The following is a 112,807-nucleotide window of genomic DNA, read 5'->3' as shown; positions in this document are numbered from 1 at the left end:
GTTATTCCCAGTTGCCCAGGTCGGCGCTGTAACCTTCGCCGCCCGGCTGGCCGTCCTGACCATAGAAAATCAAATCAAAGGTGCCGTGCTGGCCGGGGAAGCGATAACCGAAGGCGTGACCAAACGGGTCTTTCAGGTCCGACGGCTTGGCGTACGGGCCAGCCCAGCCAGCGGCATTGCCGGATTTCTCCACCAGTTGTTGCAGGCTTTTCGGTGGCGATCCGACGTCCAGGCCGTAGCTTTCGATTTTCATGCCCAGGCTGGCCAATTGCGCCTTGCCTGCGCCGTATTTGCCCTTGTCGACGTTACCGCCCACCTGACGCACGACAATCGTGGCCACAATGCCCAGCAGGACAATGACCGCGAGCATTTCCAGCAGGGTGAAACCGCCTTGTTTGCGGCCGGATGCAGCGTTGAATCGGGTACGGCTCATTGCGTTGAATCCTCAAGTTTTCACATTCAGATATTGCTGGTCAGGCTCATCAGCGGCAGCATGATGGCGAGCATGATCACCGCCACCATGGCGGCCATGACCACGGTCAGGGTCGGCACCAGTGCCGCGAGCATGCGGTCGATGCCGCGCTTGGCCTCGACGTCGAACACATCGGCAACCTTGAGCAGCATGCTGTCCAGCTCACCGGCCTGTTCGCCGACTTCAATCATTTGCAGGGCCAGGTCCGGCAGCAGCGGTTGCGCACCGAAGGCGCTGGCCAGGGTGCCGCCGCCTTTGACCGACTCCGCGGCCTGCGCCACTTGCGCCTGCAACGCACGGTTAGTACAGACCTGTCTGGCGATCACCAGCGCTTGCAACAGCGCCACGCCGTTATGCAGCAGCGTGCCGAGGGTTCGCGCCAGACGCGCCGCTTCAATGCGCTGCAACAGCGGACCGATGATGCGGATGCCCAGCAAACGCCGGTCGTTGCGCTCGCGGCGTTGCGGGTCGCGCATGCGGATTCGCAACGCCCAGATCGAGCCAATCAGGCCGACCAGCACCGCCAGACCATACGCACTGAGGAACTGGCCGAGGGCCAGGATCACTTCGGTGATCATCGGGATCGGTACGCCCAGATCCTTGAAGATCGGCACAAACTGCGGCACGACATAGGCCAGCAGCAACGCCAGCGAACCCAGCACGCCGACCACCAGAAACGCCGGATAGATCAGCGCATTGATCACTTCGCCGCGCAGCAACTGGCTACGTTCCAGGTAATCGCTGAGCTGGCGCAGGGTACTTTCCAGCGCGCCGCCCGCTTCACCGGCGCGGACCATGCTGATGTACAAGGCGGAGAACTGGCTGCCCTCCTCTTCCAGCGCCACCGATAACGGCTTGCCGGCTTTGACTTGTTCGCGAATACGTTCGATCAGGGCACGGGTTTGCGGCTGGCCGGGTTGCTTGAGCAGAATGCCCAGGGAGCGCTCCAGCGGTTGACCGGCACCGAGCAAGGTCGCCAGTTGCTGGGTGAAACTGACCAGCGCCGCGCCATTCAACAGCCCGCCGCCAAAGGCGTTGCGCAAACCGCCGATGCCCGCTGCTTCTATATGCAGGACCATCAGGCCGCGTTTTTGCAGCGCCGCTACCGCTGCTGCCTGATCCTTGGCATCGAGGTTGCCGTTCTGTGCAGCGCCCTGGCTGTCGAGGGCGCGGTATTTGAACAGGCTCAATTGCCTTCACCCCGCGTCACGCGCAGCACTTCTTCAAGGGACGTCACGCCGGCAACCGCCTGGCGCAAGCCTTCTTCGTGCAGGGTGCGCAAGCCGCCGCGTCGCGCGGCCTGTTCCAGGGTTGCCGCGTCGGCATGGCGCATCAACAGGCTGCGCAGTTCTTCATTCATGACCAGCAATTCGGTGATCGCGCTGCGGCCGTGATAACCGCCGCCCGGCGCATCGACGCGCGGCCGGTACAGCAGAATCGGGCGCTCGTCGGTAAAACGATCAAGCCCGTGTTCTTCAATCAATTCCGGCGGCGCTTCGAAAGATTCGCGCGTGGTTGGATCAAGGCGGCGCACCAGACGCTGGGCGAGAATGCCATTCACGGTCGAGGCAATCAGATAGCTTTCGACGCCCATGTCCAGCAAGCGGGTGATACTCGCCGCCGCGCTGTTGGTGTGCAGGGTCGACAGCACCAGGTGACCGGTCAGCGACGATTGAACAGCGATGCGGCAGGTTTCCAGGTCGCGCATCTCGCCGATCATGATCACGTCCGGGTCCTGACGCACGATGGAGCGCAGCGCGCCAGCGAAGTCCAGGCCGATGGCCGGTTTGACCTGAATCTGGTTGATGCCTTCGAGCTGGTATTCCACTGGATCTTCAACGGTGATGATCTTGCGCTCGGCGGTGTTGAGCCGCGACAGCGCCGTATAAAGGGTGGTGGTTTTGCCGGAACCGGTCGGGCCGGTGACCAACAGAATGCCGTGGGGACGTTCCAGCACTTCGAGAAATTCATCGAGACGCTCGCCATCGAAACCCAGGCTCGGGAAGTCAAAATTGATGGTTTGCCGATCCAGCAGCCGCATCACTACTGATTCGCCGAAGCTGGTGGGCACCGTGGACACCCGCAAATCCAGCTCTTTGCCCTGGATGCGCAGCATGATCCGGCCATCCTGGGGCAAACGGCGTTCGGCAATGTCCAGCCGCGCCATGATCTTCACCCGGGAAATCACCGCTGCCGAGGAACTCGACGGCGGCGCTTCGGCTTCGTGCAGCACGCCGTCGATGCGATAGCGCACCTTGAGCTGGCTTTCGAAGGGTTCGATGTGAATGTCCGAAGCGCGGTTTTCCACTGCGCGCTGCATAATCAGATTGACCAGGCGGATCACCGGCGCTTCGGACGCCATGTCTTTAAGGTGCTCGATATCCTCAAGAGCACCGCCCTCTTCGTCGAGGTTCTCGATCAAGGTGCCCATCGCCGAACGACCCTGGCCGTAGTAGCGCTCGATCAGGGTTTCCACTTCATTGCGCGGCCCGATGGACAGCCACACCGGCACGCCACAGGCGTAAGCGATGGCCTGAAACGGATATAAAACGCTGGGATTGGCCGCCAATACGCGCAACCCGCCCTGACTCCAGCCCACCGGCACCAATTGGTACTGGCGCATGAAGCGTTCGGTCAGGGTTGGCAGCGGATCCAGCAAGGGTGGTGCGGAATCGGCGAGCAGCAGCGGCGCATCCAGCAGCGCCGACCAGGCTCGAGCCAATTCGAATTCGGAAACCAGCCCCAGGCGCGTCAACAGCCCGAGCAGTTCGGTGCCATCGGATTCCTGGGCCAGACGGCGGGCACGTTCCAGATCCACGGTTTTCAGACCGGCGTTTTCCATCAGCCAGGCGCAGACCTGCTCGGCATCGGGAATCAGCAATCGGGAAGCGTCGACGGGGACTAACGGCATGGGCACGGACATCTGTGTAAATCGAAGGAGCAGTGTTCGCAGCGCGCCCTTGAATCAATGAAACCTGAATCAAGGGAGCCTGCGAGCAGGAATCTCAAAGCGTTATCAGTTCGGCGCTTTTTGAGTCGTGGTGGTCTTGGTGGTGCTGCTGGTTGGGCGACCGCCTTTGGTGGTTTCGGTCTTCTGCTTCTTCACCGCTTTGGCGTCGTGAGTCTGGGTCAGCACGGTGGAGTCGGTAGCACCGGACTTTGCATCGGCGTCGGTTGCATCAGCGGCCATGGCAGCACCACAAAGCGCAAAACCCAAAACAACACCTGCACCGATCAAGGGCAACTTCATAAACAATCTCCACACACAAATATAATCAATAGACATAAAAACAGCCTGAGCAATTCAGGACATTTCCATGCAACTTAAGAGAACTCCGGCAAAAGGCCATCAAGCTGATAGGCCTGCACTGAAAATTCTTAAACCAATCGACCAGTAGGTTTAGCGAGAGTTCAAAATTGTAAGCAAAAAAGTCGAAAAACCACTCAAAAGCGAACTGAATGAGCTTTTGTTTGACTTCTTATGACAAGAATTGTCTTAATTACGCCGCTTGCGACCTGCCAAACCCATTTTTATGATGGCACCTTGATAGCTCGCAAGAAGTGCAACTTAGACAATTCTTATAATATTAAATCGTCGAAATTAACCAATTATTGCAATGAGCCATCACGCTCAAAGTTGCGATATTGGCCAACTATTGCCTGAAGAAACGTAACACACTTTGCCGGGATACATACTTCCCGGCGATGAATTTGAATGAGCAGTTGTCGGAGATACACATGAACAAACGGAAAATGATTGGCGCCCAGTCGGCTTTGGCGCTGCTGGCATTGGCGGTGTCGCAGGTACATGCGGCGACCAGCCCTGCGCTGAACGAAGGCATGGTCACGCGAGCGGAAAAAGCCGCCGACAAGACCCTGGCCAAAATGACCATGGAAGAAAAACTGGCCTATATCGGCGGCACCGGCGGCTGGGACGTCAAGCCACTGACCCAGTACGGCGTTCCGCAGATTCACGGTGCCGACGGCGGCGTCGGTGTGCGTTACACCAGCGAAGGCAATGATCAGGGCGTGGTTTACCCGTCCGGCCCGAACCTGGCCGCGACCTGGAACCCGCGTCGTGCCATCGACCTGGGCCGCGCCCTGGGTTATGACACGGCTTCCGGTGGTTACCAGTTCATTACCGGCCCCGGCGTCAACCTGTACCGCATGCCGTACAGCGGTCGCGCCTTCGAATACCTCTCCGGTGAAGATCCGTTCCTCGGCGCCAGCCTGGGCCCTGCGGTCATCAACGGCATCCAGTCCCGTGGTGTCTGGGCCAACGCCAAGCACTACGCGGCCAATGACCAGGAAAGCAATCGCTTCCACCTGGACGAAATCATCAGCGAGCGCGTGCTGCGCGAGATGACCCTGCCGTCCTTCGAGTCCGTGTCGAAGAACAGCAAAGTGGCGATGATGATGTGTTCGTTTCAGAAAGTGAACGGCGAATACGCCTGCGAAAACCAGCACCTGATGCGCCAGATCCTCAAGACCGAATGGGGCTATCCAGGCTTCGTCCAGAGCGATTACAACGCTGTGGTCAACGGCTTGAACGCTGCCCAGGCCGGTACTGACCTGGACATGATGGGCTACCAGATGAATAGCACCATTCTCAAGCCATTCCTGGACAGCGGCGAGCTGAGCAGCGCGACCATCGATGACAAGGTCCGTCGCATTCTCAAGCAGATCTACCTGTACAAGTTCGACAGCAAAGCGCCGTTGACCACCCACAACATGAACAGCGCCACCAGCAACCGTGTTGCGTTGAACGCTGCCCGTGAAGGCATCGTGCTGCTGAAAAACCAGGACAGCCTGCTGCCGCTGGACGCCAGGAAAGTCAAAACCATCGCGGTGGTCGGCAGCCTGGCCAAATATGCGCCGCCAACCGGTTTTGGTAGCGCCAACGTCATGGCCGCCAACTACATCAGCGAGCTGAGCGGCCTGCAACAGATCGCCAAAGGCGCCAAAGTCGAGTTCATCGACGGCCTGTCCCTGGACCCGACCACGACGAACTGGACCAGCACCGACACCAATGGCAAGAGCGTAAAAGGTCTGAAAGCCGAGTTCTTCAGCAACGCCAACTGGTCCGGTGACCCATCGGTTACCCGCACCGACACCCGCGTCAATCTCGACTGGTCCGACGGCAAGCTGCCGAGCGCCGATGACGCGTACAGCACCGGCAATACCTCCACCGATTACAACGGTCAGACCAGCGGCAATATCACTGGCGATGATTCCAATACCTCGATCCGTTACAGCGGCCAGTTCACTCCGGCCGTCAGCGGCGACCAGGTGTTCAAGGTGCGTGCCGACGGCGCCATTCGCCTGTGGGTCAATGGCAAGCAGATCATCAACAATGGTGATGGCAAGCCGCTGATCAACAACAGCATCCCGCCGACCATTCCGCAGTTCGCCAAGGTCAATCTGGAAGCGGGCAAGGCCTACGACATCAAGCTGGAATACTCCCGTCGTCCGGGCTACCTCTCGACAATGGGCGGCATGGTAGGCGTGCAGATGAGCTGGGCATCCCTGGCTGCGCCGCAGGATCTGTCCAAGTACGACGCGGTCCTGGTCGCAGTGGGCAACAACAACGAATATGAAGGTGAAGGTTTCGACCACAGCTTCGATCTGCCAGAGTTCCAGGGTGAGCTGATCCAGAGCATCGCCAAGGTCAACCCCAATACCGTGGTGACCCTGCATGGCGGTACCGGCCTGAAGATGAGCGACTGGATCGATCAGGTTCCGGCTGCGCTGCATGCGTTCTATCCAGGTCAGAACGGTGGTCAGGCCCTGGCCGAGATTCTGTTCGGCAAGGTCAACCCGTCGGGCAAGCTGCCGATCAGTATCGAACGCAACATCGAAGACAACCCGATCTATGCGACCTTCCCGAAATTCGACAATGCGGAAACCCTCGCCGAGATGAGCTACAAGGACGACTTGTTCCTGGGCTATCGCGGTTACGAGAAGAACGGCACCAAGCCGCTCTACCCGTTTGGTTACGGCCTGTCGTACACCACGTTCGGCTACAGCAACATCAGCGTCACCCCAGGTGTCGCCGTGGGCAACACGCCGATCAAGGTGTCGTTCGATCTGACCAACACCGGCAAGGTGGGTGGTTCGGAAGTGGCCGAGCTGTATGTCGGTCAGCAGAATCCGAAAGTCGAGCGCGCGCTCAAGGAACTCAAGGGCTACAAGAAAGTGTTCCTGAATCCGGGCGAGAGCAAGCACGTCACCATCGAGCTCAACGACCGTTCGTTGGCCTACTACGATGTGACCAGCAAGCAATGGGTCGTGGACGCAGACAGCTTCAATCTGTCGGTGGGCGCGTCGTCGCAGGATATTCGCCTGAACGCCAGGCTGGTCAACCCGTTCCGTCAGGAACTGTCGACCACCACCAGCAACCCGCTGCCACGTTCGGCGTTGAACTCGACGCTGCGTGAACTGCCGACGGTCAAGACCGGTGGCGTTCTGAACCAGAACACCGACGATGAGATGGACACGACCGAAGACAATTGATCGGTTGATTCAGGGATAGATCAAGGCTCAGGGACGAGCTCTTATCGCTGTGTCGACCCGCGCGATATAGCTGTCGAATCGCTCCACCAGATCAAGCTGATCGGGAAACCGCAGCCACTGGATCTGCAAACCGTCCATCATCGCCAGAATCTCCTGGATCAAGCCCGCAAGATCCACATCCCCGCGTACTTCCCCCATTTCCACCAGATCGGCGAACTGGCTATATAGACGCCCGTAAATCCCCTGATAACGCTCCTGAAACCACTGCCAGGCTGGCTGATTCTCCACCAGGCTTTCTGCATTGAGGATGGTGAACGCGCGCACCACACCGGGCGCCGTCGCATTGGAACGGTTGATTGCCCGCAGGCTACCCAACAGACCCGACAAGGTTTTTTCCGCCCGGACTTCATCGGCGATGCGTTGATTGACCTCATCACGGCGCTGCAAAACGCCCATCAGCAGGGAAATCTTGCTCGGGAAGTGGTGCAGCAATCCGGCCACGGAAATTCCCACGATGCCGGCGACCTGGGCCATGGACGCGCCGCTGTAGCCTTCCAGGGAAAACACCTGCAATGCAGCATCGAGCAATTCTTCGCGACGCTTTTCGCCCTTGGGCGCACGCCGATGTTTCGGGGTGACTGGCAGATCCGCTGCGACTCCAGGCGGGATTGACTGAGTCATTTCAAGCTCCTTCTTGGGCAGCCGCGTACCCTACCCACAAAGACAAATTGTCGCAATCAATGCCGCCCGCGAGATCGGATGGCCATCAGACTGCACATTGGCACGCTATTTTCAGGGGATTCACTGTTCTGGAGTGTCGAGCCAGCAAATCCGCTGCTGACACGGATGTAGCACGCACTAATGACAGCCACTTGACCCCGTGCCGTCCATTAATAGTGCACAGAGACGATCAACGGCTTGCATGCCTTGCCATCGAAAAGGAGCTTCTGCTTATGTTCACTCTATCGCAGCTCAAGGAATCCTGGTTTCCACGCCGCGAGGCGAGCCCGGAACAAACCGGACTCGACACCGAGGTTACCGGCCACGAACCCGCAGATCCGCTGATGAACATTGCCATGGCCGACGCCAGCAGCGCGCATCTGGACGATTTTGTCGATGGCGTCGAATGGGACTTGCTGCTGGTAGACCTGGCCTGCTTCACGGAAATGTCGGAATACGCCGGCCATTCCAGGCTCTGATTGCCAGGTTGAGCTACCAGCTTTCCCCCAGCCCCAGCAGGCCGAGAATCTGTTTGCGCAGATCGACCAGATAAGGGTCATCCCGATGGCGTGGATACGGGCGCTCGATGGTCAGTTGCGCCTTGATACTGGCCGGGCGGTCGCTGAACACGATGACCCGGTTGGCCAACAGCAACGCCTCTTCCACGTCATGGGTGACCAGCAACGCCGTGTAGCCCTGACGTTGCCACAGATCGATCAGCTCTTTCTGCATGGTGATGCGGGTCAGAGAATCCAGCTTGCCCAACGGCTCGTCGAGAATCAGCAGGCGTGGTTCGTTGACCAGCGCCCGCGCCAATGCCACCCGCTGTGCCATGCCGCCGGACAATTGCCGGGGATAAGCGCGGCCGAACTCACTCAAACCGACTTTGGCCAGCGCGGCATCGACTTTGGCCCGATGCGTCTTGAGCAACCCCTGAGCCTGCAAGCCCAGCGCGACGTTGTCCCAGACCCGCCGCCACGGGTACAGCGTCGGGTCCTGAAACACCACGACCCGACTCGGATCAGGCCCGGTGATTGGCTCGCCGTCGGCCAGCAGCGCGCCGGAATCAGCAGGCTCCAGCCCGGCGACCAGGCGCAGCAAGGTCGACTTGCCGCAGCCGGATGGTCCCAGCAAGGCGACGAATTCACCAGGGGCAACATCGATGGAGACTTTTTCCAGTACGGGCAGACGTTGGCCGTCCAGGGCGAAACCGTGGCTGAGGTGTTCAATGCGCAGGGCCAATCCGGCCGTTTGTGTAGCCGTTGTATCGAAAGCTGCCGCTACCATTTCATGGCTCCTTGCTGCCAGGCCAACAGGCGATCACGAATCAGGAACAGACCGGAAATCAGCCCCGAACAGGCCAGCGCCATGATCAGCAGCGCGGCATACATGTTGGCGTAAGCCGCCCAGCCTTGCGCCCATTGCAGATACCAGCCGATGCCGGATTTGACGCCCATCATTTCCGCCACCACCAGCGTCGAAAACGATGCGCCCAGACCCATGAACAGGCCGACGAACACGTGGGGCAGCGCTGCGGGAATCGCCACGTTGAAAATCAGGAAACCCGGCTTGGCGCCCAAAGTCCGCGCTACGTCGTAGTAAGCCTTGTCGACACTGGCGACGCCGGACCAGGTCAGCACCGTGACCGGAAACCAGGTGGCCAGTGCAATCAGAAACACGCTTGCGCTCCAACTGGTCGGGAACAGGAAGAAACACAGCGGCAGCAACGCCGTGGACGGCACCGGGCCGAGAATCCGCAGCACCGGATGCAACCAGTAGCCAATGCTGGTGGACCAACCGATGGCCACGCCAGCGACAAAGCCGGTCGCCGCACCGAGGGCAACGCCAGTGCCGAGCAACACCGCCGAATGCAGCAGGCTGTCGCCCAGCCGTGACCAATCCTCGACATACACATCAAGCAGCGCTTGCGGCGGCGCGAAAAAAGGCACCGGCAACACGCCCAGCTTGGCGGTGAGCAATTCCCAGATACCCAGCAGAATTGGCAAAGCAATCAGCCAGGCCCCGGCAGGTTTGACCCGGCGCGAAACGGCCGGCAACCAGCGTCCGACAATCCCCGCCAGCCCGATCAGCGCGGCGACCACCAGACACAGATTGGCCAGGCCTTGAGTCATCGGCCAGTTGCGCGTGGCATTGGGCATGTAGACGATCAGTGCAGCGACCGCGATCCAGGCCGCGACGGCCACTGCGCCTTGCACCCAGATACGTGCCGGAGCACGCACTGGCGAATCGACCCGGGAAATTGCTTCAGCTGAAGACATCGGCGGTGATCTCCTTGGCAAACGCCTTGGCATCGGTGCTTTGGCGAATGACCTCAACGGTCTGCAAATCCGTCACGTAGGTGACGATCTCCTGAGTCAAGGTCGCGCCAACCGCGTGGTGGCCGTGGGTGTGGTCGTGCAGGATCGCTTCGACTTCCTCGGTAGACGTGTTCAGCGCATAGGCCTGGAAGCCTTTGGCGACCACTGCGGGATTTTTCACTGAATAGTCATGGGCTTCGAGAATCGCCTGGGTCAGCGCCGCAGCCACGCGCTTGTCTTCACGCACCAGCCTGCCGGTCACGCCGACCACGCAGCAACTGAGATTGGCGTATTCCTCAACCAGGTTGGTCGACAGCTCCCGCGCCTGGCCGGACTTGATCAAGCGATACATGAACGGGTCACTGCCGCTCACGGCCTGCACTTCGCCACGCTCCAGCGCGCTGCCGAGCAGATCCGCCGGATACAGCCGCCACTCGACGTCACGTACCGGATCGACACCGTGCTTTTTCAGCAGGATGGAGAAGAAATTGCGATCCGGGCTGGCCATGTCGGTCACACCGATGGCCTTGCCCTTGAGGTCTTCGAGCTTGTTGACGGTGCCGTTAGCGGCACTGAGCAAACGCAGGCAGCCGCCATGGGTACCGGCCGTGAGCTTGACATCGAAGCCCTGCTCCAGCGCCTTGAGCCAGCGCAACGCCATGCCAATCCCGGCATCGGCCTTGCCGGTGGCGATGGCTTCGAGCAGCACTTCGGTGGAGTTGCCGAAATTGACCAGCTCTACATCGAGATTGTGCTTCTTGAAGAAACCCTGACCGTGAGCAATCACTACCGGCGCCAGACACACCGCATTGAGGTTGATTGCCAGCTTGAGGGCGCGCGGTTCGGCAAGCTTGATGAACTCGCCGGTTCCGGCAGGCTCGGCACCGATGTCAGCCTGATGCCCGGCATGCTCGTCCACGGCCCAGGCGGAACGCGGCAGGGAAGCCAGCAACGGGCTGGCCAGTGCGACACTGGCCAGGCCCAGCAGACGACGACGGGTCAAATGATCAAATGCTGTCATGCGGTGTTTCCTTGAGAAGTGATGAGGTCAGGCCGTCATCTGAAAATCCTTTTAATAACTTTTCTCAAGGTTCCAGTGACTGGTTAAAACCATATCACCGGTAAAAACATTCCGAAAATGCATTTAACTTCTAAACTAATATGCAAACAGTCTATTGATCGTCGGGCACGCCGAGCGAGCCGTCGCCCAGGGCCCGCTGCATGAGGACAGTGTCGACCCAGCGCCCGTGCTTGAAACCCACCGCTTCGAATACACCGACCCGCCGAAAACCCATCCGTTCGTGCAAGCGAATCGACGCGATGTTCTCGCTATTGCCAATCACCGCGATCATTTGCCGCCAGCCGCCGCGCACACAATGTTCGATAACTTCGGCCAGCAACGCCTGACCAATGCCCTGCCCGCCCATGCCATCTTTGATGTAAACCGAGTCCTCGGCGGTAAAACGGTAGGCCGGTCGCGGTCGGTATAAAGTGGCATAGCCATAACCGACGACTTCGCCGTCCAGCTCTGCAATCAGATAGGGCAACCGCCGAGACAGGATTTCCGCGCGGCGGCGCAGCATTTCTTCCAGACTGGGCGCCTCCAGTTCGAAGCTGGCGAGGCCGGTCAGCACGTGTTGCGCATAAATAGCCTGTACGGCAGGCATGTCATCCTCACGCGCGTCGCGCAAGGTCAGGGCTGGGTTCATGGTCAGGTCTCACAAGGGAAAGGTCGCTCCAACAACGAATCGAATTCTATCTGTAGGAGGCAACTTGTAGGCGAAGTAATGTCTCCGTCTCTTTATTCTGGCGCCGCGCTTCGAATCGAGTGGCACCAACAGCATTCGCGGTGCGGCTTATCCAGGTTCCGTCCTGACGGCCGGGTCCATTTTGTTACGGCAAAATAGACGAAAACCATGTGCGCTGACGTCCGGCCCGACTTCGTCGGGTTTGGCGGTGTCGGCAAGATAGCGGCACGGAAAACAAAAAACAAAGCACAGGGCAAGGGCTGAACGCCGATTCCGTTGGAGCGAGGCTTGCCCGCGAATCAGCCGGAGGATCGACCGTAGGAGCGACCGTAGGAGCGACTTCAGTCGCGAGCCGCTCAACTGCCTCCCGGCTAAAGCCGGTCCTACAACGATTCGCGGGCAAGCCTCCAACACGGAGCAGAGCATCTTCACCGTTGACTCGATTGCCGAGCCAGCCGCCTGGAAGTAATCTGCTTCCCTGATCCCCGTAGGACAAACACCATGCAGTTCCTGCCGTTACTGGAAGCGTCTCCATCCATCAAGGCCCAGGTGCGCAACCTGCGCAACCAGCTCGCGGTGCGCAGTTTCATGTACAGCGATCATGAAATCAGCGAATCGGAGCACGCTACGTGGCTGCAATCGCTTGAAGGCAATCCACGCCAGTCGGTATTTGTGCTGCTGATCGATGGTCTTGCCTGCGGGGTCGTGGCGTTGAATGCCATCAACACCACACACCGCAGCGCCGACTGGGCTTTTTATCTGGACAGCACGCTGCAAGGCAAAGGCGTTGGTAGCCGGGTCGAGTTCTGGCTGCTGGATCACGCCTTTAATACGGCAGGCCTGGAGAAGCTCAATTGCGAGGTGCTGGCGACCAATCAGGCGGTGATCCGCCTGCACCAGAAGTTCGGTTTCAGTATCGAAGGCGTGCGTCGTCAGAACGTCATCAAGAACGACGAACGTATTGATGTGGTATTGCTGGGCATCACCCGCGACGAATGGACTGCGCAGCGCCCAAAAATGCTCGATGTGATGCAAAGGTTGATGCGCTAAGGTTTACCTTGGCCTCGCGAACACTGCGGGCTGTACAGACTGTGTAGGAGCCAACTTGTTGGCGAGGCATTGGCTGGCTTCATCCGCATCGCCGGTTGCGAACTCCGGCTGCTAGTTGTACGATGACTGTCAACTTTTTCGCTTCATCTACCGTGCTGGCAGCCTGTTTATCCGGCGCAGTGCGGTCGGCAGATGTCTAAAACAGGCAACACGCCCGATCAAACCCGCAAATATTTTTGCCAAACAACTCTTTACCTATAACAACAGGAGACACAGATGCCTAATGTTCTCGGCCACAACTTCATCGCAGGTGCCCGCAGCGCCCTTGGCGAGCCGCAACACAAAAGTCTCGACGCCACCACTGGCGAAGCGCTGCCATTCAGTTTTTATCAAGCCACCGACGCGGAAATCGATGCGGCAGCCCTGGCTGCGCAAGCTGCGTTTCCTGAATACCGTCAGCTGAGCCCGGCCCGTCGTGCAGAATTTCTTGAAGCCATCGCTGATGAGCTGGATGCGCTCGGCGATGATTTCGTTGCTATCGTTTGCCAGGAAACCGCACTGCCAGCAGGGCGTATCCAGGGCGAGCGCGGTCGCACCAGCGGCCAGATGCGTCTGTTCGCCAAAGTCCTGCGTCGCGGTGACTACCTCGGTGCGCGCATCGACCTGGCCCTGCCGGATCGCAAGCCGTTGCCGCGTACCGATCTGCGTCAGTACCGCATTGGCGTAGGCCCGGTTGCCGTGTTCGGCGCCAGCAACTTCCCGTTGGCCTTCTCCACCGCTGGCGGCGACACCGCGTCGGCGCTGGCCGCCGGTTGCCCGGTCGTGTTCAAGGCGCACAGCGGCCACATGGCGACTGCTGATCTGGTGGGCTGCGCAATCATCCGCGCTGCCGAAAAAACCAACATGCCTAAAGGCGTGTTCAACATGATTTTCGGCAACGGCGTCGGCGAAGGTCTGGTCAAGCATCCGGCCATTCAGGCGGTGGGCTTCACCGGCTCCCTGGGCGGCGGCAATGCGCTGTGCAAAATGGCTGCGGAACGTCCGCAACCGATTCCAGTGTTCGCGGAAATGTCCAGCATCAACCCGGTGGTTCTGCTGCCGCAAGCTCTGTCCGCTCGCGGCGAAACCGTGGCCAAGGAACTTGCCGCTTCGGTGGTCATGGGCGCAGGTCAGTTCTGCACCAACCCGGGCGTCGTGATCGGCGTCAGCTCGCCTGCCTTCACCGCGTTCCTTGAGCAGCTCAAGGAACAAATGGGCGGCCAGCCAGCACAAACCATGCTCAATGCTGGCGGTCTGCGCAGCTACAGCAAAGGCGTCGAGCATCTGTTGTCGCACCCTGGCATTACTCACCTGGCCGGCAAGCCGCAGGAAGGTAAACAGGCTCAGGCGCAACTGTTCAAGGCTGATATCAGCTTGCTGCTCAATGGCGACGAACTGTTGCAGGAAGAAGTTTTCGGCCCAACCACGCTGGTGATTGAAGCGGCTGACGACGCCCAGCTGAAAAGCGCGCTGCAAGCGTTGCGCGGCCAGCTCACCGCCACCCTGATCGGCGAACCGGCTGATCTTGAGCAGTACCAATGGCTGGTGCCGGTGCTGGAAGAGAAAGTTGGCCGTATCCTGGTCAACGGCTACCCGACGGGCGTTGAAGTCTGTGAGGCCATGGTCCATGGCGGTCCATACCCGGCGACTTCCGATTCGCGCGGCACTTCGGTCGGCACCCTGGCGATCGATCGCTTCCTGCGTCCGGTCTGCTACCAGAACTACCCGGATGCCCTGCTTCCGGCAGCGTTGCAAAACGCTAACCCACTGGGCCTCAAGCGTCTGGTGAACAGCGAGTGGAGCGATCAGCCCATCGCTTAAGCACTGACTTCGGTCAGATAAAACGGCGCGGCCCTCAAGCCGCGCCGTTTTTTTATGCCCCACGCAAACCCATCAGAACGGGCTTGCGGTAGGCCGCACGATAATTTCGCTGACGTCCACATCTGCCGGTTGTTCGATTGCGTAAGCGATGACGCCCGCACCGCGGACTTGGTTGCGCAGTACACCGCTGCCGTGGGCGATATCGCGTAGGCACCAATCGACGCGATGTTGATGAACTGACCCGAACGTTGCTGCTGCATGATCGGCAAAGCAGCCGCGATGCCATGCAGCACGCCACGAATGTTGACGTCGATCATCTGGTTCCACTCCTGAACCTTGAGTGCTTCCAGTTTTGAAAGGGGCTGACGCCGGTCCCACAAAAAATGAACTCACGCTGCTGCCCCTCCTCGAACCTGAGAGACAGGCATTCGCCCTTCCCTCCTCAAGAGGTAGCGTCATGGACATGAAAAAACTTGCCACACACGTCAAAGCCGGCGAAATCCACGAGATTCAGCTGGTGACCATGGAAGGCGGTTCGTATGTGATTCACGCGGTGATGCAGGGCTCTTCGCATCCGGTGCAGGACGGCCACGGCGACACCTTTCACGTCGCCTCGGTAGACGAGGCGCGTAAATATCTGGCGGCGGTACCGGAAGTGCCGCTGTATCTGGTGCATCCGACCGTTTATGACGAGATGGTGGGCCAGGCCGACAGCGATGCCGTGCCCACCCGCGAGCCGATTCCGTTTCGCTCAAGCCTGTGACGGCTGACCCAGCACGGAGCTCATGCGGACACTGGTGAGCTCGTCGCGTAACTCTTCGATAAGCGTCAGTACGACGTCATGGCTCTTGAGCTGGTCGACGGCGATACCCGTCACGACCAGATCGACCCGGCCGCTGTCGCGATCATAAATACGCACCATCAGTGAGCCATCCGGGCTGACAGTGCTGTCGCACGCCATAGGCTCGAAACTGTGTTCGATGAGTTGGCGCACCTGGGCCAGGTACGTCACGAACGGCGGCCTGCGTTGATCATGTATCTGAGCATTTGCAAGTTTTCCCCTGCGGCGGTTCGAAAAAGGACCGTCAGGTTATAAACAATGCAATGAATTAAACAGACTAATTTGCACCTGTCGCGTTAGTACATTCGCACCAACACGTCAGAACTACTTACGTTTATCAGAGGAAAACAGCGCCCGTTTACGCGCCCAGATAATCGCCTCCGAACGACTGTGCAGGCCCAGCTTCGAGTACATGGTGGCCACGTGATTTCGCACGGTATTGGGTGCCAGCTTGAGTCGCAAGGCGATTTCCTTATCGGCCAAGCCTTCGCAGATCAAGCCCAGCACATCCTTTTCCCTAGCCGTCAGGTCAACCAGTGACGTGCCCGGCAGCTCGGGCCGTTTGACGCTTTTGGCGCTGGCCAGCTTGTCGATCAGCGTGCGGGTAAACCACGACGCATCCTGCATGACCTCTTCAATCGCGCTGACCAATTCGGTTTCCGAGCGCTTGCGTTCGGTAATGTCCATCAGCACCAGCAGGTAGCAAGTGGCGTCCTGAATACTGACCGTGTCCGCCGAAGCGACGCAGTCGATAATTTCCCCGTCTTTCCTGCGCACTTTCAGATCCATGCCCTCAATGCGCCCGGACTTTTCCAGAGCCTGCAACAGCTGGGCGCAAGTGGCCTTGCCGGCCAGGAAGTCGATTTCCGTGAGCGACCGTCCGGTGACTTCCTCGCCATTGAAGCCGGTGGTTTTCAGGAAGGCATCGTTGACTTCCAGCACCTGCTGAAGGTCCGCGCTGCACACCAGAGTCGGCACCGGGCTCAGGCGAAACGCCTTGGCAAAGCGTTCTTCGCTCTGGCGCAAGGCGATTTCGATCTTGCGCCGTGGCTCCAGATCCATGAACGAGAACAGCATGCAGTCCTCTTCGTTGATATCCAGCGGCTGGCCGGCGACGATAACCAGCTTGTTGCCGCCGTCAGGCAATTTCAAATCGGCCTGCATTTGCGGGATGGTGAGGCCGTCGTTGAGGCGCTGGATCGCCAGATCCTTGCGCTCGGCGTTTTCCAGCACGTCCACTTCATAGACTGAACGGCCGATCACTTGCTCACGGCTGTAACCGGTCATTTCCAGAAAGCCCTGGTTGACCTTGATATAGCGCAGGTCACTGAGGCGACAGATGACCGCAGGCGCCGGATTGGCATTGAACGTCCTCTCGAAGCGCTGCTCTGCGCTGGCCCATTCCGTGGCATCGGTCATGATCAGCGCCAGCAGTTCCGGCTTGCCGTTGCCGCCGTTGAGAATCATGCTGCGCACCCGGTGCACCCAGTATTTCTCTTCGTCGTCCCTGGCTCGTACTTCCACCACCATGTCACTGAACGTCTCGCCGGCTGCGACCCGGTTGATGGGATAGTGCTTTTGAGCCAGCGTCTTGCTGTCGCGATAGCGCAGGGAAAAACGCGACGCGTAATCGCTGGCGTCAGTACCCAACTGTCCGACCTTGGCCACGCCGTGCATTGCCAAGGCTGCTTGATTGGCCCAGACGATGGTCTTGTCCAACTCGATCAACAGCACGCCATCGGACAGACCGGAGATGATCTCCTGCAACTGTCGACGATTGGTTTCGCTCTCCAGAACGGCCTGACTCATTGCGTCTCCTTGAATAGTCATCTTTCGTGGCTGGCAGCCAGCCTCTGCCACGGTTGGACCTGCGTGCCCCATCACGAATTCCACGAGACTGGTAACCCGATGCAAAAAACCTGTAAGCGCGGTGGACACTTGGAAACCGGCGCGGTCAAACCCTGGATTCACCCGTCAGGCACAGCGACAAGGCTGTGGAAGCCGCACTGCCGAGCACCTGAAATCGCTTGTCTCGCCGCTGCCATCCCCTTCACACCTGAGTAGATTCAATGCCTGCATTCGACCCGTCAACGGCCATCTGGATGGTGGTCGCCCTGGCCACCTGTGGCGTCATTCTGCGTCCGTGGCGCGTGCCGGAATTTGTCTGGGCCATGGGCGGAGCCATTCTGCTGACGGTATCAGGACTGATCCCGGCCCACGCCGCGCTGCACGCCGTCGGCGAAGGTCTGGATGTTTATCTGTTCCTGATCGGCATGATGGTACTGGCCGAACTGGCCCGCCAACAGGGGCTTTTCGACTGGCTCGCGATGTACGCGGCGCAACATGCTCGCGGTTCGGGGCAGCGCTTGTTCGACCTGGTGTTTCTGGTCGGCACGCTGGTGACGGTATTTCTCTCCAACGACGCAACGGCGGTGGTCTTGACGCCTGCGGTGTACGCGGCGGCGCGGGCAGCCAAAGCCGAACCGCTGCCGTATCTATTCGTCTGCGCGTTTATCGCCAACGCAGCGAGCTTCGTCCTGCCGATTTCCAATCCGGCCAATCTGGTGATCTTCGGCAGCCACATGCCGCCGTTGCTGACCTGGCTCTGGCATTTCACCTTGCCGTCGATTGCCGCCATCGGCCTGACGTATCTGGTGCTGCGTTTCACCCAACGCGCCCATTTGCGCCAGCCGCTGGAAACCACCATCACCCTGCAACCGCTGTCCAGCGGCGCGCGCCTGACTGCGTTTGGCATCGTGTTGACCGGGATTGTGCTGCTCAGCGCCTCGGCGCTGGGCGTTCAGCTTGGATTGCCGACGTTTTGCGCCGGTATCGCCACAGCAGGCTTGATTCACATACGCCAGCGACTGAGCCCGTTACCGGTGCTCAAAGGTGTGTCGTGGGGCGTACTGCCCTTGGTGGCCGGGCTGTTTGTGCTGGTGGAAGCACTTGCGCAGACCGGGCTGATCGATCATCTGGCCCATGCGCTGCAAACCCTGGCGGAACGCTCCAGCGTTCAGGCCATCTGGGGCGCCGGGGTGCTGGTGGCGATTGCCAGCAACCTGATCAACAACCTGCCCGCCGGATTGATCGCCGGGTCGATGGGCAACATCGCGCAGCTGCCCACGGAAGTCACCAGCGCGTTGCTGATCGGCGTGGATCTGGGCCCCAATCTGTCGATCACCGGTTCGCTGGCGACCTTGCTCTGGCTGGTCGCGGTGCGCCGTGAGGGCGAGAACGTCAGCGCCTTCACTTTTCTGCGGCTGGGCATTCTGGTGATGCCGCCCGCCTTGATTGGCGCGCTGGCGGCGTTGTCGATCACGACGGGCTGACCGTCCAGACTCCGCGTTGTCGCGCAGCAAACACCTTCACCCGTTGGGGCGAGGCTTGCCCGCGAAGAACGATGACGCGGTAGCGCTGGGTCACCGAGGCGTTTGATTCGCGGGCAAGCCTCGCTCCAACAAGTATTCCAATTCAAGACGGATCGAGCGACTCCACGCCCATTTCGTCCCAGACTTCTTCGGCCAGATGAAACGTGGCATTGGCCGCTGGAATGCCGCAGTAGATCGCGCTTTGCATCAGCACTTCCTTGATCTCGTCGCGGGTCACGCCGTTGTTTTTCGCCGCCTTGAGGTGCAGGCGCAGTTCACCCTCGCGGTTCATGCCGATCAACATGGCGATGGTCACCAGGCTTCGGGTGTGAAGTGGCAAACCCGGCCGGGTCCAGATGTCACCCCAGGCATGGCGGGTGATCATTTCCTGAAATTCTTCATTGAATGGCGTGAGTTTCTTCAGGCTGTTGTCGACGTGGGTATCGCCCAACACCGCGCGACGCACTTGCATGCCCGCTTCGTAACGTTGTTTCTCGTCCATTCTGTCCTCCGGTTTCAAGCTGTTAGAAAGGCCAGCACACGCTCACTGAACGCGGCGGAGGCTTCGACACTGGAAAGGTGTGCCGCATTTAACTCGACGTATTGCGCATCGGTAATCTGCTCGACCAGATAGCGCCCGTCGGCAGGCGTGGTGACTGGATCATGAGCGCCACTGACCACCAGCACCGGCTGCGCGATCGCGCCCAGCTGCGGGCGGAAATCCGCGTCACGCACTGCCGCGCAATTGGCCGCGTAACCCTGGGGCGACGTCTGCGCAAGCATGTTCACCAAGGTCTCGACCTGTTGGGGCTGCGCCGCAACAAATTCGGGGGTGAACCAGCGTGCGATGGTCGCTTCGCGCAGCGCCTGCATCCCCGCAACACCGTCACGCAATACGCCTTCAATGCGCGGATTCCAGATCTCCGGGCTGCCGATTTTCGCCGCGGTGTTGCACAGCACAACATGCTTGAATCGTTCAGCTGCGTTGATGGCCAGCCATTGGCCAATCAACCCGCCCATGGACAAGCCGCAGAACGAGACCTGCTCCAGTTGCAGTGCATCCAGCAGCGCCAACACGTCGCGGCCATTCTGCTCGATACTGTATGGACCTTCGCTCACCAGCGATTGGCCATGCCCGCGCGTGTCGTAACGCAAGACCTGGAAATGCTCGATGAACGCCGGAATCTGCGCGTCCCACATGTGCAGATCGGTGCCCAGCGAATTGCAAAGCAGCAGTACCGGCGCGCCTTGTGGACCGTCGAGCTGGTAATGCAGATCGCCGTCGGTGAGGTGAATGAAAGGCATTGGAGGCTCCTTCAGGTTTCGAATGGAATAAAGGTGCTGTAGGAGCCAACTTGTTGGCGAGCCTTGGATTGCCTCGCCAACAAGTTGGCTCCTACAGAGGTTTCAGTGCTTCATGCTCCGCCACCGCCCGTTCAACCCAACGTCCGGCCTGACCCAGATAATTGGCGGGGTCGAGCAGATGATCCAGTTCAGTGCTGGACAGCTCGGCGCTGACTTGCGGATGTTGCCCCAGCACCTGACGCAGATGCGTGCCCTGTTCCACCGCGCTGCGACAGCATTGTTCGATCAGGTGATGGGCGGCATCGCGACCCAGACGCTTGGCCAGCGCGATGCTCACCGCCTCGGCCAGCACCAGGCCTTTGGTCGAATCGAGGTTTTCCAGCATCCGCGCTGCGTCAACGTCCAGTTCCGGAATGACTTGCAAGGCGTGCTGCAACGAGCCGGAAACCAGACAGCACAGTTCCGGCAGGGTTTCCCATTCGGCATGCCACAGGCCCAGACTGCGCTCGTGCTCCTGGGCCATGGCGGCAAGCATCGTGGCGACCAGTCCCGGCGCGCGCACCGAGGCACCGATCATCACTGCCGCGCCAACCGGATTGCGCTTGTGCGGCATGGTCGAGGAACCGCCCTTGCCCGCCGCTGCCGGTTCGAACAGCTCGCCGACTTCGGTTTGCATCAACAGGCTGATATCCCGACCGATCTTGCCCAGGCTGCCAGCGATCATGCCCAGCAGGCTGGCGAACTCCACCAGACGGTCGCGATGGGTGTGCCAGGGTTGCTCGGGCAGCGTCAATTGCAGCTCCCGCGCCAAGGCCTCGGCCACGGCAAAACCCTGCTCGCCCAGCGCCGCAAGCGTGCCGGATGCGCCGCCAAATTGCAGGCTCAGCAGGCGCGGCTTGATTTCCATCAGGCGCTGGCGATGCCGCGTCACGGCGCCCAGCCAACCGGCGATCTTCATGCCCAGTGTCACCGGCGTCGCCTGCTGCAACCAGGTGCGCCCGGCCAGCGGCGTTAGCGCATAGCGTCGTGCCTGTTGCGCCAGAGCGTCCGCCAATTTGCCCAGATCGATTTCCAGCAGTTGCAGCGCTTGACGCAGCTGCAGGATCAGGCCGCTGTCCATGGAGTCCTGACTGGTGGCGCCCATGTGCACGTAACGCTCGGCGACGGGATTGCGCGCGGCGATCTTCTTGCCCAGCGCCTTGACCAACGGGATTGCCGAGTTGCCGGCATTGCCCACGGCAATCGCCAGTTCATTGAAGTCGAACAGCTCGGCGCGGCAGGCGGCTTCGATGTCCGCGACCACTTCAGCCGGGATCAACCCGATACTGGCCTGGGCCCGAGCCAGTGCCGCTTCGAAATCGAGCATGCCCTGCAGCCGCCCCTGATCAGTGAAAACTTTGCCCATGGCCGGCTGGGTGAAGTACGCGTCGAAAAGCTGATTCACTTATGTGTTCCTTCTATCAGGTGGCGTCCGAGTGGCTGACCCAGCCTTTGATCAATACGGCAATCGCCGCCAGCGCCGCAGGCACCACCAACGCCGTCAGCACTTGTTCGAAATTCCAGCCCAGGCCCAGCAAGGTAGCGCCGGCCCATGCGCCGAGAATCGCGCCGAAACGGCCAATCCCCAGCATCCAGGAAACGCCCGTCGCGCGGCCTTGTGTGGGATAGAAACGCGCCGCCAGTGACGGCATGGCCGATTGCGCGCCGTTGATACACATCCCGGCCAGCAGCACCAAGGTTGCCAATACCGCGACATTACCCAGGCTTTGACCCACCAGCCAGGCGAAGATCCCGGCCAGAAAATAAGCGACGCCAATCACTTTGTGCGGGTTGAATTTGTCCATGGCCCAGCCCACGCCGACTGCGCTCAACACTCCGCCGAACTGAAACAGCGCGCCGATGAACGCCGATTGTTCCATGCTCGCGCCGCTGTCGCGCATCAGGGTCGGCAGCCAGCTGGTCAGCAGGTAGACGATCACCAGACCCATGAAATAGGTCAGCCACAGCAGCAAAGTGCCCGCGCTGTAAGTACCGGAGAACACCACTTTGAGGACATTGCGGCTGCGCACGGTTTTCTGTTCGGGCACGCTGAAGTCCCTGGCGTTGGCCACTTCCAGCGGCGAGATCGGCGCCAGCACCTTGCGAATACGCTCCACGCCGCGATTGCGTACCACCAGGAACCGCGCCGATTCCGGCAGCCAGAACAACAGCACCACGGTCAGCAACAGCGGCAGGATTCCGCCGAGCATCAGCAGGCTATGCCAGCCCAGCGCCGGGATCAGTTTGGCGGAGATAAATCCACCGCAGGCCATGCCCAGATTGAAGCCGCAGAACATGCTGGTCACCAGCAGCGACTTGAGTCGTTCCGGGGTGTACTCCGAAAGCAGCGTCGTCGCATTGGGCATGGCCGCGCCCAGGCCGACGCCGGTCAGCAGACGCAGGATCAGCAATTGGTCGATGTTGCTGCTATAGGCCGACAACAGGCTGAAGACGCCGAACACAAACACCGCCACAACCAGCACGACCTTGCGGCCGAAGCGGTCGGCCAATGGCCCCGAACCCAATGCGCCAAAGACCATGCCGATCAGCGCAGCGCTCATCACCGGGCCCAGGCTCGCGCGGTTGATGCCCCAGTCCACGCTCAATGCGGGCGCGATAAAACCCATGGCCGCAGTATCCAGGCCATCGAGGAACACAATCAGAAAACACAACGCGACCACTCGCCATTGGTAGCGGGACAGGGGTTGGGCATTGATGAACGCCTGCACGTCGAGCGTGCCGGCCTCCGGGAAGCGAGCCGAAAGTGTCATGGTTTTTCCTTTTATTATTATTGGGGTCGACCGCTGCAGCGGGCGCCCTATGCACGCGTTTCCTACATAACTGGAGCCGGATCAGAAATCGAAGAACACCGTTTCGTCCTCGCCCTGCACCCGAATATCAAACTGATAAGCCAACTTGCCGTCGATGCTGCACCGCTTGGCGATCAGGGTTTCCCGGCGCGCCGGTTGCTCGATCAGGTTCAGTACCGGATCAATCGCGTTGGCCTGGGCTTCATCGTCGAAGTACAGCCGGGTTTGCAAATGGATGTTGATGCCTCGGGCAAACAGCGACACGTTGATGTGCGCCGCCATGGGCGTACCGGCGGCATTGAGCACGATGCCCGGCTTGATGGTGTTCAGCAGCCACTGACCATCCTCGCCGGTGGCAGTACGACCAAAACAGTTGAAGGCTTTATGCGGATCATAAATCGGGTCGTAGATGCCTTGGTGATCGGCCTGCCAGAACTCCAGAAAGGCATCGCGAATCAAGTGGCCGTTGCCATCGTAGACGTTGCCCACCAGCACGATATGTTCCCCAGGCGCGTCGGCCGTGGCCATTTCATGGGCGATTTCCAGATCCCGGGGCGGGTTGCCGGCGGCTTCCAGCGCCAGGCCGATATGCACGTAAGGGCCGGCGGTTTGCGAAGGGGTTTCAGGCAAAAGTTGAACGGGCATGCTCGTGCCTCCTCAGCGGTTTTCGAAGTGCGTGCTGCGCTGGCCGCGCAGGACGATGTCAAAGCGATAAGCCAGGCAATCCATGGGATTGGCCATGCCCATGTCGAGCCGGGCGATCAGGCTTTGCACAGCTTCCGGGTTGGCGATGGACTTGACGATCGGGCACAGCGGGATCAGCGGATCGCCTTCGAAATACAGCTGGGTAATCAATCGCGTGGCAATCGACGGGCCGCTGACCGATACGTGGATATGCGCCGGCCGCCAGTCATTGGGGCCGTTGCGCCACGGATAAGGGCCAGGCTTCACGGTGCGAAAACTGTAGTTGCCGTCACGATCGGTCAGGGCGCGACCGACGCCGCCAAAGTTAGGATCAATGGGCGCCAGATAAGCATCGCGCTTGTGACGATAACGCCCGCCCGCGTTGGCCTGCCAGATCTCCACCAGGGTGTGTGGCACGGGTTTGCCGTATTGATCGCAGACCCGACCGGCAAGGATGATGCGCTCGCCAATCGGCAAGCCGCCACGGTTGAAGTTCAGCAGCAGATCGTTGTCATGCACGCCAAAGTTCAGGTGGGAAAAATCGGGGCCGGTGGCTTCGGAAACGGACTGCGGAATGCTCACCAGCGCTTGTTTTGGCGAGCGCAGGATCGAGGTCTTGTAATCGGGGGTCAAGGCTTTGGGGTGCCAGTTTCGGTCACGTATGACAAAACGGCTGCTGTCTGCTTCAGACATCGGGTTCTCCCTGGTTTTTATGAGGAGTTTTAAGTGGCGACATGACCGCTGAGGACGATGCACCGGGCTGTAGCGCAGTGTCCCTTGCCCTGAACGAAACCGAAATTGAATAAAATGACGCGATCCATATCCAGATGGTTATGGATGCGCGTCTTTGCCGTAGTCGTCACCCACTTCCCGCAACACATCCACGCACCACTGCGCCGCCCGGGAAAGGGGCAGCGCCGGATTGCTGCAAATGCCCACCGAGCCGCCGGGTTCACGGATGCCCAGTTCCAGCTCGCTCAGCTCGCCGCTGTTCAGGTCTTGTTGTACGGCATCGAATGGCGCGATCCAGATCGCATCGCTGCACTGCACGTAGCGGCGGCTCAAGGTCAGCGACAAGGTTTCCAGACGCTGGCGCGGCGGGCTGATGCCGTATTGCACGAACAGGCTGTCGGCGAATTTGCGAATGGTGGTCCCGGCCAATGGCAGGACCATGGGGAAGTTTTCCAGGCTTTCGCGCTTGACCACGCCGTGCAGCAACGGATGGTCGCGGCGCACCACCAGGGTCATGGACTCGCTGTACAAGTGCTCAAAGGTCAGGCCCTGAATCAACGGGCTGTCGGTCATGCGTCCGACCACCAGATCCAGCTCGCCAACCCGCAACTGCGACAGCAGATAGGCGCTCGGCCCGGTCATCACGCTGACGATCAGCGCCGGATGCCGGGCGTGCAGACGACACACCACTTCCGGCACCAGCTGGCTTTCGACGGTCGACAGCACACCCAGGCGCGCGGTCACCGGCTCATGTTCGCCGGAACGCAGGCTGTTCACCCCTTCCCGCAAGGACTGCACGCTCGGTCCGGCGAAGCGCAAAAAGGCCACCCCCGCCTCGGTCAACGCCGCACCGCTTTTACTGCGCAGGAACAACTGCGTCGCCAGCAGGGTTTCCAGCTCCTTGAGGGTCTTGGACAGCGCTGGCTGACTGATCGCCAGTTGGTCTGAAGCCCGGGCCAGACTGCCTTGGCGGGCAACTTCAAGAAAACACACCAGATGGCGAAACTTGATTCGGGTATCGATATTCAACGCAGTATTCGCCTTCGAGAGAAAGCATCCGCTCAACGCTGGATGCGAAAGTGCTTGGGTGACTGACCGGTGCAACGCTTGAAAAACCGCGAAAAATAAGCCGGTTCGGAAAACCCCAGACGGTCGGATACCTGATTGATGGTCAACGTGGTGTAGACCAGGTCGCGCTTGGCTTCCAGCAGCAAGCGTTGATTGATGATCTGCAAAGCCGATTGTTCGGTCAGTCGCCGACACAAGGCATTCAGATACGCGGCGCTGATGCCCAGTTGCTCGGCGTAACGCTCGATAGGCCAATGTTCGCGAAAGTGCACCCCGACGGTGCGAGTGAAGGCCTGCAAATGCTCTCGCCCGCGCTCCCGGGATCGCAGGTCCAGCGGCGCATGCTCAAGACTGCGCCGACCCAGCCAGATGGACAGCATGGTGATCAGGGATTGCAGCATCGAATCGCGTCCGGGCTTGTGCTGTGAATATTCATCGATAATCGCGGCAAACAGCGTATCCAGCTGTTGCCGTTGTTCGCTCTGCACGGCATGGCAGGCAGCGACGGCCAGTACCGGAGCATCCAGCGCTGCATTCAGCTGGTCAGCCAAGGGTTGCGCCAGGCTGAGAATATAGCCCTGGATGTCTGCGGAAAAACTGAAGCGATGCACGCTCAACGCCGGGATGACTTGCAGCGCAGCCGACTCCACGTGGCCAACGACATCTTCCACATACAACGTCGCCGCCCCGGATTGCACATAAAGCAGCTGCACCAGATCGCTGTGGGCATGAGAGCGAATTTCCCAGTCATGCAGCTTGCTGCGCTCCGGAATCGACTCGCAATGAATCAGGTCCGGCGTGGGCCAGGCGCTGGTTTCGCCGTAAAGCTTGAAGACCGGTACAGCCGCTGCGGACGGTTTGCTCATGCCGCCTCCGTTGACAAGCGCTATGAAAAATCCATGAAAAGCAGCGAATAATGTCTTCAATCCCCACGTTTTGCCACCAAAAATACAGGACACAAAAATAACAGCGTCTCGCAAGGACCAACCCAATGAAAACTCAAGTCGCCATTATTGGCGGCGGGCCGTCCGGCCTGCTGCTCGGACAACTGCTGCAACGTGCCGGCATCGACAACGTCATCGTCGAGCGCAAGAACCCCGATTACATCCTGTCCCGAATTCGCGCCGGGGTGCTGGAACAAGGCATGGTCGACCTGCTGCGCGAAGCTGGCGTCGCTGAACGCATGGATCAGCACGGCATGGTTCACGAAGGTTTCCAGATAGCGTTTGCTGATCGCTGCGAACGCATCGACCTCAAACACCTGACGGGCGGCAAAACCGTCATGGTCTATGGCCAGACCGAAGTGACCCGCGACCTGATGGACGCCCGCGCCGAATCCGGGGCCGTCACGTTCTACAACGCAGAAAACGTCCAGCCCCACGGCATGCAGACCGATGCACCGTTCCTGACCTTCGAGCATGACGGCCAAAGCCTGCGCCTGGACTGCGATTACATTGCCGGTTGCGACGGTTTCCATGGGGTTTCCCGGCAGTCGATTCCTGCCGAGAGCCTGGAGGTCTTCGAGCGGGTCTATCCCTTCGGCTGGCTCGGCGTACTCGCCGACACCCCGCCAGTCGATCACGAATTGATTTACGCGCGCCACGCACGCGGCTTCGCCTTGTGCAGCATGCGCTCAGCCACCCGCACTCGTTACTACGTGCAGGTGGATGCCGGGGAAAAAGTCGAAGACTGGTCCGACGAGCGCTTTTGGCAAGAGCTCAAGAGCCGCCTGCCAACGCCCGTTGCCGAACGCCTGATCACCGGGCCGTCGATTGAAAAAAGCATCGCACCGCTGCGCAGTTTTGTCGTCGAACCCATGCAATACGGGCGCCTGTTTCTGCTCGGCGACGCGGCGCATATCGTGCCGCCCACCGGCGCCAAAGGTCTGAACCTGGCGGCCAGCGACGTCAGTACGCTGTACCGCATCCTGCTCAAGGTCTACCGGGAAAACCGCACCGACTTGCTGGAACGCTACTCGCAGATCTGTTTGCGGCGCATCTGGAAAGCCGAGCGTTTTTCCTGGTGGATGACTTCAATGCTGCACAGTTTCCCCGACCACGACACCTTCAGTCAGCGCATTGCGCAAACCGAACTGGATTACTTCGTGGGCTCGGAAGCCGGGCGCAGGACGATTGCGGAAAATTATGTCGGCCTGCCCTACGAAGAGATCGACTGAAGCGGCTGCTACAGAACGGCATTGAAAATCAAGCAAAAATCTCGAAATTTGTGGCTGCTCATTTCCTGACCATCGCCCGAAACGCCCGGCCCGCTGGGCTTTCACATTCTTATCCACAGACATACCCCCACTTTCCGTGGACAACTTTATTCACACGTTCAACAAAAGATTTGCGGGCCCTGTCAAGGGTATTGCTGCAAAAGAGTGCGACCGACCCCGTTTCGAGTTCAATAGTTAACCAGGATCATTTCACTGCCAAATCATTCCGGCCGACTGTACCGCAACCAGACGCCACCGCCACTTTGTACCTCCGCCGAAACCAGCTTGAGGTAGGTCGGCTGGGTCCATGCTTCAGTACTCACTTCGAAAGATGCCGGATGCTCGCCGCGACCGTCGATCAACGGCAGGATCAGCACGCTGACCTCATCCACCAGTCCCGAATTGACGAACGCACCGCTGACATGCGGACCGCCTTCGACAACCAGGCGTTTGCTGCCCAGTTCCCGGGAAAGCGTTTCGACGACGTAGGCCAGATCGATGTCGATCTTGCCGCCAAACATGTAGGACACCTGAATGCTTTGCAGGTATGCCAGGTAATCGTCGGCCACGGTTTCGGCAACCACTTCGACCACATGGGAACCCAGCGCCTGATTGGTTTTCCAGGCGACTTTGCCATGGGGATCAATGGACACGGCGTAGCTGGAAGCATTGCGATCAGCGAAATAGTCCGTGCGCGGAATTGGCGACAGGTTCAAGCCACGCGGGTAATCATCGCCATGGGCGATTTCCTGCATGGTCACGCGACCGCAGATCCAGGTATCAAAGTTGAAGGTTTTCGCCAACGCCTCATAAAGGTCGCCAGCGGCTTTCTTGAACGGGCGTTCCCAGCCGTCGGTCAGGGCGTGACCGTCGATGGACGACATCATGTGGCAGATAACATAGGGCTTCATGGTTCAGGCTCCGGGCATTATTCAGTGATTCGCCAAACGGCGACGCTGTAATACCGACCCGACCTCGCAACCGATAGTTCGCAGCTTCAAGGCTGAGTGCTGCTCCCCGGTGGCCCGCCCGCCAGCCGACGCAGGAGATGCTGCGCGTCTGGCTGATTTCAACATATTGCGCTTATTTGCAGGGAATTCGAGCCCGCTTTGGTTAGGCCGATGCCAGTACATTAACGTTGCAGGGTGCCGCAGAGCGACCTGAGAACAAGCAAAAAATCGCCTCCAACACCTGCCAACCACTGGGAGTCCTTCATGACAACATTCGGTATCCGAGCATTCAAACTTGCCAGTCTGGCGATTTTGACCAGCAGCGCCAGCCTGGCATTCGCAGAAGACATCACCTTCGTTTCCCAAGGCGGGGCTTATCAGGAGGCGCAGAGCAAGGCGATCCTGGAACCGGCAGCGAAAAAGCTTGGCCTGACCTTGAAACAGGACAGCTCACCCAAGGCCTACCCGATCATCAAGACCCAGGTGGAAAGCGGCAAAGTCACCTGGGATGTCGTCGACCTGCCCACCGGCGACTGCATTCGCGGCGAGCAGGAAGGCCTGTTCGAAAAGCTCGACCTGGCGTTGATCCCCAATGCCGCGCAATTGCCGGCGGAAGTCAAAGACGACTACAGCGTCGGCTACATCAGTTACTCCACGGTGCTGGCGTATCGCACCGACGCCTTCAAGGGTAAAGCGGCACCCAAAACCTGGGCGGATTTCTGGGACACCAAGAAATTCCCCGGCCAGCGCTCACTGCGCAACCTGCCGCGCCCTACTCTGGAAATCGCCTTGATGGCCGATGGCGTTGCCCCGGACAAACTGTATCCGCTGGACGTTGAGCGCGCGTTCAAGAAGCTGGAAGAAATCAAACCGCACATCGCCACCTGGTGGACTTCCGGCGGTCAGTCGGCGCAGCTGATCAGCGACGGCGAAGTGGACATGATTCAGGCGTGGAACGGGCGCATCACTGCGGTACAGGCTGATGGCGCACCGGTTGCCTTCGATTACAACCAGGGCGTACTGGAAACCAACTCGCTGTGCGTGCTCAAGGGCTCGCCACACAAGACCGCTGCCATGAAGTTCGTCAACGAAGCCATTGATGCGAAGTTGCAGGCCGCGTTGCCGATGATCATCGATTACGGCCCGCTCAACCCGGAAGCGTTCAAGACCGGCACCATCCCCGCCGAGCGCGCCGCAAAACTGCCGTCGGCCCCGGAAAACATGTCTCGCCAGGCTCTGCTCTCGGCCAAATGGTGGGCATCCCAGGATGGCGTGAAAGCCGAAGAACGCTGGTTGGCGTTTGTGCAGAAGAAGTAAACCACGGCGCACCCGCTCACGATTGAACTGTAGGACCGGCTTTAGCCGGGAGGGCGACGGTCCTGACGACGGACCTGCCTCGAATGGATTGACCTCCTCCCGGCTAAAGCCGGTCCTACAAAATGCATTCCAATCCGATTCCAGCCGCAAGCCCCGGTGTAGACGGCCCAACGCAGGACATGCCGTCAGCCGACCCGATTACGCAATAAAGCGCTTCGCCACCGGGGATTTGTAGCCGCTTCATCCGCCGTCATCTCGGTACATTACAGGCTGCATGGTCCCGCAGAGCGACCGAGAATCACATGCACGCTTTCAGAACCTGCCCCTTCTTCGGGAGTCCTCCACATGACAACACCCAAGCACTGCGCACTTCAGGACGGAGGCCGATATGTCCAATGCCTATCTCGCTAAAACCCTGCCTGGCTCCGATGATCAGCCGCAGCCGCCCATGACCACCACTCAGGCGCTGGCCCGGGAAGAACGCAAAGAAAACACCTCGATGCTGCTTCTGCTTGCACCCGCGCTGTTCATGGTCGTGGTGCTGCTGATCCTGCCGATGTGCTGGCTGGCATTCCAGTCCGTGCAGACTGAGGAAGGTTTCTCGCTGGCCAACTACGTGCGGATCTTTGAGGAGCGCATTTACTGGGACACCTTCGCCCTGACGTTCAAGATCAGCTTTATGGTGACCATCCTTTCGATCGTGCTGGGTTTCCCCATCGCCTACGCCGCTTCCCGGCTGCACGGTTTCTGGGCCAATCTGATTCTGGTCTGCGTGATCATCCCGTTCTGGACCAGCGTGCTGGTGCGGTCCTATGCCTGGCTGGTGCTGCTGCAACGACGCGGCCTGGTCAATCAGACTCTGATGGACCTGGGCATCATCGATCAGCCGCTGAACCTGATGCATAACACCACAGGCACGGTGATCGGCACGCTGCACGTCATGCTGCCGTTCATGGTCCTGCCGCTGTATTCGGTAATGAAAAAGATCCCGCAAGACTTGCTGCAAGCCTCGGAAAGTCTCGGCGCCAAGCCGTTCTACACCTTCCGCCGGGTATTCCTGCCCATGGCCGCGCCGGGGATCATGGCCGGTTCGATTCTGGTGTTCGTGATCTGCCTGGGCTTCTTCATCACGCCGGAATTGCTTGGCGGCGGTCGCACGATTCTGGTGTCGATGCTGGTGCAGCGCAACGTCGAGCTGTATCACGCCTGGGGCGCCGCCAGCGCGGTCGGTCTGGTGCTGCTGTTTGTGGTGTTCCTGATTTTCTGGGGCATCAATCGCTTCATTCCTATCGAACGCATTCTGGGAGCGCGCTAAATGAAACTCCTTGCCAACCTGCGCCATGTGAAGCTTTCCCAGGTGCTGTTCACGCTGCTGGTCGCCGCGATCCTGCTGTACCTGATCATCCCGGTATTGATCGTGGTGCCGATGTCGTTTTCCGAAGCGCGCTTTCTGCAATTCCCGCCCAAGCAGTGGTCGTTTCGCTGGTATGAAGCGTTCTTTAACAGCGCCGAATGGATGTCCGCCGCCAAGGTCAGCCTGATCACCGCGACGGCGACCATGGTCGTCAGCCTGCCGGTGGGCATGGCTGCCGCCTACGCCATCAACAGTTCGAGCCTGCGGGTGATTCGCACCCTGCAGATCATTCTGCTGTTGCCGATGATGGTGCCGATCATCCTGATCGCTGCCGGGGTGTTCTTTGTGTATGCGCGGGTCGGGCTGATCAGCACGCTGACCGGGCTGGTGCTGGCGCACATCATGCTCGCCCTGCCCTACGTGATCATCGCCTTGCTGGCCGGGCTGCGAAACTTTGACATGTCCCAGGAAATGGTCGCCCGCAGCCTGGGCATGAATCGCTTTCGCGCGTTCATGGCCGTGACCTTGCCGCAGATCAAACCGAGCCTGGTGTCGGCCACGCTGTTCGCGTTCATCACCTCGCTGGATGAAACCGTGGTGGCGCTGTTCATTTCCGGTGGCGACAACCAGACCCTGACCAAGCGCATGTTCACCGCCCTGCGCGATGAAATCGACCCGACGATTGCGGCGATCAGTTCGCTGCTGATTCTGGCGTCGCTGCTGCTGGTGGTGATTGCCGGGCGCAACAAGTCATAGAACGGGCCCGGCCAATTGTGCCGCCAACGCAACGAATTCGGCATTTGCACTTCATTCCAGCGCCTATCTCGGCATCGGGCGCTGGCTGGACATTTTTACAATGAGTCCATCGTCCGGACCTTCAAGGCATTCTGATCATGTTGAAAAGCACACTGCGTGACCCTTCCCTGCTCGTCGAGCGCGCCTATGTCAACGGCACCTGGATCGAGGCCGACGATGGCGCCACCATCGCCGTGACCAATCCCGCCGATGGCAGCGTCATTGCCCACGTCCCGGCCTTGCAGGCCGCCGAAACCCGCCGTGCCATCGAAGCTGCCGAGAGTCGCTTCGTCACCTGGCGAGAAGTACCGGCCGCCGAGCGTGCGCGGTATCTGGAAGCCTGGTATGCGCTGATCCTGGAAAACCAGGAAGACCTGGCCCTGATCATGACCGCCGAACAGGGCAAGCCGTTGAGCGAGTCCCGTGGCGAAATCGGCTACGGCGCCAGCTTCGTCAAATGGTTCGCCGAAGAAGCCCGGCGCATCTACGGTGACACCATTCCGGCGCCCACTGTTGATCGCCGGATCGTGGTGCTCAAACAACCGATTGGCGTGGTCGCGGCGATCACGCCGTGGAACTTCCCCAATGCCATGATCACCCGCAAATGCGCCCCGGCGTTGGCTGCGGGCTGCACTGTATTGGTCAAACCTTCGGAAATGACCCCATTGTCAGCCCTTGCCTTGGCGGTATTGGCTGAACGCGCTGGCATTCCCGCCGGTGTGTTCAGCGTGCTGACCGGCATGCCGGCGGGTGTCGGTGGCGAGATGACCAGCAATCCGGCGGTGCGCAAACTGTCGTTCACCGGTTCGACCAAGATCGGCAAGCTGCTCATGAGCCAGTGCGCCAGCACCATGAAGCGCCTGAGCCTGGAACTGGGCGGCAACGCGCCGTTTATCGTGTTCGACGACGCTGACCTGGATCTGGCGATTGCCGGCGTCATGGTCAGCAAGTTCCGCAACGCCGGGCAAACCTGCGTCTGTGCCAACCGCATTCTGGTGCAGGACGGTATTTACGACCGGTTCGCCGAGCGCCTGAGTCAGGCCGTCGCGCAACTGAAAGTCGGCGATGGTCTGGCCGAAGGCGTGACCATTGGCCCGCTGATCAATGCCGCTGCGGTAGACAAGGTCGGTCATCACATCGGCGACGCCCTGGAAAAAGGTGCAAGCGTCGCCATCGGCGGCATGCCGCAAGGCAACGGTTTGTACGTGCAGCCAACGGTATTGATCGACGCCACAGCGGACATGTTGCTGGCCAGCGAAGAAACCTTCGGCCCGGTCGCCCCGCTGTTCCGCTTCAAAGACGAAGCCGAAGCGCTGGCCATGGCCAACGCCACGCCTTATGGGCTCGGCGCGTATTACTTCACCCAGGACATCCGCCGCGCCTTTCGTGTTGGCGAGCGCCTGGAGTTCGGCATGGTCGGGCTCAATACTGGCGTCATCTCCATGGAAGTCGCGCCCTTCGGCGGCATGAAGCAATCCGGCACCGGCCGTGAAGGCTCCAAGTACGGGCTGGACGAGTTCCTTGAGATCAAGGCCTGGCACATTGGCGGCCTGGGCTGAGAACGGTTTGAAAGCTTGCACGCCTTACGACTGTGCCCACATCGCAAGCAGAAGCGCCGACCGTTTCGGCGCCCTGCACAGGAGAATGCTTCATGAATTTCACTGAAGGTTTTGAATCGGTCAGCGTCAATCAGGTCTGCAAGGACTACGGCAGCCTCAAGGCCTTGAACAATGTCAGTCTCAAGGTCGAGGCTGGCGAGTTCATGTCGCTGCTCGGCCCGTCGGGCTCGGGCAAGACCACCTTGCTGAGCATTCTTGGCGGCTTCATTCGGGTCAGTTCCGGAAGTATTTATTTCGGTGAGCGCGACGTTACGCTGATGCCGCCGCACAAACGCGAAATCGGCGTGGTATTCCAGAACTACGCGCTGTTCCCGCACATGACCGTTGGCGAAAACGTCGCCTTCCCATTGCGCGCCCGGGGCGAAAGCGCCAGCAAAAGCCGCGACCGGGTCAAACAGGCATTGGCGACGGTAGAACTGTCGGGCTATGAAGAGCGCTCGATTGCCGCGCTGTCGGGTGGCCAGCGTCAGCGCGTGGCCCTGGCGCGGGCGATTGTCTTCGAACCCAAGCTGATCCTCATGGATGAGCCGCTTTCGGCGCTGGACAAACAGCTGCGTGAAACCATGCAGATCGAACTGCGCGCCCTGCACAAACGCCTGGGCGCGACCATGATCTACGTGACCCACGATCAGCGCGAAGCCCTGACCATGAGTGACCGCATCGCGATCATGCGCGGCGGCCAGCTGGTGCAGGTCGATACCCCGCGCCGCCTGCACGATCATCCCAGCGATGATTTCGTCGCCAGCTTCATTGGCGAAAGCACCCTCGTGCCGCTGCAACGCAGCGCCGGCAACGGCCTGACGCTGGGCAGCACAGCCCTGCGCACCACGCGTCCAGTCCCGGCATCGGGCGACCTGTTTCTGGCGTTGCAATCGGAGAAACTCATGCTCGACAGCGACGCTGCCGGACCGGAGTGGAATCGCCTGCGCGGACGGATTTCCGACATCGTGTTCCAGGGCGAAAGCCTCAAGGTGTTCGTCGATCTGGAAGGCGGCCCGACCGTCAGCCTGCGCCAGCCCAGCCACCACGAAGGCAACCTCAGCCTGCCGCCGATTGGTGCGCTGATGTCCATGCGTCTGCACCCGGAAGACACCATCGTGGTGCCGAGGGCGGTGGTTTAGAGACGCAATTTCCAAGCCGTAGGACCGGCTTTAGCCGGGAGGATGTTCTCGCGGCTAAAGCCGCTCCTACGGTTCGCATTTGCCCTACCCAATTACCAACAGCGAAATATTTCGTAACCCCCCTGCAAAACAGTCGATCACAGCACTGCCTGCGCCAAGTTCAGCGCTTGTCACCCGCGACCAATCCTTATCCTGAGCACATCACTTGCCGAGCCCGGCGCACACGGAGATCGAGATGAATTCTGCACTGACTGAAAACCAACGCCTGCTGGCCCTGCGCGAACAGCACATTCCACGCGGCATCGTCACCGCCCATCCGGTGGTCGCCGCGCGCGCCCAGGGTGCGGAACTGTGGGATGTGGACGGCAAGCGTTACCTGGATTTCGTCGGCGGCATCGGCGTGCTCAACGTCGGTCATAGCCATCCGCTCGTAGTAGAAGCAGTGCGCAGCCAGGTCGGGGATATCTCCCACGCCAGCTTCCAGGTGGTCGCCTACGAAACCTATATCGAAGTGGCCGCGCGCCTCAACGCCATGATCGGCGGCGACGAGCACTACAAAAGCGTGCTGTTCACCTCTGGCGCAGAGGCGGTCGAGAATGCGATCAAGATCGCCCGTGGCTACACCAATCGCACCGGGGTGATTTCCTTTCGCGGCGGCTTCCACGGCCGCACTTTGCTCGGCGTCACGCTGACCGGCATGAGCCAGCCGTACAAACAGAATTTCGGGCCCTTCCCCGCCGAGATCTATCACGCCACCTACCCCAACGCTTATCGCGGCATCAGCAGCGACGATGCCCTGGCGGAACTCGATGAACTGTTCGCCACCGACGTTGCGCCAGACCGCGTGGCAGCGATCCTCATCGAACCGGTGCAAGGCGACGGCGGCTTCCTTGCCGCGCCCAAGGAATTCCTCCAGGCCCTGCGCGAGCGCTGCACCCGACACGGCATCGTGTTGATCCTCGACGAAATCCAGACCGGTTTCGGTCGTACCGGCACCATGTTTGGCTTCCAGCATGCGGACATCAAACCCGACCTGGTGACGGTCGCGAAAAGCCTGGCTGGCGGCATGCCGTTGTCCGGCGTGGTCGGGCGTGCAGAAATGATGGACGCGCCCACTCCGGGCGGCCTGGGCGGTACCTATGGCGGTAACGCCGTGGCCTGCGCGGCGGCACTGGCAGTCATGAAGATTTTTGAAGAAGAAGACTTGCTGGCCAAAGGCGAAGCCCTCGGCGCGCAGCTGCACGAAGGCTTGCTGGCCTTGCAGCAACGCTATCCACGAATCGGCAACGTGCGCGGTCTGGGTTTCATGCAGGCTATCGAAATGGTCGCCGACGACGCCCGGCAAAGCCCGGACGCAGCGTTGGCGCAAACCGTCATCGACCATGCACGCGATGCCGGCCTGCTGGTGATCAAGTGCGGCGTGCATCGCAACGTGGTGCGCTTCCTCGCACCACTGGTGACCACTCCCGCGCAATTGGCAGAAGCCTTGCAGATGCTCGATAACGCACTGGCGGCCGCCGGGGCCTGACCGCCGTTCGCCCGACCTGAACGTCGGGCGTTTTGCACGTGAAGGACCGCCACGAATCACTCAGGAGCGAACCATGAAAGTCACCCAATATCAGGCGCTGGGGTTTTCCTTCGGCACCCTGGTTGATCGGGAACGGGGCATCCTCGAAGGCCTGCGACCCTTGGCAGTGCAAAGCCTGACGACCACCAGCGACGATCAGTTGCTGATGGCTTATCGACACATGGCTGACGAACTGGCGGCCGCTGGTTCGGACATCAGCCCCAGCGCTTTTCAGGGGCAACTCTATCAACGTCTGGCGCATCAATTGCATGTCACTCCCGGCTGGGACGAGAGTGTTGCGTTTAGTAGCTCCTCTTCCCAATGGCCGATTTTTGAAGACGCGCCGGGAGCCTTGCAGTACCTGAGCAAGTTCTACCGGTTGATACTCATCGCCCCACCCCATGGCATTGATGTGGGCTCGCTGCTGCGCCGTTTGCCGGTGGATTTCGATGCGATCATCGAGCCACAGAGCGATGACTGGCACGCCAGCCTGGACACCGCGCTGCAAGGGTTGGGACTGGAGCGCAAACAGATGTTACCGGTGCGCAGTACCGAAACAGATGATCCGTGGAATGAACGTGTGGATTTTCCGGTGTGCACCTTGCGTCGGGATCATGGCCAGCCCTGGAACAACTCACCTCAGGCGCTGGACGGCAAGCGCTGTGAATACGCCAGCCTCGCCGACCTGATCCACGCGCATCAGAAGGCCTTGCACGCCTGAGGCCACGACCCAGATTCAAAATTGCGAGGACTGAACTATGGACGCTGCAACCAAGCTTGATCGTATCGACATCAACATCCTGGTCCAATTGCAGAAAGACGGGCGCATGACCAATGTCAGCCTCGCCGAAGCCGTGGGCCTGTCCCCCAGTCCTTGCCTGCAACGCGTCAAACGTCTTGAGTCGGCCGGTTACATCAGCGGCTACGAAGCCCACGTCAACCTGGCCAAATTCGCCAACTCGGTGACCGTGTTCACCGAAGTCACCCTCTGCGATCACAAGCGCTCCGACTTCGTGAAATTCGAGTCGAGCATCCGCAACATCGACGAAGTGCTGGAATGCCACTTGATCAGCGGCGGCTACGATTATCTGGTGCGTTTCCTGTGCAGCAGCATTCAGCATTATCAGGAATTGATGGAGTCGATCCTCGACAAGAACATCGGCATCGAAAAGTACTTCAGCTACATCGTGATCAAGTCGCCGGTGATCAAAAGCACCGTGCCGTTGCGCAGTCTGGTCAGGGCGGTTTAACAAGCGGACGACCGTAGGACCGGCTTTAGCCGGGAGGGCGTTCTCCCGGCTGAAGCCGGTCCTACGGTCGTTCGTACAAATAGCGAATCGCGCTTCAACCCAGAATGCAATACACCTTGCGCACGGTCTCTTCGCTGCTCCAGGCGTTGGTCGCCCCCGCTGGCACCACGACGACTTCCCCCGCTTTCACCCGATTGGCATGCCCGCGCTCCGACGTCAGGGTGACGCTGCCTTCCAGGATATACATCAATTCGCTGTAACCCGGCTCGACCTGTTTACGGGCATACGGTTCGCACTGCCAAAGGCCGATGCGCAAGCTGGAGGTGCTGAACGCTTCAGCGCTCCAGGCTTGCGGGGCCGGGGTCAGCAGCACGTTGGCCGCTGGCGGGCTGCAGCTCTGCAAGGTCGATAACAGATCGATTTTCACCGGGCGCGCCGGCATGTCATTGCCCGCTGCCAAGCCTGGGAACGCCATGAAGACCCGGCGCAACAAACCCCGATGCTGCCAACGCACCTTGACCCCGCGTGGCACCACAAAGCAGTCGCCCGCCTTGAGCTCAAGATCAAACCCGTCGCCGCGCAGGCTCAGCTCGCCGGCTTCGACGATACCCAGCTCGACCCAGGGGAAGTCTTCGATCAACAGGTTGGCGCCGACACTGACGCTTTCACCCACGGCATAGCCTTGCGCTGAATCATGAAAATGCACGGTGCGCCCGGCAGCCAGCGGATCGTTGTGCAGGGCAAAAGCGGCACGGGGCAACTGTCGGCGGGTGTGGGGAATCGGGTAATGCAAAATCTCGGGCATGGGATTGCGCTCGCCACGGCTCATCGGCCGATGATGTCCAGAAATTGCTGCCAGCAGGCCGCCAGACGTACGCCTGGTGCGCGGAAAGCATGCAGTGGAATAGGGTTGAAATGATCGCCGGCCAGCAAACCCAGCTCGACTTTTTCACCAGCGGTCATGGCTGCCAGTTGCTTGCCCATCCAGGTCGACATGGCCACGCCGCCGCCGTTGTAACCAATGGCGTAGAAGCTGCGCTCGTCGAGCTGACCGGCATGAGGCAGGTAATCCAGAGTCATGGCCACCAGGCCAGACCAGCGATAGGCAATCTTCTGCTCGCGCAACGTCGGGAAAACCACGCCCATGCTGCGCTGCAAGTCGTTGAAGGCGCTGTCCGAGTCACCTTTGCCAAAGGCACCGCGCCCGCCGAAAATCAGCCGGTCGCCGATGACCCGGAACCAGCGCAGCATGCGTTTGGTGTCGCCGCACACCTGGCCGCCCGGCATGATGCCAGCGAGGATATGCGCCGGCAGCGGTTCGGTGGCGATGATTGCACTGCGAAACGGAATCAAGCGGCGATGCAGAGTGTCGGTGGCCTTGGTCTGATCGGAATAGCCGTTGGTGGCGTAGATCACCTGCTTGGCGATGACCCGGCCTTGCGGTGTCTGCACGACAACGTGCTCGCCTTCCCTGCGCACCTGTTGCGCCGGGCTGTTGATGTAGAGCTTGACCCCGCGATCATGCAGGCTCTGGGCGATGCCTCGGGCGTAGTTCAGCGGATGAATGCCGCCCGCCTTGGGCGTCAGCAGTCCACCGTTGAAAATCTTTGAGCCGGTCATTTCCCGGACTTGCTCGGCGCTGATCATCACCGACGAACTGCCGCCGGTTTCGCGTTTGATCCAGTTTGCCGTGGACTCAAGGCCAACCAACGCGTGGGCATTGTGCGCCGCAGCAATGTGCCCGCCCATGTGCAACTGCGCATGAACGAGCCCGAGGCTGTCGACCATTTCCACCAGGCTGTCCACGGCGGCATAGCCGGTGTGATACATCTGCAAGGCGGTATCCCGACTAAAGCGCTGCATCAGGGTCGAGAAACCGACCCTGAATTTCGGCGAGACCACCCCGCCGTTGCGCCCGCTGGCGCCCCAGGCCAGGGTATTGGCCTCGACGATCAGCGGTTCGCGCCCACTGAGCGCGATATGGTGCGCGGCGCTCAAGCCGGTGTAACCCGCGCCGATGATCACCACGTCACAACGCCGCTCACCCTCAAGGGATTGCAGCGCAGGCGCGGGTTGGGCGGTAGCCGCCCACAAACTGTCAGGAGTCATCGCCGGCCTCATGTCATGGAATGCAATTCGTTGGAGCGAGGCTTGTCCGCGAAGAACGATAACGCGGTGGATCTGGCCCATCGCAGTGTCCGATTCGCGGGCAAGCCTCGCTCCAACGATTTCAATTCGATGGATGTATGTTGTTTGATTTTCGGGGACAAGTCCCCTCCTACCAGACTGCTTCAGCCCAGTTCTTTCTCGACCGCGTCGGCCAGTTGCGCCAGGGACGTGAAGTGGTAATGCGGTTTGGTGTGCTCGGACTCCAGCGTGCCGCCGGAGCCCTTCTGGGCAAAGCGCCGTTCGATCCAGCAGGTCTGATAACCCAGACGCATGGCCACGCCGATATCGTGATACTGGCTCTGGGCAACGTGAAGGATGTTTTCAAACAGAATGCCTTGGGTCGCGAGCACGCCACGGGTGTAGGCGAAGAACTGCGGATCAGGTTTCTCGAAACGTACGTCGTCGACCGTGACGCGCACGTCAAAGGGTTCTTCCAGGGTCTTGGCCATGTAATCCAGCGCCCAGATCCGCGAGTTGGTCGTGGCAACCAGCTTGAAATGCTTGTGCAGACGCTTGAGGGCTTCGACTGAATCCGGGAACGCCGGGAAGTTTTTCACTGCCAGGCTCAGGCCCTTGGCGTACTCGTCGTTATCCGGCAGGCCGAGTTTGGCGGCCATCAAGTGGTAGCAACGTTCCAGATCGTCTGGCCACCAGCCCGAATCCGGGTTGGCACGGGCTTCGCGATAGGCCTTGAGGAGATCGTCATCGCTGCACGCCTTACCCGCATCGCCTGCGACTTCACGCACATGGTTCAGGATTCCGGCTTCGAAATCGATCAGGGTACCAACGACGTCGAACGTCAGGGCTTTGAACTGCTTGAATGACATAAGGCGCTCCGCAAGATAGGTCATGAGGGTGAAGCTGTCTGGGGTCAATTATCGACCCCGCTCTCTCACGAAATATTCTGTTTTGACCTGACCTCAGGGCATAACCTACTGTTTTTTTACTCTACGCGGCACACCTGCCTTCAATCAGTGAAATCGACCTGCGCCGCCAGACCCAGATGGGGATAAAGCGCATCGATTCGAACCAGGTCATCACGCATTTCTTCGGCGATCCAGTCGCGGACACTTTCAACCACCGGGCGCACCGGACGGTTGCTCGGGGAGACCAGGCAGCAGCGACGCGAGGCTATTCGCAGATGATCGGTAGCCGGTAACAGTTCGCCCTTCACCAGGCAGTGGGAAACCACGTTCAACCAACCCAATGCAACGCCCTGCCCGAGCAAGGCCGCCTGCACCACCACGGCGTAATCGGAAAATACCAGGGCGTTGTCACTGCGGCCGGGAGCCGCGAAGTCCTCGGCCCAACTGCGGTCCTGATTGTCCATATTGATCAGCGTCGGCGGACATTTCTGGTTGCTGCTGTTCACCACATTCTTGAGGTACGAAGCGTTGCACACCGGTAGGGTAATTTCCGGGACGAGCAGCCTGTCTGCGGCTTTGACGCTGCCGGCGTCCAGATAACGCATGCCCAGATCGACATCCACCAACGGCCCGCCGATGCGCCCCGACATCAACTGGTAACGCATGTCCACGGTGGGAAAGCGTTCATTGAAGCGGCTCATGCGCGGCATCAGCCAGTGGGTGGTGAACGCCGTGGAGACCGAGAGGGTAACGGTTTCAATGCCCGTGGCCCGGGACTCGATTTCGCTGATCGCCGACTCGATGGTGCTGAAGCCTTCCTGCACCCGCCGATACAAAATGCTGCCACTTTCGGTCAGCCTGGCACCGCCGCGCACCCGCTCGAACAGCTGCACGCCAAGGTGTTCTTCCAGCCGCGCCAGCATGCGACTGACCGCAGGCTGGCTGACGCACAACTCATCCGCCGCACGCGTGAAGCTGCCACAACGCGCGGCCGCCTCGAAGACGAATAATGAGCTGGAGCTGGGGAGCTTGCGACGTAGGTTAGACATGACCTGAGTTTATGCCTGACACAACTATTAGTAAATTGCCGGAATGAAAAATACCGGCTTATTCTTGCGAGGAAACGGCCATGTTTATTGCCTGAAAAAACTCGCTTGCCGCCCCTTTCAATTCGCCTGCAAAAGAGCACTTTTCCCATGCACAACGCGCTCAAGTTCTATATCGATGGTGGCTGGGTCGAACCGCATTCCAGCAGTCGCATGCCAGTGATCAATCCGGCCACCGAGCAACCGTTCAGCGAGATTGCCCTGGGCAATCAGGCTGACGTCGACGCCGCCGTGTCTGCAGCGAAACGCGCATTCCCGGCGTTCGCGCAGACTTCAGTGGCGCAACGCAAAGCGCTGATCGAGCAGATTCTGGCTTCGTTCATGAAGCGCTACGACGAGATCGCCGAAGCAATCATGCTCGAAGTCGGCGCGCCGAAAAGCCTCGCCCACGACTGGCAAGCCGGGATCGGCAAGCGCCATCTGCAGGAATTGCTACGCAGCCTGGACAGTTTCGCCTTTCAGAAAATGCGCGGTTCGACCCTGATCAATTTCGAGCCGGTGGGCGTGGTGGCATTGATCACGCCATGGAACTGGCCGATCAACCAGATCGTCTGCAAGGTCGCGCCGGCCCTGGCTGCCGGCTGCACCATGGTGCTCAAGCCCAGTGAAATCGCGCCGCTGAACGCGCTGTTGTTTGCCGAGGTGATGCACGAGGCCGGCGTGCCTGCCGGGGTCTTCAACCTGCTCAACGGTGACGGGCCTACGGTGGGCGCGGCGCTGGCCGGTCACCCGGATGTCGATATGGTGTCGTTCACCGGCTCGACTCGCGCCGGGGTCGAAGTCGCCCGTCTCGCGGCGCCGACGGTCAAGCGCGTGCATCAGGAACTGGGCGGCAAGTCGGCCAATATCCTGCTGGATGATGCAGACCTGGAAAGCGCGGTAACCGCCGGGGTCAATTCCTGCTTCGGCAATAGCGGGCAATCCTGCAACGCGCCAACCCGCATGCTGGTGCCCGCGGCCTTGCATGACCAGGCAGTAGACATCGCCAGGCGCGCGGCCAGTGCTTGTCGTCTCGGCCCGCCGGAAGATCCGCAAACCACCATGGGCCCGGTAATCAGCGAACGGCAGTACCAGGCCATTCAACGCATGATCGCCATTGGCATAGAAGAAGGCGCGCAATTGGTCTGCGGCGGATTGGGACGCCCTGCACATCTTGATCAAGGTTATTACGTGCAGCCGACGATCTTCGCCGGGGTTGCGCCGCACATGGCTATTTCCCGAGATGAAATCTTCGGCCCGGTGCTGTGCATCCAGCCCTATGCCGACGAACAACAGGCGGTTGCCATGGCCAATGACAGCGTGTTCGGCCTCGCTGCCTATGTGCAGTCGGCAAGTCTGGAACGTGCGCGAGCCATTGCCTTTCAACTGCGGGCTGGCAGCGTATCGATCAATCATCCGGCATGGGACGCGGGCGCGCCGTTCGGTGGCTACAAACAGTCCGGCAATGGTCGCGAATATGCAGAGTGGGGGCTGGAAGCGTTTCTTGAGGTCAAGGGCATCATCGGTTATCAGCCTTGAGGTGACGGCTTTGAACCGAAAGCCGGGCTAAACAAAAAAGACCGCCCTGATCAGGCGGTCTTTTGCGTTGCACTGCTGCTCATGGCCTCGGCCTTGATCAGATCGGCAATACGCTCGGCGATCATAATGGTCGGCACGTTGGTATTGGCGCAAGGAATCGAAGGCATCAGCGACGCATCGCACACCCGCAGATTACCGACGCCGATCACCCGGCCGTCACTCAGGGTTACCGCTGCCGGATCATCGCTGCGCCCCATGCGACAAGTGCCGGAAGGATGCCAGGTGCCGCCGACGTTGTTGCGCACGAACTCGGTGAGAACCACATCGTCGGCCAGGAGCTTGTCCAGAGTTACGCCCTGAGTGACCAGACCGTGAATCAACGCTTTGCGCAGCGGACCGGCGATGTCCAGCAACAGGCTCAACAACCCGCGCTGCACAGCATTGAACAGGCCCGGCATGGCTATTTTCGCCACCCGAGGCGAGTAGCTGGAGGGGAACACCACGCTGCGCACGCTGGTCATCGAAGGCGCTCGCAAGGTATTGCCACCCAGGCGCAACGCCTGCTTGAGACGCTCCAGATCGCGCGGATCCGAGAGCATGTCGAAATTCACTTCAGGTTCGTCAAAAGGATTGTTGGAAACCAGGCGCAGCCGCCCTCGGGAATAAGACTTATTGACCCAGAAGAACATCGTACCCAGCCGGTAGCCCACCGAATGCCAGCCCGAGCGCGACAGGATTGCGCCATGCATGTCGCATTCAACGGTGTTATTCAACCCGGACGAAAAGCGCACGATGGCCTGTTCGTGATGCTCATCCTTGAATGGCGTGCGCCCGGCTTTTTCCAGCAATGCGGACACGGCGATCGACGGATGCTCCATCAGATTGCCGCCGACGCCCGGACGATCCACCACCAGGCGAATGCCCAGATTGAGCAGCTCATTGACCGGGCCGATGCCGCTGCGCATCAGCACCGCAGGGCTGTGGATCGCACCGGCGCAGACAATCACTTCGCGGGCCATGACCTGCTCGACCGCGCCGCCCTGTCGGAGCAACCGCGCGCCCGTGGCCCGGCCCGCTTCGATCAGCACTCGATCAACAACCGTGTCGGTGAGCAAGGTCAGATTACGCCGCTGGCGCACTTCGTCCGTCAGGTAGCAGACCGATGTCGGAATGCGCTCGCCCTGTTCGCTGACGCCAATGGCCCCGGCATACACGCCCTCCTCCCATACGCCATTCTGATCTGCCTTGCGGACCAGGCCGCGTTCGGCCAGGGCATTGATCACCGCGTTGACGAAAGGTGACAGCGCAGCCTCGGGGGTGCGCCGAATTCTGATGGGGCCTTGTGAACCGTGCAGCGGGCCATTGAAATCGCAGTCTGTTTCCAGCTTGCGAAAATACGGCAGCACGCTTTGCCAGTTCCAGCCGTCGGCGCCCAGTTGCTGCCATTCGTCATAGTCGGCCGGAGCGCCGCGATTGGTCATCAGCGCATTAATCGCCGACCCACCGCCGAGAATCCGCGCCTGTTCATAGCGACGTTCCGCCTGCGGCTTGCCACCCATTCTGGCGGCCAGCCGTTTCCAGATATTGCTGACGTCCAGATAGGCCCGCCCCGGATAACGGCTGCGAATCGCTGTCGGCATGTCCCCGGCAGAAATGTCGCGCCCGGCCTCCACCAGGCACACCTTGTGGTCGGGGTTTTCCGAGAGCCGCGCGGCCAGCACGCAACCCGCGCTGCCGCCGCCGAGAATCAGGTAGTCGATCATGGGCTGCCCAGTCCCTTACTGAACGAACTGCAACCAGCGATCCTTGGCGGCGATGCCGGCCGGCGACGACCACCATTCTTCGGAAAGCAGCGCCTGCTTCGCCGCGTTATCTGGCGAACTTGGCAATTCCTTGGCGCGTTCAGCGGTGATCTTGCCGGTGGCAAAGGCCGCCGGGTTGCCCGGACCGTAGTCGATGTACAGCGGCAGATTGGCCTGCAGATCCGGCGAAACCGCTTCGTTGAGGAACTTCACCGCCGTCGCATAGTTGGGCGCGTTCTTGAGGATGCATAACTGGGTGTTCTGCAACAGACCGTCGTTGTAGGTGAAATCCACGTCGGTGTTGTCCTTGCGCACGGCGCTGGCGCGCCCGTTCCAGATCATCAGCATGTCGACTTCGCCGTCATTGAGCAGTTGCGCCGACTGGCCGCCGGAACTCCACCACACGGCGATATCCGGCTTGATCTGTTGCAGGCGTTTATAGGCGCGATCCACATCCAGCGGATAAAGCTTGTCGCGAGGCACGCCGTCCGACAGCAAGGCGGCTTCCAGCGTACCCATCGGGTCGTTGCGCAAGGCGCGGGTACCGGGGAAGTCCTTGACGTTCCAGAAATCGGCCCAGCTCTGCGGCACTTTTTTCAGGGTTTTCTTGTTGTAGCCGAGCACCGACGAATAGAACTCGTAGGCAACCGACCAGGGGGTGCGGTAAGCCGCGGGCATGCCTTGGGCATTGGGCATCTTGCTCAGGTCCAGCGGCTCGATCAAACCTTCCTTGCCGCCGCGAATGCAGTTCGAGGTTGGCGTATCGATCACATCCCACAAGGGTTTTTTCGTCTCGCCCTGGGCTTTGACCATCGGCCATGCGTCGGGAACGCTGTCCTGTTTGACGGTAATGTTCAGGCGCTTCGCAGCCGGATCAAGGATCGCCTTGGTCTGCGCCTCCTGATAAGTCCCGCCCTGGGAAACAAATGTAATCTCGGCCGCCATCGCGGGGATCGAGCAAGCTACCGACAGACACAGCAGGGATAAGACTGAACCACGGGACAAGGTTTTCATGGCAAATCATCCTGAACGTAGATTAATTCGGCAGCTTCAAAAAACCTCGACTGAATCCTGGCAATGGCTTGCGTGCTCAGGTCTGATTTTTTTGTTTTACCGAGCGGGACGGCAGGACGTTACAAGAGCTGATCCCGAGTCGACAATGAACGAATAGTCAGACAGCGCATAACTTCAGGTTATAAAACGAATCTCGGGAACGCCCTATCCACGTCAACGCGAACCTGGGTGGACGCGAGCTTGCTCGCGAAGCGGTGTACCTGAAATCACTTCGCGGGCGAGCCACGCTTGTAGCGATCTGGGGCTTGCTTTGAATGATGCACCCACCCAGCAAGTACAAACGCTCATATTTAACTCGCCAGAAAGCAGGTTCTACCGTATCGGCGCGGCGAACGGCAGACGCTTGGCCAACGCCTGGGCCAGGTAATGGGTAAACGCCGAAATCCGCTGCGGCAAATGGCGACGCTGCTGGTAAACCGCATAGATATCCCCATTGGGTGCCTGATGATCTGCCAGCACCGCTTGCAGACGCCCGCTTTCCAGATGTTCCTGAACGTCCCAGCGTGAACGCAGGATCAGGCCGTGCCCCTCCAGCGCCAGACCGACCGTGACTTCACCGTCGTTGCTCGACAAGGTTCCGCTGACCTTGTGGGCATAGTCGACGCCGTCCTTGTGGAAACGCCAGATGGCATAGTCGCTGCCGAACTGACGCAGCACGATGCAGTTATGCCGGACCAGATCCGTCACCTGTTGCGGCGCAGGCATGCTTTCCAGATAGCGCGGCGCGGCGCAGAGAATGCGCGGATTTTCCAGCAGACGAATACCAATCAACCGCGAGTCAGGCGGCTCGCCCATGCCCACACCGAGATCGAACTGATCGTCCAGCAGACTGACCGGCTGGTTGGTCAACTCCAGGGAAATCTCCAGTTGCGGATGCAGTCGGGCAAAGCTAGACACCACCGGCGCCAGATGACGACGACCAAATCCCAGCGTGCCATTGATGCGCAAACGCCCATGCAGCGTCGGTTGGCGGCTGCTCAGCGCGCTCTCCAGTTCTTCGAGCTGACGCAGGATCGGGCGGCCGCCGTCCAGATAGAGCCTGCCTTCGGGCGTCAGCGACAAGCGGCGGGTGGTGCGTTGCAGCAATTGCACGCCCAGGCGACTTTCAAGCTGGCTCAAGCGTTTGCTCACCGCCGGCAGCGACAAGCCCAGGTGACGCGCCACCTCCGTCAGGCTGCCGCGCGTCGCCACCTGCTGAAAGAACGCCAGGTCGTCGATCATGCTCAAGGGATTGTTTCCTTAAATCTAAGAATGGCTTTCGTTCAAGGCCAATTATTAATTCAGAAACACTGCATACACTGAGTCGCATCCACTGATCAATCCCCTGGAGACGAACACATGAGCAAGACCCACTACAAAATTGCAGTGATCCCCGGCGACGGTATTGGCAAGGAAGTGATGCCCGAAGGCGTCCGCGTGCTGGATGTGGTCGCGAAAAACCACAATCTGCAGCTGCAATGGGATTGGTTCGATTTCGCCAGCGCCGATTATTACCTGGCCCACGGCAAGATGATGCCCGACGACTGGTTCGAGATTCTCAAGGGCTATGACGCGATTTATTTCGGTGCCGTCGGTTGGCCGGATGTAGTGCCGGATCATATTTCCCTGTGGGATTCGCTGTTGCAGTTCCGCCGCGAGTTCGATCAGTACGTTAACCTGCGCCCGTGCCGCCTGATGCCCGGCGTCAAGGCGCCGCTGGCCAATCGCAAGCCCGGCGACATCGATTTCTGGGTGGTGCGCGAGAACACCGAAGGCGAGTATTCCAGCGTTGGCGGCAAGATGTTCCCCGGCACTGATCGGGAAATCGTCCTCCAGGAAACGGTGATGACCCGCATCGGCGTCGACCGCATACTGAAGTTCGCCTACGAACTGGCGCAGAGCCGGCCGAAGAAACACCTGACCTCGGCCACCAAGTCCAACGGCATCGCCATCACCATGCCGTACTGGGATGAGCGCGTCGTGGAAATGGGCAAGAAATACCCTGAAGTCAAGGTGGACAAGTACCACATTGATATCCTCACCGCGAACTTCGTCCTGCACCCGGACTGGTTCGATGTGGTGGTGGCCAGCAACCTGTTCGGCGACATCCTCTCCGACCTCGGTCCGGCCTGCACCGGCACGATTGGCATCGCGCCATCGGCGAATATCAACCCGGAGCGGCACTTCCCGAGCCTGTTTGAACCGGTACACGGCTCCGCACCCGACATCGCCGGCAAAGGCATCGCCAATCCCATCGGGCAGATCTGGTGCGGCGCCATGATGCTCGAACATCTGGGTCATCCCGAAGCTGGCGCCGAAGTGTTGACCGCCATCGAGACCGTCTTGGCCATGGGCCCGGAACGCGCGCCGCTGACGGCCGATATTGGCGGTACCGGCAACACCGAATCCCTGGGCAAAGCCATCGCAGCGGCCTGCGAGCGCTGAAATAAAGCGCAATCTCCCGTTTGCCAGACGAGAAACGGGGGATTGTTGCGTTCGAATCAGGCATCTTCATCCCTCACTTCAGCGCTGTGAGAACCACCATGACCTTGCTGTTCAAGATCGATGATGCACGTGGCCAAGTCTGGAAATCCCTGTTCCGGCAACATGCGCCAGACATCGACGTGCGTCTGGAATCCGACGGCGGTGATCCGGCTGACGTGCGCTATTTCGCCTCGTGGATCGCGCCCAAGGCGTTGCACAGCACTTACCCCAATCTGCAAGTGGTGTTCGCCACCTCGGCGGGCGTCGATCAGTTCGACCTGAGCGAACTGCCGCCGCACATCGACGTGGTGCGCATGCTCGACCCCGGCATTGCCCAGGGCATCATCGAATACGCCTGTTTCGCCGTGTTGAGCCTGCATCGCGACATCCCGCTGTACCTCGACCAGCAACGCCAGCATCAATGGCAAAACCGGCCGCTGGTGCCTGCCAGTCAACGACGCGTTGGCGTGATGGGCCTGGGCAATCTGGGCGTGGCGGTGCTGCAAAGCCTGCAAGCGTTCGGCTTTGCCCTGAGCGGCTGGGCACGCTCGGCCAAAACCATCGAGGGCGTGCAGTGCTTCGCCGGACAGGAGCAACTCAAGCCGTTTCTCAATCAATGCGATGTGCTGATCTGCCTGTTGCCGCTGACCGATGACACGCGGGGCATCATCAACGCCGAGCTGCTGGCGGCCCTGCCCCAAGGCGCAAAACTGATCAATCTGGGGCGCGGCGGGCACCTGGTGGAAGCCGATCTGCTCGACGCGTTGGCGTCAGGCCAGATTGATCGGGCGATTCTCGACGTGCTCAACGACGAACCTCCAGTTGATGACCATCCTTACTGGCAACACCCACGCATCTGGCTGACCCCGCACATTGGCGCGATGACATCGCCGCAGACGGCATTCGAAGTCCTGCTGGCCAATATCCGCCGCCATCAACGCAACGAATGCATGCCGGGCACTATCGACCGTAACGAAGGATATTGAGCCACGGCACCCTGACCATATCCAAAACGTATCGAACCGCAACTTTCTATATATTTTTAATTCCCTATCGCAAGCATTAGCCTTTGGAAACCGCGCGCTGTGACGAGCAGATGCGCGGTAATAATTCTAAAAATAAAAAGGCAACACGCCCGGGAATAAAAATGCACAAATCCCCTTCTGCTCTAGGTTTTACCACTGCTGTGCTGGTTTTTTCGATGGCTCTGCCGTCCATGGCCGAGGCCGACTTTCTAGAAGACAGCAAAGCCGAACTCGAACTGCGCAATTTCTATTTCAACAGTGACTATCGTCAGGACGGCGCCGCTCAGTCCAAACGCGACGAGTGGGCACAAGGCTTTCTCCTCAAATACGAATCGGGCTTCACCGAAGGCCCGGTGGGTTTTGGTGTCGATGCCATGGGCTTGTTCGGCCTCAAGCTGGACTCCGGACCGGATCGCCAGAACTCGGGCCTGCTGCCGGTAGGTGACGAAAAGGCGCCGGATAATTATGGCCGCAGCGGCGTGACCGGCAAGGCGCGGATTTCCAAGACCGTGCTGCGCGTCGGCACCTTGACCCCCAAACTGCCCACCGTGCTGCCCAACGACGGCCGACTGTTGCCGCAAACCTTTCGCGGCGCCCAGGTGACGTCCACCGACATCGACCGCATGACCCTCAATGCCGGACAGCTGACCAGCAATACCCTGCGCAACGTCAGCGGCCATGACGATATTGAAGTGGCGGCCAAAGGCGTCAAAGGTGCCGTGCCCAGCGATCAATTCAACTTCGCCAGCGCCAGCTACGCCTGGGACAAAAACCTCACCACCAGTTACCACTACGGCGCACTGGAGAAGAACTACAAGCAACACATCTTCAATATCGTCCACACCTTGCCCATCGGCGAATCCCAGTCGTTCAAGACTGACCTGCGCTACGCCGACTCCAGCAAGGATGGCAATACCAACATTGATAACCAGGCACTCGGCGCGCGCTTCACCTATCGCATCAGCGGGCACTCGTTCGGCGCGGCCTGGCAGAGCATGAAAGGTGAAACCGGATTCCCGCACCTGGATGGCACCGATTCGTACCTCGTCAACTACGTGATGATCTCGCCGGACTTCGCCAACCCCGAAGAGAAATCCTGGCAGGCGCGTTATGACTTCGACTTCGCCAGCGTCGGCATTCCCGGCCTGACCTTCATGACCCGCTACCTCAAAGGCGACAACTTCGCCCGCACCAAAACCCTGGAAGGCACCGAGTGGGAGCGCGACACCGATATCAGCTACGCGTTCCAGAGCGCGCCGTTGAAGAACCTCGAAGTGACATGGCGTAACGGCAGTTATCGCAGCAACGGCACTGGCAACGACATCGACCAGAACCGCTTCATCGTCAGCTACACGCTGCCGCTGCTGTAAGCCCAATCAATCACTGACACGCCTTGGAATTCCCGGCATTCGTCGGGAACGGAGACCTGAATGAACACCAAGAAAACCCTGATCCACCTTGCCGTGGCCTATGTCCTGGCCACCAGTTACGGCGCCTATGCCGCGAACACGGCCGATGTTCCTTGCAGCACTACCGAACAATGCGCCGCCCAGGCCGCAAAAATCGGCGCCACGGTGGATAAATCCCAAGCCAGGGGCGATAAATCCGAAAGCCAGTTTTCCTGGCTGAACCGGATCAACAAGGCTTCAATCGTGATGCTCACCGAAGAAGGCATCGTCAAGCCGGAGATGGGCCGCAAGATTGCCGGGGGCGTGCGCTTCGCTATTGATCAGGCGGACAAACCCGGCGGCAAGCAGCCCAGCGATGTGTTGCAGCTTGAACAGATCATGACCGACAAGATCGGCCCTGAAGCGTCGCTGATTCACTCCGGCCGCAGCCGCCAGGACATGCTCGCCACTTACCGCCTGGCGAAGTTGCGCTTTCAGGTGCTGGCATATGCCGATGCGTTGAACTCGACCCGTCAGCGCGTGCTTGAACTGGCCGCGAAAAACGTCAACACCCTGGTCCCGGCGTACACCAACGGTGTGCAGGCCATGCCCATCAGCTATGCCCACTATCTGCTGGCGTTTGAAGCCGCTTTCGACCGTGACGGCCAACGCATCCGCGAGCTGTACACACGTCTGAATCAGAGTCCGATGGGCACGGCGGTGCTGGCGAACTCTGCTTACCCGCTGAACCGAGAACGTCTGGCGCAGCTGCTCGGCTTTGATAGCGTGCGGGAAAACTCCCTGGACTCCAGCCAGGTATCGACCTACGACATTCCGCTGGAAGCGGCGAATATCGCGTCGTCGTCGGCGATTCGGGTCGGCGCCATGATCGGCGACATTCACACGCAATATCACCAGATCCGCCCTTGGCTGCTGCTTGATGAAGGTTCGACTTACACCAGCAGCGCCATGCCGCAGAAGCGCAACCCTGGCCTGTTGATGCGCGCCCGTGAATCGGCTTCGGATGTGGTCGGCCTGGCGCAAACCGTGACCTTGCGCGCGCATAACGTCACCACCGGCATGACTGACTACAAGTTCGCCTTCGATTCCCTGGGGCTGTTCGCCTCGACCAAGGACATGTTCGACGGCATGAACAGCGTGCTGGATGCGTTGCAGGTTAATCCGCAACGGGCGCTGGACGAGCTTGAATCGGAATGGACCACTTCCATGGAACTGGCCGACACCCTGGAACGTCAGCACAAGGTGCCGTTCCGCATCGGGCACAGTTTTGCTTCGCTGATCGTCACCGAAGCCCGGGACAACGGCACAACACCCAAGACCTTCCCGTTTGCCGATGCGCAGAAGCTCTACACCAAGGCCGCTGACAAATACAACTGGACGCCCAACACGCTGCCTCTGGACGAAGCCGCGTTCCGCGCAGCACTCTCGCCGGAAAACATGGTCAAGACCCGCAAAGGCACTGGCGGTCCGCAGCCACAGGAAGTGCAACGCATGCTCGCCGAAGCACGGAAAACGCTGTCCGCCGACCAAGGCTGGTTGCAGGAACGCCGCCAGAAAATCACCCAGGCCGACGGCGATCTGGACCGTGCGTTCGAGAAGCTGCTGGATTCGAAGGGCTGATACGACACCAAAACCCTATGGGAGCTCACGAGCAGCGCGAGGCAGCGATATCACCCGTCTGACACACCGATTCGCGGCCGTCGTAACCTCCGAACGCTCCCACAGGGATCGTGCTCACATGCGATAACGTCAACAACCTGCCAACCCCTGCCGCAACGCAACCCGGTCAATGGACCCCTGCCAGCGGCAGATGACCAGACACGCGACGCAATTGCCCAGCACGTTGGTCAGGGATCGACATTTCATCAGGCGCTCGACGCCCAGCAACAGCCCCACGCTTTCCAGAGGAATGACATGCAGCATGTTCAAGGTGGCGATCAGGGTAAAAAACGCCGAGCCCGCGACACTGGTCGAACCCAATGACGTCAGCATGCAAATCAGTACTACACCGATCAATTGCACACTGCTCAGCTCCACTGCGGCGAGATGGGCAAGAAACATCACCGAGGTGGTGACGTAAATATTTGACCCGCTCAAGTTGAAGGTATACCCGGTGGTCAACACCAGACGCACAACTTGACGATCACACCCCAACTTTTCCAGCTTGCTTATCAGCCCTGGAATTGCCGCCACCGATGCGCCAGTGAATGTCACCAGCAATAGCTCTTCCTTGATATAAGCGCTCAGGCGCCACAAACTTATCCCGACCGCACGGGCGATACTTGCCAGAATAAAAATGACAAACAGCGCACACACCAGATACATGACAACCACAAATTTAAACAGCGGAAGAATTGACACAACCCCATATTTACCCACGGTAAATGCCATGGCACCGAATGCAGCGGCAGGAGCGAACTTCAAGATCAGGCGCAATACTCGAAATAACAGGCTGATTGTGACTTCCAGACGGGCCTGCAAAACTTCCCCCACCTGCCCGATCCGGGGCAATAGCAGCCCGGAAATCACCGCCAACAACATGACCTGAAGCACCAGACTCTGCGCCAAAGCCCTGCATATGCTGGACCATACGTCTCCCACGGAGAGTTCGCCGAACAGCTCGAGTGCCGACGGCGCCGGGTCGGCAAGTGCAGCCACCGCCCCGACAGGAAAGATCTGCGCTGTCGTCGTATCCAGACTGAACAACAGGGCTGTAGTCATCCCCAATAACAGCGAAACAATCGACATCAGCTGGAAATAAATAAATACCTTGCGCACCAGTCGCACATGTTTGCCTTGCTGGTGCAGACTCGCCACGCCGGAGCACACCAGCAGGTACATAATGAAAGGCATCAGTAAACCGATCAATTTCACGAAACCATCGCTCAACGGTTTCATGTAGACGGCCAGATCCGGACGCAGCAATCCCAACAGGACGCCACAACTAATGGCGAGCAGGATTTGCAGGGTTGCGTTCTTCAGAAGCTTGACAGGCATCGAGGCTCCGCCACAAAAAATATTATTGTTATTGTCGCAATGTCTCGGCTTCAGCCATAGTAGTCACGCGGATAATGAACCTCGGCATAATCTGTTTTTGGCCGCCCCGCAATAATAAGTCTTGGCACAGGATATACCAACATGGAACTTCGACATCTGCGTTATTTCGTCATGGTGGCCGAAGAACGACATTTCACCCGTGCGGCGGCGCGCCTGAATATGCAGCAACCGCCGCTGAGCCAGCAGATCCGCGCGCTGGAACAGGAACTGGGTTTCGAGCTGTTCAAACGCCATCCCAAGGGTGTCGATCTGACGGCGGGCGGGCTGGTATTTCTTGCCGAAGCCCAGGACATTCTGAGCCGGGTCGAACAAGGTGCGCTCAAGGCATCCCGGGCCGCCAGCGGTATCGAAGGCACGCTGGTCATCGGCTTCACCAGTTCCGCCGCCACGCATCCGCTGATCCCGCAAATCATCCGCGCGTACCGCGAACGTTATCCCGGTGTCGAAGTGGCGCTGAAGGAAGGCAGTGCCCGGGAGCTGACTGAAGAAGCCATCGAAGGCCGTCTCGATGTGGGCATTCTCCGGGCACCCGTGGGTCAGCACCAGAGCATCCAGTTTCATCGCCTGCATAACGAAGAAATGCTCCTGACCTTGCCAGTGCGCCACCCATTGCTCGCTCAGGTGGACGCGTCGATGCAGCTACCGGAAATCTCCATCAACGCACTCAAGGATGAAAAGTTCATCCTGGTACGTCGCCCCGGCGCGCCGGGCATGTATGCGAATCTGATCAAGGCTTGTCAGAACGCCGGTTTCAATCCGCACATCGCGTTTGAGGTGGAACGTATGCTGACCAACGTCAGCCTGGTGGCGGCGGGCGCCGGGGTGTCGATTGTTCCGGCCTCCATGAAGGATGTGCACCGCGAAAGCGTCGTGTACTGCCGGATTCTCGATGCCCGGCCGCGCCTTCTTGCGCCGCTTACACTGGTTTGTCGCACCTTCAATCCGCCCGCGCCATTGGAAAACTTCATTCTGCTGGCGCGGCACTTGAGCACGATCTATCGCAAGGGATAAGCGCAAAGGCTGAGGGTCAGCGCAGCACCGAACTCAGGTACTGCCGGGTGCGCTCTTCCCGTGGCGCGGAGAAAATCTGCCGGAGGACCTTGCTCAATGATGCGCCCGCTGTCGAAGAACACCACGCGATCCGCCACTTCCCGCGCGAAACCCATTTCGTGGGTGACGACGATCATGGTCATGCCTTCCTTCGCCAGCCCTTTCATGACGTTGAGCACATCGCCGACAGTCTCCGAGTCCAGCGCGGAAGTCGGCTCGTCGAACAGCAACAGGCGCGGGCGCATTGCCAGGGCGCGCACAATCGCCACGCGTTGCTGCTGACCGCCGGACAGTTCCGAGGGATAGCCGTTGGCCTTGTGGCGCAAGCCGACGCGATCAAGCAATTGCAACGCACTTTCCCGGGCCTCGGCCTTGGACATCCGCTTGAGCTTGACGGGCGCCAGGGTCACTCATTGACGCTCAGGGGTGACGCCCAGGGTCATCCAGCGTTTTCGCCAGCAAAACCCGGACGTGGCCATTTCGATTCACACCAGCGACTCGCCCACTGCCACGCACTGGACCGCCTCGCAATACTGCGATCTGGGCCTGGCGTCCTACATTGGCGAAGAAACGCCGGGAGTGAACCCGACGCTGATACATGGGTATTGAGATACGCCCTTTCCGCCCGCAGATCCGCTTCTCGACTTACCTGCTGTTGCCAGCGGATCGCCCGCAAAGCCTGCTGTCACAGCGCTTCGGCGCGCTGATCACCGAGATGCTCCCCGAGGCGGCCAAGGATTGGCAGTGAATGTTGGTCCCGCTGGATCGAGCGGGCGACGCTCCAATTCGCCCGCGAATAATCGATCCCGTTGGAGCGAGGCTTGCCCGCGAAGAGGCCGGTGTGAATTGCGCAAATCTAAGTCGACGGCACCTACACCTCGCGGATAAATCCGCTCCTACCCAGACTGTGTGAAAACTACTGCGCTCGACAATACTGCGTTAAAAACAGGCGAAAAATGCTCATTTAGAACACCTAGACTCCGCTTTTTCGCCTGTTTTTGCCTTGTCTTGTCATCGCTCGTGACGTTTTCACACAGTCTGTACAGGGTCATTGCATTTTAATTTCAAAATCGCCGCGATCCTGTAGGAGAATCGGCGCGATCCTGTGGGACCGGATTTATCCGGGAAGGCGTCGGTTCAGTCAGCGAGATAGTTGGAGCCAGTCCTGGCCCCTTCGCGAACAAGTTCGCTCCCACAATTTGAAAGTCGGCGCGATTCCAAAGTCGGCGCGATCCTGTGGGAGCGAGGCTTGCCCGCGAAGAGGCCGGTGTGAATTGCGCAAATCTAAGTCGGCGGCACCTACACCTCGCGGATAAATCCGCTCCTACAGGGTGGCCGCATTTCAGCCCAATCCCAGCAGAAAATCCTGCACGTAGGGCACCACGGAAATACCGGCGTGAGCGACGTTGGGCACGATGTCTTGCTGCACACGAATATCGTGGGCCTGCAGGTTGCGGGCGAGCGTGGCGTTGCGCTCGACACGGGTGCTGCCCGCGTCGTTGATGCCTTCCCTGAATTGCACCGAACCTGGGGCGTAGTGGATCTCCCAGGTTTCCAGATCGGCTGCGCCCACCAACAACTGCACATCCACTTCGCGCAGCGCAGGCAGGTTCAGGTTCTTGCCGAAGATTTTCTCGATGCCACCGGTGCCGACCCACCAGTCGCGGTGGTCATCGATCAAAGTCACCGAACCGGGCGCGCCGATGGACACGGAGCGCAGGCGTTCCGGGTGCAGGTAATAGAACCGATTGGCGAAGTGTCCGCCGCCGGAGTAACCAAACAGCGAAAAGCGCTCGAAGGTAGTGTTCAGAACCTGCGCAACTTCATCGACCATGGCCAGCAAAACCTGGTCATAACGGATATCCCCTTCGACCAGATACTTGAAGCCATGCGGATTACCATCACCCAGCGGTCCTACCGGAAACAGCGGCGCAAGGATCACGTATTTGTTGAAACGTCCGAACTCGGCAAAGGCATCGCGGTATTCGACCATGGTGCGCCCGGTGCCATGCACGGCGACCAGCAAGCGGTGTTCTTCCGGGCATTGATCGAAACTTTGCGGCACGTACAGGCAGTACGCAAATCGTGGATCCATGCGGCAGGAAAAAGTTGTCGTGGCGCCACGGTAATAAAGCTTGCGACTGCGTGCTTCCGGGCTGTCTTCAGGATTGGCTAACATCATTAAACCTCGGCGTTTTATGCCATTATTGGCAGCCATTATTGGCGAAGGGTCGGCGACTGAGTCCTGGCCCCCGCTGCATGAAATTTTTTCGCCCGGTATCAAGCTATGTGTGGACGTTTCCATTGAAGAAAACCGTTACTGATCGCAGCCAACTGGTGGTGCTGATCTCCAAAGACATCAACGCGGGCATCCTCCCGGCGGGCAGCTGGCTCAAACAGATCGATCTGGAGGAGCGCTACGGCAGCTCCCGCCTCGACGTGCGCCGGGCGCTGGACCAACTGGTGGTCAAGCGCATGGTCGAACATCTCCCCAATCGGGGTTACTACGTGCATACGCCGGACCTCGCGCAGGTCTCCGATGCCCGGGAGATTCGTGTTGCGCTGGAGTGCGCGGCGGTCAACCAGATGATCGTCAGCGACGCCGACCTGGAGCAGCTCGACGCCCTCGCCCAACGTTTCAATACGCTGGTGCAGGAAGGCACGCTGCTGGAACGCTACAACGCAAACCTGGATTTCCATCGCACCCTCTATGAGCTGTGCAGCAACCGGCAGCTGATCGAATTCATTGAAGACATGCGCAGTCGACCACCGTCATCTCCCGGCGGAACCTGGCGTACCCATGTGCGGGCCGAGCAATCGAGCCGGGAACATTTCCAGATGGTCGATGCCCTGCGCAACGACGACCGTGAACGGCTCAAACAACTGATTGCCGCGCATATCCGCCAGATCCCGCTGGAGCAATGATCCTCAAGGCTTGACGCTGACGCCCCAGAGGCGCGGCTTCTGGCCGATCCACGAGTTGTAACCCTCGACTTTCTGGTTCAGCGCCATGATGTCCAGCCCGTTGTACATGACGATCATCGGCACCTGGTCGATGAAGCGCTCATGCAATTGGTCGAACAGCACCTGGCGCTTGCTGACGTCGCCTTCCTTCAGCGATTGCGCCAGCAGGTCGATGGCAACCGGGTCTTCCCAGCCTTTACGCGGTTCCTTGTCCTTGTTGCCGGTGACCTGTTCAAAGCTCAGTGCAGGATCGAAACGCGCCGAATAGGTGAACGACATAGCCTGGTAGCGACCGGTCTGGTAACGCTCCAGTTGCGTGCCCCACTCCAGCACTTCAACCTGAACATTCATGCCAACGGCTTGCAGCATGGCCTGGGTAATGATCGCCAGGTCATAACTGGGCACCATCGAGCGACGGTTGGCGACGATGGTCAGCGGCTGACCGTGGTAGCCGGCCTGTTGCAACAGCGCAGCGGCCTTTTGCGGGTCGTAGCTGAAACCGGCTTTTTCGGCGGCACCGTAATAGTTGGACGCCACGCTGACGATGGAATTGTTGGCAACACCAAAGCCATTACTGGTGGTCGCCACCAGTTGATTGACGTCGATGGCCGCCGCAATCGCCTGACGAATGCGCTTGTCCTTGAGCAGTGGATCGCGGGTCTGGAACATCAGCACGTTCATGGTGGCGCTGGGCGATGTCGAGACTTTCAGACTGGCGTGGCTCTTGATTTCCGGCAGATCGGTCTCGGTGACTTCGGCCATGTCCAGGTCGCCGGAAAACAGCGCGGCCTTGACGGTTGCCTGATCGGGGATGATGACGAAACGCACCTCATCAGCCAGCGCCTGCTTGCCGCCGGTGTAACCATCACGCGGGCCGCGCAACGACTGATATTTGCCGAATCGGGTCAGGCTGACGTATTGCCCGCGCTTCCACTCGCCCAACTGATACGGGCCGGTGCCCACCGGTTTGACAAACTCGCCCTGGGCATTGAGCGATGCCTTGTTCAAGACGCCGGTGCCGCCGCAGTCGGTGCGCGCCAGGGTTGCGAGGAACATGCCGCTGGGCTTTTCCAGACGCATCACGACGGTGTGCTCGTCAGGCGCCTGGATGTCGATCACCTTGGTCAAGCCACTGCCATCGAACTCTGACAGACAACGCCATTGCGTCTTGGGCTCCATGTCGCGTTTCCAGCTCCAGAGCACGTCGGCGGAGGTCAGCGTGTCGCCGTTGTGAAAGATCACGCCTTTGCGCAGCGTGAAGGTGTAGCTCAGACCATCGGCAGAAACGTCGACTTTCTCGGCGAGCAAGGGTTTGACTTCGCCTTTCTCACCGTAGGCCACCAGCCCCTCGACCATATGCAGCACGACCTGATCGGTGCGGTCATCGCGGTTGACGCCGGGATCCAGCCCGCGAACATCCGAGTTCAGCGCCAGACGTAACGGCTGGGCTTGCACGACACCGGCGCCGAGCATGGCAACCAGACCACAGGCCAGAGCCTTCTTCACAGAGCTTTTCATCAGCGATTCCTTGGAAAAACCAACACATTCGCGCCGTCGCTCAAGCCACGGCATTCAGATAAATCACAGGTTGCTGCGCAAAAAACAGGCTTCAGGGCCCGGCACTGCTGCGCAGCTGATAGCTGCCGTCGGGCAAGCGCAGCAGCGGATTGGCGGCCGCCAGCAAGCGTCTAGTAAACGGGTGCTGCGGGTGATCGAAAACCTGCGCGATGCTGCCCACTTCCACCAGACAACCGTGCTGCATGACCGCAACCCGATGCGCGATGCGCTCCACGGCCGCCAGGTCATGGGAAATGAACAGACAGGCAAAGCCGTACTGCGCCTGCAAGCGCTCGAACAATTCGAGAATCTGTTTCTGGATGGTCATGTCCAGCGCCGAAATCGGCTCATCGGCGACGACCAGTTTCGGATGCCGAACCAGCGCCCGACCAATCGCCACCCGCTGGCGTTGCCCACCGGACAGCTGATGGGGAAAGCGCGTGGCAAATTGCTCGTCCAGGCCAACGTCCTTGAGGATGACGCGCACCCGCTCGGCGCACTGCGCGCGGGTCAGGCCGGGCACGTGACGCAAGGGTTCGGCGAGGATGTCAGCGATCCTGGCGCGTGGGTCCAGCGAGGACACAGGGTCCTGAAAAATCATCTGGCATTGCAGGCGGTGCTCGCGATTGCCACGCTTGAGAATGTCCACACCGTCAAAAAATATTTCCCCGGCGCTTGGCGTGATCAGGCCGACCACCGAGCGGCCCAAGGTGGTCTTGCCCGAACCGCTGGCGCCCACCAGCGCCACGGTTTCCCCCGCAGCAATCGTCAGGTTGACGCCATCCACCGCGCGCCTGGCTTCGGTACGGCGCATGAAACGCTTGCGGCCAGGGTGATCGATGGTCACGTTGCGAATGTCCACCAGCGGCGAAGACGTCGAAGGCGGCGCCAGTTCGCCTCGGGTCGGCAACGCCTCCAGCAACTGCCGCGTGTAGTCGGCCTTGGGGCCGAGCAGGATTTCCCGGGTCGGCCCGGTCTCCACGGCCTTGCCGTGACGCATCACGACGACCTTGTGGGCATGGCGCACCACCAGCGACAAATCGTGGCTGATAAACAGCACAGCGGTGCCGTATTCCCGAGTCAGTTCCAGCATCAATTCGATGACGTCGGCCTGAGCCAGCGTGTCCAGCGCCGTGGTGGGTTCGTCGGCGATCAGCAAGGCCGGACGCAACAGCATCACCGAGGCAAGCATGATGCGCTGGCGCATGCCGCCGGAAAATTCATGGGGGAACGCGCTCAGGCAGCGTTCCGGGTCGTCGATGCCAATGCGGCGGAGCATTTCCAGCGACCGGGCGCGAATGGTTTTCTCGTCCTGATCGGTGTGCAGGCGCAACCCTTCAGCCATTTGCTGGCCGATAGTCAGGGTCGGATTCAGCGAAACCATGGGTTCCTGGAAGACCATGCCGATCCGCGCGCCGCGCACCTGGCGCAGTTGCTCGTGATCGAGCGTGCACAGGTCAACGTCATCGAGCAGCAACTGCCCGGACGAAACCCGCATGGGTGGCGGCAGCAGACCGATGACTGCGCGGGCCGCCATGGTCTTGCCGCTGCCGGATTCGCCCACCAGGGCGACAATCTCACCCGGCGCCATATCAAAACTCAAGCGATCGACGGCAAGCGCGCCATCGACGCCGACCTGGATGCTCAGATTGCTGACGCGCAGCAATGGCTTCACGCTGTTCATTAGCGGTTCATCCTTGGGTCGAGGCGATCACGCAATGCATCGCCGAAGAGGTTAATGCCGATCAAGGCGATGGCGATCATCAAGCCCGGGAAGAAGCCCAGCCATGGCGCAGTGGCCAGATGCGGACGGCTGGCGGCGAGCATGTTGCCCCAGGTCGCCGCCGGCGGCGGCACGCCGAGACCGAGAAAACTCAGGGCGCTTTCCGAGAGAATCGCCCAGCCGAACATGCTGGTGGCCAGGACAATCAGCGGCGCCACGCAATTGGGCGCGATGTGCTTCCACATGGTGTACAGCTCGGAATTGCCGATGACCCGCGACGCCTCGATGAACTCCCGCTCGCGCAATGACAGCACCGTGCTGCGCACCACGCGCACCACCGTCGGGATGTAAGCGATGCCCAACGCCAGGACGATGCCGTACTGGCTGGCGCCGACAATCGCCAGCAAGCCCAGCGCCAGCAACATGCCGGGAAACGCCAGCAGCGCGTCGTTGACCATCATCAGCAAGCGGTCAGTCCAGCCGCGCAGGTAACCGGCCAACAGGCCGAACAGCGTGCCGATGGTGATCGCCAGGGAAACCGTCAACAGGCTGATCCACAGACTGGTGCGGGCACCGATGATGATTCGGCTGAGCACGTCACGGCCGAATTCGTCAGTACCCAGCACATGCGTCCATGACGGCGGCTGAAAGCGATGCAGCAGGTCCAGCTTCAAGGGGTCGTAAGGGGTCCAGAACACGCCGATCAGGGCCATCGCCAGCAGCACTGCCACCAGCAGGCCGCCGATCAGGGCGTTGAAGGACGGCATGCGCATCCTGCGGGCGGGTGCCGCAGCGGGCACAGCTATCGGCAGTGACTCATTCAGCGTCTTCATACTTTCACCCGAGGATCGAACAGCGGATACATCAGGTCGACGACCAGATTGACCAGCACATAAACAAAGGTGATCAACAGCAGGCTGCCCTGCAGCACCGGATAGTCCCGGGCATAGATGGAGTCGACCATCAGCCGGCCGATGCCCGGAATGGTGAACACGGTTTCGATCACCGCGATACCGCCGAGCAAGTTACCGAGGATCAGGCCGATCAGCGTCCAGGTGGGCGCGAAGGCATTGCGCAGCGTGTGGCGCCAGAGCACCGCGCGTTCCGACAAGCCTTTCGCTCTGGCATGGGCGATGTAATCCAGGCGCAGCACTTCGATGGTGCTGGCCCTGGCCATGCGAATGATCACCCCGCTCTCATGCAGGACCAGCGTGGCAATCGGCAGAATCACGTAAGTCAGCGCCTTGCCGAAATCTTCGCCAAACGGCACATAGCCCACCACCGGCAACCAGCCTAGCGCCAGGCCAAACGCATACAGCAACAGCAGACCCATCCAGAAACCGGGGATCGACAACAGCAAGGTCGCCGCTGTCACCAGCCCGAGATCCACCAGGCTGTTCTGCTTCCAGGCGGCAAGCATGCCCAGAGGCACGGCAATCAGCGCGGCGAGAAACACCGCGCCCAGCACGATGGTCAGGCTGACGCTGAAGCGGTCCAGTACCAACGGCAATACCGCTTGCTGACTGGTGATGGAATGACCCAGATCACCGCTCAGCACCGCTTTGATCCAGATCAGGTACTGAATCCACATCGGCTGATCCAGCCCCAGGGACTGACGCAGCGCGCTCAAGTTGGCCGGGTCGGCCATATCGCCGAGCATCAGCAATGCCGGATCGCCGGGAATCAGGCGAATCATCGCGAACACCGCGATGGAAATCAGCAGCAGCGTCGGAACCGCCATGGCCAGACGCGCAAGGATCAAACGGAACATTTATCTACCTCGGTACTGTACTGGCCGAAATGCATTTCAGTAGGAGCGAGCTTGCTCGCGAAGAACGGTAACGCGTTGGATCTGGCTAACCGAGGCGCCCGCTCGCTCAAACAGAAAAATGAAAACGCCTACCATACTGCGTACCGTGCGTAATCGGACTCCATCTCCAGCTGGTACTTGCCGAAAAGACTACTAATCGCTGGCAGCGGTGCGATTTCCATGTAGCCGCTGGCCGGGCGCATGACAATCATCGCCACAGTTGCCGACAGATTGTCTTCACCGCTGGAACTTGGCCGCGGCGGACGGCACACGGCGAACGGCGTGCCGAAGTCATCGAAGAAAGCGGTTTTCATGTGTTCCAGGGTCAGGTCGCCCTGGCGCTGGCGAAGGATTTTCTCGACCCGGATGTCGCGGTAGAAACTCTCCGGGGCGCCACCGATGCCGGTATTATTCAACTTGACCTGTGCCACCGGGCTGCGCCAATGGTTGGCATGCACCAGCAAACCGTTGTCTTCAAACAACGGGAAAACTTCGTCGGGCGCACACTCGTAGTTGATGCCGAAACCACCGGCATGGCTGAGCATCATGTTGTTGGAGCCGGACTTGGGCGTCACCGCCACGACCTTCATCGCCAAGGCGAAATGATTGGCTTCCAGCGCCTTGCGCCGAATCAACGGCAAGGGCACGCCCAGGGTCTGGTAGTCGCGGTCGGATTCGAGGTTATTGCCGGTGATTGCGGTGCCGATGGAGTTGAGTCCCGCCCGGCCCAGGCCACCGGCTTCAGTAAAGGTCAGCACATCCGGACCGTCTTCACGGCGGATATGCAGGACCACGCCGGTTTCAGCGCACTCGGCGCGCCAGTCCCAGTTCTGCCCGTGCAGCAACTCGTTGTGCAAGGTGGCGCCGGGCAGGATGATCGCCCCGGTACAGCCATCCAGCTCAGGCCTGTCCAGCATGTTGCGCCGGCCCAGATGGATAATCTCGGTCCGTGCGTTGATCAGGACGATAGCCTCGAAATCCCGACCGCAACCCAGGGCAATGCCGCGCATTTCTTCCAGGTACTGCGGCTCAAAGGCTTCTATGTTGGGCACGAACTGATTGACCAAGCGCCGAATGCCCGCCCAGTCGTAACCCATGTCCAACAATTGCTGACTGTAGACTTCGATGCTGCGGGCAATGATCAGCGGACAGGCTTTGCCGTATTGCACGCCGCGTTCAAATGGCGTGCCGCTGATTTCGATGCAAGGGAACAGACGACTCATGTCACCACCTCAGTTGTTTGGCGGTTACCTGAGCAAGACCCGAGCCAAAAACCAAAAAACCCAGACAATATTGGCGCCAATTTAGGTCTTTAAAAAAACATAACCCTGTTTCGCCTAATTTTGGTGCGCAAATACGAGTGCTGACTGGGTAGATGTTCCACAAACGTGCAGATAAGTGACAAATCCAATTGCCGGCCAATCAGGCAGTAGCACCTGATCGGCCGCTATCCATCAGCGCCGTTCTTCTCGAATGAATGGCTCACCCAAGGCGCCCGGTTGGCTGCCCGACCTGGCCGCCGAGTCGCGCTGGCCCATGGCGACCCAGATCATCACCAGCAGCGTGACTGCGTAGGGCGTCATCAGCACGAAGTATTGCGGCAGGCGTACGCCCGTGGTCGCCAGTTGCGGAATCAACGCTTCGATGCAGCCGAACAACACGGCTCCGGCAAGCGCCCGCCATGGCGACCAGCGCGCGAAGATCACCAGGGAAACGGCAATCCAGCCGCGCCCGCCGGTCATGTCGGCAATCCACATCTTGGTGCTGAGCACAGAGATGTAACCGCCCGCCAGACCGATCAACGCCGCACCGGCCATGATCGCCGCCAACCGATAACCCAGCACCGAAATACCGGCGGCGTCCGCAGCCTGGGGATTCTCGCCCACGGCACGCAAGCGCAGGCCGTGGTTGCTGCGATTGAGGAACCAGACCGCGGCGATGAAGATGATCGGCGTGAGATAGACCAGCGGATTTTGCACGAACACCTTGCCGATCAGAGGCAGCTCGGAGAACGGCCAAAGTGCTATGGCCGACAACCCGGTGACCGGGTGGTTGGTCCACTCCAGCAAGGTGCCGAGCAACCCGGTCAAGCCCTGGCAGAAGAACACCAGAGCGAGACCGGCGATGACCTGGTTGATCCGCATCACCAGCACCATCAGCGCGAACAGCAACGACACCACGCTGCCCGCAAGCATTGCCGCGAGTAACGAAATCAGTGGCGTACTGAAGCTCAGTTGCGCACCGATGGCCGCCAGCGCGCCCACCAGCATCAGGCCCTCGGCACCCAGCGCCAGCACCCCTGCCCGTTCGGTAAGAATCAGACCCAAGGCTGCGAGGGCGAAAGGTACGGCGAAGTCGGGCGAGTTGCCCAACCAGTTGGCGATCATGTCCATCAGGATTCTCCGCCTTGAACAACCTGGATGCGCCGCATGCGATGGCGAATGAAAAAATCCGACGAAGCCACGCAGATCACCAGGATCGCCTGGATCAGCTGCACCATGGAAAACGGGATCTGGTAGAACACCTGCAAGCTGCGCCCGGCCACAAACAGCATTGCCACAAGCAGGGCCACAATAGTCGCCGCCAGCGGATTGTTACGTGCCAGGAACGCGATGAGAATTCCGGAAAAACCGTAACCTTGATAGAACGCCTGAGTCAGACGCCCTTCCTGCCCCGCCGTGACGATAAAACCGGCGATGCCTGCCAACGCGCCGGACAACAGCACCGTGCCGATGATCATCTTGCGCACCGGCACGCCGACCGCGCTGGCCACGCGCGGGTTGGCATCGACGAAGCGCAGGTACAGGCCGGCGCGGGAAATGCCGATGAACCACAAGGCAAACAAGGTGACCAACCCGGCGAGCAGGATCGCGGCGTTGTAGCCGTCGAACAGATCCGGCAAACGCTCGAAGCTGCGAAACGCCGGGGAATATGGAAAATTGTCCCGGGGATCTTTCCAGCTGCCATACAGCAGATGCAGGAGAAAATTGGCGGCAATGTAATTGAGCATCAGCGTCGAGATGATCTCGTTGACCTTGAGGCGCAGCTTGAGCAGCACCGGCGCCAGCGTCCAGAGCACGCCGCAGATCATCGCGGCAGCCAGCATCAGCGGCAAACGAATGGCCGGCGGACCCACTTCGAACAATGAAATGGCGGTGGCACCGATGCCGCCCCAGATCATCTGGCCTTCGAGCCCGAGGTTCCAGAACCGCGCGCGAAACGCCATGCAGCCCGCCAACCCCACCAGAATCATCGGCGCGGCCTGAAACAGCACGGACTTGAAGTTCTGCGGATCGAGCACCGTCAGCACCACGAACTCGTTGAGCAGTTCTTCGGCTGGCACCCCGGCACCGACCAGAATCGCCGCCGAAATCCCCAGGCCAACCACCAGCGCCAGCGCGATGATCAGCGCCTGCCAATACCAGGCCAGTTGCTGGCGAATTTCCAGGGCGTAACGCCGCGCCAATAACGGCTGATGGCGTGGCTTTGGGGACGGCGTGACATGCAAAAAAGATTCAGGAATGACGTCAGTCATGACTCACCATCGCCTTGCCAATCGCCTGACGATCCGCAGGACGCTCGAATTCCGCGACAATACGGCCGCTGTTCATGACCCCGATGCGGTCGGCCAGCGCCAACACTTCATCAAGGTCTTCGCTGATCACCAACACCGCTGCGCCAGCGTCGCGAGCCGCGCGCAGTCGCCCGTGTACCGCCGCCGTGGCCCGCGCATCCAGACCGCGACTCGGGCTATGCACCAACACCAATTGCGGATCGCGGCTGAATTCCCTGGCGATCACCAGTTTTTGCGCGTTGCCGCCGGAGAGTAATGCGGCTTTCTGTTGCAGCGAACGCACGCCTTGTACATCGAAGGCGCTGATCGCCTCAGCGGCGTCCTGCTCCAGTTGCTCACCGCGCAGGCGCAGGAATGACCCGTAGCGGCCGCTGTGAATCTGGCCGATGCCGAAGTTTTCCGCCACCGACAGCGAACCGGCCAACGCCGCGCCGTAGCGGTCGGCGGGAATCGACGCGATGCGCAAGTCGCGACGGCGCTCGGGCGAGGCCTGGCGCAAGTCACCAAAACCATGCAGGAGCATTTCGCCCTGGGTCGGCTGCGGCAACCCCATCAAGGCGTTAGCCAGTTCGCTTTGTCCGTTACCGCCGACACCGGCGATGCCATAAATCTGCCCGGCATGCAGGGTCATGTTGACCCCGGCCAACGGGCCTTGCCCGGTCACCGACCTGAGATTGCTCACAATCAGCCGCGCTTCCCCCGCAGCCGCCATCGGGTATTCCAGGGTCGGCGCGGATTCACCTACCGTCAGGCGTACCAACTGCTCGACCGTGACGCTGTGCGGATCAAGGGTTTGCACGGTACGTCCGCCGCGCATCACCGTGACCCGGTCGGCGTAGCGTTTGACGTCGGACATCTTGTGCGTGACCAGAATCACCGCCGCGCCTTGTCGGGCAAACGACTGCACCGTGCTCAACAGCCCTTCGGCTTCCTTATCCGTGAGCACCGCTGTCGGCTCATCGAGAATCAGAATGCGCGCCCCGGCCAGCAGCACTTTGAGGATTTCCACTCGCTGCTGCTCGGCAATCGACAAGGTCTCGATGGTCTGCCGTGGATCAATGGCAAAACCCAGTTCCTGAGCCTTGGCGCTGATGTGCTGTTCAAGGGTGTGCAGACGCTTGGTGTAGCTGCCCTGCCCCGGTTCAGGCGGCAGGCCGAGCAAAATGTTCTGGGCAACCGTGAACGGCCGCACCAGCTTGAAATGTTGATGCACCATGCCAATCCGATGCCGGCTGGCATCCTTGGGACCATTGAGCCGCACCGGGTTGTCATCGATGAACAGCGATCCACTCTCGGGCGCGTACAAACCCGCAGCGATATTCATCAGCGACGATTTGCCAGCACCGTTTTCCCCCAGCAGCGCATGCACTTCGCCCCATCTGGCGGTGAAGTGCGCCTCGCTGAGGGCCTTGAAGCCATCAAAGGTCTTGCTGATACCGGTGAGTTGGATCGCGCTCGCCTGGCTCATCGCTGAGAAGCCACACCTTTGACAAACCAGTCCATTTTCCACAGATCGGCATCGGACATGGCGGTGCCGGCAGCAATACGTTCCTTGCCGTCGCGGTCGTTCATCGGGCCGCTGTAGATAATTTTCTCGCCGTTCATCAAGGCTTCCCGGGCCAGCTCGATTTTCTTCTTGTTCTCTGCCGAGATGTGCTCGCCCGCAGTGAGCGTAATGTCCGTGCCGCCTTGTTCCATGGACAACAGCGCGCCATTGGGATTGGGCACCCAATTGCCGGCCATGACTTTTTTCAGCTCAGGCGCCAGGAAACGATCCCAGACCCAGGCCGAGGAACACACCGTGGCTTTAGGTGCGAATTCGCTCAAGTCGCGATGGTGGCCGGTACCGAGTACGCCGCGTTCCTGGGCGACAATCTGCGGCGTCGGGCTGTCGACGTGCTGGCCGATGACGTCGGCGCCGTTATCGATCAGCGCCATGGCGGCGGCGCGTTCCTTGACCGGATCGTTCCAGGCGCCAGTATAGATCACGTTGACCGTGGCATTGGGATTGATCTGTTGCGCGCCCAACTCAAACGCATTGACGGTCCAGTTCACCTGACCAAAGGGGTTGGCGGCGACGAAACCGAGCTTGCCGGTTTTCGAGGCAGCGCCAGCGGCCATGCCGCACAGGTATTGGCTTTCGTAGGTGCGACCGTAGAACGATTCCAGGTTCGGCGCATTGGTGGTGCCGGAGCCGTTGAGGAAGGCGACTTTCGGGTATTTCTTCGCCAGTTCCAGGAAGGTGTCGGAATAGCCGAACGCGGTGCCGATGATCACGTTGGCACCCCGGGAAATCAGGCGGTCCACCACCGGGGTGATCGCTGCGGCGTTTTCCGGAACGCTTTCGACGTACTGGATTTTGGTGCCCAGCTCTTTCTCCAGCTTGACCCGCGACTCATCGAACGCCTGCGTCCAGCCGCCGTCATTGCGCGGGCTGATATACACCATGGCGATTTTCGCCGGTTTTTCCAGGGTCAGGCCGTCCGCCATGGCGCCATTCGCCAAGCCGAGCAGTACCGCCGCACCCAAGGTGTGCTTGAGAAATCTGTTGAGCATTTTGATCTTCCTGATGATGGGCAAGCGAAAGGCAGTAAGCGACTTCACAGCATGAAATTGATGCGAAACACGTTCTGTTCGGGGTCGAGCAGCACGGCCTGATACCAGTTGTAGTAAGTCAGGTACGGCGCCTTGATCAGCGTCGCACCGCTGGCCAGCGCCAGCGGCACCAGCCGGTCGACTTCGGCTTGTTCGGACACGTCGATATTGAGCAGAAACTTCACGCCGCTGCTCCCGGCGTACTCGCCGAGACCGAGCAGCTCGTATGCTTCTGGGGCGTTGAAACCGATGCAGGATTTTCCGGTGTCCAGGCCACGAAAAATCGGCGAGCGAATGGCTTCGATTTCGCTGAAGCCGAACAGCGCGGAATAGAATCCGCTCAGGGTCACAATGTCCCGGGCAAATACATTGACGTAGGAAAGGTTATTCATCAGGCCACCTTGCTGCCGCCAAAGGTGGTCTGCTTGACGAATTTCGACAGCAGATGGTCGCCGGAAGTAACCGGCGCATGGCGAGCTTGCTGACCTTCGGCGAGGCAGCCCGGCAAGCATTCGATCAAGGCGTCGTAGTTGGGCTGATGGAAAAACACGAGGGACTGGCGGCGGTTGTCGGATTCGCTGTCAGCGGGCGGATTGACCACGCGGTGCAAGGTGGAGATCCAGCGGTCGTTGGTCCAGAGCATCATCAAGTCGCCGATATTGACCACGAAGCCATCCTCGACATACGGCACGTCGACCCACTCACCCAGCTGATTGCGCACCTGCAATCCGCCCAGCGCGCTGTCCGGACGCACGATGGTCATGCTGCCGTAATCGGTGTGCGCGCTGGCACGCATCTGCCCGGCTTCAACTTCGGCTTTTATATCCGGGTAGCTCAGGGTGCGGAACATACTGATATGGCGGTCGATGCGGTCGTCGAAGAAGTGCTCGTCCAGCTCCAGCGCCAACGCGAACAAGCGCATCATCGAGCACGCCAGCCCGCTCATGGCGGCAAAGTATTCGCGATAGGCATCCTGAAAACCCGGCAGCAGGTTTTCCGGCGGCCAGACATTGGGCGCGAAATGCGAGCCGGCCACTGCGTTGTGATAGTAGTCCTCGTCCGGCACGTCGCTGGGACCGATGGAGAACGACTCCTTCAAATCTCCCGGCGCACTTTCTTCCAGCGAATAAGACAGGCTTTCCTCAGCCACTGCGCTGTAACCGCGCACCATCTCCGGGCTGGGCCGATCCACCTTGCGCTTCTCGGCCAGGGGTAAATCGAAGAATTGGCGAGTCAGCGCGGATACGCGTTGCACCAATTCGGCGGGTATCTGGTGATGAGTGATCACCAGGAAACCGATGTCCCGACAGGCCTGATTGACGGCCCTGGCGACGGCAGCCTTGCCTTCAGCGCTGCCGGAAAAATACGGTGCAAGATCGATAATGGGGACGGATTGCAAGGTCATGCGACTAACGCCTCTCGCGACACAACATTGAAGATGCACCGGTTGCCCGGCCTGAATGTGCGAGGGAGAAAAGCAGTAACTGTGCCAGTCTTAAAATAGCTTGGTTTTTCAATTGGTTAGTGATTTATAGCGAACATTTCAGATCAAATGGTCCAAAGCAGAGCACTTGGTTTGTGCGTGGTGGCACGAAAAGCGGGCATAGGGGTTGATTTGGGTCATTGATCGCGTCGGCTGAACTGACGCCTTCGCGGGCAAGCCTCGCTCAACGGACCCTGCCTCAATTCGGCCGCCGGAGGTATCGACTGGACTGACGCCTTCGCGAATGAATTCGCTCCTACGCTTTCGAAACCGGCGCGATCTGTACAGACTGTGTGAAAACTACTGCGCTCGACAATACTGCGTTAAAAACAGGCGAAAAATGCTCATTTAGAACACCTAGACTCCGCTTTTTCGCCTGTTTTTGCCTTGTCTTGTCTTCGCTCGTGACGTTTTCACACAGTCTGTGTAGGACCGGATTTATCCGGGAGGGCGTCGGTGCCGTCAGCGAGACATTCGGCGCCTGTCCCGGCCCCCTCGCGAATGAATTCGCTCCTACGATTTCGAAACCGGCGCGATCCTGCTCGGCGCGAGGATCAGCCTTTACGAGGTTTGATCCCGTTAAGGATCAACCCTTGCAGATTCTCCAGGGTCTGGGCGAAGAACGCCGGGTCTTGCAGGGAGTTGCCGGTCACTGCACTGATCTGCCGGGCAAAATCTGCGTAGTGCTGGGTGGTCGCCCACAGGGAAAAAATCAGATGGTGCGGCTCGATAGGCGCCAGCTTGCCGGCATCGATCCAGCCCTGAATCACCGCCACCTTGGCTTCGACGATATCGCGCAACGGCTGCTCGAGCTCGGCCAACATCAGCGGTGCGCCCTGAATGATTTCCAGGCAGAACAAGCGGGATTCGGCCGGGTGATCACGGGACAATTCCAGCTTGACCCGAATGTAGTCGCTGATCGCCTGAATCGGGTCCTGCTCGGCACTGAACCCGCGCAACGGTTTGAGCCACACATCTAGAAGCTGGCGCAGCACGCTGGTGTACAGCTCTTCCTTACTGCTGAAGTAATAAAGCAGGTTGGTCTTGGACACGTCGGCCATGCTCGCGACTTGATCCAGACTGGTGCCATGCAGGCCGAACCGGGAAAAAATCTCCAGCGCCGCTTCGAGAATCGCAGTGCGCTTGCCTTCTACAAGACGCGTGCGACGGTTCAGCGTGGAAGCGCTGGCGGCCCGAGTGCCTTTGTCCTTCGCGACAGACTTGGCTTTGGTCGCAGCGACCTTGGGCTTGACCACGCGCGTGCGTTTGAGGGACTTGGGCGGCGCGGCGGGAGTTTCGTTATTCACGTTTACGACCGATTCGATAGTGCGTACAGGGGCACTTTACCAACCTTTGACGGCAATCGCCTTGTGCGGGCTTCGTGGGAGCGAATTCATTCGCGAATGGCATCTTGCTCCGACACTTTTTTGCGCCTGCCCCATTGCGTTCCCGGATAAATCCGGTCCCACAGTCCCGCGTGCGTATCGCATTCGGCGTTTCTGCCCCATCGCCGTGCGCCATGCACAAACCAAGTGCTCTAATCTGGACCAACTGGTCTGAAATTTATCTTATTATTTACCAACCCATTGTTTTAAATACATTAAAAAAATCTGGCCTGCTTCATGCACAAGCTTCGGCGTACCGTGTTCCCGACAATTTGGGCAACGCAATCATCGTTCGCATGTAAGAGGCCTTCTCATGGATATTGGAATCTTCATCCCCATCGGCAACAACGGCTGGCTCATTTCAAGCAATGCGCCGCAGTACATGCCGACCTTTGAATTGAACAAGGAAATCGTGCAGAAGGCCGAGCATTACGGCTTCGAATTTGCGCTGTCGATGATCAAACTGCGCGGCTTCGGTGGCAAGACCGAGTTCTGGGAACACAACATGGAATCGTTCACCCTGATGGCCGGCCTTGCAGCCGTCACCCATCGCATCCATTTGTTCGCAACGGTTGCCACGCTGACGATTCCGCCGGCTATCGTCGCGCGCATGGCGTCGACCATCGATTCGATTTCCGGCGGCCGCTTCGGCGTCAATCTGGTGACCGGCTGGCAGAAGCCGGAGTACGAGCAAATGGGCATGTGGCCGGGGGATGAGTTCTTCTCGACCCGCTATGAATACCTGGCCGAGTACGCCCAGGTGCTGCGTGATTTATGGAGCACCGGGCACTGCGACCTGAAAGGCAAGTATTTCACCATGAACGACTGCCGGGTCAGCCCCAGACCCCAGGCCGAGATGAAGCTCATCTGCGCCGGGCAAAGTGAAGCCGGCATGGCATTTTCCTCGCAATATGCCGACTACAACTTCTGCTTCGGCAAGGGCGTGAACACCCCGATGGCCTATGCGCCGACGGCGGCAAAACTGATCGAAGCCAACGAAAAAACCGGCCGTAATGTCACGTCCTGCCCACTGTTCATGATCATCGCCGATGACACCGACGAGGCCGCCCGCGCCCGCTGGGAGCACATCAAGGCTGGCGCCGACGAAGAAGCGATTGCCTGGCTCAGCGAAAAAGGCGCTGCGGACAAGAGCCCCGGTTCGAACATGCGGCAGATGGCCGATCCGACTTCTGCGGTGAATATCAACATGGGCACGCTGGTCGGCTCATGGGCCAGCGTGGCGCGCATGCTCGATGAAGTCGCGACAGTGCCTGGCACCCAGGGCGTGATGCTGACCTTTGACGACTTCGTAAAGGGCGTCGAGGACTTCGGGCAAGAAATCCAGCCGCTGATGACCAGCCGCCAACACATCAACCCACTGCAGGAATCCGCCTGATGAATGCACCCGCGCAAACTTCCGGTTATCTGCTGCCGAAATCCACATCGCCAACCCGGCAACTGCCCGCACGTCCTGAAGCGCTGAGCATGAAAGCCAGCGAGACTGCATTAATCGTCGTCGACATGCAGAACGCCTATTCGACATTGGGCGGTTATCTGGACCTGGCCGGTTTCGATGTCAGCAGCACCGGGCCGGTCATTGCCAATATCCAGAAAGCCCTGGTGGCCGCTCGGGCCGCCGGGATGCCGGTGATTTTCTTTCAGAACGGCTGGGACCCCGATTACGTCGAAGCCGGAGGGCCGGGGTCGCCCAACTGGCATAAATCCAACGCGCTGAAAACCATGCGCAAGCATCCTGAGCTGCAAGGCAAGTTGCTCGCCAAAGGTGGCTGGGATTATCAACTGGTGGATGAATTACAGCCGCAGCCCGGCGACATCGTGGTGCCGAAAACCCGCTACAGCGGTTTCTTCAATACCAACTTCGACAGCCTGTTGCGCAGTCGCGGCATCCGCAATCTGGTGTTCACCGGCATTGCCACCAACGTCTGCGTCGAATCAACCCTGCGTGATGGCTTTTTCCTCGAATACTTCGGCGTTGTGCTGGCGGACGCGACCCATCAGGCCGGTCCCGACTTTGCACAGCAGGCTGCGTTGTTCAACATCGAAACCTTCTTCGGCTGGGTATCCAGCGTCGAAGACTTCTGCACCACCTTCAGCACCCAAACCGCTGCGATCTGAGGAGCTTCATCATGCCCAAGAAATCAATCATCCCCCCCGGCACAAGCAAACCCATCGCGCCCTTCGTGCCCGGTTCCATGGCGGATGGTGTGCTGTACGTTTCCGGCACCCTGCCCTTCGACAAGGACAACAATGTGGTGCATGTCGGCGATGCAACGGCGCAGACCCGCCACGTTCTGGAGACCATAAAAGGCGTGATCGAAACCGCTGGCGGCACCATGGATGACGTGACCTTCAACATGATCATGATTCGCGACTGGGCGGATTACGCCAAGGTCAACAAGGTGTATGCCGAGTACTTCGCCGGGGAAAAACCGGCGCGTTATTGCATCCAGTGCGGCTTGGTGAAACCGGAAGCCTTGATCGAAATCGCCAGCATCGCGCACATCGGCTGAACCCATAACGAAGCGGACGCACGAGCGTCCGCGCTGGAGTCTTGCATGCACTATGAAATACTCGGCTGTCAGGCCGCGGACGCACCGACGCTGGTGTTGAGTTCCGGTCTGGGTGGTTCAGCGCGCTTCTGGGCGCCGCAACTGCCGGTGCTCACTGAGCAATACCGCGTCGTGGTCTACGACCAGGCCGGAACCGGGCGCAGTCCGGCCAGCCTTGCCGAGGACTACTCGATTGCGAACATGGCCGGTGAATTGCTGGCAATGCTCGATGAACTGAACATCCAGCGTTGCCATTTCATCGGCCACGCGCTGGGCGGACTGGTCGGGCTTGAGCTGGCCCTGCAACGCCCGCAATTGCTGCAAAGCATGGTGCTGATCAATGCCTGGAGCAGCCCCAATCCCCACAGCGAACGCTGCTTCGCGATCCGCAAAAATCTGCTGCGCGATAGCGGCCCGGCCGCCTACGTTCAGGCGCAGGCGCTGTTTTTGTACCCCGCCGACTGGATCGCCGCGCACAGCGCACAACTGGCCGAAGACGAAGCCCACACCCTGGCGCACTTCCCGAAAACCGACAACCTGCTGCGGCGCATCGCCGCCTTACAAGCGTTCGACATTGAAGACCGGCTCGACCAGATCAAGACGCCTGCCCTGCTGATCGCCAATCGCGACGACATGCTCGTGCCGTGGCAACGCTCGCAGCATCTGGCGGATCGGCTTTGCGGGGCGCGCCTGGCGTTGCTCGACTACGGTGGTCACGCCTCAAGTGTCAGCGACGTTGAACCCTTTAATTGCGAGCTTGTTGATTATCTGGCTGGCCAGACTCGAGCGGAGACACTGACATGCAACTAGCCGAACTCGCGGTTGCCGCGCCAACGACAACACCAGCGCCGATTGCCCAGCAGGATTTTCGCGACGCCATGGCCGGCCTGGCGGCAGCCGTCAACGTCATCACCACTGACGGCCCTCATGGCCGTTGCGGTTTTACCGCCACGGCGGTGTGCAGCGTGACGGATTCGCCGCCTACCCTGCTGGTTTGCCTGAATCGTTCGGCGTCGGTGCATCCGGCCCTCACCGCCCATGCAACGCTGTGCATCAATACCCTGACCAGCGAACAGCGCGACCTGTCCAACCTGTTCGGTGGCAAGACGCCCATGGCTGAACGCTTCGCTGCCGCACAATGGTCTGCATGGGTGACCGGTGCGCCGGTTCTGGATGGCGCAGCGGCCTCTTTTGATTGCCGGGTCAGCCAGACCGTCAGCGTCGGCACGCATGACATTCTGTTCTGCGAAGTGTTGGCACTGCGTCGGCAGAAGAATGCTGCGGCACTGGTGTATTTCGACCGAAACTATCACGGTTTGCCTCATGCCCAGCCGCCGTCGGACTGAATAATCTATTCGAATGGATGACACCACTTCACGAGCAAACTTCAGACGAATGAACAACTAACGAGCGAAAATAATATCGTATTGCCACCTTTCAATCGCGCAACTTTCAGTCACATGCCGATCATCGGAAGTCGCGAATTTTCCCAACTACGAGGACTCCATCTATCGACCACATCAACAATAGAGGGATGCAGACATGCATCATTCCAGACATTACCGAATCGACTACCTGTTACACGGCAAGTACAAGAGCTTCTATGTCTGCGCTCAGGCTATGGACAATGCGTCAGCCTGGAACTGGGCAGCCGTTGATGCTGGATTTGGCCAGATACCCAAATACCGGATGGACAAAGTACCCGCTATCAGCAAACCCAAAGCCGAGCAATTCGGCTTGAGTGATGTGCAATGGACAGAGTCATGAGCTTCATTTAAAAGCCCCTGTCGTTCATTGCACGAGCGCTCTCAAACGGGCCTCCAGCGCTGTTTCGAAGAACACATGCAAGTTGTCTATTTCACTGTGACTCACCGTTCCCGCAGCCTCCAGGCCGAGCACGAATCCATCGGCGCGTGCGCCAGACTTTACCGCCTGGATCATGGAGTTTGCTTGTTCTATTTGTCTGAGCAGGCGCATTACCTGGCGTTTGACGGGTTCGGTGAGGATCAGTGTTTCGATGTTCATCTGTTCTGCGTCTCGTTAATCATTTGAATAATGACACGCAGCCGGACAGCGCCGACCGGTGCCATTGATTACGAAACAGCACTTCCTGGAAAGTTTGCCTGATCATTACTCAAGCTGACGAACGGCGATTCGCAAAAGCCCCGGCGTTTACCGAGGCTACATGCACTGCGCTGGATTAATGGCGCTCCGCTCGCTGCTCCCTCGCCTGGTACGCAGGCAATGAGGCTGCATAGGCCAAGGCCTCTTGTCGAGTGCCGAAAGAGCCCAGCCGATCATCCTTGGTACAGACTTTCCACGGACCGTTATTAACGCTGATGACTTGATAACCATTGATTTGCATCTTCGAGAGCATGGGCGTGCTCATACAGTTACCTCCATTTCAATTAAGAGAAAGGGATTGCCTGCCTACCTTACACCCCGGCGAAGGCGATCCGCGCGCCTTACGTCGCGACACCCTCACCCCTCGAAATCCCGGCCGCAAACTCTCGCGAGTCATGTTTGCCTTGATGAAAAGCCAGACGGAGTACACCCCAAACTTTATGCCTGGGGGTTGCTCACGAACATAGAATCTCCAACAGGAAGCTGCTAGAAATACTTCAACCAGACGATATCCTTGCGCCGCGCCTTGAAACTGGCGAAGGCACGGACGGCGGGGAATAATCCGGCCGCCAGCAATACCGAACACAGCCACACCGCGCCAACCGAATCAAAGCCGAAATAATCGCCCTTGTTGGCGCCCCAGATTGCCGTGGCGATCAGATACAGAATCTTCAGCACATACAGATGCAGCAGGTAAAAGAACATCGGCGCGGCACCGAATACCAGCAGCGGCTTCATCCAGCCGCGCCCCGCCGCACGCTCGAACCAGACCAGCATTAGCAGACCAAGCCCCAGCGTCAGGCTGAGAAATACCAGCGATGGCGGGTATTTGGTGATATTGAAAAAGCTCATCAGCGTTTGCACGCCGGTCTCGCCGGATACCCAGGGCTTCTCGCCATAACTATTGATCAGACGCAGCACGAAGAACAGCGCAAGCGCGCCCAATCCGCAGGCGACCAGTTTGCGCTGACGCGTGCCCGCATCGGCACCCGCCGCAAACCACGGTCCCGCTGCGTAACCCAAGGCAATTACCCCGATCCACGGCAGCACCGGGTAGGAAGTGCGCAGACGCAAGCCTTCGAAAGGCTGCAGCCAGCCGCGATCATGCAGAATCGCCCACGGCACATACAGTGCCGAATCTTTACCGAAGTGCACGGCATCCAGCAGGTTATGCCCGGCAATGATCACCAGTCCCAAGGTCACCAGCGCCCAGCGCGGCAGGACGATCAGGACCGCCAGCGCGACCATGCTCAGGCCAATCGCCCAGATAACCTGCAGATAGATCGAGGTCGGCGGAAACTGGAAGGTCCAGGCGAAATTCACCAGGGTGAACTCCAGCACGATCAGGAACAGACCGCGCTTGAACAGGAAGCCGGAAACTCCGGCCTTGTCGTGGCGCTCGCCATACAAGAACGCCGACAGGCCGGTGAGAAAGATGAACAACGGCGCACACAGATGCGACAGCGTACGACTCAGGAACAACTCCGGCGGCGTGCTGGTCACGTCCATCGGGTCGGAAACCTGTAGATGCAGGAGGAACGTTTCCCGTACGTGATCGAGGAGCATGAACAGGATAATCAGGCCACGCAATGCATCGATGGACTGCAGGCGCGTGGACACCAACGGCTTCGGGATAGGGGTCGTCATGGAGCACTCATGGTCAGAGGATTCAGTAGCAGCGCCTGCTCGTGGCAATCGGCAAGGCACGGCTGATATCAATAAGACGAAGCGCTGCACACGATCTTAAGAGAAGACCGACAAATGTTATGTTATATCAATAAAAGAAACAACTCGCTCCGTAGGACCGGCTTTAGCCGGGAGGGCGCCCTCCCGGCTAAAACCGGCCCTACGCAACGTCGCCGCAACCCTGCGGTGAGCGCCTCAATCAATACTGCGCAGGCCGCTAAGCAGTTCCTCCCGACACTTAAGCAGCGCGCTTTCGATCTTTTCCCGGGCCTGTCTGATGCGCCATGCCGGCCCTGCCACGTCGATGGAGTAGTAACCCTGCGGGGTTTGCAGGCTTACCGCGACCGAGGCCACGCCAAGAGTGTGTTCTTCATTACCAAAGGCCATTCCGTTGCCGCGCACTTGCTCCAACTGTTTAAGTAATTCAGGCAGGGTCAGCGTGTTGGGGGTCAGGGGCTTGATTTTCTGTCCGAGCAGTTTGATCACCGCTTCGTCATCCATCGTCGCCAGTAGTGCCTTGCCACCGCCGATGCCGTAGATATTCAGGAAACCACCCGGTACCGGGGAAACCCGCAGCGTCTGGCTTGACACCACAGTGTGCAGAATCAGCAGTTCGGCTCCGGTAGCGCTGGCCAGCAACGTGGTTTCCCCAGTTTCAGCCGTGAGCGCTTCCAGATACGGCCGGGATCTCTGGACGATATCCACATGACTGTGGGAAGCCAGACGCATCAAGGCAGGACCGAGGCAAACCCCGCCCCGACCATGAACTTCCAGCAACTCTTCCAGGGCCAGGGCATCCACCAGACGCTGGACAGTTGAGCGCGGCAAACCGCAACGCTTGGCGATTTCTCCCAGGCTCAAGCCCGCAGGCTCCCCTTCCAGACAGCGAAGAATGGCTGCCGCCCGGGAAATGACCTGCACCCCACCGCGATCTGTATCTGAAATTGTCATCATGCGCCTTGCCTTATGTATCACTGATTGGTACGGTGTACCACATTGTAGGTTTTACTCATACAACCTTAGCAGGATTTTTACGTGTCAGCGCCTTCCCCTCCTCCGGTTCCTGCGCCTTTTACCACACGCCTCGCGCTGGGCCTGGTGGGCGTGCTGATTGCTGCGCTCACGTCCGGCATCAACGACCGGGTCACCGAAATCTCCCTGGCCGATATTCTCGGCGTCTATGGTCTGGGCCACGATCAAGGCACTTGGGTCAGTTCGGTCTACGCCGCCGCCGAAGTATCGGCCATGCTCATCGCGCCGTGGTTCGCGGTGACGTTTTCCCTGCGGCGCTTTGCTATTGTCGCGACCTTCGCCTTTACCCTGTTCGGCGCGATTATCCCCTTCGCGCCCAATCTGGAAAGCCTCGTAAGTCTGCGCGTGTTGCAAGGTCTGGCGGGCGGCGCATTGCCGCCATTGCTGATGACCGCCGCACTGCGCTTCTTGCCCTGGCATATCAAGCTGTATGGCCTGTCCGCCTATGCGCTGACCGCAACCTTCGGCCCCAATCTGGCGATGCCGCTGGCGGCTTTATGGGCAGAAGGCGCCGACTGGCGCATGGTGTTCTGGCAAATCATCCCCAGCGGATTGCTCGGCGCGGCCTTGATCGCTTATGGTTTGCCCCAGGACCCGCTGCGTCTGGAGCGATTCCGCCAGGCGGATTGGCGCGGCATGCTGCTGGGTGTGGCGGGCCTCTCAATGCTGGTGATTGCCTTGACCCAGGGCGAACGTCTGGACTGGTTGAACTCGCCACTGATCACGACCCTGCTCCTCGGCGCGGCCATCTGCATCCCGCTGTTTCTGCTCAACGAATGGTTTCACCCGCTGCCGCTGTTCAAGTTGCAGCTGCTGCAACGGCGCAACTTCGCTTACGGGCTGATCACGCTGATCCTGTTCTTGTTTGTCGCCATGGCCGGCAGCGGCATTCCCGCCTCGTACCTGATGCAGATCCAGGGCTACCGACCGCTGCAAACCATGCCGACGGCGCTGATCATTGCGCTTCCGCAACTGGTGGTTGCGCCGCTGGTGGCGCTGTTGATCAATCGCAACTGGGTCGATTCGCGCTACGTGATCGCCTTCGGACTGCTGCTGCTGACCTTTGCCTGCCTGGGTGGCTCGTTGATTACCAGCGAGTGGATTCGCGATGACTTTTACCTGCTGCAGATGCTGCACACCATTGGCCAGCCCTTGGTCGTGGTGCCGTTGCTGATGAATGCCACCAGCGTGATCCAACCCGTGGAAGGCCCGTTCGCCTCCTCGATGGTCAACACCTTGCGCGGCTTATCGTCGGTGATGGCCGCTTCGGCACTGGAAAACTTCGTCACCCATCGCGAGCACTTTCATTCCAATGTCCTGCTCGACGGCGTTGCTTCGCGAATGCCCACCCTTGACCCGATGCAGACCGCGCAAGCCACCTCGCTTCTGGCGCGACAGGTTCGCGTACAAGCCTATGTATTGAGTTTCAGCGATGCCTTCCTGGCAGTGCTGGCTGTCATCAGCGTTTTGCTGGTCATCCTGCTGACCCTTCCCAAACGTGCCTATCCACCGCAACCTCCGGTACCGACATGAAACAGCATAGAACCGCCCTCTCTCTGATCGGCATCACGATCGTCGTCTGCGCGGCTTATGTTGGCTATCGCCTGATAAGCGGCGGGACCGTCGAGCACACCGACGATGCCTATATCCGTGCCGACTCGGTGTTGGTGTCGCCGCGCCTTTCCGGGCAGATCGTCAAGGTCGCCGTGGAAGACAACCAGCTCGTCAAGGCAGGCCAGTTGCTGGCCGAAATCGACAGCGCCGATCTGCTGGCTGCCCAGGCGTCGGCGAACGCCAATGTCCAGGCGGCCTCGGCGCAAATCCTCAATCTCAAGGCCAGTATCGAGCGCCAGGCAGCGGTTATCGATCAAGCGTCGGCAACCACCCGCGCGACCTCGGCATCGCTCAAGTTCGCCCAGGAAAACGCCCGGCGCTACCTGAACCTGTCCAATGCCGGCGCTGGCACGCAACAGGAACGGCAGAAAGCCGACGCCGAGTTGCTCGGCTGGCAAGCGGCCCGCGATCGGGATGAAGCTTCCCGCGTGGCCGCAGCAAAAAGCCTGGATGTGCTCAAGGCGCAACTCGAAGTTGCCCGGGCCGCGCTGGCCAAGGATCAGGCGGCATTGCAACAGGCGCAGTTGAATCTGTCCTATACCCGGATCACCGCGCCACAGGACGGCATGGTTGGCCAGCGCTCGGTACGGGTCGGCGCCTATGTTTCCCAAGGGCAGGCATTGATGGCCATCGTTCCGCTGCAAGATGCTTTCGTGGTCGCCAACTTTCGCGAAACCCAACTGGCCCACATGCTGCCGCAGCAGAAGGTCGAGCTGAGCGTTGACAGCTACCCCGATCATGCTTTTACCGGTTATATCGACAGCATCGCACCGGCCACCGGCCAGTCGTTCTCGTTGATTGCCCCGGATAACGCCACTGGCAACTTCACCAAAGTCACGCAGCGACTGCCGGTAAAAATCCGCTTCGACGCCAACCAACCAGATCTGGACAAGCTGCGCATCGGCATGTCGGTGATCGCCCGAATTGACACGGCGCAGGAGCATTGAGATGAGACACAACTTGTTGTTTCTGGCGATGCTTGGACTGGGGGCTTGTAGTGTCGGGCCGGACTTTCAGCGCCCGGACGCGCAGTTGCCTGCAGCCTGGCACGCGTCGCCGCACTCGGGCGCAGCGCCAGGCAGCCCCGCCGACAGTCAATGGTGGCAGCAGTTGGGCGACGCGCAACTGACCTCGCTGGTGGAGCGTGCCGCGAAAGCGAACCTTGATGTGCGTGGGGCGAGCAATCGCCTTGAGCAGAGTCGGGTGATGCGCCAGGTTACCGGCAGCCAGCAACTGCCCGGCGTCAGCGCCAATGGCAGCTACCGTCGCGCGCGGAACAGCGCCGAAGGCCTCAATGATCCGTCAGGACAAAGCGGCCAGGCGCCGTTCGAGCTATGGAGCAGCACGCTGGACGCCAGTTGGGAAATCGATTTGTGGGGTCATGTGCGGCGCAACATCGAAGCCGCCGATGCCGAAATCCAGCTGACTCAGGCCCAGCGTGACGGCGTGCTCTTGAGCATCGCCGCCGAAACAGCCACCGACTACATCCGTTTGCGCGGTGTGCAGGCGAAACTCGGCGTGGCCCGGCAAAACCTGGAAATCGCCCAACAAAGTCGACTGCTGACTCAGGCTCGTTTCGAGAATGGCGTCACCACCAACCTCGACACGTCCAACGCCGCCGCGCAAGTTGCGACCATTCAAGCGGTGATCCCGGCATTGGGTGCCGAGCAGGACCGCTTGATCAATGCCCTGAGTTACCTGCTCGCCGAGCCGCCACGCGCGCTGAATGCAGAGTTGATCGAGCCGAAAAGCATTCCCCATCCAGCCCCGGACGTACCGCTGGGGCTGCCTTCGGAACTGGCGCAGCGACGTCCGGATATCCAGCAAAGCGAAGCCGCCTTGCACCGGGCTACTGCCGCAATTGGCGTGGCGCAGGCCGACTTCTATCCTCGGGTCAGCCTCGGTGCGACCTTCGGTTCACAAGCATTGGACGGCTCGGATCTGGGCGCCTGGAACTCGCGACAATGGTCGTTCGGCCCAAGCCTGTATCTGCCGATTTTTCAAGGCGGTCGTCTGACCGGCACCCTGGAACTGCGCAAACAACAGGAACAGGAAGCCGCGATCAACTATCAACGCGTGGTGCTCGGTGCCTGGCATGAGGTGGATAACGCGGTGACCGACTACGCAGCCGAAAAGCAAAGGCACACCGCGTTGCAGGAAGCCGTCAGCCAGAACAACATCGCCCTGAGCACCGCCCGGGACCGCTATACCCAAGGCGCGGCGGACTTTATCAACGTGCTTGGCGTGCAACGCGCGCTTCTGGATACCGAAAGCGCGTTGGTGGACAGCGCGACAGCAGCAGCCATCGACCGGGTTCGGTTGTATCGGGCGTTGGGTGGCGGTTGGCCTACGGGTTGAAGAGCCACGATATCGGCCCGTTGGAGCCAGGCTTGCCCGCGAAGGCAATAGGCCAAGCCGAAGAGGATTTAGTGGGTGGACCGGCCCCTTCGCGGGCAAGCCTCGCTCCAACGAAATCCTACAGAGCCAGGCATCCATAAAAAAACAGGCTGCCCTCATGCCAAAGGATCAGCCTGTAAAAACGCAGTTTTCTGTGTAGCGGTTCAAACCATCACTTGGCGGTTATCACCGACAACTTGGTGATCCCGGCCCGCTCGATCGAGGCCAAGGCCCGGGCTACTTAGCCGTAATTCACGCCGTCGTCGGCCTGCAGTTGCACGCGCACATCCGGGGCCTTTTCCTTGGCTGCCTTGAGGTTGATTTCCAGCAGATTGGGCTGGATTTCATCCTTGTTGATGAACAGCTTGCCCTGCCCGTCAATGCTCACCACCAGCGGATCTTTCTGTTCGACCGGCGCGACCGACTCGGTCTTCGGCAAGTTGATCGGGATCGAGTTGGTCAACACGCGCGACGAAGCGTGTGCCTGAGACGGCACCTTCCCGGATAAATCCGGTCCCACAGGGTCGTTCCGATTTCGAAATTGTGGGAGATGCTATGTTGGGGGTGAATTCCCAAATGTAGCGGCTAATCGGCACATCGCTACCACCCGCAGCCATCCAACCTTGCTCAAGGAGACAAGTCATGACTTACATCGCAGCCGAAGATCGTTACGAGATCATTCCTTACCGCCGCACCGGTCGCAGTGGCCTGGTCTTGCCGGCATTGTCCCTGGGGTTGTGGCACAACTTTGGCGACAGCACGCCCATCGACACGCAGCGCGCCATGTTGCGCACGGCGTTTGATCTGGGCATCAATCACTTCGATCTCGCCAACAACTATGGCCCGCCGTATGGCAGCGCCGAGGTCAATTTCGGGCGTTTGTTGCGCGAGGATTTCTCCCGTTATCGCGACGAGCTGATCATCTCCACCAAAGCCGGTTGGGACATGTGGCCGGGGCCTTATGGTCAGGGCGGCGGTTCGCGCAAGTACGTGCTGGCCAGCCTCGATCAAAGCCTGCAACGCCTGGGCCTGGATTACGTGGATATCTTTTATTCACATCGATTCGATCCACATACGCCACTGGAAGAAACCGCCAGCGCACTGGCTACGGCAGTGCAGCAAGGCAAGGCGCTGTACATCGGCCTGTCCTCCTATTCCGGCAGCAAAACCCGCGAGATGGCGGCGCTGCTCAAAGAATGGAAAGTGCCGCTGTTGATCCATCAACCGGCCTACAACCTGCTCAATCGCTGGATTGAGAAAGACCTGCTGGACGCCACCGAAGAACTCGGCGCGGGCGTGATCGCCTTCACCGCGCTGGCTCAGGGCTTGCTCACCGACAAGTACCTGAACGGTATTCCCGAGAACGCGCGGATCAATCGCCCCGGCGGTGGCTCGTTGCAGGCGGCGCACTTGTCGGAGGAAAACCTTGAGCACGTGCTGGCGCTCAATGACATCGCCAAGCGTCGCGGCCAGAGTCTGGCGCAAATGGCTCTGGCCTGGACGCTGCGCGACCCGCGCGTGACCTCGGCGTTGATTGGTGCGAGTCGGCCGGAACAAATCGTCGAGAACGTCGAAGCATTGAAAAACCTTGATTTCAGCCCGGAAGAACTGGCCGAGATCGACCGGTTTGCAGTGGAAGGCGGCATCAACCTGTGGGAAAAACCGTCTTCGGCGCAGTGAAGGATATCGCCAACGCCGATCCGTAGGACCGGCTTCAGCCGGGAGGGCGAACGTTCGGACGCCGCCGTTACGAATGTTCCGACCCACTCCCGGCTAAAGCCGGTCCTACGGAATGCGCTCAATCTTCAGAAGTATTTCAACAAGCGAGAACGGATGAACCCAGGGCAGGTCTGGAGTAGCTGCCGCAGACCTCGACGGGTCAGGTAATTCGCTCACAAGGTAATGCAAATAACTTATTTATTTACAGTTTCTTAGATCATTTAGTCTTTGGCTCAGCCAGTCCTCGGCCCGCCTGATTCGGAGCTTCATGATGAAACTGCACTTCTCTATTCGCCTTCTGGTGGCCCTGTCCTTGACTTGCGCTTTATATCTGGCTCAGGCGGCGGACTTCACGGTCGCCTACCAGACAACCGTCGACCCGGCTAAAGTTACCCAGGTCGACAGCGCAATCGCCGTGCCGTTCGCTTCCACAGGCCACTACAGTCTGCTGGCAGCGCTCAAGTATTGGAAAATCGATCCGTCGAAAGTCACTATTCTCAACTTAGCGCCGCCCGCGATTGCCGCCGCCTGGCCCGTCAGCGGGCGCAAATCGCTGTTCGTCAACGAAGGCTTCACCACCCGCATCAACGAACTGAGCGACGCGGAAAGCACCGCGATTCTGACTCTGCTGTTCAGCCACGCCACGCGCCCGGAGTTCACCCTGCGCTGGCGCTGGCAGGTCAATGACGTAGCGTTCTGGGACAACCGCGTCACCCAGCATTACGCGGTGGACGATTACCGCCCGCAGCGGCGGATCATGCATCGCGCGACTATTCTGGGCGATGTCCCGGCCTGAACTGATTCAGCTCGGTAACTGAGATCCCGCGGCCATCGCGCCCGCCAAAGAACCCACTCTTGACCAATGACGAGAACCCCATGCAACTGTCCCCCGCAATGGAAGTAAAACAGCGCTCCCGACAAACCGCCGCCAACACTCGCCGATTGAAACCGCTGCTGCGCCTGGACGATTTTGAAGCGGCCGCTGAAAAACATCTGCCACGGCCCATCTTCGGTTATGTGGCGGGCGCCGCCGAAGACAACCTGTCGCTGGCGTGGAACCGTGAAGCCTTCAACGACTATGCATTTGTCACCCGCACGCTAGTGGATATTTCCCAACGCAGCCAGGCCACAGAGCTGTTTGGCCAGACGTTCAACTCGCCGTTCGGCATTGCGCCCATGGGCATTAGCGCGTTGTACGCCTATCGCGGCGACTTGATCCTGACCCAGGCCGCCGCCCAGGCGAACATCCCGATGATCATGAGCGGCTCGTCCTTGATCCCGCTGGAGGACGTGGTCAAAGCCAACCCGCAGGCGTGGTTCCAGGCTTATTTGCCAGGGGACGAGCCGAACATCATCGCGCTGGTACAACGGGCGCAGACGGCGGGTTTCACGACCCTGGTGATTACCGTCGACACGCCTGTCCAGGCCAATCGTGAGAACAACCTGCGCGCCGGGTTTTCCACTCCGCTGCGGCCAGGATTGCGCCTGGCCTGGGATGGCATCACGCATCCGCGATGGCTGTTCGGTACGTTCTTCAAAACGCTGCTCAAACACGGCATGCCGCATTTCGAAAACAATTACGCCCACCGCAGCGCACCGATCGTGTCCTCGACCGTTGGCCGGACCTTTGCCAATCGCGGCCATCTGAATTGGGCGCATCTGCAACTGGTTCGCAGCCTGTGGCCGGGCACGCTGGTGATCAAGGGGATTCTGCACAAGGACGATGCGATCAAAGCCTGCGCATACGGCGCCGACGGGATCATCGTCTCCAATCATGGCGGCCGACAACTGGACGGCGCGGTCGCCCCGCTGCATGTGCTGCCCGGCATTGTCCAGGCATGCCCGAATGTCCCGGTGATGCTCGACAGCGGCGTACGACGCGGCACCGATGTGCTCAAGGCCCTGGCGCTGGGCGCACGGTTTGTTTTTGTCGGTCGCCCCTTCGGCTTTGCCGGTGCCGTGGCGGGGCAGGAAGGTATTGCCCACGCCATCGACCTACTCGCCAACGAAGTGTCCCGCGACATGGCCATGCTGGGCGTGTGTTCCGTGGCCGAGTTGGGTCCGGCGCAACTGCTGCGCAAGCCTCAATCAGGTTTCGAACCTTTATGAACGCCACATTGAAAATGCAAACTTTTTATAATTACCTTAGAAGATAATAGAATTTCACACCACGCCATCATATCCATATGTTGTAGCCATGGATTCGGACGCTCAGGTTTTTTCATTGTCCGGACGCTGCCTTGACCCCACTCATGAACCTGTAAGGAACGTTCTTCATGACCATCGAATTCATCGGCTACATCGCTACCCAACCGGGATCGGAGATTCACCCGCGCAGCGGCCCGACCATCCAGCCCGAGTACGTTGCCAAAGTAGCCAAGGCCCACGAAGACGCCGGTTTTGACCGTGCGTTGGTGGCCTACCATTCCAACAGTCCGGACAGCGCTTTTGTCGCGGCGCATGCCTCCAGCGTCACCAGCAAACTCAAGTTTCTGATCGCCCACCGCCCCGGCTTTGTCTCCCCGACCGTGGCCGCGCGGCAATTCGCGACGCTGGACGTGTTCAACGGCGGCCGCACCGCGATTCACATCATCACCGGCGGCGACGACAAAGAGCTGCGCGCCGATGGCAGTCACATTGGCAAGGACGAGCGTTACGCGCGTACCGATGAATATCTGGGCATCGTGCGTCAGGAATGGACCAGCGAAAAACCGTTCGATCATCAAGGCGAGTACTACCAGTTCGAAGGCGCGCATTCGCTGGTGAAATCTCCGCAACAGCCGCATATCCCGGTGTATTTCGGCGGTTCATCGCCAGCCGCCATCGCCGTGGCCGGCAAGCATGCCGACGTGTATGCGCTGTGGGGCGAGACTTACGATCAGGTGCGTTCAGTCGTCAAGCAAGTGCGTGAAGAAGCCGCCAAACACGGGCGTACCGTGCGTTTCAGCCTCTCACTGCGGCCGATCCTGGCGGATACCGAAGAAAAAGCCTGGGCCCGTGCCGACAGCATCCTGCAGAAAGCCACGGCCATCGCGCAGGCCAACGGCTTTGTACGTCGCGAGCCGCCCAATGAAGGCTCGCGTCGCCTGCTGGCCGCCGCCGCCCAAGGCTCGCGCCTGGACAAACGCCTGTGGACCGGCATCGCTGGCCTGTTGGGTGCGCAGGGTAATTCGACTTCACTAGTGGGCACGCCGGAACAAGTGGCCGAGGCGTTGCTGGACTACTACGACCTGGGCATCACCACCTTCCTGATCCGTGGTTTTGACCCACTGGACGACGCCATCGACTACGGCAAGAAACTCATCCCCCTGACCCGCGAACTGGTCGCCCAGCGCGAACGCGAGGCGCAAGAGCGAGTGGCTTGATCACAGCACAAACAAAAAAGAGCGGCTAAGGCCGCTCTCTTTATGTGTGAATGAGGCTCGCTCCAACGGCCGAGATTCAGAGCTTGGCAATCGACACTTCGGTGGATTTGACGAACGCGATGACTTCGCTGCCGATCTTCAATTCCAGGTCGTGCACCGAACGAGTGGTGATGACCGAAGTGACGATGCCCGACGCGGTTTGCACGTCGATTTCCGAAACCACCTGGCCTTCGACGATGGCGCTGATGACACCTTTGAACTGGTTGCGAACGTTGATTGCCTTGATGGTCATTTGAGTGTTCCTCGGGAATTGACTGGATGTTGCGCATAAGGTGCGCGAGACGATCAACATCCACAAGGAATGAATAGCGATGTTTTTATTCCTGAAAGATATATGCAGTCTTTATTGAGGCAAACCGGCAAGTGTTCGTCCAGCACTGCCAGACAACAGATTGCACACTCGCGTACAGCTAGCGGCCCGCATGGCGCCGCTTAGCTGGTGAAACGTCTGCTTTCCAGCAAGTGGCACAGAGTTGCTGGCCAAATTGACGGACCACGTTGCGCAGTTGCACAGGTGCGATGTTGCCGGAAACCGAATGAAAATCAGGATGTAGCAGGTCCAGGGCAGCCCTGTTCAATTCCTCACGAATGTTGGACGCCAGGCCAGCGCATAGCGCTCCAGCGTGCGGATGATGGTGTCGATGACCAGCCCGAGGATGCTGTAGATCAGCAGGCAGACGACAATCACGTCAGTGCGCATGAAGTCCCGCGCGTCACTGGCCAGATAGCCGATGCCTGCGGTGGTGTTGATCTGTTCGACGAACACCAGCGCCAGCCAGGAAATCCCCAGGGAGTAACGCAGGCCGACAAAAACGACGGCAAGGAACCGGGCAGGATTACGTGCCAGATCAGCTGTCGGCGAGTGAGCCCCAACGTATTGGCCGCCTCGATCCGCTTGGGATCGATATTGCGAATACCGGAAAACAGATTGAGGTACACCGGGAACGTGGTGCCGGTGACGATCAGCGCGACCTTGGTGTACTCGCCGATGCACACGCCAATGCTCAAGCCCAGCAAGGCTCGCTGCAATGACACCCACAAGTGCGTGGTCAGCTCGCCGGACTCGATCATCGCCCACAACGTGCCGCCAATCTGCGACGGCGCAGCGATCACCCGCGCTGGCAGCTTTGTCGATTGTCAGAAAGCCCGCGTCGGCGTCTCGAACATCCAGATTTTTTGCAGGCATCGGCGTCTTCCTGAAAATACGGTGGGCCAGGCCCATAAACGAGTTGGCTGCGAAAAGTCCCGGTTACTCCTTATAAGAAGTGTCGGTACGCTCCAGCTCGCGAATCAGCGCGTTCCAGTGACGGGCAACACCCGGCCCGTGACCATTGGAAAACACCTTGGCTTGCTCGTCGACCCTGGCGACCACTTCGGCAGGCGGATAGATCAACTCGGCATTGCCGGCAGACTGTGCGGCGACCTGAATGTTGCAGGCGTACTCCAGGCGATGCAGTTGCTGGAATGCATGTTCGACGCTGACCCGCCGGTGAGCAGGCCGTGGTTGCGCAGGTTCATCACGCTCTTGTCGCCCAGATCCGCCACCAGTCGCTCGCGCTCGTCCAGATCCATATCCAGCGCCACGCCAGCGCCAACCGCCACCGGGCCTGATCGCCCACTCGGATCGCGGCAGTCAATACGCCAGCGTGAGCTACAGGGCGCTGCTGGCCCGAAACGACATGCAGCAAAGCATGAGCCGTAAAGGTAATTGCTGGGATAACTCAGTGATGGAGCGCTTTTCCCTGAGCTTGAAGATGGAGCGAGGATGGCGCCGCGATTATGCCAACCATGCCGAAGCGATACGCGACATCACTGAATACATCGTTGGGTTTTACAACAACGAGCGACTGCACTCAAAACTGGGATATCTGCCACCGACCGTTTACGAACCGGCGATGGCGTGGGAACAACCTATCGAGGTGTCCGGAATTAGTTGACCACTACAGTCGGCGCGCATGAGGGGGCACGATCCATGTGTCTATCTCAAAGATGTGCTGACGCGGCTGCCGACGCAGCGGGCGAGTGAAATCGAGCAGTTGCTTCCGCATATCTGGATGCCGTTGCGCAACCTGTGATCCCCTTTCGTTTACTTAGCAGTGCCATGGCAGCAAGGCGTCGTATTCCTCAATCGCAAGCACAGTATCCGGGATCAGCTAAGCGCTTTGAATATGCGGTTTGTGAAGCTGTCACGCTTAGCGCCTGCCCATGCAATACTGGCGATATAGCATACCTGTTCATTCAACCAGCCCTGCTGGTGTCAAATGGCCCGAATGGGTTGCAGTCCGTGAACTGTCCTTCGGTGGCAGACAACTTACTTCTTCAGAAGGTTTCCCCATGACAGTTCCAACAGTCCCAACCGTTATCTCCATTAACCGGGTAAGCAGCCCAATCACCAACGCCACTTCGGTGGATTACGCGGTCACGTTCAGCGAAGCGATAACCGGCGTAGATTTGAACGACTTCGTGCTGACGACGGGTTCTACAGCGGCGGGTAACATTGCAAGTCTTTCCGGCAGCGGGAGTGTCTACACCGTCACGGTTAGCACTGTTAGCGGTGACGGTACGTTACGGCTGGACTTGAACAGCTCGGGCACGGGGATTGTCAGCACCAGTACCGCAAGCCCAATAGCGAGCGGCTTTATCGGCAATGCGTATACGATCGATCATACGTCGCCGACGATCAGCAGCGTCTTGGTCCCGGCCAATGCCACCTATGCAACAAACCAGTCGCTCGATTTCACGGTTAATTTCACTGAGGCAGTGTCGGCCGATGTCAGCGGTGGTACACCTCGTATTGCCATAGCATTGAATACCGGCGGTACGGTGTATGCCAATTATCTGAGTGGCTCTGGCACTAGCGGTTTGACTTTCCGCTATACCGTTGTGGCAGGTAACGCCGATAACGACGGTATTACCGTGGGCACGCTGGATCTTAATGGCGCGACCATCAGGGATAGCGCTGGCAACAATGGGGTGCTGACGCTTAACTCGGTGGGCGCTCTCAATGGTGTGCTGGTGGCGGGGGCGGTGCCGCCTGTGTTCGACTCGGCAGTAGTGACCGGCAACAGCCTGGTGATGAGTTATGTCGAGGCCACGACCCTGGATGCAAGCAATACTCCCACTTCGGGGGCCTTTGCCGTCACTGTCGGCGGCCTATCCGTTGCGGTGACTGGCGTAGTTGTCAATGCTGCGGCCAAGACCGCCACCCTGACATTGGCCACCGCCGCGAGAGCAGGCCAGGCCGTGACGGTCGCTTACACCGACCCCACGGCAGGCGATGATACCAATGCCTTGCAGAACGCTGCTGGCACCGATGCCGTCAGCCTGGCGGCAACGGCCGTGACCAATAACACGGCCTTGGTCGTCGCCAGTGTCGCGGTGCCTGCCAGCGCCAGCTATACGGTGGGTGATGCCCTCAGCTTCACGGTTAATTTCAGTGAAGCGGTGACGGCCAATGTCGGCGGTGGCACACCTCGCCTGGCCATTACCCTGGATACCGGCGGCACGGTGTATGCCAATTATGTGAGCGGTTCTGGCAGCAATGCGCTGGTTTTCAGGTACACCGTTGCGGCCGGTAATGCCGATGCTGACGGCGTTGCCGTTGCCAGCACACTTGACCTCAATGGCGCGACCATTCAGGCCGTCACGGGCGCCAATGCAGTGCTGACGCTTAACTCGGTGGGCAGTACCAGTGGTGTGCTAGTAGTGGCTCCCCCTGTGGCGCCCGTGTTCAGTGCGGCGGCGGTCACGGGCAACAGCCTGGTGATCCGCTATGTTGAAGCCACGACCCTGGATGCCGTCAATAAGCCGGCTACCAGTGCGTTTGAGGTCAAGGTCGGCGGCATAGTCGACACGGTGACTGCTGTCACAATCGATGCCGCAGCCAAGACCGCCACCCTGACATTGGCTACAGCCGTAGCGGCTGGTCAGTCCGTGACCGTCGCCTATACCGACCCTACGGTCGGCAATGATCTCAATGCCTTGCAAAATGCTGCTGGCACTGATGCCGTCAGTCTCAGCGCTACGGTCGCGACCAACAACACCGTCGCGCCCGTGGTGGTGGCGCCTGCCGTCGGCGTGACCCTGACAGCGCCTGCGAACGGTGGCGTGCTGCAAGGCACTGCCCAGGCGGATACCTTTATCGGCTCCGGTTCCAAAGACATCTTTTACCCTGCTGGCGGTACGGACAGTGTCGACGGTGGCAGCGGTATCGATACCGTGGTGCTGCCCGGAACGCGGGCACAGTACGGTATTAGCCATCAGGCGGACGGAACGTTTACGGTGCGCTCGTTGACCGATGCAAACTCCGTTGTGACGATGAAGAACGTCGAGCGCCTGACCTTCGACAACCAGACCGTGGCCCTGGATATCACGCCCACCACTGGCCGCGTCGCTGAGCTTTATCATCTGGCCCTGGGGCGCAATCCGGAAGAAGGCGGGTTGGTCTTTTACGTCGGTGCCGGCAGCCAGGGCTTGAGTACGACGCAACTGGCGATGAACTTCGTCAGTAGCCTTGAGTTTGCCAAAACCCATGGCGCGTTGGATAACACGAGCTTTGTCACCCAGTTGTATCAGAGCGCCTTCAACCGCGCGCCCGATGCCACAGGCTTTGCCTACTTCATGAACCAGTTGGCAGCCAACCCAGGCGCTACTGGGCAAGCCGCTGTTATTGCCAACTTCATTGACTCGCCGGAAATGGCCATTAAGTTGGCCGGCGTGGTGGATCAGGGGGTTGCTTTGCTGGCTGTTTAAGTATTGCGACGCCCATGCTGCGTAGTCGCAGACCGCCAATGAGGACTGTGAGTTATCAATGCATGCCATTACGTTGGTCATTGTCGGTCTCCTTAGTGGCTCATGTGCTTGTCGATGGCATCAGGCTTGGGACTTGCAGGGATGGCGCAATTAACTGAGTAGTCATAGCGATGATTTTGGTAGTTGAAGGAATCAGCGCCAGCGGGAAAACGACTTGGTGCGCTAAGCATGGAGGGCAACATGTCATTCCTGAAAACGGCCGTTTTGAAAACGAGCCGGATCGGATAAAAGATCCAGTCGGAGCAGCAACTTTTTGGGCAGAGCGAAACGTGGATCGCTGGCAAAAAGCGTTGGCCATGGAAGACAGTTCTTCGTGGGCTTTGTGTGACAGTGACCCTCTCAAGCTCCACTACATTTGGAGCCTTTGGCAGATCGGCGAGACGAGCGAACACAACTGGCGAATAGAGTTGGACGCCACAAGAGAAACAATCGCACAAGGACGTATTGGCTTTGCTGACTGTTACATTGTTGGCCGCATAGATCCTCAGCTCGCGCGAGAGCGAGCCAAAGCAGACACCACCCGCCGACGGAGTGGATTCAAGCTACACGTGCGCCTCCAACAAGCTCTGCTGACCTGGTACTCAGCTATGGGTGAAGTGCTTCCCGGCAGAGTGAGATTCGGGTTTCCTTCAGAAATGCCAACCTTGAAAAGCCTTGATGGAAGATATGCGGTGGTGGCCTTTGATCAAATGATCGCATCGCTCCCACGACCTACTCACACCTCTTAGCGAGACGGAGCCTTATATAGCAGTTGGAAGCGGATCGATGTGAGGGCGAAGTAAAGATGTGTTCGCCATCTGCTTACCCTGCAATTACGCAGCTATCTTGTCGAATGCCTGGCCAGTGTAGTTTGCCTTGATTCAACCGCCGTGCCACCTGCCAAATACCGAGGCCGTCGTGGACCAGCACTTTCATTCGATTGGCCCGTCGATTGGCAAGAGATAAGCGCAGTGCGGCTTCGCCGCACCGAATACCTTAATGACTCTGGCCAGCGCAGTCTCGGTGCCAGCGCGCATATCCATGGGCTCGATGGCGAGCCAGTACCAATGGGCTTGGGCAAGGAACCCTGATCAGTGCTGCGTACCTGAACCACCACGGGCACCTTCAGGTGCCCGCAAGTACGCAACGGTCGTTCAGCAACGGTGACAGGTTTTGATGCCCAGCAAAGTGTAGGCAGGGCAGAAACGGAAAATGCCAGTGGCCAGCGGCACTAAACCGATCCAACCCCACGCGCCGATCACACCGGACAGACTGAGGCCAATGAGAAGCAGGCCAGCGACAATGCGCAGGCTACGGTCAATGGTTCCAATGTTCGCTTTCATGGCGGTTCCCCCCGATCAATGGTTGCGCCGGCTCTCCAGCGCAGTAAATAACAACATGCCGGCCAACATGGCCAACATGAACACGATCACCTGCCAGCGTCCTGTCAGCAGAATTGCCACTGCGGGGCCAGGACAGATGCCTGCTATTCCCCAGCCGATGCCGAACAACAGGCTCCCGCCAATCAAGCGCGGGTCCAACTCACGTTTGATCGGTAGCTGCATTGGCCTTCCCAGCAGCGAACTGGATTGTTGTCGCGCCCAGGTTAGCGGGCCAACGGCTATGCCAATTGCCCCGACCATGACCAACGCCAAGGAAGGGTCCCAAGCACCGGTTAAATCCAGGAAAGCCAAGACTTTGCTCGGGTTGGCCATGCCTGCCAGAAGCAGACCCAAGCCGAACAGCAGGCCAGCAATGAATGCGGTCAGTTTGATCATGTCCAACCCCCCAAAAGATGACGCAGGACAAACACTGTGACGAAACCGCTGAACATGAAACACACAGTGGCGACCATCGATCGCGGCGAAAGGCGCGAGATGCCGCACACCCCATGGCCACTGGTGCAACCTGAACCGTATCGTGTGCCGATGCCCACCAATACACCGGCGACGCTCAGTCCGAACCAGCCACTTTGGAACTCAATCTGCGGCAGCGTGGCGAACAAGCTCCATAGAAGCGGCGCGATGAGCAGCCCCAGGAGAAAAAGTGCTTTCTCACTCACCCCCTCGCTCCCACGCTGTAAAAGACTACCAATCAGACCGCTGATGCCTGCGATACGCCCGTTGGCTACGACGAATAGACTGGCCGCCAAGCCAATCAAAGCGCCGCCTGCAAGGGATGACCACGGAGTAAAGTTAAGCCAGTCGACACTCATGAAGCTTCTCCAGTACAAATTGTTGGTACAGGGTTTGGATGACTGCCAATGGCGGGCCTGCTGATGCGATAGAACACCTGCTTTCCGTCATGGCGGGCCTCCACCAGTCTTTAGCGGCGAAGCACCGCCAGCTGTTGAGAGAGAGTCGGTTGATGTATCCCCAGCGGTGACTCCAGATCGCTGAAATTGCGCTCACCTTGGTGATAATTGGCATAGCAGCATCAAGCGATCTGGGTTCACTCCCCATTGGCGTGGACTTTTGAAAGCTGAGGTTCAATTGTCCAGTAACGCAATCGATGCGGGGCTCTGTTCCAGGTTCTCTCCCTTCTGCACGATAGTGATAGGCCATCGCGGTCCAGTTCGAGTGGCAGTCCACCAACATTACAATGAAACCGCCATAAACCAACTCTGGCCACCCGGTAAATTCGAGGGATGGAGTGTGTTTGCACACAATATGAATTCCGTCGGTATCCCAGTGACTTTTTATCTGGAGACCGCTTGGATGCGCGCTTCCGCACCCGAAACAGATGCCGTCCGGGGCAGCCCGATCTTGGACTGGGCTACCTTGGGCCACGCTCTGTGTAACGGTGCAAAAGCTTTCGAATTGGCCAAGGATGCGCGGTAAGTGCTCCAGCTTGGCAGCTGATTTGCCTAACTGCAGTTCGATGTCTATTTGGAGCACCCGTAGGCGATTTTCAGCATTGCGTCCGACCTCAGCACTGGCCTTGCAAGAAAGCGGTTCGGCATCCTGTTTGTACTTGCGCAGCGCGAATAGCAGACTATTAGTCAAGCAGTTGGCTACCGCACCGAGCAGCAACTCTACCGGGCTTGGGTCAGACCCTTGCAGCCGGATCCTGCAGTCATGGGTTAGCTGAAGGCTTTTAGGGCAGCCGTCAACAGGCGGGTAAGTCCTCCACCCACTTGATCTACTCAATAGCTTTAACCAGCAAGGCCACTGCAACCACCGCAGATACAATGGCAAACCCTTTTTGTAAGTTTGGCCCCGACAACTTGCCAGCGACCAAGCGACCGCAGATCATGCCGGCTAATGCTCCAATGGAAAACGGAATGGCAACAGCCCACTGTAAGTGCCCGGCTGCCGAGCTAGCAGCAACGCCGGAAATTGATACCAGCGCAATAACGGCTAGAGACGTTGCAAGCACTGACTGAGCGGTCAAGTTGGTGTATCGCTGGAGCGCCGGCACCATCACAAAGCCACCGCCCACGCCGAGCAAGCCAGAAAGCCCACCCGCGACAACGCCAGAAACGGTGAGCGCCCATGCACACGGAGCAGTCCAATTTAGCTTTCCTCGATTGGCGTCCAATAGACAAGGCGGTGGTTTGGAGGTGACGGGGCCCTTTGACTCTGTGGAAGGAGGCAACGAGCGTTGAAATACCCGAAACGCAACGTACATAAGCACGAAGGCAAACATGATCGTTAACGGACGGTTAGGTGTGCGCTGCGCCAACCAAAGGCCAAGTGGAGAGCATACGATCCCCGCTCCTGCAATTAAAAGCGCAGCTTTATAGCGGACGGTGCCGTTTTTAAGTCCCATCACGGCACCCAGGGTCGCAGCTAAACCGACAGCCAGTAAACCGATTGGCCCAGCCTCGGCCATGCTCAACCCCGCCCCAAACACCAGCAATGGAACCGCCAGTATTCCTCCGCCGGCGCCGGTCAGCGCCAGAATTACCCCAACAGTAAGCCCGAGCAGTAAGACGACGATCATCTCAGTCTCCTAGCTTTCAGGTCTGATCTCATAAGTCAGCTAACTCAGGTTTCGCCATCCACTCATGGCCCTTAAGCATTCCCTTCCAATACAGCGGTGGAAGAATCCGCTCTTTGAGCAACCATGCCAGCCTCGATGGCCGGGTACCGTCAATCAGCCAGGATGGGAAACTGGGGGCGACCTTGCCTCCATAAGTGAACTCAGCCAGTACGATCTTGCCGCGTTCAACCGTCAGCGGGCAGGAGCCGTAGCCGTCGTAATGGGCGCTGCCTTTCGCTCTACCCATTGCAGCCAAAACATTGTGCGCAACGACTGGCGCCTGCTTGCGTGCTGCCGCGGCAGTTTTGGCGTTGCTGGAGTTGGCCGCGTCTCCCAGCGCGTGAATATTGACCCAGGTTTTATGGCGCAATGTGGCAGGGTCGACATCAATCCAACCAGCCGCGTCAACGAGAGGGCTGACCCGAACGAAGTCCGGCGCAATCTGCGGTGGCACCACATGAAGTAGATCGAAGTTGCGCGTGACAAGGTGGGCGCTGCCATCCGGATTGACGCAGTTGAACGTTGCAGTTCGTGCGGGTCCGTTCACGCTGGTGAGCGTGGTGCTGAAATTAAGGTCGATACCATAGGCCTTGATGTATTCCATCAGTGCGGGCACATAATCGGGAACTCCGAACAGCACCGCGCCAGCGCTGCAAAACTCGATCTCGACGTTGTCCAATACACCGATACGTTTCCAATGATCGGCAGAGAGGTACATTGCTTTTTGCGGTGCCCCGGCACATTTGATCGGCATGGGTGGTTGCGTGAAAATGGCTCGCCCACCACGCAGTTGCTGCACCAGTTCCCACGTATAGGGGGCAAGGTGATACAGGTAGTTTGAAGTCACGCCGTTGCGGCCCAAGGTGTCTGACAAACCCTCGATTGCATGCCAATTGAGCTTCAGGCCAGGGCACACGATCAGTTGCTCGTATTTGACGACTCTGCATCCATCGAGAATGACAGCATTTCTCTCGGGTTCGAAAGCGGCGACCGCCGACTTGATCCAGTGCACCCCTCGGGGGATGGTCGTGCCCATCGTGCGGGCAGTTTGGGGCGCATCGAAGACGCCACAGCCGACAAGTGTCCAGCCTGGCTGGTAGTAGTGCACATCTGCCGGGTCGACTATGGCAACGTCGAGTCCCGGATCTCGCGCCAGTAAACTGGATGCAGTCGCGATACCTGCCGCACCGCCACCGATGATGACCACGGTATGCTGCGCCTCAGCCACTTCGACCGGCGTGCGCCCCTGATTCGCAATCCGGCGAATGACGCCTTTCATATCGAACCCGGCTTTTTTTGCAGTCTCGACGATGTTGGGCAGGGGTTGTTGGCCCGCTTGTGACAGTGCCCACATCGTCGTCGAGCGCATGCCGGAACGGCAGTAGGCCAATACCGGTTTTGGAAGCGTTTCAAGGAGCTTGCCGAAGGCAATACCTTGCTCGTCGGTTACTTTGCCTGATTCAGCGGGAAGGTAGTGCGCCTCAATACCGATCGCTTGGGCCGTACGTTTGATTTCGGCAAACAAGGGTTGATCGCCGCCTTCGCCATCGGGACGGTTACACACAATGGCTCGAAAACCGGCTACTTTTAGTTCAGCCAATTGATTGGGAAAAATCTGTTCTGATACCGACAGTCCAGGCGCAAGGCAGCGAGTGTCCATAAAGGTCTCCGTTATGGGTATTTTTCTTATAGGTTTTTTAGGGAAGGCAACGTCAGGCGACGTTGAGCGGGATTTTCAGGTAGCGCGTCCCGTTCGCTTCAGGCTCAGGCAAGTGCCCGGCTCGCATGTTGACCTGAACCGATGGCAGGATCAGCGTCGGCATGTCCATCGATGCATCACGCTTTGTACGCATCGCCACAAACTCCTCCTCACTGATCCCGTTACGCACATGAACGTTGTGCGCGCGTTGGTCTGCAACGGTGCTGACGAACTGCACCTCGCGGCCATCTGGCTGGTAGTCGTGGCACATGTACAGCAAGGTATTGGCCGGCAGACTCAGTACCTTGTTGATTGACTGGAACAACGTACGCGCATCGCCACCGGGAAAATCACAGCGTGCAGTACCGTAGTCCGGCATAAACAAGGTATCGCCGACGAACGCAGCCGTTTCGGTCCCATCGCTGATTACATACGTCATACAGGCAGGTGTGTGACCAGGTGTATGGAGCGCGTAGCATTGCAGCGTGCCGATGGCAAACGACTCATCATTAACGAACAGGTGATCGAACTGGCTTCCATCGCGGGCCATCTCGCCAGTTGTATTGAACAGAGTGCCGAACACCTCTTGCACCGTCGAAATCTGGCTGCCGATTCCCATTTTTCCACCGAGCTTTTCCTTCAGGTATGGCGCTGCCGTCAGGTGGTCTGCGTGGACGTGGGTCTCGAGAATCCATTCGACCCTCGCATTGAGTTCGTTCACCCTCGCAATCAATTTGTCGGCAGACGTTGTGGCGGTGTGGCCGGACTTAGGATCGTAATCAAGTACGCTGTCTATTAAAGCGCAGTGGTGGGTGGCCTCATCCAGCACAAGGTAGCTGACGGTATTGGTAGCAGAATCGAAGAATCCTTCGATGTGAAGTTTTACGCTCATGACTTGTCTCCTTAGGGGCTTTTTACCGAGCCGCTCACACTAAGGACTGACATAGCAATAAGTCTGCCAAGCCGAGACTGTATAGAAATATAATCTTATCTATTTGATTCTATTAGTTTTATTTTTTGAATTGAGGTAGGTTCTTGCTCTCCCATACCCGAATTCACTGCCATTGGCAGTGCCTGTTGACAGAGGTGGCAGTGCCACAACACGATGGATGGATTATCAGGAGCCATCATGAATACCATCCTGCCCACCCCAGACAGCTCACCCCCACATCCGGATCAAGTTCAGGCACTTGTTTCGTTTCTTGAGCACGAGCCTCAGCCAATGATCGTGCTCGATCCGGAGTACAACATCCTGGCTGCCAATACTGCCTATCAGCGGCAGTTTGGCAGCGCTGACAAACCCTTTATCGGTCATAAGTGTTATCAAGTCTCACACCATTACGATGTCCCTTGTGATCAGGCGGGTGAGAATTGTCCGATGAAAAAAGCGCAGGAAATGCGCGGGCCGGATCGAGTTTTGCACATTCACCACACGCCTCGCGGCCCAGAGCATGTCGACGTCGAATTGCGCCCGGTCCTAGATGAGCACGGTGTTATTACGGCCTATGTGGAGCGTCTCACACTGGTTCGCAGTGCATCCGCGCGACCCAGCAACGAAGGGCTTGTCGGCCGTTCACCGGCCTTTAACCGTGCCCTATCTGAGCTGCAGCGGGTGGCACCATCAATGCTGCCGGTGCTGCTGCTAGGCGAGTCCGGTACGGGCAAAGAGTTGTTCGCCCGCGCGGTACACGAAACCAGCGAGCGGGCCACTGGACCATTTGTAGTAGTAGATTGCTCAGGATTGACCGAAACGTTGTTTGAGAGCGAGCTGTTTGGCCATGAAAAAGGAGCATTCACCGGTGCCACCACGCGCAAGCCTGGTTTGGTCGAAACGGCCCAGGGCGGCACGTTGTTTCTTGATGAGATCGGCGATGTTCCGCTGGCAATGCAGGTAAAACTGTTGCGCCTGATCGAATCGGGCACCTATCGCCGTGTCGGCAGTGTTGAGACCCTTCACGCTAACTTCAGGTTAATCGCGGCGACCCACAAACCACTGGAAAAAATGATGGAGAAAGGTGAGTTCAGGCAGGACCTGTACTACCGCATCAGCGCCTTTCCAATTCAGTTACCCCCCCTGCGTAATCGAGTTGAAGACATTGGTTTGCTTGTGAATTCATTTCTACAACGTGCCGGTACAGGCAAGCGCCGGCTGACAATAGATGCGGATGCACTGACACAATTGCAGCGGTTTTCCTGGCCCGGCAATATCCGAGAATTACGCAATGTTCTAGAAAGAGCCTGTCTGTTCGCTGACGATGGAGTGATCCGCTCCATACATTTACCCCACGCCTCCGTCGTGATGTCTCCTCAGTCCTCGACGTCCACCCCTTTCGACGGCAGCACGCTGGTACAGGCACTCGCAACTTTTAAAGGTACCCGCAGTGAGCTGGCCGCGCACATGGGTATAAGCGAACGTACTTTGTACAGACGACTGAAAGAGCAAGGTTTGGCCTAATAGCTAGCGCTGACCATGCAAGTCTGCCAACGACTGCCAACTCTGGCAGATTGGCAGCGCATTTATCTGCCAAGGCATTTTTCGCATTACTAGGCTAATGATTAAGTAACTGTTTCAAAACGATAAAATAAGAATATCCCCCCTTGGCATGCCGTGTGCTAACTGCATAGTCATGACCATTTCCGACAAACGACTGCGACGCCATCTGCTCACAGCAGTACTGATCAAGCTACTGGTGCTGACAGTGCTGTGGTGGCTGTTCATCCGGGATTCGCACGTCAACGTCGACTCGAACACCATCGGCGACAGGTTCGGTGTACCCACCTCGACTCAAGGGGCAAGCAAGTGATTTCAGAACAACTGGTGGATTTGTCTCGGCTGCAATTTGCAGCCACTGCGCTTTACCACTTTCTTTTTGTACCGCTCACGGTTGGCATGGTGTGGCTGCTGGTCATCATGGAGAGCGTCTATGTGATGACCGGTAATGTCATCTGGAAAGACATGACGCGCTTCTGGGGCAAGCTGTTTGGCATCAACTTCGCCCTCGGGGTGACCACGGGTATTACTCTGGAATTTCAGTTCGGTACCAACTGGGCGTATTACTCGCACTACGTCGGCGACATCTTCGGGGCCCCACTGGCCATTGAAGGCTTGATGGCTTTCTTCCTAGAATCGACCATGATCGGCCTATTCTTCTTTGGTTGGGATCGTCTGAAGAAAGAGCACCACTTGCTGGTCACGTTACTGATGGGGATTGGTACAAACCTTTCAGCGTTATGGATCTTAATCGCCAATGGATGGATGCAGAACCCGGTTGGTTCGGAGTTCAGCTACATCACCATGCGCATGGAGATGGTTGATTTTTGGGCGGTGGTTTTCAACCCGGTTGCGCAGGCCAAGTTTGTGCACACCGTCTCCGCAGGTTACGTCACCGGCTCGATGTTTGTGCTGTCGATTTCCAGTTGGTATTTGCTCAAGAATCGTGATGTCGAATTTGCCAAACGCAGCTTCCGGGTGGCGGCCGCCTTCGGTCTGGCATCAGTGCTGAGCGTCATCGTGCTGGGTGATGAGTCGGGTTACACGGTGGGTGAAGCGCAGCAAACCAAGCTGGCAGCCATGGAGGCGATGTGGGAAACAAAACCCGCACCAGCGGGCCTGACATTGGTGGCCAGTATCAACGAAGCCGAGTCCAGAAATAACTGGGAAGTTGAAGTGCCCTGGGTGATGGGCTTGATCGGCACCCGGTCAGTCAGCAAGCAAATTCCAGGCATACATGACATTAAAGAAAAAAACCGCGCTCGAATTCTTCGCGGCATTACCGCCGTCAATGCGCTTGAGGCCCTAAGGGCCAATCGCAGCGATTCGGTGGCTTTCCAGACATTCGAAGAATACAAAGCCGATCTGGGCTTTGGCCTGCTGCTTAAAAAGTATGTTGAAGACGTTAACCAGGCTACGCCGGCCATTATCGACAAGGCGGTAAATGACACCGTACCGCGCGTGGCACCCATGTTCTGGGCTTTCCGGATCATGGTCGGCCTTGGCTTTGCCATGCTTATGCTCTTCGGGCTCGCCTTCTGGAGCACCCTGAAGTCGACCTGCACGCGAAGCCGGTGGTTACTGCGTTGGGCACTTTGCATGCTGCCTGCGCCATGGATTGCCTGCGAGCTGGGCTGGTTCGTCGCTGAATACGGACGTCAGCCATGGACCATCTACGGCTTCCTGCCGACCCACATGAGTGTTTCCACCCTAAGCGTCAACAACCTCTATGGCTCGCTGGCGGGATTCATCGTTTTCTACACCGTGCTGCTGGTGGTCGAAATGTTCCTGATGGTCAAGTTTGCCCGTCAAGGTCCTGGCAGCCTCGGTACAGGCCGTTATGTTCACGACGCCCATTTGAAGGAACTCCACCATGCTTGATTACTTCACCCTGAAAATTATCTGGTGGGCGCTAGTAGGCGTGCTGCTGATCGGCTTCGCCATCATGGACGGCCACGATATGGGGGTTGGCACACTGCTACCCTTTGTTGGTCGCAACGACTTGGAACGGCGCGTTGTTATCAACACCGTTGGTCCGCACTGGGATGGGAATCAGGTTTGGTTCATCACTGCCGGCGGCGCATTGTTCGCTGCATGGCCTGTGGTATATGCCACCGCATTCAGCGGATTCTATTGGGCGATGATTCTGGTCCTATGGGCGCTGTTCTTCCGCCCAGTAGGTTTTGACTATCGCAGCAAGATTCACAACTCCACTTGGCGCAGCACTTGGGATTGGGGACTTTTTGTCGGTGGGGCCGTGCCGCCCCTGGTGTTCGGGATCGCGTTCGGCAATCTGTTGCAAGGTGTACCGTTCCACTTCAACGATCTTCTGGTGTCGACTTATACCGGCAGTTTCTGGCAACTGCTTAACCCGTTCGCGCTGCTGACGGGAGTGGTGAGTAGCTCGATGATCACCCTGCAGGGAGGTACCTATCTGGCACATCGCACTGAAGGTGTTATCCAGGCCAGGGCGATCAAAGGTGCGGTGGGGGCGGCAATCGTACTGGTGTGCTCGTTTATAGCGGCTGGCATCTGGCTGCAATGGATCGACGGTTATCGCATTACATCGTTGGTTGATACCGGCGGACTGCCCGACATTCTTAACAAGTCAGTGGTGCGCGAAGCGGGCGCCTGGATGGCCAACTATGGTCATTATCCGTTGTTGTGGCTGTTGCCCGTACTGGGGTTGGATTGCGCAGCGGGTGCAGCGATATTGCTGATGATGCGTCGCACACTTTTGGCGTTTGTTGCCTCGTCGCTTGCGGTGATTGCAGTCATCAGCACGGCGGGTGTGTCGATGTTTCCATTCATCATGCCGTCATCAACAGTGCCTGCGGCAAGCCTTACTGTGTGGGACAGCGTCTCCAGTCATTTAAGCCTGGCCATCATGTTCTGGGCCACATTGATCTTCATGCCCCTGATCGTGATTTACACCTCGTGGGCGTATCGCGTTATGCGGGGCAAGGTCACCGTCGCACAGATCCAAGCCAACGAACATTCAGCCTACTAGCGCCAGCAAAGGAGCAATAAACATGTGGTATTTCGCCTGGATGCTGGGAGTCGGTTTTGCATTGCTACTGGCTATATTGAATGCGATGTGGGGCGAGAACGAAGCTGGCCGAGCCTTGAGCGACAATGACGAGGCGCAGTCATGATACCGAATATCGCTAACGCCCAGTCTTGCTCACGAATTCACCCGCTGAGTTTGGTTATCGCCATAGCGATCATGCTTGCCTGCACGCTCTATCCTCCCATGATCGCAGCCCCCGATGGGAAAGCTGACCATGTGCTGGCTACCGCATTGTTTGCGGCCATGAGTGTGGCCTTCGTGAGAGGTGTGGGTTTTGTTCCGCGGATGCTCGGCTGGCGTTGGCTTTTCTCAGGCTGGACCTGCTTTGCGGCACTTGCACTTGCTGGCTGGGTAAAGTTTCTACATTGAGGACTGACGACATGACTGAACTCTTGAGTGTCCAATATAAGAACAGCCCCACTATTTATGGTGCCAAACAAAATATTTTGACACCAACAGCTCAGTAAACACTGTGGAAAACGTGGACGAAAAAATTGAGCAACATGTGCAGGTTTGAGACAAAACCGAGCGCAAGAACGACAACCTCTCGATCAGTGATTTTCAATGAAATGAAGAGGCGCAGGAATATCGTTGCCCCACTGGACACGCCCTTCGTAGCGAGTGGCGGGCCTTCAAGAACCAGCGCTCACATGTCACGAAAGCTGGCACCATCATCTTTTGATCCCGACAAACCGACTGCGCTACATGCTCGATGAAAGCGTGCTGCTGCCCGAACACTTCGTTCCGAAAAATCGCCCGTAGTGTCCATGAAGCGGCGCGAGATGTGACCCGGTGGATTGCAACGACACCGCAATACGCGTGCTCTCGCCATGAGCGCAAGAGGTTGAAATGTTGTTCGCGCACTCAAGCGAATCCTGAAACTGGATCGATTGCGGCTACGAGGCATGACCGGTGCAAACGACGAATTTACCTTGGCGGCAACGGTACAGAATCTAAGGAAATTAGCGAAACTGACCTCTCAAGGGCCACCGACCACGGGATAGGTAGGCCCGCAATCAGCAAAAACCCTCAAGTTAACCTACTGACCAAGCTGCAACGATCAACGCAGACCCGGAAAATCCACGTACGTGGTGAAGAGGTTCTGAAGAGACGATCAACCTCGAAGTCTTCAAGGTTGAAATTCCGACTTTTTCAACAGAATCGGCCAGACACAGTCATTCGCTAGAGGTTCAGGATTTTGTCGTGCCAAACAACGTGGCCCCAATGGATTGAGGAGAAAGAAGTCATCGTTTTCCAGAAAGTAATCGCCATCCTTTAGGAAAAACCGAAAAAGCGTGCGTTAGGATGAGCTCATTCTTTAACTGTCGGGATGAGTACAAACTGGACGCGCACCTCAAACCCCTGACCCCGTCCCCTCGCCGGTGAGGCCAGTGTCATGCTGGCGCCGACGCCTTGAACAATGGTTTTGGCAATTGCCAGGCCCAGGCCTGAACCGCTTGCTTCACTGCTGCCTCGCACAAAGCGCTCGGTCAGGCGCGGCAACACTGGCGCTGGCACTGTCGGGCCGCCATTGACCACTTGCAGTAACGCCTGAGCAGTCAGGCTGACCTCGACCGGTTGATCGGTTGCGCCGTACTTCAGCGCATTCTCGATCAGGTTGCGCAACAGGATGCCGAACGCGTCCGGGTCAATGGCGGAGTAGACGCAGGCCTCGGTGGGCAACTTCAACTTGATTCGATGCCCACTGCCGAGGTTCCACTCATCGACCCCATGGGCCAGCAACGGGATCAGATCCTGAGGGGCTTCGGAAAGCAGCCCGCCGCCCTCGGCCTTGGCCAGTTGCATGAGTTTTTCCGAGAGCCGCGCCAATTCCCGCAGCGAGTTCTCGATCTTCGCCGCACGCACCTGCAACGGGCCGTCGGGGGCTTCGTGGCGCAAACGCTGGATCTGCGCCAGCGTTGCCGCCAACGGCGTGCGCAGTTCATGGGCACTGTTCGCCGTGAAGCTGCGCTCAGCCTCCAACGCCTTGCGCAAGCGCTCCAGCAGATGGTTAACCGCATCGGCCAGCGGGTCGATTTCTGCCGGCAGTCGCGCCACTTTGATCGGCGACAGATCGCCCACGCCCCGCGCTTCCACGGCACGCCGATACGCCAGCACACTGCGCAGGCTGATGCGCACAAACAACCAGGTGCCCAACAGGCTCACGGGGATCAGTGCCAACAACGGCAACAACAAGGCAATCAGGGCTTCGCGCGCGGCCTCACGACGATGCCCCAGCGGTTCGGCTATCTCGATAAACAACGTCTGCCGCAGTGCCGAAGCACCGTATAAACGATATTTTTCAGTGGTGGAAAACCCTTCGCTCGGCTGCTGGTTGAAGATCTTCGGATTGGCTTCGTGGGACTGCATCAGAATCTCACCCAGGGCATCCCGTACCAGGTACGTCAGGTATTCCTTGTGCATTTTCAGGGTGGCGATGTGCTGTGCTTCGCGAGGAGCTTCGCGGTTGCTGATTTCGAGCACGGCCAGGGGCAAGATGCGTTGCGCGGTCTCCTCCAGTGCACTGTCGAATGCTTCGTTCAACTCATGTTGCACCACCAGCCAGGCACCGACGGTCCCACCCAGCCAGAGCAAGGTCATGCCCAGGGTCAACCCCAGGCCCAGGCGTTTTTGCAGGCTTGACGACGACTTCATACGGGCATCAACCGGTAACCCATGCCGCGCACGGTTTCAATCAGCTCGCGCCCGAGTTTTTTCCTCAAGCGACTGATGTAGACCTCGATAGTGTTGCTCTCGATTTCCGCGCCAAAGGCATACAAGCGCTCTTCGAGTTGCGACTTGGACAGCAGCGCGCTAGGGCGCTGGACAAAGGCCTCGAACAGCGCCCATTCGCGAGCAGTCAGATCAATAGTCGCGCCATCGCGTTGTACCGTGCGGGCGCTCATATCGACCTGCAAATCACCGAGTTTGATCTGCGGATTGGGATTGCCGCTGTAACGCCGGGCCACGGCCGCTACACGGGCTGATAGCTCAAACAGGTCGAACGGCTTGACCAGGTAGTCGTCAGCCCCGGCATTGAGGCCGGCAATGCGCTCGGAGATCTGATCCTGGGCAGTCAGGATGATCACCGGGGTCACATCCCCTGCTGAGCGTTGTTGCCGCAAGAAATCCAGACCCCGACCGTCCGGCAGCATCAGGTCCAGCAGGATCAGGTCGTAAGGCGTGGTGCGCACGCTGTTGCGCGCATGGTCCAGACGCTGCACCCAATCCACGGCGTGGCCGTCATCGGCGATCTGCTCGCGCACCGCGTCCCCTAGTCCCGGCGCGTCCTCGACCAATAAAACCCGCATCTGGCACCTCCTGTGATGGTTGTCGTTCAGCAACCTTAACCGCCTTAGCTGATATGAATCTGAAGATTCAGCGGGTTGTCAGGAATGACCTTTAGGGTATGCCAAAGACGCCGACCCGGCAGGAGACAGATCATGAAAACACCTTTTATTGCCAGTACCGCCCTGTTGAGCATGTTGCTCAGCGGTTATGCCCTGGCTGATGACGACTGCAACGAGCCGGTCAGCGACTGGCAACCGCGCGAAACCTTGCGCCAGCACGTCGAGCAGCAATGGGGCTGGAGCGTGCAGCGCATCAAGGTCGACGACGGTTGCTACAAGCTCAAAGGCGTCGACCGCAAAGGCAATGCCATCGAAGCCCGCTACGCACCCGCCTCCCTGCAATTGCGCACGTTGCAGATCAATTTCGGCGAAAACGGCGATGCTCGGGACTACCTCACCAGCCCTGCCCGCGAATGATCCTCATCGATTTTTCCAGGCTGTTCAGGTTGCTGTCAGCCAGCAGGTCCAGGCTCTCGCCACAACGCTCAAACAGGACATCGCCATGAAAAAGATCATCGCCGCAAGCTGCCTCATCGGCGCTATTGCCCTGCCGGGGCTGGCCCAGGCCCGCGAAGTGACCCTGACCACCCAACTCAAGAACTACAGCGGCAACGATGCGTACCTGGCGATCTATGTCACCGACGCCAACGGCCAATACCAGAAGACCCTTTGGGTGGCTGGCAAGAAGGCCAAGTATTACCGGCACTTGACCGACTGGGCCCGTGGCAGCGGCATGAACCCGAGCGAATTTGACGGGGTCAGCGGCGCCAGCGTCGGCAGCGGGCAGACCCTCAAAGTCAGCGTTGAACTGGCAGACACGTTGATTGACGCCGGGTATCAGATCCGCATCGACAGCGCCGTGGAGAACAAGCGCGAAGCCCGGGCCGACATCAGCGTCCCCCTGACGTCAAAAGGTTCGGGGACATCGGCGACCGGCAGCACTTACGTCGATTCCTTTACCTACGACCTGTAGCAACAGCGACTCCTGGAGGCTGAATATGCTTCGCCAGTTCCATTCCCTGCCCGGTCTGATCGCCGCTCTGTTGGTCATGTTATTGGCCATCAGCGGCGCGGTATTGTCCGTCGATCCAGCGCTGGAACGCCTGCACAACACGTCCACGGCTGCCGGCCAACTTAATGTCGGTCAACTGGCCGGCCACGTCGCCAGCCACTTTCCGGGTGTGGAGCAAATCCAGCGCACCGCGTCCGGGACGGTCATCGTCTACTACAACCAGGACGGTCAGACCGGAGCCGAAAAGGTCGACCCACTGACCGGCCAGGGCCTCGCGCCTTACGAGCCGTCCGCGTTCTCGCGCTGGATGAAAGACCTGCACCGCTCGCTGTTCATGGGCACTCCAGGCCATGGGGTGTCGGGCGTCGGCGCGCTGTTTATGTTGATGCTTTCGGTGTCCGGCGCATTGCTGCTGGCCCGGCGCCAGGGCGGTTGGCGCAACCTGTTGCGGCCATTGCGCGGCACGTTCAGCCAGCGCTGGCACGCCGAAGTCGGACGCCTGGCATTGCTCGGGCTGCTGCTGTCGGCCCTGAGCGGGCTTTACATGTCCGGCACCACCTTCGGTTTGATCGCCGACGGCAGTCAGAACGAGCCAGCCTTCCCCACTCACATCAGCGCAGGCCCGGCGTTGCCGGTGACGAACCTGCAAGCCTTGCAGGCCACCGACCTGAATGACCTGCGCGAACTGTCCTACCCAAGCCCCGGCAACCCGCAAGACGTATTCTCCCTGCGCACCGCCCAGGGCGACGGCTACGTGGACCCGGTCAGCGGCACCTTGTTGTCGTGGCAAGCCCACGATTCGATGCACAACGTTTACGAACTGATCTACCAGTTGCACACCGGTGAAGGCCTCTGGTGGCTGGGCCTGCCGCTCGGGCTCTGCGTCCTCTGCGTGCCGTTGATGAGCGTGACCGGCATCCTGCTCTGGTGGCGCCGCCGCAAGGCCGGCCCGAACATCCGCCACAACAGCCCCGCACACTCCGCCGACAGCGTGATTCTGGTGGGCAGTGAAAACAACAGCAGCTGGGGCTTTGCCAACACCTTACATGAAGCCTTGCGCCAGGCCGGGCACCGAGTGCACAGCGCGGCAATGAATGAATGGACCGGCGATTACCGCAGCGCCCAACGGCTGTTCATCCTCACCGCAACCCACGGTGACGGCGACGCCCCGGCCTCGGCCTCACAATTCCTCGCCCGGCTGACAAAGGCCGGCCTTAAACCCGGCCTGCCGTTTGCGGTGCTGGGGTTGGGAGATCGACAGTTTGCGCAATTCTGTCAATACGCCCATCAAGTGCAGGAGGCGCTGATGCAGGCCGGTGGCTCGGCATTACTGGGGCTGGAAACCGTCAATCGCCAATCCTCCCAAGAGTTCGCGCGCTGGGGTCACGCCTTGGGCGAAGCACTGGGGCATGACGTGACGCTGGTTCACAGCCCGGAGCAACCGCACACTCATCAACTGGAGCTGCAGGAATGCATTGTCTACGGTGAGCAAGTGAACGCGCCGACCCACGTCCTGCGCTTCAAGGCACCGGCCGAGTTACCCGACTTTCAAGCAGGCGACCTGGTGGGGATTTTGCCGCCGGGCAGCCCGGTCCCGCGCTTCTACTCGCTGGCCAGCGGCTCCGACGACGGCGTGCTGGAAATCTGCGTGCGTAAACACGCAGGCGGGCTGTGCTCGGAGTTCCTGCATCGGCTGACCCTCGGCGCATCGATCGAAGCCTTTATCCAGCCCAACCCGCAATTTCGGCCCACATCGGGCGTACACCCGGTGATCCTGATCGGCGCCGGTACCGGCATTGGTCCGTTGGCCGGTTTTATCCGCAACAACAAGGCCCGACACCCGATGCATTTGTATTGGGGCGGACGTAACCCGGCGTCGGATTTCCTCTACGAACCGGAGCTCAACCGATACCTGGCGGACCGACGCCTGACCGCATTGCGCGCCGCGTTCTCCCAGGTTCAGGACCGCAGCTACGTGCAAGACCGATTGATCAGCGACGCCCTGGCCTTGCGCCGATTGATTGAAAAAGGCGCTCAGGTCTTGGTGTGTGGCAGTCGCGAAATGGCCAAAGGCGTGATGCAGGCCCTGGATGAAGTGTTGGCACCGCTCAACCTGAGTGTGCTGACCCTCAAGACACAAGGACGCTACCGTGAAGATGTCTACTGACGGGCAACGCTACAGCCTCAACGGCGAGACCATGGGGAGCCGCTACACCGCAATGTTCTACGCCGATCCAGGCCTCGACACCGACGTAATCAGCCGCCGCCTGGCCGATGCCGTGGGCCGGGTGGACCAACAAATGTCCACCTGGAAAGTCGACTCCGACCTCAACCGCCTCAATACCGCCCCCGAACAGGAGTGGCTGTCAGTCCCCAAGGAACTGACCACGGTGCTGGCCGCCGCACTGCGGGTCAGTCAGCAATCGAGCGGCGCTTTCGACATTGCCGTCGGTGATCTGGTGGACGCCTGGGGCTTCGGTCCCGGCGAACAATCGGTCAACGAACAGACACTGGCGGCAACGTCACTGCGCCCACGACTGTCCACCAGCGCCGCATTGGTGGTTGACCCGCAACGCAATCAAGTGCGCAAACGTGCACCGCTGCAGCTTGATTTGAATGGCATCGCCAAGGGTTTCGGCGTCGATGAACTGGCCCGTTGCCTGGAAGGATTTGGCATCACGCGCTACCTGGTCGGCATCGACGGTGAGATGCGCGCCAGTGGCGTCAAACCTGATGCGCAGCCCTGGGTCGTGGCCATTGAAAAACCCTGCCGCGGCGTGCGTGAAGTCATGGGTGTGATGGAACTCAGCGATGCCGCCATTGCGACGTCGGGGGACTATCGACAGTGGGTCGAGGTGGGTGGGCAATCCTACGCCCACACCATGAACCCAGTCACCGGCGCGCCATTGCGCAACCCGTTGGCAGCGGTCAGCGTAGTGGCGGCCTCGTGCATGCTCGCCGATGCCTGGGCCACGGCCCTGCTGGTGCTGGGCGACGTCGAAGGCCCGCGCCTGGCGCAGGAACGCGGCATGGACGCGTTGTTCGTGCTGCACGACGGTGAACAGTTCAAGGAAATTTCCATAGTCGGCGGCCAGTTGCAGGCGCACATTGAAACCCGTCCGATTGATCCACCCCTGACAGTGAGTCCCGCTAAACCATGAAGTTCATGCACCGGCACACCGAGCTACACCGCAGTGAGCGTATCGGCTGGCTGCGCGCCGCCGTCCTGGGGGCCAACGACGGGATCGTGTCCACCGCCAGCCTGTTGATCGGCGTCGCCGCCGCCAACGCCAGTCATGCCACGCTGATGGTCACCGGGATGGCCGGGCTGGTGGCCGGCGCCATGTCCATGGCCGCGGGGGAATACGTCTCCGTACACTCTCAGGCGGACACCGAACGGGCCGACCTGTCCCGGGAGCGGGCCGAACTGGCCAGCGACCCGAAAGCCGAACACATCGAACTGGCGAACATTTACATGCATCGTGGTGTATCCG

Annotated in this window: 103 protein-coding genes and 13 pseudogenes (1 of these 116 only partly in view); 53 read left to right on the top strand and 63 right to left on the bottom strand. The window is 59.3% G+C overall.

All coding sequences use genetic code 11. The features are described from left to right. Window position 1: 1 nt before the first annotated feature. The 4 genes from gspG to AABC73_RS11065 form a co-directional block, all read right to left on the bottom strand. Window positions 2-433: a type II secretion system major pseudopilin GspG gene (gene gspG, locus AABC73_RS11080; protein WP_331151807.1), complete on the bottom strand. Its 432-nt coding sequence runs from the start codon at window positions 431-433 to the stop codon at window positions 2-4. Between the two features lie 26 nt (window positions 434-459). After that, on the bottom strand, window positions 460-1,662 hold the full coding sequence (gspF, locus tag AABC73_RS11075; RefSeq protein WP_341523602.1) for a type II secretion system inner membrane protein GspF: 1,203 nt from the start codon (window positions 1,660-1,662) through the stop codon (window positions 460-462). Continuing rightward, on the bottom strand, window positions 1,659-3,383 hold the full coding sequence (gene gspE / locus AABC73_RS11070; protein ID WP_341523601.1) for a type II secretion system ATPase GspE: 1,725 nt from the start codon (window positions 3,381-3,383) through the stop codon (window positions 1,659-1,661). The genes gspF and gspE overlap by 4 nt, the downstream gene beginning before the upstream one ends. Window positions 3,384-3,488: 105 nt before the next feature. Further along, a complete protein-coding gene (locus AABC73_RS11065) occupies window positions 3,489-3,722 on the bottom strand; it encodes a hypothetical protein (protein ID WP_065834234.1) in 234 nt (77 codons plus the stop codon). A 488-nt stretch (window positions 3,723-4,210) separates the two neighbouring features. Between AABC73_RS11065 and AABC73_RS11060 the strand changes: the two genes are divergently transcribed. Beyond that, the gene (locus tag AABC73_RS11060) at window positions 4,211-6,985 is read left to right on the top strand and encodes a glycoside hydrolase family 3 C-terminal domain-containing protein (RefSeq protein WP_341523600.1); all 2,775 of its coding nucleotides are present in this window, start codon (window positions 4,211-4,213) and stop codon (window positions 6,983-6,985) included. A gap of 27 nt (window positions 6,986-7,012) precedes the next feature. Here AABC73_RS11060 and AABC73_RS11055 read toward each other — a convergent pair whose 3' ends face one another. Beyond that, on the bottom strand, window positions 7,013-7,666 hold the full coding sequence (locus tag AABC73_RS11055) for a TetR/AcrR family transcriptional regulator (RefSeq protein ID WP_341523599.1): 654 nt from the start codon (window positions 7,664-7,666) through the stop codon (window positions 7,013-7,015). Between the two features lie 272 nt (window positions 7,667-7,938). Here AABC73_RS11055 and AABC73_RS11050 point away from each other — a divergent pair, with 272 nt between their 5' ends. After that, window positions 7,939-8,184, top strand: a complete 246-nt coding sequence (locus AABC73_RS11050) for a hypothetical protein (RefSeq protein ID WP_341523598.1) — start codon at window positions 7,939-7,941, stop codon at window positions 8,182-8,184. Between the two features lie 13 nt (window positions 8,185-8,197). Here AABC73_RS11050 and AABC73_RS11045 read toward each other — a convergent pair whose 3' ends face one another. The 4 genes from AABC73_RS11045 to AABC73_RS11030 all read right to left on the bottom strand — a co-directional run bounded on the left by AABC73_RS11045 (window position 8,198) and on the right by AABC73_RS11030 (window position 11,732). Then, window positions 8,198-8,992, bottom strand: coding sequence for an ABC transporter ATP-binding protein (locus AABC73_RS11045; RefSeq protein ID WP_341523597.1), 795 nt, complete (start codon window positions 8,990-8,992; stop codon window positions 8,198-8,200). After that, on the bottom strand, window positions 8,986-9,984 hold the full coding sequence (locus AABC73_RS11040) for an ABC transporter permease subunit (protein ID WP_341523596.1): 999 nt from the start codon (window positions 9,982-9,984) through the stop codon (window positions 8,986-8,988). Before AABC73_RS11040 ends, AABC73_RS11045 begins: the two co-directional genes overlap by 7 nt. After that, window positions 9,971-11,044: an ABC transporter substrate-binding protein gene (locus AABC73_RS11035; protein ID WP_341523595.1), complete on the bottom strand. Its 1,074-nt coding sequence runs from the start codon at window positions 11,042-11,044 to the stop codon at window positions 9,971-9,973. Before AABC73_RS11035 ends, AABC73_RS11040 begins: the two co-directional genes overlap by 14 nt. Before the next feature lie 151 nt (window positions 11,045-11,195). Next, window positions 11,196-11,732 carry an N-acetyltransferase family protein gene (locus AABC73_RS11030; protein ID WP_341523594.1) on the bottom strand — a complete coding sequence of 179 codons (537 nt, stop codon included), beginning with the start codon at window positions 11,730-11,732 and terminating at the stop codon, window positions 11,196-11,198. A gap of 540 nt (window positions 11,733-12,272) precedes the next feature. On the opposite strand from AABC73_RS11030, the gene pseH reads away from it, so the two are divergent. Both pseH and AABC73_RS11020 read left to right on the top strand, forming a co-directional pair. Continuing rightward, entirely contained in the window at window positions 12,273-12,821 is a 549-nt protein-coding gene (gene pseH, locus AABC73_RS11025) for a UDP-4-amino-4,6-dideoxy-N-acetyl-beta-L-altrosamine N-acetyltransferase (protein WP_341523593.1), read from the top strand. Between the two features lie 276 nt (window positions 12,822-13,097). Further along, window positions 13,098-14,681, top strand: a complete 1,584-nt coding sequence (locus tag AABC73_RS11020; protein ID WP_020289721.1) for an aldehyde dehydrogenase (NADP(+)) — start codon at window positions 13,098-13,100, stop codon at window positions 14,679-14,681. Between the two features lie 72 nt (window positions 14,682-14,753). Here AABC73_RS11020 and AABC73_RS11015 read toward each other — a convergent pair. Further along, window positions 14,754-15,043 (bottom strand): annotated as a pseudogene (locus AABC73_RS11015) (SDR family NAD(P)-dependent oxidoreductase); the annotation flags it as partial. A gap of 95 nt (window positions 15,044-15,138) precedes the next feature. Here AABC73_RS11015 and AABC73_RS11010 point away from each other — a divergent pair. After that, window positions 15,139-15,444 carry a DUF6482 family protein gene (locus AABC73_RS11010; protein WP_341523592.1) on the top strand — a complete coding sequence of 102 codons (306 nt, stop codon included), beginning with the start codon at window positions 15,139-15,141 and terminating at the stop codon, window positions 15,442-15,444. On the opposite strand, the gene AABC73_RS11005 is transcribed toward AABC73_RS11010, so the two are convergent. Both AABC73_RS11005 and AABC73_RS11000 read right to left on the bottom strand, forming a co-directional pair. Next, window positions 15,433-15,693, bottom strand: coding sequence for a DUF1652 domain-containing protein (locus tag AABC73_RS11005; RefSeq protein WP_341523591.1), 261 nt, complete (start codon window positions 15,691-15,693; stop codon window positions 15,433-15,435). The genes AABC73_RS11010 and AABC73_RS11005 overlap by 12 nt on opposite strands. Window positions 15,694-15,846: 153 nt before the next feature. Next, entirely contained in the window at window positions 15,847-17,331 is a 1,485-nt protein-coding gene (locus tag AABC73_RS11000) for a helix-turn-helix transcriptional regulator (protein WP_341523590.1), read from the bottom strand. A 260-nt stretch (window positions 17,332-17,591) separates the two neighbouring features. Here AABC73_RS11000 and AABC73_RS10995 point away from each other — a divergent pair, with 260 nt between their 5' ends. Then, window positions 17,592-18,854 carry an arsenic transporter gene (locus AABC73_RS10995; protein WP_341523589.1) on the top strand — a complete coding sequence of 421 codons (1,263 nt, stop codon included), beginning with the start codon at window positions 17,592-17,594 and terminating at the stop codon, window positions 18,852-18,854. A gap of 142 nt (window positions 18,855-18,996) precedes the next feature. Here the strand turns inward: AABC73_RS10995 and pcaC are convergent, their stop codons facing one another. The 8 genes from pcaC to AABC73_RS10955 form a co-directional block, all read right to left on the bottom strand. Next, the gene (pcaC, locus tag AABC73_RS10990) at window positions 18,997-19,395 is read right to left on the bottom strand and encodes a 4-carboxymuconolactone decarboxylase (RefSeq protein ID WP_341523588.1); all 399 of its coding nucleotides are present in this window, start codon (window positions 19,393-19,395) and stop codon (window positions 18,997-18,999) included. Between the two features lie 14 nt (window positions 19,396-19,409). Beyond that, window positions 19,410-20,198: a 3-oxoadipate enol-lactonase gene (pcaD, locus tag AABC73_RS10985; protein ID WP_341523587.1), complete on the bottom strand. Its 789-nt coding sequence runs from the start codon at window positions 20,196-20,198 to the stop codon at window positions 19,410-19,412. Between the two features lie 91 nt (window positions 20,199-20,289). Beyond that, a complete protein-coding gene (locus AABC73_RS10980; RefSeq protein ID WP_341523586.1) occupies window positions 20,290-21,642 on the bottom strand; it encodes a 3-carboxy-cis,cis-muconate cycloisomerase in 1,353 nt (450 codons plus the stop codon). A gap of 16 nt (window positions 21,643-21,658) precedes the next feature. Then, complete coding sequence (locus AABC73_RS10975) at window positions 21,659-23,008, bottom strand: MFS transporter (RefSeq protein WP_341523585.1); 1,350 nt, start codon at window positions 23,006-23,008, stop codon at window positions 21,659-21,661. Window positions 23,009-23,089: 81 nt separating this feature from the next. Next, window positions 23,090-23,692 carry a protocatechuate 3,4-dioxygenase subunit alpha gene (gene pcaG / locus AABC73_RS10970; protein ID WP_341523584.1) on the bottom strand — a complete coding sequence of 201 codons (603 nt, stop codon included), beginning with the start codon at window positions 23,690-23,692 and terminating at the stop codon, window positions 23,090-23,092. A gap of 12 nt (window positions 23,693-23,704) precedes the next feature. Beyond that, window positions 23,705-24,424 carry a protocatechuate 3,4-dioxygenase subunit beta gene (gene pcaH, locus AABC73_RS10965; RefSeq protein ID WP_341523583.1) on the bottom strand — a complete coding sequence of 240 codons (720 nt, stop codon included), beginning with the start codon at window positions 24,422-24,424 and terminating at the stop codon, window positions 23,705-23,707. A 138-nt stretch (window positions 24,425-24,562) separates the two neighbouring features. Further along, window positions 24,563-25,492: a pca operon transcription factor PcaQ gene (pcaQ, locus tag AABC73_RS10960; protein WP_341523582.1), complete on the bottom strand. Its 930-nt coding sequence runs from the start codon at window positions 25,490-25,492 to the stop codon at window positions 24,563-24,565. A 32-nt stretch (window positions 25,493-25,524) separates the two neighbouring features. Continuing rightward, window positions 25,525-26,397: a helix-turn-helix domain-containing protein gene (locus AABC73_RS10955; protein ID WP_341523581.1), complete on the bottom strand. Its 873-nt coding sequence runs from the start codon at window positions 26,395-26,397 to the stop codon at window positions 25,525-25,527. 125 nt (window positions 26,398-26,522) lie between these two features. Here AABC73_RS10955 and pobA point away from each other — a divergent pair, with 125 nt between their 5' ends. Next, window positions 26,523-27,707 (top strand): 4-hydroxybenzoate 3-monooxygenase, encoded by a 1,185-nt coding sequence (gene pobA / locus AABC73_RS10950; protein WP_341523580.1) that lies wholly within the window; start codon window positions 26,523-26,525, stop codon window positions 27,705-27,707. A 260-nt stretch (window positions 27,708-27,967) separates the two neighbouring features. Here the strand turns inward: pobA and AABC73_RS10945 are convergent, their stop codons facing one another. Then, the gene (locus tag AABC73_RS10945; protein ID WP_341523579.1) at window positions 27,968-28,657 is read right to left on the bottom strand and encodes a dihydrofolate reductase family protein; all 690 of its coding nucleotides are present in this window, start codon (window positions 28,655-28,657) and stop codon (window positions 27,968-27,970) included. 303 nt (window positions 28,658-28,960) lie between these two features. Between AABC73_RS10945 and AABC73_RS10940 the strand changes: the two genes are divergently transcribed. The 8 genes from AABC73_RS10940 (at window position 28,961) to AABC73_RS10905 (ending at window position 37,719) form a co-directional block, all read left to right on the top strand. Continuing rightward, window positions 28,961-30,013: an ABC transporter substrate-binding protein gene (locus tag AABC73_RS10940; protein ID WP_341523578.1), complete on the top strand. Its 1,053-nt coding sequence runs from the start codon at window positions 28,961-28,963 to the stop codon at window positions 30,011-30,013. Between the two features lie 388 nt (window positions 30,014-30,401). Continuing rightward, entirely contained in the window at window positions 30,402-31,328 is a 927-nt protein-coding gene (locus tag AABC73_RS10935) for an ABC transporter permease (RefSeq protein WP_341523577.1), read from the top strand. Further along, window positions 31,329-32,123: an ABC transporter permease gene (locus AABC73_RS10930; RefSeq protein WP_020289701.1), complete on the top strand. Its 795-nt coding sequence runs from the start codon at window positions 31,329-31,331 to the stop codon at window positions 32,121-32,123. It abuts the gene before it with no gap. A gap of 137 nt (window positions 32,124-32,260) precedes the next feature. After that, window positions 32,261-33,721: an NAD-dependent succinate-semialdehyde dehydrogenase gene (locus AABC73_RS10925; RefSeq protein ID WP_341523576.1), complete on the top strand. Its 1,461-nt coding sequence runs from the start codon at window positions 32,261-32,263 to the stop codon at window positions 33,719-33,721. 92 nt (window positions 33,722-33,813) lie between these two features. Next, window positions 33,814-34,902, top strand: coding sequence for an ABC transporter ATP-binding protein (locus AABC73_RS10920; protein WP_047573368.1), 1,089 nt, complete (start codon window positions 33,814-33,816; stop codon window positions 34,900-34,902). 235 nt (window positions 34,903-35,137) lie between these two features. Further along, a complete protein-coding gene (gene gabT, locus AABC73_RS10915; RefSeq protein WP_341523575.1) occupies window positions 35,138-36,430 on the top strand; it encodes a 4-aminobutyrate--2-oxoglutarate transaminase in 1,293 nt (430 codons plus the stop codon). A 73-nt stretch (window positions 36,431-36,503) separates the two neighbouring features. After that, complete coding sequence (locus AABC73_RS10910; RefSeq protein ID WP_341523574.1) at window positions 36,504-37,190, top strand: hypothetical protein; 687 nt, start codon at window positions 36,504-36,506, stop codon at window positions 37,188-37,190. 37 nt (window positions 37,191-37,227) lie between these two features. After that, on the top strand, window positions 37,228-37,719 hold the full coding sequence (locus AABC73_RS10905; RefSeq protein ID WP_065834205.1) for a winged helix-turn-helix transcriptional regulator: 492 nt from the start codon (window positions 37,228-37,230) through the stop codon (window positions 37,717-37,719). Between the two features lie 94 nt (window positions 37,720-37,813). Here the strand turns inward: AABC73_RS10905 and AABC73_RS10900 are convergent, their stop codons facing one another. From AABC73_RS10900 to AABC73_RS10885, 4 genes are all read right to left on the bottom strand, one after another. After that, window positions 37,814-38,524 carry a cupin domain-containing protein gene (locus AABC73_RS10900; RefSeq protein ID WP_341523573.1) on the bottom strand — a complete coding sequence of 237 codons (711 nt, stop codon included), beginning with the start codon at window positions 38,522-38,524 and terminating at the stop codon, window positions 37,814-37,816. Window positions 38,525-38,544: 20 nt separating this feature from the next. Next, window positions 38,545-39,828: an FAD-binding oxidoreductase gene (locus AABC73_RS10895; protein WP_341523572.1), complete on the bottom strand. Its 1,284-nt coding sequence runs from the start codon at window positions 39,826-39,828 to the stop codon at window positions 38,545-38,547. A gap of 182 nt (window positions 39,829-40,010) precedes the next feature. After that, window positions 40,011-40,715, bottom strand: coding sequence for an HAD-IA family hydrolase (locus tag AABC73_RS10890; RefSeq protein ID WP_020289693.1), 705 nt, complete (start codon window positions 40,713-40,715; stop codon window positions 40,011-40,013). A gap of 140 nt (window positions 40,716-40,855) precedes the next feature. Then, window positions 40,856-41,803 (bottom strand): LysR family transcriptional regulator, encoded by a 948-nt coding sequence (locus AABC73_RS10885; RefSeq protein ID WP_341523571.1) that lies wholly within the window; start codon window positions 41,801-41,803, stop codon window positions 40,856-40,858. Window positions 41,804-41,950: 147 nt separating this feature from the next. Between AABC73_RS10885 and AABC73_RS10880 the strand changes: the two genes are divergently transcribed. Then, complete coding sequence (locus AABC73_RS10880) at window positions 41,951-43,378, top strand: aldehyde dehydrogenase family protein (protein ID WP_341523570.1); 1,428 nt, start codon at window positions 41,951-41,953, stop codon at window positions 43,376-43,378. A 50-nt stretch (window positions 43,379-43,428) separates the two neighbouring features. On the opposite strand, the gene AABC73_RS10875 is transcribed toward AABC73_RS10880, so the two are convergent. The 3 genes from AABC73_RS10875 to AABC73_RS10865 all read right to left on the bottom strand — a co-directional run bounded on the left by AABC73_RS10875 (window position 43,429) and on the right by AABC73_RS10865 (window position 47,481). Then, window positions 43,429-45,141: a GMC family oxidoreductase N-terminal domain-containing protein gene (locus AABC73_RS10875; RefSeq protein WP_341523569.1), complete on the bottom strand. Its 1,713-nt coding sequence runs from the start codon at window positions 45,139-45,141 to the stop codon at window positions 43,429-43,431. 15 nt (window positions 45,142-45,156) lie between these two features. After that, on the bottom strand, window positions 45,157-46,194 hold the full coding sequence (locus AABC73_RS10870; RefSeq protein ID WP_331151166.1) for an ABC transporter substrate-binding protein: 1,038 nt from the start codon (window positions 46,192-46,194) through the stop codon (window positions 45,157-45,159). A gap of 372 nt (window positions 46,195-46,566) precedes the next feature. Beyond that, window positions 46,567-47,481, bottom strand: a complete 915-nt coding sequence (locus AABC73_RS10865) for a LysR substrate-binding domain-containing protein (RefSeq protein ID WP_341523568.1) — start codon at window positions 47,479-47,481, stop codon at window positions 46,567-46,569. A 111-nt stretch (window positions 47,482-47,592) separates the two neighbouring features. Here AABC73_RS10865 and AABC73_RS10860 point away from each other — a divergent pair, with 111 nt between their 5' ends. The 4 genes from AABC73_RS10860 (at window position 47,593) to AABC73_RS10845 (ending at window position 52,771) form a co-directional block, all read left to right on the top strand. After that, window positions 47,593-48,678, top strand: coding sequence for a tartrate dehydrogenase (locus AABC73_RS10860; RefSeq protein WP_341523567.1), 1,086 nt, complete (start codon window positions 47,593-47,595; stop codon window positions 48,676-48,678). A 98-nt stretch (window positions 48,679-48,776) separates the two neighbouring features. Next, window positions 48,777-49,703, top strand: a complete 927-nt coding sequence (locus AABC73_RS10855) for a glyoxylate/hydroxypyruvate reductase A (protein WP_341523566.1) — start codon at window positions 48,777-48,779, stop codon at window positions 49,701-49,703. Between the two features lie 161 nt (window positions 49,704-49,864). Further along, window positions 49,865-51,112 (top strand): OprD family porin, encoded by a 1,248-nt coding sequence (locus AABC73_RS10850; RefSeq protein WP_341523565.1) that lies wholly within the window; start codon window positions 49,865-49,867, stop codon window positions 51,110-51,112. A 60-nt stretch (window positions 51,113-51,172) separates the two neighbouring features. Beyond that, window positions 51,173-52,771: an argininosuccinate lyase gene (locus AABC73_RS10845; protein WP_341523564.1), complete on the top strand. Its 1,599-nt coding sequence runs from the start codon at window positions 51,173-51,175 to the stop codon at window positions 52,769-52,771. 129 nt (window positions 52,772-52,900) lie between these two features. Here AABC73_RS10845 and AABC73_RS10840 read toward each other — a convergent pair whose 3' ends face one another. Continuing rightward, complete coding sequence (locus AABC73_RS10840; RefSeq protein WP_341523563.1) at window positions 52,901-54,148, bottom strand: cation:dicarboxylase symporter family transporter; 1,248 nt, start codon at window positions 54,146-54,148, stop codon at window positions 52,901-52,903. A gap of 141 nt (window positions 54,149-54,289) precedes the next feature. On the opposite strand from AABC73_RS10840, the gene AABC73_RS10835 reads away from it, so the two are divergent. Then, on the top strand, window positions 54,290-55,219 hold the full coding sequence (locus AABC73_RS10835; RefSeq protein ID WP_341523562.1) for a LysR substrate-binding domain-containing protein: 930 nt from the start codon (window positions 54,290-54,292) through the stop codon (window positions 55,217-55,219). A 16-nt stretch (window positions 55,220-55,235) separates the two neighbouring features. Here the strand turns inward: AABC73_RS10835 and AABC73_RS10830 are convergent. Continuing rightward, window positions 55,236-55,668, bottom strand: a pseudogene (locus AABC73_RS10830) (ATP-binding cassette domain-containing protein); the annotation flags it as partial. Between the two features lie 16 nt (window positions 55,669-55,684). Between AABC73_RS10830 and AABC73_RS10825 the strand changes: the two are divergent. Together AABC73_RS10825 and AABC73_RS10820 are read left to right on the top strand one after the other, a co-directional pair. Continuing rightward, on the top strand, window positions 55,685-55,867 hold the full coding sequence (locus AABC73_RS10825; RefSeq protein WP_341523561.1) for a hypothetical protein: 183 nt from the start codon (window positions 55,685-55,687) through the stop codon (window positions 55,865-55,867). Then, complete coding sequence (locus tag AABC73_RS10820; RefSeq protein WP_341523560.1) at window positions 55,857-56,006, top strand: hypothetical protein; 150 nt, start codon at window positions 55,857-55,859, stop codon at window positions 56,004-56,006. Before AABC73_RS10825 ends, AABC73_RS10820 begins: the two co-directional genes overlap by 11 nt. Before the next feature lie 594 nt (window positions 56,007-56,600). On the opposite strand, the gene AABC73_RS10815 is transcribed toward AABC73_RS10820, so the two are convergent. Then, a complete protein-coding gene (locus AABC73_RS10815) occupies window positions 56,601-57,437 on the bottom strand; it encodes an alpha/beta hydrolase (protein ID WP_341523559.1) in 837 nt (278 codons plus the stop codon). Window positions 57,438-57,517: 80 nt separating this feature from the next. Here AABC73_RS10815 and AABC73_RS10810 point away from each other — a divergent pair, with 80 nt between their 5' ends. Beyond that, a complete protein-coding gene (locus tag AABC73_RS10810; protein ID WP_341523558.1) occupies window positions 57,518-58,183 on the top strand; it encodes a GntR family transcriptional regulator in 666 nt (221 codons plus the stop codon). A gap of 3 nt (window positions 58,184-58,186) precedes the next feature. On the opposite strand, the gene AABC73_RS10805 is transcribed toward AABC73_RS10810, so the two are convergent. The 12 genes from AABC73_RS10805 to rutR all read right to left on the bottom strand — a co-directional run bounded on the left by AABC73_RS10805 (window position 58,187) and on the right by rutR (window position 72,271). Further along, the gene (locus AABC73_RS10805; RefSeq protein ID WP_341523557.1) at window positions 58,187-59,740 is read right to left on the bottom strand and encodes an ABC transporter substrate-binding protein; all 1,554 of its coding nucleotides are present in this window, start codon (window positions 59,738-59,740) and stop codon (window positions 58,187-58,189) included. 91 nt (window positions 59,741-59,831) lie between these two features. Then, the gene (locus AABC73_RS10800) at window positions 59,832-61,463 is read right to left on the bottom strand and encodes an ABC transporter ATP-binding protein (protein ID WP_341523556.1); all 1,632 of its coding nucleotides are present in this window, start codon (window positions 61,461-61,463) and stop codon (window positions 59,832-59,834) included. Continuing rightward, window positions 61,463-62,335 carry an ABC transporter permease gene (locus AABC73_RS10795; protein WP_341523555.1) on the bottom strand — a complete coding sequence of 291 codons (873 nt, stop codon included), beginning with the start codon at window positions 62,333-62,335 and terminating at the stop codon, window positions 61,463-61,465. The genes AABC73_RS10800 and AABC73_RS10795 overlap by 1 nt, the downstream gene beginning before the upstream one ends. Beyond that, complete coding sequence (locus AABC73_RS10790; protein ID WP_341523554.1) at window positions 62,332-63,273, bottom strand: ABC transporter permease; 942 nt, start codon at window positions 63,271-63,273, stop codon at window positions 62,332-62,334. The genes AABC73_RS10795 and AABC73_RS10790 overlap by 4 nt, the downstream gene beginning before the upstream one ends. Window positions 63,274-63,401: 128 nt before the next feature. Next, a complete protein-coding gene (locus AABC73_RS10785; protein WP_341523553.1) occupies window positions 63,402-64,535 on the bottom strand; it encodes a C45 family peptidase in 1,134 nt (377 codons plus the stop codon). 231 nt (window positions 64,536-64,766) lie between these two features. Beyond that, the gene (locus AABC73_RS10780) at window positions 64,767-65,705 is read right to left on the bottom strand and encodes an ABC transporter permease (RefSeq protein ID WP_341523552.1); all 939 of its coding nucleotides are present in this window, start codon (window positions 65,703-65,705) and stop codon (window positions 64,767-64,769) included. After that, window positions 65,705-66,847 (bottom strand): ABC transporter permease, encoded by a 1,143-nt coding sequence (locus AABC73_RS10775; protein WP_341523551.1) that lies wholly within the window; start codon window positions 66,845-66,847, stop codon window positions 65,705-65,707. The genes AABC73_RS10780 and AABC73_RS10775 overlap by 1 nt, the downstream gene beginning before the upstream one ends. Further along, on the bottom strand, window positions 66,840-68,354 hold the full coding sequence (locus AABC73_RS10770; protein ID WP_341523550.1) for an ABC transporter ATP-binding protein: 1,515 nt from the start codon (window positions 68,352-68,354) through the stop codon (window positions 66,840-66,842). Before AABC73_RS10770 ends, AABC73_RS10775 begins: the two co-directional genes overlap by 8 nt. After that, window positions 68,351-69,376 carry a BMP family ABC transporter substrate-binding protein gene (locus AABC73_RS10765; protein WP_341524214.1) on the bottom strand — a complete coding sequence of 342 codons (1,026 nt, stop codon included), beginning with the start codon at window positions 69,374-69,376 and terminating at the stop codon, window positions 68,351-68,353. The genes AABC73_RS10770 and AABC73_RS10765 overlap by 4 nt, the downstream gene beginning before the upstream one ends. Before the next feature lie 110 nt (window positions 69,377-69,486). Beyond that, window positions 69,487-69,873 (bottom strand): glyoxalase, encoded by a 387-nt coding sequence (locus AABC73_RS10760; RefSeq protein WP_341523549.1) that lies wholly within the window; start codon window positions 69,871-69,873, stop codon window positions 69,487-69,489. Continuing rightward, window positions 69,873-70,886 (bottom strand): 2-oxoglutarate and iron-dependent oxygenase domain-containing protein, encoded by a 1,014-nt coding sequence (locus AABC73_RS10755; protein ID WP_341523548.1) that lies wholly within the window; start codon window positions 70,884-70,886, stop codon window positions 69,873-69,875. The genes AABC73_RS10760 and AABC73_RS10755 overlap by 1 nt, the downstream gene beginning before the upstream one ends. 632 nt (window positions 70,887-71,518) lie before the next feature. After that, window positions 71,519-72,271 carry an HTH-type transcriptional regulator RutR gene (gene rutR, locus AABC73_RS10750; RefSeq protein ID WP_341523547.1) on the bottom strand — a complete coding sequence of 251 codons (753 nt, stop codon included), beginning with the start codon at window positions 72,269-72,271 and terminating at the stop codon, window positions 71,519-71,521. Between the two features lie 391 nt (window positions 72,272-72,662). Between rutR and rutA the strand changes: the two genes are divergently transcribed. The 6 genes from rutA to AABC73_RS10720 all read left to right on the top strand — a co-directional run bounded on the left by rutA (window position 72,663) and on the right by AABC73_RS10720 (window position 76,686). Further along, window positions 72,663-73,745, top strand: a complete 1,083-nt coding sequence (gene rutA / locus AABC73_RS10745; protein WP_341523545.1) for a pyrimidine utilization protein A — start codon at window positions 72,663-72,665, stop codon at window positions 73,743-73,745. Next, complete coding sequence (rutB, locus tag AABC73_RS10740; protein ID WP_341523544.1) at window positions 73,745-74,485, top strand: pyrimidine utilization protein B; 741 nt, start codon at window positions 73,745-73,747, stop codon at window positions 74,483-74,485. The genes rutA and rutB overlap by 1 nt, the downstream gene beginning before the upstream one ends. An 11-nt stretch (window positions 74,486-74,496) precedes the next feature. Further along, window positions 74,497-74,880 (top strand): pyrimidine utilization protein C, encoded by a 384-nt coding sequence (rutC, locus tag AABC73_RS10735; protein ID WP_341523543.1) that lies wholly within the window; start codon window positions 74,497-74,499, stop codon window positions 74,878-74,880. Window positions 74,881-74,925: 45 nt separating this feature from the next. Then, a complete protein-coding gene (rutD, locus tag AABC73_RS10730; protein WP_341523542.1) occupies window positions 74,926-75,729 on the top strand; it encodes a pyrimidine utilization protein D in 804 nt (267 codons plus the stop codon). Beyond that, window positions 75,720-76,265: an NADH-dependent FMN reductase RutF gene (gene rutF / locus AABC73_RS10725; RefSeq protein WP_341523541.1), complete on the top strand. Its 546-nt coding sequence runs from the start codon at window positions 75,720-75,722 to the stop codon at window positions 76,263-76,265. The genes rutD and rutF overlap by 10 nt, the downstream gene beginning before the upstream one ends. Window positions 76,266-76,461: 196 nt before the next feature. Further along, window positions 76,462-76,686, top strand: a complete 225-nt coding sequence (locus AABC73_RS10720; protein ID WP_341523540.1) for a DUF6555 family protein — start codon at window positions 76,462-76,464, stop codon at window positions 76,684-76,686. A 24-nt stretch (window positions 76,687-76,710) separates the two neighbouring features. On the opposite strand, the gene AABC73_RS10715 is transcribed toward AABC73_RS10720, so the two are convergent. From AABC73_RS10715 to AABC73_RS10700, 4 genes are all read right to left on the bottom strand, one after another. After that, window positions 76,711-76,944, bottom strand: coding sequence for a hypothetical protein (locus tag AABC73_RS10715; RefSeq protein WP_341523539.1), 234 nt, complete (start codon window positions 76,942-76,944; stop codon window positions 76,711-76,713). A 175-nt stretch (window positions 76,945-77,119) separates the two neighbouring features. Then, on the bottom strand, window positions 77,120-77,308 hold the full coding sequence (locus tag AABC73_RS10710; RefSeq protein ID WP_341523538.1) for a DUF2188 domain-containing protein: 189 nt from the start codon (window positions 77,306-77,308) through the stop codon (window positions 77,120-77,122). A 221-nt stretch (window positions 77,309-77,529) separates the two neighbouring features. Further along, window positions 77,530-78,690 carry a DUF1624 domain-containing protein gene (locus tag AABC73_RS10705; RefSeq protein WP_341523537.1) on the bottom strand — a complete coding sequence of 387 codons (1,161 nt, stop codon included), beginning with the start codon at window positions 78,688-78,690 and terminating at the stop codon, window positions 77,530-77,532. A gap of 234 nt (window positions 78,691-78,924) precedes the next feature. Further along, window positions 78,925-79,683 carry an IclR family transcriptional regulator gene (locus AABC73_RS10700; RefSeq protein ID WP_341523536.1) on the bottom strand — a complete coding sequence of 253 codons (759 nt, stop codon included), beginning with the start codon at window positions 79,681-79,683 and terminating at the stop codon, window positions 78,925-78,927. An 81-nt stretch (window positions 79,684-79,764) separates the two neighbouring features. Between AABC73_RS10700 and AABC73_RS10695 the strand changes: the two genes are divergently transcribed. From AABC73_RS10695 to AABC73_RS10685, 3 genes are read left to right on the top strand one after another with little or no spacing between them, the layout of a single operon-like run. After that, window positions 79,765-81,294, top strand: coding sequence for an MFS transporter (locus tag AABC73_RS10695; RefSeq protein ID WP_341523535.1), 1,530 nt, complete (start codon window positions 79,765-79,767; stop codon window positions 81,292-81,294). Then, window positions 81,291-82,322 (top strand): HlyD family secretion protein, encoded by a 1,032-nt coding sequence (locus AABC73_RS10690; protein ID WP_341523534.1) that lies wholly within the window; start codon window positions 81,291-81,293, stop codon window positions 82,320-82,322. Before AABC73_RS10695 ends, AABC73_RS10690 begins: the two co-directional genes overlap by 4 nt. A 1-nt stretch (window position 82,323) precedes the next feature. After that, window positions 82,324-83,733, top strand: a complete 1,410-nt coding sequence (locus AABC73_RS10685) for an efflux transporter outer membrane subunit (protein WP_341523533.1) — start codon at window positions 82,324-82,326, stop codon at window positions 83,731-83,733. A 211-nt stretch (window positions 83,734-83,944) separates the two neighbouring features. Here AABC73_RS10685 and AABC73_RS10680 read toward each other — a convergent pair. Continuing rightward, a pseudogene (locus AABC73_RS10680) lies at window positions 83,945-84,235 on the bottom strand (biopolymer transporter ExbD); the annotation flags it as partial. 179 nt (window positions 84,236-84,414) lie between these two features. Here AABC73_RS10680 and mgrA point away from each other — a divergent pair. The 4 genes and pseudogenes from mgrA (at window position 84,415) to AABC73_RS10660 (ending at window position 88,856) form a co-directional block, all read left to right on the top strand. Further along, the gene (gene mgrA / locus AABC73_RS10675; protein ID WP_331148901.1) at window positions 84,415-85,452 is read left to right on the top strand and encodes an L-glyceraldehyde 3-phosphate reductase; all 1,038 of its coding nucleotides are present in this window, start codon (window positions 84,415-84,417) and stop codon (window positions 85,450-85,452) included. 571 nt (window positions 85,453-86,023) lie between these two features. Next, window positions 86,024-86,287 (top strand): annotated as a pseudogene (locus AABC73_RS10670) (TauD/TfdA family dioxygenase); the annotation flags it as partial. Window positions 86,288-86,367: 80 nt separating this feature from the next. Then, window positions 86,368-87,600 carry an alpha-hydroxy acid oxidase gene (locus AABC73_RS10665; RefSeq protein WP_341523532.1) on the top strand — a complete coding sequence of 411 codons (1,233 nt, stop codon included), beginning with the start codon at window positions 86,368-86,370 and terminating at the stop codon, window positions 87,598-87,600. A 167-nt stretch (window positions 87,601-87,767) separates the two neighbouring features. Then, entirely contained in the window at window positions 87,768-88,856 is a 1,089-nt protein-coding gene (locus tag AABC73_RS10660; protein ID WP_341523531.1) for an LLM class flavin-dependent oxidoreductase, read from the top strand. A 76-nt stretch (window positions 88,857-88,932) separates the two neighbouring features. Here the strand turns inward: AABC73_RS10660 and AABC73_RS10655 are convergent, their stop codons facing one another. The 3 genes and pseudogenes from AABC73_RS10655 to AABC73_RS10645 form a co-directional block, all read right to left on the bottom strand. Further along, window positions 88,933-89,148 (bottom strand): TOBE domain-containing protein, encoded by a 216-nt coding sequence (locus AABC73_RS10655; RefSeq protein ID WP_020290311.1) that lies wholly within the window; start codon window positions 89,146-89,148, stop codon window positions 88,933-88,935. A 342-nt stretch (window positions 89,149-89,490) separates the two neighbouring features. Beyond that, window positions 89,491-90,053 (bottom strand): annotated as a pseudogene (locus tag AABC73_RS10650) (ABC transporter permease); the annotation flags it as partial. A 112-nt stretch (window positions 90,054-90,165) separates the two neighbouring features. Beyond that, window positions 90,166-90,488, bottom strand: a pseudogene (locus AABC73_RS10645) (class II aldolase/adducin family protein); the annotation flags it as partial. A gap of 17 nt (window positions 90,489-90,505) precedes the next feature. Between AABC73_RS10645 and AABC73_RS10640 the strand changes: the two are divergent. The 3 genes and pseudogenes from AABC73_RS10640 to AABC73_RS10630 form a co-directional block, all read left to right on the top strand. After that, window positions 90,506-90,853, top strand: a pseudogene (locus tag AABC73_RS10640) (integrase core domain-containing protein); the annotation flags it as partial. Window positions 90,854-90,856: 3 nt separating this feature from the next. Next, window positions 90,857-90,991 (top strand): annotated as a pseudogene (locus AABC73_RS10635) (transposase domain-containing protein); the annotation flags it as partial. A gap of 130 nt (window positions 90,992-91,121) precedes the next feature. After that, on the top strand, window positions 91,122-93,668 hold the full coding sequence (locus tag AABC73_RS10630) for a SwmB domain-containing protein (RefSeq protein ID WP_341523529.1): 2,547 nt from the start codon (window positions 91,122-91,124) through the stop codon (window positions 93,666-93,668). Here AABC73_RS10630 and AABC73_RS10625 read toward each other — a convergent pair. Beyond that, a pseudogene (locus AABC73_RS10625) lies at window positions 93,663-93,749 on the bottom strand (universal stress protein); the annotation flags it as partial. The gene AABC73_RS10630 and the pseudogene AABC73_RS10625 overlap by 6 nt on opposite strands. Window positions 93,750-93,838: 89 nt before the next feature. Between AABC73_RS10625 and AABC73_RS10620 the strand changes: the two are divergent. Then, a complete protein-coding gene (locus AABC73_RS10620; protein ID WP_341523528.1) occupies window positions 93,839-94,456 on the top strand; it encodes a hypothetical protein in 618 nt (205 codons plus the stop codon). Window positions 94,457-94,861: 405 nt separating this feature from the next. Here AABC73_RS10620 and AABC73_RS10615 read toward each other — a convergent pair whose 3' ends face one another. From AABC73_RS10615 to AABC73_RS10575, 9 genes and pseudogenes are all read right to left on the bottom strand, one after another. Next, window positions 94,862-95,050: a DUF2892 domain-containing protein gene (locus tag AABC73_RS10615; RefSeq protein WP_047574380.1), complete on the bottom strand. Its 189-nt coding sequence runs from the start codon at window positions 95,048-95,050 to the stop codon at window positions 94,862-94,864. Window positions 95,051-95,065: 15 nt separating this feature from the next. Then, window positions 95,066-95,485 (bottom strand): DUF6691 family protein, encoded by a 420-nt coding sequence (locus AABC73_RS10610; RefSeq protein ID WP_341523527.1) that lies wholly within the window; start codon window positions 95,483-95,485, stop codon window positions 95,066-95,068. Continuing rightward, on the bottom strand, window positions 95,482-95,922 hold the full coding sequence (locus tag AABC73_RS10605; RefSeq protein ID WP_341523526.1) for a YeeE/YedE family protein: 441 nt from the start codon (window positions 95,920-95,922) through the stop codon (window positions 95,482-95,484). Before AABC73_RS10605 ends, AABC73_RS10610 begins: the two co-directional genes overlap by 4 nt. Next, a pseudogene (locus tag AABC73_RS10600) lies at window positions 95,903-96,159 on the bottom strand (metalloregulator ArsR/SmtB family transcription factor); the annotation flags it as partial. The pseudogene AABC73_RS10600 and the gene AABC73_RS10605, both read right to left, overlap by 20 nt. Next, window positions 96,158-96,496, bottom strand: a pseudogene (locus AABC73_RS10595) (PaaI family thioesterase); the annotation flags it as partial. The pseudogenes AABC73_RS10595 and AABC73_RS10600, both read right to left, overlap by 2 nt. Next, window positions 96,488-96,856: pseudogene (locus AABC73_RS10590) on the bottom strand (OsmC family protein); the annotation flags it as partial. The pseudogenes AABC73_RS10590 and AABC73_RS10595, both read right to left, overlap by 9 nt. Beyond that, entirely contained in the window at window positions 96,849-97,652 is an 804-nt protein-coding gene (locus tag AABC73_RS10585; RefSeq protein ID WP_341523525.1) for a sulfite exporter TauE/SafE family protein, read from the bottom strand. The pseudogene AABC73_RS10590 and the gene AABC73_RS10585, both read right to left, overlap by 8 nt. A gap of 28 nt (window positions 97,653-97,680) precedes the next feature. Continuing rightward, window positions 97,681-99,351: a TIGR01244 family sulfur transferase gene (locus AABC73_RS10580; RefSeq protein WP_341523524.1), complete on the bottom strand. Its 1,671-nt coding sequence runs from the start codon at window positions 99,349-99,351 to the stop codon at window positions 97,681-97,683. 52 nt (window positions 99,352-99,403) lie between these two features. Further along, window positions 99,404-100,282 carry an MBL fold metallo-hydrolase gene (locus AABC73_RS10575; RefSeq protein ID WP_341523523.1) on the bottom strand — a complete coding sequence of 293 codons (879 nt, stop codon included), beginning with the start codon at window positions 100,280-100,282 and terminating at the stop codon, window positions 99,404-99,406. Between the two features lie 237 nt (window positions 100,283-100,519). Here AABC73_RS10575 and AABC73_RS10570 point away from each other — a divergent pair, with 237 nt between their 5' ends. From AABC73_RS10570 to AABC73_RS10540, 7 genes and pseudogenes are all read left to right on the top strand, one after another. Beyond that, window positions 100,520-101,845 (top strand): sigma 54-interacting transcriptional regulator, encoded by a 1,326-nt coding sequence (locus AABC73_RS10570; protein WP_341523522.1) that lies wholly within the window; start codon window positions 100,520-100,522, stop codon window positions 101,843-101,845. A 172-nt stretch (window positions 101,846-102,017) separates the two neighbouring features. Continuing rightward, entirely contained in the window at window positions 102,018-102,194 is a 177-nt protein-coding gene (gene cydP / locus AABC73_RS10565) for a cytochrome oxidase putative small subunit CydP (protein ID WP_341523521.1), read from the top strand. Further along, window positions 102,191-103,762 carry a cytochrome ubiquinol oxidase subunit I gene (locus AABC73_RS10560; protein WP_341523520.1) on the top strand — a complete coding sequence of 524 codons (1,572 nt, stop codon included), beginning with the start codon at window positions 102,191-102,193 and terminating at the stop codon, window positions 103,760-103,762. Before cydP ends, AABC73_RS10560 begins: the two co-directional genes overlap by 4 nt. Then, window positions 103,755-104,891 carry a cytochrome d ubiquinol oxidase subunit II gene (cydB, locus tag AABC73_RS10555; protein ID WP_341523519.1) on the top strand — a complete coding sequence of 379 codons (1,137 nt, stop codon included), beginning with the start codon at window positions 103,755-103,757 and terminating at the stop codon, window positions 104,889-104,891. The genes AABC73_RS10560 and cydB overlap by 8 nt, the downstream gene beginning before the upstream one ends. Before the next feature lie 22 nt (window positions 104,892-104,913). Beyond that, window positions 104,914-105,036 (top strand): cytochrome bd-I oxidase subunit CydX, encoded by a 123-nt coding sequence (gene cydX, locus AABC73_RS10550; RefSeq protein ID WP_047574401.1) that lies wholly within the window; start codon window positions 104,914-104,916, stop codon window positions 105,034-105,036. Continuing rightward, window positions 105,033-105,320, top strand: a complete 288-nt coding sequence (locus tag AABC73_RS10545) for a cyd operon YbgE family protein (RefSeq protein WP_341523518.1) — start codon at window positions 105,033-105,035, stop codon at window positions 105,318-105,320. The genes cydX and AABC73_RS10545 overlap by 4 nt, the downstream gene beginning before the upstream one ends. A 124-nt stretch (window positions 105,321-105,444) precedes the next feature. Further along, window positions 105,445-105,955 (top strand): annotated as a pseudogene (locus tag AABC73_RS10540) (transposase); the annotation flags it as partial. 307 nt (window positions 105,956-106,262) lie between these two features. Here AABC73_RS10540 and AABC73_RS10535 read toward each other — a convergent pair. Both AABC73_RS10535 and AABC73_RS10530 read right to left on the bottom strand, forming a co-directional pair. Beyond that, entirely contained in the window at window positions 106,263-107,606 is a 1,344-nt protein-coding gene (locus AABC73_RS10535; RefSeq protein ID WP_341523517.1) for a HAMP domain-containing sensor histidine kinase, read from the bottom strand. Further along, window positions 107,603-108,262: a response regulator transcription factor gene (locus AABC73_RS10530; RefSeq protein WP_341523516.1), complete on the bottom strand. Its 660-nt coding sequence runs from the start codon at window positions 108,260-108,262 to the stop codon at window positions 107,603-107,605. Before AABC73_RS10530 ends, AABC73_RS10535 begins: the two co-directional genes overlap by 4 nt. Before the next feature lie 132 nt (window positions 108,263-108,394). Here AABC73_RS10530 and AABC73_RS10525 point away from each other — a divergent pair, with 132 nt between their 5' ends. From AABC73_RS10525 to AABC73_RS10505, 5 genes are all read left to right on the top strand, one after another. Continuing rightward, window positions 108,395-108,718: a PepSY domain-containing protein gene (locus tag AABC73_RS10525; RefSeq protein ID WP_341523515.1), complete on the top strand. Its 324-nt coding sequence runs from the start codon at window positions 108,395-108,397 to the stop codon at window positions 108,716-108,718. Window positions 108,719-108,803: 85 nt separating this feature from the next. Further along, window positions 108,804-109,274, top strand: coding sequence for a DUF2271 domain-containing protein (locus AABC73_RS10520; protein WP_341523514.1), 471 nt, complete (start codon window positions 108,804-108,806; stop codon window positions 109,272-109,274). Between the two features lie 25 nt (window positions 109,275-109,299). Then, window positions 109,300-111,480: a PepSY domain-containing protein gene (locus AABC73_RS10515; RefSeq protein WP_341523512.1), complete on the top strand. Its 2,181-nt coding sequence runs from the start codon at window positions 109,300-109,302 to the stop codon at window positions 111,478-111,480. Continuing rightward, the gene (locus tag AABC73_RS10510; RefSeq protein ID WP_341524213.1) at window positions 111,470-112,474 is read left to right on the top strand and encodes an FAD:protein FMN transferase; all 1,005 of its coding nucleotides are present in this window, start codon (window positions 111,470-111,472) and stop codon (window positions 112,472-112,474) included. The genes AABC73_RS10515 and AABC73_RS10510 overlap by 11 nt, the downstream gene beginning before the upstream one ends. Continuing rightward, window positions 112,471-112,807, top strand: partial view of a VIT family protein gene (locus AABC73_RS10505; RefSeq protein WP_341523511.1) — the 5' portion only. Its footprint extends 365 nt past the window's final position; only the first 337 of its 702 coding nucleotides appear in the window; the start codon lies at window positions 112,471-112,473; its stop codon lies beyond the right edge, outside the window. Before AABC73_RS10510 ends, AABC73_RS10505 begins: the two co-directional genes overlap by 4 nt.

This window comes from Pseudomonas sp. G.S.17 (assembly GCF_038096165.1).
Taxonomy (GTDB): domain Bacteria; phylum Pseudomonadota; class Gammaproteobacteria; order Pseudomonadales; family Pseudomonadaceae; genus Aquipseudomonas.
Note: the sequence above shows the minus strand (reverse complement) of the source record. Positions and strands in the feature narration are given on the sequence as shown.

What these genes read in the sequence shown, in the direction of transcription:
- gspG (WP_331151807.1), bottom strand. Translation starts at nt 433, where the DNA reads ATGAGCCGTACCCGATTCAACGCTGCATCCGGCCGCAAACAAGGCGGT.
- gspE (WP_341523601.1), bottom strand. Translation starts at nt 3,383, where the DNA reads ATGCCGTTAGTCCCCGTCGACGCTTCCCGATTGCTGATTCCCGATGCC.
- AABC73_RS11065 (WP_065834234.1), bottom strand. Translation starts at nt 3,722, where the DNA reads ATGAAGTTGCCCTTGATCGGTGCAGGTGTTGTTTTGGGTTTTGCGCTT.
- AABC73_RS11060 (WP_341523600.1), top strand. Translation starts at nt 4,211, where the DNA reads ATGAACAAACGGAAAATGATTGGCGCCCAGTCGGCTTTGGCGCTGCTG.
- AABC73_RS11055 (WP_341523599.1), bottom strand. Translation starts at nt 7,666, where the DNA reads ATGACTCAGTCAATCCCGCCTGGAGTCGCAGCGGATCTGCCAGTCACC.
- AABC73_RS11050 (WP_341523598.1), top strand. Translation starts at nt 7,939, where the DNA reads ATGTTCACTCTATCGCAGCTCAAGGAATCCTGGTTTCCACGCCGCGAG.
- AABC73_RS11045 (WP_341523597.1), bottom strand. Translation starts at nt 8,992, where the DNA reads ATGGTAGCGGCAGCTTTCGATACAACGGCTACACAAACGGCCGGATTG.
- AABC73_RS11040 (WP_341523596.1), bottom strand. Translation starts at nt 9,984, where the DNA reads ATGTCTTCAGCTGAAGCAATTTCCCGGGTCGATTCGCCAGTGCGTGCT.
- AABC73_RS11035 (WP_341523595.1), bottom strand. Translation starts at nt 11,044, where the DNA reads ATGACAGCATTTGATCATTTGACCCGTCGTCGTCTGCTGGGCCTGGCC.
- AABC73_RS11030 (WP_341523594.1), bottom strand. Translation starts at nt 11,732, where the DNA reads ATGAACCCAGCCCTGACCTTGCGCGACGCGCGTGAGGATGACATGCCT.
- pseH (WP_341523593.1), top strand. Translation starts at nt 12,273, where the DNA reads ATGCAGTTCCTGCCGTTACTGGAAGCGTCTCCATCCATCAAGGCCCAG.
- AABC73_RS11020 (WP_020289721.1), top strand. Translation starts at nt 13,098, where the DNA reads ATGCCTAATGTTCTCGGCCACAACTTCATCGCAGGTGCCCGCAGCGCC.
- AABC73_RS11010 (WP_341523592.1), top strand. Translation starts at nt 15,139, where the DNA reads ATGGACATGAAAAAACTTGCCACACACGTCAAAGCCGGCGAAATCCAC.
- AABC73_RS11000 (WP_341523590.1), bottom strand. Translation starts at nt 17,331, where the DNA reads ATGAGTCAGGCCGTTCTGGAGAGCGAAACCAATCGTCGACAGTTGCAG.
- AABC73_RS10995 (WP_341523589.1), top strand. Translation starts at nt 17,592, where the DNA reads ATGCCTGCATTCGACCCGTCAACGGCCATCTGGATGGTGGTCGCCCTG.
- pcaC (WP_341523588.1), bottom strand. Translation starts at nt 19,395, where the DNA reads ATGGACGAGAAACAACGTTACGAAGCGGGCATGCAAGTGCGTCGCGCG.
- pcaD (WP_341523587.1), bottom strand. Translation starts at nt 20,198, where the DNA reads ATGCCTTTCATTCACCTCACCGACGGCGATCTGCATTACCAGCTCGAC.
- AABC73_RS10975 (WP_341523585.1), bottom strand. Translation starts at nt 23,008, where the DNA reads ATGACACTTTCGGCTCGCTTCCCGGAGGCCGGCACGCTCGACGTGCAG.
- pcaG (WP_341523584.1), bottom strand. Translation starts at nt 23,692, where the DNA reads ATGCCCGTTCAACTTTTGCCTGAAACCCCTTCGCAAACCGCCGGCCCT.
- pcaH (WP_341523583.1), bottom strand. Translation starts at nt 24,424, where the DNA reads ATGTCTGAAGCAGACAGCAGCCGTTTTGTCATACGTGACCGAAACTGG.
- AABC73_RS10955 (WP_341523581.1), bottom strand. Translation starts at nt 26,397, where the DNA reads ATGAGCAAACCGTCCGCAGCGGCTGTACCGGTCTTCAAGCTTTACGGC.
- pobA (WP_341523580.1), top strand. Translation starts at nt 26,523, where the DNA reads ATGAAAACTCAAGTCGCCATTATTGGCGGCGGGCCGTCCGGCCTGCTG.
- AABC73_RS10945 (WP_341523579.1), bottom strand. Translation starts at nt 28,657, where the DNA reads ATGAAGCCCTATGTTATCTGCCACATGATGTCGTCCATCGACGGTCAC.
- AABC73_RS10940 (WP_341523578.1), top strand. Translation starts at nt 28,961, where the DNA reads ATGACAACATTCGGTATCCGAGCATTCAAACTTGCCAGTCTGGCGATT.
- AABC73_RS10935 (WP_341523577.1), top strand. Translation starts at nt 30,402, where the DNA reads ATGTCCAATGCCTATCTCGCTAAAACCCTGCCTGGCTCCGATGATCAG.
- AABC73_RS10930 (WP_020289701.1), top strand. Translation starts at nt 31,329, where the DNA reads ATGAAACTCCTTGCCAACCTGCGCCATGTGAAGCTTTCCCAGGTGCTG.
- AABC73_RS10925 (WP_341523576.1), top strand. Translation starts at nt 32,261, where the DNA reads ATGTTGAAAAGCACACTGCGTGACCCTTCCCTGCTCGTCGAGCGCGCC.
- AABC73_RS10920 (WP_047573368.1), top strand. Translation starts at nt 33,814, where the DNA reads ATGAATTTCACTGAAGGTTTTGAATCGGTCAGCGTCAATCAGGTCTGC.
- gabT (WP_341523575.1), top strand. Translation starts at nt 35,138, where the DNA reads ATGAATTCTGCACTGACTGAAAACCAACGCCTGCTGGCCCTGCGCGAA.
- AABC73_RS10910 (WP_341523574.1), top strand. Translation starts at nt 36,504, where the DNA reads ATGAAAGTCACCCAATATCAGGCGCTGGGGTTTTCCTTCGGCACCCTG.
- AABC73_RS10905 (WP_065834205.1), top strand. Translation starts at nt 37,228, where the DNA reads ATGGACGCTGCAACCAAGCTTGATCGTATCGACATCAACATCCTGGTC.
- AABC73_RS10900 (WP_341523573.1), bottom strand. Translation starts at nt 38,524, where the DNA reads ATGCCCGAGATTTTGCATTACCCGATTCCCCACACCCGCCGACAGTTG.
- AABC73_RS10895 (WP_341523572.1), bottom strand. Translation starts at nt 39,828, where the DNA reads ATGACTCCTGACAGTTTGTGGGCGGCTACCGCCCAACCCGCGCCTGCG.
- AABC73_RS10890 (WP_020289693.1), bottom strand. Translation starts at nt 40,715, where the DNA reads ATGTCATTCAAGCAGTTCAAAGCCCTGACGTTCGACGTCGTTGGTACC.
- AABC73_RS10885 (WP_341523571.1), bottom strand. Translation starts at nt 41,803, where the DNA reads ATGTCTAACCTACGTCGCAAGCTCCCCAGCTCCAGCTCATTATTCGTC.
- AABC73_RS10880 (WP_341523570.1), top strand. Translation starts at nt 41,951, where the DNA reads ATGCACAACGCGCTCAAGTTCTATATCGATGGTGGCTGGGTCGAACCG.
- AABC73_RS10875 (WP_341523569.1), bottom strand. Translation starts at nt 45,141, where the DNA reads ATGATCGACTACCTGATTCTCGGCGGCGGCAGCGCGGGTTGCGTGCTG.
- AABC73_RS10870 (WP_331151166.1), bottom strand. Translation starts at nt 46,194, where the DNA reads ATGAAAACCTTGTCCCGTGGTTCAGTCTTATCCCTGCTGTGTCTGTCG.
- AABC73_RS10860 (WP_341523567.1), top strand. Translation starts at nt 47,593, where the DNA reads ATGAGCAAGACCCACTACAAAATTGCAGTGATCCCCGGCGACGGTATT.
- AABC73_RS10855 (WP_341523566.1), top strand. Translation starts at nt 48,777, where the DNA reads ATGACCTTGCTGTTCAAGATCGATGATGCACGTGGCCAAGTCTGGAAA.
- AABC73_RS10850 (WP_341523565.1), top strand. Translation starts at nt 49,865, where the DNA reads ATGCACAAATCCCCTTCTGCTCTAGGTTTTACCACTGCTGTGCTGGTT.
- AABC73_RS10845 (WP_341523564.1), top strand. Translation starts at nt 51,173, where the DNA reads ATGAACACCAAGAAAACCCTGATCCACCTTGCCGTGGCCTATGTCCTG.
- AABC73_RS10840 (WP_341523563.1), bottom strand. Translation starts at nt 54,148, where the DNA reads ATGCCTGTCAAGCTTCTGAAGAACGCAACCCTGCAAATCCTGCTCGCC.
- AABC73_RS10835 (WP_341523562.1), top strand. Translation starts at nt 54,290, where the DNA reads ATGGAACTTCGACATCTGCGTTATTTCGTCATGGTGGCCGAAGAACGA.
- AABC73_RS10820 (WP_341523560.1), top strand. Translation starts at nt 55,857, where the DNA reads ATGGGTATTGAGATACGCCCTTTCCGCCCGCAGATCCGCTTCTCGACT.
- AABC73_RS10815 (WP_341523559.1), bottom strand. Translation starts at nt 57,437, where the DNA reads ATGTTAGCCAATCCTGAAGACAGCCCGGAAGCACGCAGTCGCAAGCTT.
- AABC73_RS10810 (WP_341523558.1), top strand. Translation starts at nt 57,518, where the DNA reads ATGAAATTTTTTCGCCCGGTATCAAGCTATGTGTGGACGTTTCCATTG.
- AABC73_RS10805 (WP_341523557.1), bottom strand. Translation starts at nt 59,740, where the DNA reads ATGAAAAGCTCTGTGAAGAAGGCTCTGGCCTGTGGTCTGGTTGCCATG.
- AABC73_RS10800 (WP_341523556.1), bottom strand. Translation starts at nt 61,463, where the DNA reads ATGAACAGCGTGAAGCCATTGCTGCGCGTCAGCAATCTGAGCATCCAG.
- AABC73_RS10795 (WP_341523555.1), bottom strand. Translation starts at nt 62,335, where the DNA reads ATGAAGACGCTGAATGAGTCACTGCCGATAGCTGTGCCCGCTGCGGCA.
- AABC73_RS10790 (WP_341523554.1), bottom strand. Translation starts at nt 63,273, where the DNA reads ATGTTCCGTTTGATCCTTGCGCGTCTGGCCATGGCGGTTCCGACGCTG.
- AABC73_RS10785 (WP_341523553.1), bottom strand. Translation starts at nt 64,535, where the DNA reads ATGAGTCGTCTGTTCCCTTGCATCGAAATCAGCGGCACGCCATTTGAA.
- AABC73_RS10780 (WP_341523552.1), bottom strand. Translation starts at nt 65,705, where the DNA reads ATGGACATGATCGCCAACTGGTTGGGCAACTCGCCCGACTTCGCCGTA.
- AABC73_RS10775 (WP_341523551.1), bottom strand. Translation starts at nt 66,847, where the DNA reads ATGACTGACGTCATTCCTGAATCTTTTTTGCATGTCACGCCGTCCCCA.
- AABC73_RS10770 (WP_341523550.1), bottom strand. Translation starts at nt 68,354, where the DNA reads ATGAGCCAGGCGAGCGCGATCCAACTCACCGGTATCAGCAAGACCTTT.
- AABC73_RS10765 (WP_341524214.1), bottom strand. Translation starts at nt 69,376, where the DNA reads ATGGCGGACGGCCTGACCCTGGAAAAACCGGCGAAAATCGCCATGGTG.
- AABC73_RS10760 (WP_341523549.1), bottom strand. Translation starts at nt 69,873, where the DNA reads ATGAATAACCTTTCCTACGTCAATGTATTTGCCCGGGACATTGTGACC.
- AABC73_RS10755 (WP_341523548.1), bottom strand. Translation starts at nt 70,886, where the DNA reads ATGACCTTGCAATCCGTCCCCATTATCGATCTTGCACCGTATTTTTCC.
- rutA (WP_341523545.1), top strand. Translation starts at nt 72,663, where the DNA reads ATGGATATTGGAATCTTCATCCCCATCGGCAACAACGGCTGGCTCATT.
- rutB (WP_341523544.1), top strand. Translation starts at nt 73,745, where the DNA reads ATGAATGCACCCGCGCAAACTTCCGGTTATCTGCTGCCGAAATCCACA.
- rutC (WP_341523543.1), top strand. Translation starts at nt 74,497, where the DNA reads ATGCCCAAGAAATCAATCATCCCCCCCGGCACAAGCAAACCCATCGCG.
- rutD (WP_341523542.1), top strand. Translation starts at nt 74,926, where the DNA reads ATGCACTATGAAATACTCGGCTGTCAGGCCGCGGACGCACCGACGCTG.
- rutF (WP_341523541.1), top strand. Translation starts at nt 75,720, where the DNA reads ATGCAACTAGCCGAACTCGCGGTTGCCGCGCCAACGACAACACCAGCG.
- AABC73_RS10720 (WP_341523540.1), top strand. Translation starts at nt 76,462, where the DNA reads ATGCATCATTCCAGACATTACCGAATCGACTACCTGTTACACGGCAAG.
- AABC73_RS10715 (WP_341523539.1), bottom strand. Translation starts at nt 76,944, where the DNA reads ATGAACATCGAAACACTGATCCTCACCGAACCCGTCAAACGCCAGGTA.
- AABC73_RS10710 (WP_341523538.1), bottom strand. Translation starts at nt 77,308, where the DNA reads ATGAGCACGCCCATGCTCTCGAAGATGCAAATCAATGGTTATCAAGTC.
- AABC73_RS10705 (WP_341523537.1), bottom strand. Translation starts at nt 78,690, where the DNA reads ATGACGACCCCTATCCCGAAGCCGTTGGTGTCCACGCGCCTGCAGTCC.
- AABC73_RS10700 (WP_341523536.1), bottom strand. Translation starts at nt 79,683, where the DNA reads ATGATGACAATTTCAGATACAGATCGCGGTGGGGTGCAGGTCATTTCC.
- AABC73_RS10690 (WP_341523534.1), top strand. Translation starts at nt 81,291, where the DNA reads ATGAAACAGCATAGAACCGCCCTCTCTCTGATCGGCATCACGATCGTC.
- AABC73_RS10685 (WP_341523533.1), top strand. Translation starts at nt 82,324, where the DNA reads ATGAGACACAACTTGTTGTTTCTGGCGATGCTTGGACTGGGGGCTTGT.
- mgrA (WP_331148901.1), top strand. Translation starts at nt 84,415, where the DNA reads ATGACTTACATCGCAGCCGAAGATCGTTACGAGATCATTCCTTACCGC.
- AABC73_RS10665 (WP_341523532.1), top strand. Translation starts at nt 86,368, where the DNA reads ATGCAACTGTCCCCCGCAATGGAAGTAAAACAGCGCTCCCGACAAACC.
- AABC73_RS10660 (WP_341523531.1), top strand. Translation starts at nt 87,768, where the DNA reads ATGACCATCGAATTCATCGGCTACATCGCTACCCAACCGGGATCGGAG.
- AABC73_RS10655 (WP_020290311.1), bottom strand. Translation starts at nt 89,148, where the DNA reads ATGACCATCAAGGCAATCAACGTTCGCAACCAGTTCAAAGGTGTCATC.
- AABC73_RS10630 (WP_341523529.1), top strand. Translation starts at nt 91,122, where the DNA reads ATGCAATACTGGCGATATAGCATACCTGTTCATTCAACCAGCCCTGCT.
- AABC73_RS10620 (WP_341523528.1), top strand. Translation starts at nt 93,839, where the DNA reads ATGATTTTGGTAGTTGAAGGAATCAGCGCCAGCGGGAAAACGACTTGG.
- AABC73_RS10615 (WP_047574380.1), bottom strand. Translation starts at nt 95,050, where the DNA reads ATGAAAGCGAACATTGGAACCATTGACCGTAGCCTGCGCATTGTCGCT.
- AABC73_RS10610 (WP_341523527.1), bottom strand. Translation starts at nt 95,485, where the DNA reads ATGATCAAACTGACCGCATTCATTGCTGGCCTGCTGTTCGGCTTGGGT.
- AABC73_RS10605 (WP_341523526.1), bottom strand. Translation starts at nt 95,922, where the DNA reads ATGAGTGTCGACTGGCTTAACTTTACTCCGTGGTCATCCCTTGCAGGC.
- AABC73_RS10585 (WP_341523525.1), bottom strand. Translation starts at nt 97,652, where the DNA reads ATGATCGTCGTCTTACTGCTCGGGCTTACTGTTGGGGTAATTCTGGCG.
- AABC73_RS10580 (WP_341523524.1), bottom strand. Translation starts at nt 99,351, where the DNA reads ATGGACACTCGCTGCCTTGCGCCTGGACTGTCGGTATCAGAACAGATT.
- AABC73_RS10575 (WP_341523523.1), bottom strand. Translation starts at nt 100,282, where the DNA reads ATGAGCGTAAAACTTCACATCGAAGGATTCTTCGATTCTGCTACCAAT.
- AABC73_RS10570 (WP_341523522.1), top strand. Translation starts at nt 100,520, where the DNA reads ATGAATACCATCCTGCCCACCCCAGACAGCTCACCCCCACATCCGGAT.
- cydP (WP_341523521.1), top strand. Translation starts at nt 102,018, where the DNA reads ATGACCATTTCCGACAAACGACTGCGACGCCATCTGCTCACAGCAGTA.
- cydB (WP_341523519.1), top strand. Translation starts at nt 103,755, where the DNA reads ATGCTTGATTACTTCACCCTGAAAATTATCTGGTGGGCGCTAGTAGGC.
- cydX (WP_047574401.1), top strand. Translation starts at nt 104,914, where the DNA reads ATGTGGTATTTCGCCTGGATGCTGGGAGTCGGTTTTGCATTGCTACTG.
- AABC73_RS10545 (WP_341523518.1), top strand. Translation starts at nt 105,033, where the DNA reads ATGATACCGAATATCGCTAACGCCCAGTCTTGCTCACGAATTCACCCG.
- AABC73_RS10535 (WP_341523517.1), bottom strand. Translation starts at nt 107,606, where the DNA reads ATGAAGTCGTCGTCAAGCCTGCAAAAACGCCTGGGCCTGGGGTTGACC.
- AABC73_RS10530 (WP_341523516.1), bottom strand. Translation starts at nt 108,262, where the DNA reads ATGCGGGTTTTATTGGTCGAGGACGCGCCGGGACTAGGGGACGCGGTG.
- AABC73_RS10525 (WP_341523515.1), top strand. Translation starts at nt 108,395, where the DNA reads ATGAAAACACCTTTTATTGCCAGTACCGCCCTGTTGAGCATGTTGCTC.
- AABC73_RS10520 (WP_341523514.1), top strand. Translation starts at nt 108,804, where the DNA reads ATGAAAAAGATCATCGCCGCAAGCTGCCTCATCGGCGCTATTGCCCTG.
- AABC73_RS10515 (WP_341523512.1), top strand. Translation starts at nt 109,300, where the DNA reads ATGCTTCGCCAGTTCCATTCCCTGCCCGGTCTGATCGCCGCTCTGTTG.
- AABC73_RS10510 (WP_341524213.1), top strand. Translation starts at nt 111,470, where the DNA reads ATGTCTACTGACGGGCAACGCTACAGCCTCAACGGCGAGACCATGGGG.